General features: G+C 70.8%; 83 protein-coding genes, 1 tRNA gene, 2 pseudogenes and 1 riboswitch (1 of these 87 only partly in view). Of the genes and pseudogenes, 42 read left to right on the forward strand and 44 right to left on the reverse strand.

All coding sequences use genetic code 11. From position 1 onward, the window contains the following. Positions 1-29, reverse strand: the start of a protein-coding gene (locus tag ACFY36_RS45260; protein ID WP_499752254.1) for a hypothetical protein. Its footprint begins 676 nt before the window's first position; 29 of the gene's 705 nt are visible here — the first part of the coding sequence; its start codon is at positions 27-29; its stop codon lies off the left edge, out of view. 31 nt (positions 30-60) lie between these two features. On the opposite strand from ACFY36_RS45260, the gene ACFY36_RS45265 reads away from it, so the two are divergent. Beyond that, positions 61-951: a hypothetical protein gene (locus tag ACFY36_RS45265; RefSeq protein WP_499752255.1), complete on the forward strand. Its 891-nt coding sequence runs from the start codon at positions 61-63 to the stop codon at positions 949-951. An 11-nt stretch (positions 952-962) separates the two neighbouring features. Here ACFY36_RS45265 and ACFY36_RS45270 read toward each other — a convergent pair. Beyond that, positions 963-1310 (reverse strand): annotated as a pseudogene (locus tag ACFY36_RS45270) (DUF2750 domain-containing protein); the annotation flags it as partial. A gap of 630 nt (positions 1311-1940) precedes the next feature. Between ACFY36_RS45270 and ACFY36_RS45275 the strand changes: the two are divergent. Continuing rightward, positions 1941-2747, forward strand: a complete 807-nt coding sequence (locus ACFY36_RS45275; RefSeq protein WP_499752120.1) for a hypothetical protein — start codon at positions 1941-1943, stop codon at positions 2745-2747. Positions 2748-3069: 322 nt separating this feature from the next. Here the strand turns inward: ACFY36_RS45275 and ACFY36_RS45280 are convergent, their stop codons facing one another. The 4 genes from ACFY36_RS45280 to ACFY36_RS45295 form a co-directional block, all read right to left on the reverse strand. Further along, on the reverse strand, positions 3070-5652 hold the full coding sequence (locus ACFY36_RS45280; RefSeq protein ID WP_499752121.1) for a lipopolysaccharide biosynthesis protein: 2583 nt from the start codon (positions 5650-5652) through the stop codon (positions 3070-3072). Positions 5653-5775: 123 nt separating this feature from the next. Then, positions 5776-6864 carry a magnesium and cobalt transport protein CorA gene (locus ACFY36_RS45285; RefSeq protein WP_499752122.1) on the reverse strand — a complete coding sequence of 363 codons (1089 nt, stop codon included), beginning with the start codon at positions 6862-6864 and terminating at the stop codon, positions 5776-5778. Between the two features lie 9 nt (positions 6865-6873). Then, positions 6874-7617, reverse strand: coding sequence for an ABC transporter permease (locus ACFY36_RS45290; protein WP_499752123.1), 744 nt, complete (start codon positions 7615-7617; stop codon positions 6874-6876). A gap of 3 nt (positions 7618-7620) precedes the next feature. Then, a complete protein-coding gene (locus tag ACFY36_RS45295; RefSeq protein WP_499752124.1) occupies positions 7621-8574 on the reverse strand; it encodes an ABC transporter ATP-binding protein in 954 nt (317 codons plus the stop codon). Positions 8575-8636: 62 nt separating this feature from the next. Between ACFY36_RS45295 and ACFY36_RS45300 the strand changes: the two genes are divergently transcribed. The 4 genes from ACFY36_RS45300 to ACFY36_RS45315 all read left to right on the forward strand — a co-directional run bounded on the left by ACFY36_RS45300 (position 8637) and on the right by ACFY36_RS45315 (position 11838). Beyond that, positions 8637-9623 carry a helix-turn-helix transcriptional regulator gene (locus tag ACFY36_RS45300; protein ID WP_499752125.1) on the forward strand — a complete coding sequence of 329 codons (987 nt, stop codon included), beginning with the start codon at positions 8637-8639 and terminating at the stop codon, positions 9621-9623. 87 nt (positions 9624-9710) lie between these two features. Beyond that, complete coding sequence (locus ACFY36_RS45305) at positions 9711-10541, forward strand: LLM class flavin-dependent oxidoreductase (RefSeq protein ID WP_499752126.1); 831 nt, start codon at positions 9711-9713, stop codon at positions 10539-10541. Between the two features lie 19 nt (positions 10542-10560). Then, the gene (locus ACFY36_RS45310) at positions 10561-11055 is read left to right on the forward strand and encodes an NUDIX hydrolase (protein WP_499752127.1); all 495 of its coding nucleotides are present in this window, start codon (positions 10561-10563) and stop codon (positions 11053-11055) included. A 27-nt stretch (positions 11056-11082) separates the two neighbouring features. Continuing rightward, the gene (locus ACFY36_RS45315; protein WP_499752128.1) at positions 11083-11838 is read left to right on the forward strand and encodes an SGNH/GDSL hydrolase family protein; all 756 of its coding nucleotides are present in this window, start codon (positions 11083-11085) and stop codon (positions 11836-11838) included. Here ACFY36_RS45315 and ACFY36_RS45320 read toward each other — a convergent pair whose 3' ends face one another. After that, entirely contained in the window at positions 11839-12372 is a 534-nt protein-coding gene (locus tag ACFY36_RS45320) for a GNAT family N-acetyltransferase (protein ID WP_499752129.1), read from the reverse strand. A 25-nt stretch (positions 12373-12397) separates the two neighbouring features. Here ACFY36_RS45320 and ACFY36_RS45325 point away from each other — a divergent pair, with 25 nt between their 5' ends. Continuing rightward, entirely contained in the window at positions 12398-13867 is a 1470-nt protein-coding gene (locus ACFY36_RS45325; RefSeq protein ID WP_499752130.1) for a beta-N-acetylhexosaminidase, read from the forward strand. Positions 13868-13874: 7 nt separating this feature from the next. Here ACFY36_RS45325 and ACFY36_RS45330 read toward each other — a convergent pair whose 3' ends face one another. Then, positions 13875-15068 (reverse strand): cytochrome P450, encoded by a 1194-nt coding sequence (locus ACFY36_RS45330; protein WP_499752131.1) that lies wholly within the window; start codon positions 15066-15068, stop codon positions 13875-13877. A gap of 142 nt (positions 15069-15210) precedes the next feature. Here ACFY36_RS45330 and ACFY36_RS45335 point away from each other — a divergent pair, with 142 nt between their 5' ends. Then, positions 15211-17205 (forward strand): M48 family metallopeptidase, encoded by a 1995-nt coding sequence (locus ACFY36_RS45335; protein ID WP_499752132.1) that lies wholly within the window; start codon positions 15211-15213, stop codon positions 17203-17205. Positions 17206-17909: 704 nt separating this feature from the next. Here the strand turns inward: ACFY36_RS45335 and ACFY36_RS45340 are convergent. Genes ACFY36_RS45340 through ACFY36_RS45350 form a run of 3 tightly spaced genes read right to left on the reverse strand, consistent with a single transcriptional unit; the run spans position 17910 to position 20484 of the window. Then, positions 17910-18992 carry a helix-turn-helix transcriptional regulator gene (locus ACFY36_RS45340; RefSeq protein WP_499752133.1) on the reverse strand — a complete coding sequence of 361 codons (1083 nt, stop codon included), beginning with the start codon at positions 18990-18992 and terminating at the stop codon, positions 17910-17912. 46 nt (positions 18993-19038) lie between these two features. Continuing rightward, positions 19039-19836 (reverse strand): hypothetical protein, encoded by a 798-nt coding sequence (locus tag ACFY36_RS45345; RefSeq protein ID WP_499752134.1) that lies wholly within the window; start codon positions 19834-19836, stop codon positions 19039-19041. A 12-nt stretch (positions 19837-19848) separates the two neighbouring features. Beyond that, on the reverse strand, positions 19849-20484 hold the full coding sequence (locus ACFY36_RS45350) for a hypothetical protein (protein WP_499752135.1): 636 nt from the start codon (positions 20482-20484) through the stop codon (positions 19849-19851). Between the two features lie 223 nt (positions 20485-20707). On the opposite strand from ACFY36_RS45350, the gene ACFY36_RS45355 reads away from it, so the two are divergent. The 4 genes from ACFY36_RS45355 to ACFY36_RS45370 are packed head-to-tail and all read left to right on the forward strand — an operon-like array spanning position 20708 to position 25104. Then, positions 20708-23728, forward strand: a complete 3021-nt coding sequence (locus ACFY36_RS45355) for a sensor histidine kinase (RefSeq protein WP_499752136.1) — start codon at positions 20708-20710, stop codon at positions 23726-23728. Further along, positions 23729-24148: a roadblock/LC7 domain-containing protein gene (locus tag ACFY36_RS45360; RefSeq protein ID WP_097319743.1), complete on the forward strand. Its 420-nt coding sequence runs from the start codon at positions 23729-23731 to the stop codon at positions 24146-24148. Next, positions 24138-24527, forward strand: coding sequence for a DUF742 domain-containing protein (locus tag ACFY36_RS45365; protein WP_499752137.1), 390 nt, complete (start codon positions 24138-24140; stop codon positions 24525-24527). Before ACFY36_RS45360 ends, ACFY36_RS45365 begins: the two co-directional genes overlap by 11 nt. Next, positions 24508-25104 carry a GTP-binding protein gene (locus ACFY36_RS45370; protein ID WP_499752138.1) on the forward strand — a complete coding sequence of 199 codons (597 nt, stop codon included), beginning with the start codon at positions 24508-24510 and terminating at the stop codon, positions 25102-25104. The genes ACFY36_RS45365 and ACFY36_RS45370 overlap by 20 nt, the downstream gene beginning before the upstream one ends. On the opposite strand, the gene ACFY36_RS45375 is transcribed toward ACFY36_RS45370, so the two are convergent. Beyond that, complete coding sequence (locus ACFY36_RS45375) at positions 25105-26565, reverse strand: BTAD domain-containing putative transcriptional regulator (protein ID WP_499752139.1); 1461 nt, start codon at positions 26563-26565, stop codon at positions 25105-25107. 171 nt (positions 26566-26736) lie between these two features. On the opposite strand from ACFY36_RS45375, the gene ACFY36_RS45380 reads away from it, so the two are divergent. The 4 genes from ACFY36_RS45380 to ACFY36_RS45395 all read left to right on the forward strand — a co-directional run bounded on the left by ACFY36_RS45380 (position 26737) and on the right by ACFY36_RS45395 (position 31154). Continuing rightward, positions 26737-27501: a hypothetical protein gene (locus ACFY36_RS45380; protein ID WP_499752140.1), complete on the forward strand. Its 765-nt coding sequence runs from the start codon at positions 26737-26739 to the stop codon at positions 27499-27501. Positions 27502-27584: 83 nt separating this feature from the next. Beyond that, the gene (locus ACFY36_RS45385) at positions 27585-28184 is read left to right on the forward strand and encodes a hypothetical protein (protein ID WP_499752141.1); all 600 of its coding nucleotides are present in this window, start codon (positions 27585-27587) and stop codon (positions 28182-28184) included. Further along, positions 28181-29230: a lactonase family protein gene (locus ACFY36_RS45390; RefSeq protein ID WP_499752142.1), complete on the forward strand. Its 1050-nt coding sequence runs from the start codon at positions 28181-28183 to the stop codon at positions 29228-29230. The genes ACFY36_RS45385 and ACFY36_RS45390 overlap by 4 nt, the downstream gene beginning before the upstream one ends. Positions 29231-29441: 211 nt before the next feature. Next, the gene (locus tag ACFY36_RS45395) at positions 29442-31154 is read left to right on the forward strand and encodes a VWA domain-containing protein (protein ID WP_499752143.1); all 1713 of its coding nucleotides are present in this window, start codon (positions 29442-29444) and stop codon (positions 31152-31154) included. 32 nt (positions 31155-31186) lie between these two features. Here the strand turns inward: ACFY36_RS45395 and ACFY36_RS45400 are convergent, their stop codons facing one another. Continuing rightward, on the reverse strand, positions 31187-32302 hold the full coding sequence (locus ACFY36_RS45400) for a PP2C family protein-serine/threonine phosphatase (RefSeq protein WP_499752144.1): 1116 nt from the start codon (positions 32300-32302) through the stop codon (positions 31187-31189). Between the two features lie 50 nt (positions 32303-32352). On the opposite strand from ACFY36_RS45400, the gene ACFY36_RS45405 reads away from it, so the two are divergent. Then, entirely contained in the window at positions 32353-32832 is a 480-nt protein-coding gene (locus ACFY36_RS45405; protein WP_499752145.1) for a MarR family winged helix-turn-helix transcriptional regulator, read from the forward strand. Between the two features lie 47 nt (positions 32833-32879). Here the strand turns inward: ACFY36_RS45405 and ACFY36_RS45410 are convergent, their stop codons facing one another. Continuing rightward, on the reverse strand, positions 32880-33917 hold the full coding sequence (locus ACFY36_RS45410; protein ID WP_499752146.1) for an ROK family protein: 1038 nt from the start codon (positions 33915-33917) through the stop codon (positions 32880-32882). Positions 33918-34066: 149 nt separating this feature from the next. Between ACFY36_RS45410 and xylA the strand changes: the two genes are divergently transcribed. The 3 genes from xylA to ACFY36_RS45425 are packed head-to-tail and all read left to right on the forward strand — an operon-like array spanning position 34067 to position 38143. After that, positions 34067-35254 carry a xylose isomerase gene (xylA, locus tag ACFY36_RS45415; RefSeq protein WP_499752147.1) on the forward strand — a complete coding sequence of 396 codons (1188 nt, stop codon included), beginning with the start codon at positions 34067-34069 and terminating at the stop codon, positions 35252-35254. A 12-nt stretch (positions 35255-35266) separates the two neighbouring features. After that, complete coding sequence (gene xylB / locus ACFY36_RS45420; RefSeq protein WP_499752148.1) at positions 35267-36667, forward strand: xylulokinase; 1401 nt, start codon at positions 35267-35269, stop codon at positions 36665-36667. 9 nt (positions 36668-36676) lie between these two features. Further along, entirely contained in the window at positions 36677-38143 is a 1467-nt protein-coding gene (locus ACFY36_RS45425; RefSeq protein ID WP_499752149.1) for an MFS transporter, read from the forward strand. On the opposite strand, the gene ACFY36_RS45430 is transcribed toward ACFY36_RS45425, so the two are convergent. The 7 genes from ACFY36_RS45430 to ACFY36_RS45460 form a co-directional block, all read right to left on the reverse strand. Further along, entirely contained in the window at positions 38051-39676 is a 1626-nt protein-coding gene (locus ACFY36_RS45430; RefSeq protein WP_499752150.1) for a glycoside hydrolase family 13 protein, read from the reverse strand. The two genes, ACFY36_RS45425 and ACFY36_RS45430, sit on opposite strands and share 93 nt — an antisense overlap. A gap of 9 nt (positions 39677-39685) precedes the next feature. Beyond that, a complete protein-coding gene (locus tag ACFY36_RS45435; protein WP_499752151.1) occupies positions 39686-40402 on the reverse strand; it encodes an HD domain-containing protein in 717 nt (238 codons plus the stop codon). A gap of 21 nt (positions 40403-40423) precedes the next feature. Continuing rightward, a complete protein-coding gene (locus ACFY36_RS45440) occupies positions 40424-41308 on the reverse strand; it encodes an MHYT domain-containing protein (protein WP_499752152.1) in 885 nt (294 codons plus the stop codon). 176 nt (positions 41309-41484) lie between these two features. Beyond that, positions 41485-41628 carry a GPGG-motif small membrane protein gene (locus ACFY36_RS45445; protein WP_179855124.1) on the reverse strand — a complete coding sequence of 48 codons (144 nt, stop codon included), beginning with the start codon at positions 41626-41628 and terminating at the stop codon, positions 41485-41487. 39 nt (positions 41629-41667) lie between these two features. Further along, positions 41668-42414: a metallophosphoesterase family protein gene (locus tag ACFY36_RS45450; RefSeq protein WP_498695097.1), complete on the reverse strand. Its 747-nt coding sequence runs from the start codon at positions 42412-42414 to the stop codon at positions 41668-41670. Beyond that, the gene (locus ACFY36_RS45455) at positions 42411-42659 is read right to left on the reverse strand and encodes a hypothetical protein (protein WP_499752153.1); all 249 of its coding nucleotides are present in this window, start codon (positions 42657-42659) and stop codon (positions 42411-42413) included. Before ACFY36_RS45455 ends, ACFY36_RS45450 begins: the two co-directional genes overlap by 4 nt. Before the next feature lie 13 nt (positions 42660-42672). Beyond that, positions 42673-43248 (reverse strand): nucleotidyltransferase, encoded by a 576-nt coding sequence (locus tag ACFY36_RS45460; RefSeq protein ID WP_499752154.1) that lies wholly within the window; start codon positions 43246-43248, stop codon positions 42673-42675. A gap of 183 nt (positions 43249-43431) precedes the next feature. Here ACFY36_RS45460 and ACFY36_RS45465 point away from each other — a divergent pair, with 183 nt between their 5' ends. Further along, positions 43432-44121 (forward strand): dTMP kinase, encoded by a 690-nt coding sequence (locus ACFY36_RS45465; RefSeq protein ID WP_499752155.1) that lies wholly within the window; start codon positions 43432-43434, stop codon positions 44119-44121. Here the strand turns inward: ACFY36_RS45465 and ACFY36_RS45470 are convergent. After that, positions 44118-44819, reverse strand: a complete 702-nt coding sequence (locus ACFY36_RS45470; RefSeq protein WP_499752156.1) for an SDR family NAD(P)-dependent oxidoreductase — start codon at positions 44817-44819, stop codon at positions 44118-44120. The genes ACFY36_RS45465 and ACFY36_RS45470 overlap by 4 nt on opposite strands. A gap of 522 nt (positions 44820-45341) precedes the next feature. Between ACFY36_RS45470 and ACFY36_RS45475 the strand changes: the two genes are divergently transcribed. After that, a complete protein-coding gene (locus ACFY36_RS45475) occupies positions 45342-46346 on the forward strand; it encodes a sigma-70 family RNA polymerase sigma factor (protein WP_097319765.1) in 1005 nt (334 codons plus the stop codon). 72 nt (positions 46347-46418) lie between these two features. Here ACFY36_RS45475 and ACFY36_RS45480 read toward each other — a convergent pair whose 3' ends face one another. The 3 genes from ACFY36_RS45480 to ACFY36_RS45490 all read right to left on the reverse strand — a co-directional run bounded on the left by ACFY36_RS45480 (position 46419) and on the right by ACFY36_RS45490 (position 48490). Next, positions 46419-47327, reverse strand: a complete 909-nt coding sequence (locus ACFY36_RS45480) for a C40 family peptidase (RefSeq protein ID WP_499752157.1) — start codon at positions 47325-47327, stop codon at positions 46419-46421. Between the two features lie 70 nt (positions 47328-47397). Beyond that, a riboswitch (cyclic di-AMP (ydaO/yuaA leader) is annotated at positions 47398-47525 on the reverse strand. A 210-nt stretch (positions 47526-47735) separates the two neighbouring features. Continuing rightward, positions 47736-48062: a DUF3817 domain-containing protein gene (locus tag ACFY36_RS45485; protein ID WP_499752158.1), complete on the reverse strand. Its 327-nt coding sequence runs from the start codon at positions 48060-48062 to the stop codon at positions 47736-47738. A 23-nt stretch (positions 48063-48085) separates the two neighbouring features. Continuing rightward, on the reverse strand, positions 48086-48490 hold the full coding sequence (locus ACFY36_RS45490; RefSeq protein WP_499752159.1) for a hypothetical protein: 405 nt from the start codon (positions 48488-48490) through the stop codon (positions 48086-48088). 39 nt (positions 48491-48529) lie between these two features. Here ACFY36_RS45490 and ACFY36_RS45495 point away from each other — a divergent pair, with 39 nt between their 5' ends. Together ACFY36_RS45495 and ACFY36_RS45500 are read left to right on the forward strand one after the other, a co-directional pair. Then, complete coding sequence (locus ACFY36_RS45495; RefSeq protein ID WP_499752160.1) at positions 48530-48760, forward strand: DUF6158 family protein; 231 nt, start codon at positions 48530-48532, stop codon at positions 48758-48760. Between the two features lie 13 nt (positions 48761-48773). Then, complete coding sequence (locus ACFY36_RS45500) at positions 48774-49298, forward strand: DUF1360 domain-containing protein (protein WP_499752161.1); 525 nt, start codon at positions 48774-48776, stop codon at positions 49296-49298. 6 nt (positions 49299-49304) lie between these two features. Here ACFY36_RS45500 and ACFY36_RS45505 read toward each other — a convergent pair whose 3' ends face one another. Together ACFY36_RS45505 and ACFY36_RS45510 are read right to left on the reverse strand one after the other, a co-directional pair. Further along, entirely contained in the window at positions 49305-49457 is a 153-nt protein-coding gene (locus tag ACFY36_RS45505) for a hypothetical protein (protein ID WP_498695110.1), read from the reverse strand. A 32-nt stretch (positions 49458-49489) separates the two neighbouring features. Continuing rightward, a complete protein-coding gene (locus ACFY36_RS45510; RefSeq protein WP_499752162.1) occupies positions 49490-49690 on the reverse strand; it encodes a hypothetical protein in 201 nt (66 codons plus the stop codon). 278 nt (positions 49691-49968) lie between these two features. Here ACFY36_RS45510 and ACFY36_RS45515 point away from each other — a divergent pair, with 278 nt between their 5' ends. Together ACFY36_RS45515 and ACFY36_RS45520 are read left to right on the forward strand one after the other, a co-directional pair. Further along, on the forward strand, positions 49969-50175 hold the full coding sequence (locus ACFY36_RS45515; protein ID WP_499752163.1) for a hypothetical protein: 207 nt from the start codon (positions 49969-49971) through the stop codon (positions 50173-50175). Positions 50176-50214: 39 nt separating this feature from the next. Then, positions 50215-50994, forward strand: a complete 780-nt coding sequence (locus tag ACFY36_RS45520) for an ANTAR domain-containing protein (protein ID WP_499752164.1) — start codon at positions 50215-50217, stop codon at positions 50992-50994. A gap of 134 nt (positions 50995-51128) precedes the next feature. On the opposite strand, the gene ACFY36_RS45525 is transcribed toward ACFY36_RS45520, so the two are convergent. The 5 genes from ACFY36_RS45525 to ACFY36_RS45545 all read right to left on the reverse strand — a co-directional run bounded on the left by ACFY36_RS45525 (position 51129) and on the right by ACFY36_RS45545 (position 55011). Continuing rightward, positions 51129-51434 carry an antibiotic biosynthesis monooxygenase family protein gene (locus ACFY36_RS45525; RefSeq protein WP_499752165.1) on the reverse strand — a complete coding sequence of 102 codons (306 nt, stop codon included), beginning with the start codon at positions 51432-51434 and terminating at the stop codon, positions 51129-51131. Between the two features lie 221 nt (positions 51435-51655). Then, positions 51656-53389 (reverse strand): MDR family MFS transporter, encoded by a 1734-nt coding sequence (locus ACFY36_RS45530; protein ID WP_499752166.1) that lies wholly within the window; start codon positions 53387-53389, stop codon positions 51656-51658. Beyond that, positions 53386-53853: a MarR family winged helix-turn-helix transcriptional regulator gene (locus tag ACFY36_RS45535; protein ID WP_499752167.1), complete on the reverse strand. Its 468-nt coding sequence runs from the start codon at positions 53851-53853 to the stop codon at positions 53386-53388. The genes ACFY36_RS45530 and ACFY36_RS45535 overlap by 4 nt, the downstream gene beginning before the upstream one ends. A 94-nt stretch (positions 53854-53947) precedes the next feature. Further along, positions 53948-54547, reverse strand: coding sequence for a class I SAM-dependent methyltransferase (locus ACFY36_RS45540; protein ID WP_499752168.1), 600 nt, complete (start codon positions 54545-54547; stop codon positions 53948-53950). Continuing rightward, entirely contained in the window at positions 54544-55011 is a 468-nt protein-coding gene (locus ACFY36_RS45545) for a hypothetical protein (RefSeq protein WP_499752169.1), read from the reverse strand. Before ACFY36_RS45545 ends, ACFY36_RS45540 begins: the two co-directional genes overlap by 4 nt. Before the next feature lie 221 nt (positions 55012-55232). On the opposite strand from ACFY36_RS45545, the gene ACFY36_RS45550 reads away from it, so the two are divergent. Together ACFY36_RS45550 and ACFY36_RS45555 are read left to right on the forward strand one after the other, a co-directional pair. Then, on the forward strand, positions 55233-55889 hold the full coding sequence (locus tag ACFY36_RS45550; protein ID WP_097319777.1) for a response regulator: 657 nt from the start codon (positions 55233-55235) through the stop codon (positions 55887-55889). Between the two features lie 156 nt (positions 55890-56045). Further along, on the forward strand, positions 56046-57260 hold the full coding sequence (locus ACFY36_RS45555; protein ID WP_499752170.1) for a hypothetical protein: 1215 nt from the start codon (positions 56046-56048) through the stop codon (positions 57258-57260). Between the two features lie 36 nt (positions 57261-57296). On the opposite strand, the gene serA is transcribed toward ACFY36_RS45555, so the two are convergent. Continuing rightward, positions 57297-58511, reverse strand: coding sequence for a phosphoglycerate dehydrogenase (gene serA / locus ACFY36_RS45560; RefSeq protein WP_499752171.1), 1215 nt, complete (start codon positions 58509-58511; stop codon positions 57297-57299). A gap of 162 nt (positions 58512-58673) precedes the next feature. Continuing rightward, positions 58674-59588 (reverse strand): aminoglycoside phosphotransferase family protein, encoded by a 915-nt coding sequence (locus ACFY36_RS45565; RefSeq protein WP_499752172.1) that lies wholly within the window; start codon positions 59586-59588, stop codon positions 58674-58676. Positions 59589-59703: 115 nt separating this feature from the next. On the opposite strand from ACFY36_RS45565, the gene ACFY36_RS45570 reads away from it, so the two are divergent. Then, complete coding sequence (locus tag ACFY36_RS45570) at positions 59704-60573, forward strand: DMT family transporter (RefSeq protein ID WP_499752173.1); 870 nt, start codon at positions 59704-59706, stop codon at positions 60571-60573. A gap of 208 nt (positions 60574-60781) precedes the next feature. Further along, on the forward strand, positions 60782-61354 hold the full coding sequence (locus ACFY36_RS45575) for a DUF3455 domain-containing protein (protein ID WP_499752174.1): 573 nt from the start codon (positions 60782-60784) through the stop codon (positions 61352-61354). Here the strand turns inward: ACFY36_RS45575 and ACFY36_RS45580 are convergent. Then, the gene (locus tag ACFY36_RS45580) at positions 61333-61941 is read right to left on the reverse strand and encodes a hypothetical protein (RefSeq protein WP_499752175.1); all 609 of its coding nucleotides are present in this window, start codon (positions 61939-61941) and stop codon (positions 61333-61335) included. The genes ACFY36_RS45575 and ACFY36_RS45580 overlap by 22 nt on opposite strands. 253 nt (positions 61942-62194) lie before the next feature. Here ACFY36_RS45580 and dhaK point away from each other — a divergent pair, with 253 nt between their 5' ends. Genes dhaK through ptsP form a run of 3 tightly spaced genes read left to right on the forward strand, consistent with a single transcriptional unit; the run spans position 62195 to position 66155 of the window. Further along, complete coding sequence (gene dhaK / locus ACFY36_RS45585; protein WP_499752176.1) at positions 62195-63196, forward strand: dihydroxyacetone kinase subunit DhaK; 1002 nt, start codon at positions 62195-62197, stop codon at positions 63194-63196. A 5-nt stretch (positions 63197-63201) separates the two neighbouring features. After that, the gene (dhaL, locus tag ACFY36_RS45590) at positions 63202-63777 is read left to right on the forward strand and encodes a dihydroxyacetone kinase subunit DhaL (RefSeq protein WP_499752177.1); all 576 of its coding nucleotides are present in this window, start codon (positions 63202-63204) and stop codon (positions 63775-63777) included. After that, a complete protein-coding gene (ptsP, locus tag ACFY36_RS45595) occupies positions 63777-66155 on the forward strand; it encodes a phosphoenolpyruvate--protein phosphotransferase (protein WP_499752178.1) in 2379 nt (792 codons plus the stop codon). Before dhaL ends, ptsP begins: the two co-directional genes overlap by 1 nt. Here ptsP and ACFY36_RS45600 read toward each other — a convergent pair. Then, positions 66152-68167 carry a phosphocholine-specific phospholipase C gene (locus ACFY36_RS45600; protein ID WP_499752179.1) on the reverse strand — a complete coding sequence of 672 codons (2016 nt, stop codon included), beginning with the start codon at positions 68165-68167 and terminating at the stop codon, positions 66152-66154. The genes ptsP and ACFY36_RS45600 overlap by 4 nt on opposite strands. Before the next feature lie 52 nt (positions 68168-68219). Here ACFY36_RS45600 and ACFY36_RS45605 point away from each other — a divergent pair, with 52 nt between their 5' ends. Beyond that, on the forward strand, positions 68220-68993 hold the full coding sequence (locus ACFY36_RS45605) for an SDR family NAD(P)-dependent oxidoreductase (RefSeq protein WP_499752180.1): 774 nt from the start codon (positions 68220-68222) through the stop codon (positions 68991-68993). Here the strand turns inward: ACFY36_RS45605 and ACFY36_RS45610 are convergent. Continuing rightward, positions 68987-69160, reverse strand: coding sequence for a hypothetical protein (locus tag ACFY36_RS45610; RefSeq protein WP_499752181.1), 174 nt, complete (start codon positions 69158-69160; stop codon positions 68987-68989). The two genes, ACFY36_RS45605 and ACFY36_RS45610, sit on opposite strands and share 7 nt — an antisense overlap. Before the next feature lie 181 nt (positions 69161-69341). Between ACFY36_RS45610 and ACFY36_RS45615 the strand changes: the two genes are divergently transcribed. After that, on the forward strand, positions 69342-71690 hold the full coding sequence (locus ACFY36_RS45615) for an ATP-binding protein (protein ID WP_499752182.1): 2349 nt from the start codon (positions 69342-69344) through the stop codon (positions 71688-71690). On the opposite strand, the gene ACFY36_RS45620 is transcribed toward ACFY36_RS45615, so the two are convergent. Next, positions 71662-72765, reverse strand: a complete 1104-nt coding sequence (locus ACFY36_RS45620; protein ID WP_499752183.1) for a sensor histidine kinase — start codon at positions 72763-72765, stop codon at positions 71662-71664. The two genes, ACFY36_RS45615 and ACFY36_RS45620, sit on opposite strands and share 29 nt — an antisense overlap. After that, positions 72762-73418 (reverse strand): response regulator transcription factor, encoded by a 657-nt coding sequence (locus ACFY36_RS45625; protein ID WP_499752184.1) that lies wholly within the window; start codon positions 73416-73418, stop codon positions 72762-72764. Before ACFY36_RS45625 ends, ACFY36_RS45620 begins: the two co-directional genes overlap by 4 nt. Positions 73419-73533: 115 nt before the next feature. Between ACFY36_RS45625 and ACFY36_RS45630 the strand changes: the two genes are divergently transcribed. The 4 genes from ACFY36_RS45630 to ACFY36_RS45645 are packed head-to-tail and all read left to right on the forward strand — an operon-like array spanning position 73534 to position 76977. Next, the gene (locus tag ACFY36_RS45630; protein WP_499752185.1) at positions 73534-74097 is read left to right on the forward strand and encodes a hypothetical protein; all 564 of its coding nucleotides are present in this window, start codon (positions 73534-73536) and stop codon (positions 74095-74097) included. Then, positions 74094-75143, forward strand: a complete 1050-nt coding sequence (locus ACFY36_RS45635) for an efflux RND transporter periplasmic adaptor subunit (protein ID WP_499752186.1) — start codon at positions 74094-74096, stop codon at positions 75141-75143. Before ACFY36_RS45630 ends, ACFY36_RS45635 begins: the two co-directional genes overlap by 4 nt. Positions 75144-75148: 5 nt before the next feature. After that, the gene (locus tag ACFY36_RS45640) at positions 75149-75799 is read left to right on the forward strand and encodes an ABC transporter ATP-binding protein (protein WP_499752248.1); all 651 of its coding nucleotides are present in this window, start codon (positions 75149-75151) and stop codon (positions 75797-75799) included. Continuing rightward, positions 75799-76977: an ABC transporter permease gene (locus tag ACFY36_RS45645; protein WP_499752187.1), complete on the forward strand. Its 1179-nt coding sequence runs from the start codon at positions 75799-75801 to the stop codon at positions 76975-76977. Before ACFY36_RS45640 ends, ACFY36_RS45645 begins: the two co-directional genes overlap by 1 nt. A 176-nt stretch (positions 76978-77153) precedes the next feature. On the opposite strand, the gene ACFY36_RS45650 is transcribed toward ACFY36_RS45645, so the two are convergent. The 5 genes from ACFY36_RS45650 to ACFY36_RS45670 form a co-directional block, all read right to left on the reverse strand. Beyond that, positions 77154-78407: a carboxypeptidase regulatory-like domain-containing protein gene (locus ACFY36_RS45650; RefSeq protein WP_499752188.1), complete on the reverse strand. Its 1254-nt coding sequence runs from the start codon at positions 78405-78407 to the stop codon at positions 77154-77156. Positions 78408-78548: 141 nt separating this feature from the next. Then, positions 78549-78624, reverse strand: a tRNA-Arg gene (locus ACFY36_RS45655). 113 nt (positions 78625-78737) lie between these two features. After that, positions 78738-79241: a hypothetical protein gene (locus ACFY36_RS45660; protein ID WP_499752189.1), complete on the reverse strand. Its 504-nt coding sequence runs from the start codon at positions 79239-79241 to the stop codon at positions 78738-78740. A gap of 41 nt (positions 79242-79282) precedes the next feature. Continuing rightward, positions 79283-79753, reverse strand: a complete 471-nt coding sequence (locus ACFY36_RS45665) for a helix-turn-helix domain-containing protein (RefSeq protein WP_499752190.1) — start codon at positions 79751-79753, stop codon at positions 79283-79285. 51 nt (positions 79754-79804) lie between these two features. Next, the gene (locus tag ACFY36_RS45670; RefSeq protein WP_499752191.1) at positions 79805-80803 is read right to left on the reverse strand and encodes an alpha/beta hydrolase; all 999 of its coding nucleotides are present in this window, start codon (positions 80801-80803) and stop codon (positions 79805-79807) included. A gap of 171 nt (positions 80804-80974) precedes the next feature. Between ACFY36_RS45670 and ssb the strand changes: the two are divergent. From ssb to ACFY36_RS45685, 3 genes and pseudogenes are all read left to right on the forward strand, one after another. Beyond that, positions 80975-81335: pseudogene (gene ssb / locus ACFY36_RS45675) on the forward strand (single-stranded DNA-binding protein); the annotation flags it as partial. A gap of 731 nt (positions 81336-82066) precedes the next feature. Then, the gene (locus tag ACFY36_RS45680; RefSeq protein ID WP_499752249.1) at positions 82067-83281 is read left to right on the forward strand and encodes a hypothetical protein; all 1215 of its coding nucleotides are present in this window, start codon (positions 82067-82069) and stop codon (positions 83279-83281) included. A 125-nt stretch (positions 83282-83406) separates the two neighbouring features. Further along, positions 83407-83892 (forward strand): hypothetical protein, encoded by a 486-nt coding sequence (locus ACFY36_RS45685; protein ID WP_499752192.1) that lies wholly within the window; start codon positions 83407-83409, stop codon positions 83890-83892. The last annotated feature ends 153 nt before the right edge of the window (positions 83893-84045 follow it).

Below are 84045 nucleotides of genomic sequence, written 5' to 3' on the forward strand. Positions count from 1 at the left end.
GCACGCTCGGAGGTTCCTTCCAGCGGCATCGCGCCCTCCGCCGTTCCCGGGGTCGGCGTCTTGGAGTCTTTTGTCGCCGACGGCACCTTCTTCGACGGTGTTGCCATCTTCTTGGCCCCGCCCTTCACCGACGTCGCGGCCGAGGCGATCGCCGGCCGGTCAGCCGCCTTCTTGGGACCGCCGGTCAACGGCGTCCCCACCTTGCCGGGCTCAGCGACGGACGACGGCGACGCCCTCTTCTTGGAACCGGCCACCGATGGTTTCGCCACCTTGACAGCCTCACCAGAGGCCGACGGTTTCTCCTCGGAGCCGGCTGCCGTGTCCGCCGGCTCGGCAGCCGCCGGTGTCGCCGTCTTCCCGGAGCTGATCGCCGGCGGCAACGCCGATTCCCCGACCGCTGGCGGCGCCGTCGTCTTCCCAGAGTCGACCACCGGCGGTGTTGCCGGTTTCTTGGCGCTGATCGCTGGGCGTGGCGTGGTCTTCCCGGAGTCGATGGCGGCAGGTGTTGCCGGTTTCTCGGGGCTGATCGCTGAGGGCGCCGACGTCTTGCCGGAGTCGATTGCCGAGGGCGTTGCCGTCTTGCCGGAGTCGATCGCTGGGGCAGTTGCCGTCTTCTTAAAGTCGATCGCGGGAGGTGTTGCCGACTTTCGGGAGCTGATCGCTGGGGGTGCCGTCGTCTTGCCGGAGTTGATTGCCGAGGGCGTTGCCGTCTTCCCGGAGTCGATCGCGGGAGGTGTTGCCGACTTCCGAGAGCTGGTCGCTGGGGGCCTCGCCGATTTTCCGGAGCTGGTCGCCGACGGTGTGGGCGACTCCTCGGCGGTGATCGCTGAGGGCGTTGGGCGTTTCGTGGTGTCGGCTTTGGGCGATGTGGCGGCCTTTGTCGTGCGAGGTTCGATCGCTGCGGGAGGGGTGGGCGGACCGGGTTCGTCCGGGGCCTCCGCGAACCACTGACGGACCTGGCTGGGGGACACGTCGAAGCCCGTGGCGCGGGCGCCGGACCAGTTGACGCCGACCAGCATGCCGTCGCGTTCCATGCGGTCGAGCCAGCCGGACAGCCACTCCTCGACCTCGACTTCGACCACCTCGAAGCCCTGGTACGCCGGAACCTGCCCCACCACGCGGCTGGCCCGGGTCGCCTTGGACCAGAAGGGCACAGTACGCATCCCGTCGGCCCCCGCCGGCGCGGGAAGTCCTTCGGCATCGCGAATCGAGAAGACACGCCCCTCGCGACCCGCCTCCCGGCGAAACGCCGCCCGGTGGGCTCCGCTGAGCGACATCCGTGGCTCTCCCTCCTGCTTGTACGCCTCCATCGTGTCGCATCAGGCACTTTCGAGTGGGTTCGACCCACTATTTAGACCTTAGGGGGAGTTGCCCCAGGCATCAGACATCCACTGACGCCTCTTGTCTCCCGCTCGCGCCGGCCGCCGGGCACACGATTGCCGGGACGGCCGAACCCGCGCCGTTCCGGGACGCGTGCCTCGCACCGCCCCGCGTCCCCGTGCCGGGCTGGCGGCCGGACACATGGTTGCCCACGCGGAGCAGCGGCGGCACGAGGCGCGAGGCGATGCTGCGGGCCTATGAGGCTTCGTGTCGACACCCCTGCCGCGCGCTGTTTCCTACCGGTTCGCGCGGTCGCGGCGATTTATGGGTGCCTGGACATTCGTGATCTTTGCTGAGTGGGGGAGCGGTGGAATGTGAAGCCGCTGATGGGCGGGGGTTTCGCATTGCTATATCGCCATATTGCATTTGCGTGAAGGCAAGGATTCGGGTGGATGAGGGAGATCAGCTTTTCGGACGATCATGGCTAAACATTTTGTACAAGAAAGAGGAATTTGGGCCGAAACGCGGATGAAAGGCGGCGCGGGGGGCTCCGGTGGCCATATTGTCCGGTTTGTCGGTTAGTACCTGAGGCTGACACTTACCAGTCACTGGAGGAAGTAATGAACAAGAGTCGGCGCATCGGAGCGCTTGTGGCGATGGCCGGCGCGGCCGTCAGCGTGGCCACCGTGACTGTGGCGGCGCCCGCCGTCGCTGCTGAGCGGGGGCCGCAGCCGGTCACCAGTTGGCTGCGGGCGGTTCGGGCGGACACTGACACTGAGGTCAAGGTGTACTGGCGGACCGACCGGCGGATCTGTGACGCCGAAGTTCGGGTCAGCGCCCGCGATGTCGACGTGGACTACCCGGGGCGCAGCCGGTTCGCCACGTTCTCGCGTGGGGACAGCCTGCGGCCGGGGCGTTCGGACTATGTCGAGTTCGACGTCAACCCCGACTTCGACCGGGCCGGCGTCGCCCGCCTGCGCACCACCATCTCGTACGACGACTGTGGCCGGCGTGCCCGCACGCAGGTCCGCACCTTCATGCTGACCCTGCCGGTCCTGCGCAACGACCGGCCCAACCGCCCGGGCGACAACAACGGCCGCCCCGGCGACAACAACGGCCGCCCTGGCGACAACAACGGCCGCCCTGGCGACAACAACGGGCGACCCGACCGGCCTGGCGACAACAACGGACGGCCCGGCGACAACAATGGGCGACCCGACCGCCCCGGTGACAACAACGGGCGACCCGACCGCCCCGGTGACAACAACGGCTGGCCGAGCCGCCCGACCGCCACGCCGACCATGACCGCGAGCCCGACCGCGACCGCCAGCCCGACGGCGACCGCCACCGCCACCACGACGGCGACCGCCACGCCGAGCCCCACCGGCACGCGCACCCGCGGCCCCGGCGGTCACCACGACCGCTGACCAGCACGTGCTCCCGGCCTCCAGGCCGGGAGCACGACCCTGGTGAAGAGCGAGGACACACACCGGCCGCAGCACTCGCAGGGAGCGCGAGGAAAGACGGCCCGAGGCCGGCGAAGCGGAACTGGTCGGAAATTCCGTACCTCTGGGTGAAGCTCTTGAATCATCTAGCCTGATCAAGCGGCGCGAAAGTCATGCGCCGGGACATAGTGGCGCTTGCGCGCCCGACCGATACACGGGGCGACATCGAGCGCCCAAGTAACGCGGCGGAAAGCCGGACATAGCAGCGCCCGACCGGTTGACGACCGGCCGGGCGTGATTTTTTCTAGGCCGCGACCTGGCGGACCGACATGATCTGGCCGGCCGGGTCGGTGATGACCAGCTCCAGGGCTCGCGAGATCAGGTTCGGGTCGAAGGTCGAGCCGTGGAACGTGGCCTCCAGGTGGAGCACGCCGTTCATCTCGCTCGTCGTCAGCGTGACGCCCTCGGGGCTGTTCAGCGTGGGCACGCTCAGGTTGACCCGCCACTCCGGGCCGACCGACCACGGCAGGTCGCCGAGCAGGTCGTGGCGGCCCTGGTTGCTGAAGGTCAGTCTCGGGCGGGGCGGGATCGGGAGCTCCGAGGGGTACGGGTCGGGCATGCCGGGCGCGCCGTCGAGCGCGATCTTGCCTTCGCGCAGCACCATCATCGTCAGGATGCGGCCCGTGGCCAGCTCGTGCTTGATCGTCGTGTGCACCGACAGCGGGTCCATCATGTCGGCCGGTGAAAGGTAGGGCCCCATGCAGAAGTTGCTGTCGATCCGGACGTCCTTGTCCAGGTAGCGACGGCCGTCGGCGAGGAACGTGGCGCCGCTCGTGTCCGGTTTGAGGCCCAGGTTGTAGAGCGCCGCCGTGAACGCCGCGAACGTGATGGCCGACGTCGTGACGCCCGGCGCGTACTCGTCACGCCATTTGCGCATCTCTTTCAGCGCCGTCGCCGAGCGGGCCGTGCGGACCGTCAGGTTCGGCTGCCATTTGCGCATCCGGGTCTCCTCCGGCTCCGGCGGGCGGGCGAAGCTGATGCCCTCCTTCCACCGGGTCGGCTTGGTGCCGAACTGTTTCCACCAGGCCTTGGGCAGCGCCATCCGGTTGCGCTCGAGCGGCGGGATCACCGCCGCCCGGCCCTGGCTGGCCGCCAGGACCAGTTCGTGGACCAGCGAGTTCACCGGGCCGGCGTCGCCGTAGGCGTGCGAGACCTTGATCGCGACGTAGCCGGCGCCGACCAGGATGCGGATCGGGTGGACGCCGCGCGGCTCGGACTGGAGCTTGCGGGTCATGCCGTCCATGTCGAGCGACCAGTCGCCCGAGTCCTGCACGGCGCGGTGCACGAACTGGGCGAACTCGGCGCCGTTCATGTGTTCCCAGCGGGCCCCGACCCGGTCGAGCTTGGAGACGGCCCGGTGCTTGGGGTCGGCCGCGTGCAGGCCGATCAGCGCCTTGCGCATGCCGTCGACGGTCACGCCGTAGACCGGGCCGACCGTGCGGATGTACTCCAGCGGGAGCCAGGCGCGTTCGTGCAGCGTCATGGTCGTGGTGTTGGCGGTGTCGCCGCGGCGCCGGCCGTTCGTGAAGACGACCCGCAGGACCGTGGGCGCTACGCAGGCGGCCTCGATCCACAGGACGACGGCGAACCAGGCCACGAGGTCGGTGAGGCCGCCGTGCGAGCCGCCGTACCAGGCCGCGCCCAGCTCGGCGGCGCCCGCGACGAGCGCGAACAGGCCGGCCCCGCGCACCCTGTTGTGCACCCGGGAGATGGCCAGGAAGAAGTGCAGGAAGACGAAGGGGATGTACGTCAGGGCGAGCAGCCGCAGCGCGTCGCCGGCCGTGTCCGCGTACGACGCGCCGAAGACCGACATGATCGGGTTGGCCAGGACCACGACCAGCAGGGAGCCCGGCAGGCCGACGCCGAGACAGATCAGCAGGCCGACCCGGACCTTCGACTGAAGGGCCTTGCGGTCGCCGCTGGCCACCGCGAACAGCGTCAGCGCGACGTTGCCGGGGATCATCGAGAGCATCGACAGGACCATGAACGCGGTGTAGAACGCCGCGTTGGCCGAGGCCGAAAGTACCGCCGTGACCAGCAGCGGCATGGCCGCGCGGGGCAGGTAGCTGGCCAGGTTGAGCAGGTTGTGGTCGAACGTCGCCCGGCCCCGGCCCTTGAGCAGCGAGAGCCGCGGGCGCAGCGAGTCGATCATCTGCCGGCGGCGCAGCGCCCCGCCCAGGATGGCGGTGGAGAGCACGATGCCGGCGACCCAGGTGAGCAGCAGCTCGTTGCCGGTGAGGGTGATCGGCGCGAGGGCCAGGCCGGCCAGCAGCACCAGCTTGATCGCCGCGAACCACGCGTTGCGCATGAGCTGCAGGGGGCCCTTGAGCAGGCCGACCAGCGCCTCGTCGAGCACCAGCGTGATCGAGTTGACGGCGATGCCGACGATGAGCAGCACCGTGCCGATCTGTCCGCCCAGGGCTTCCTGGAGTCCGGGGATCCAGAGCTGGGCGACCGCGACGTAGGCGATGCCGCCGACCGTGGCCGCGGCGCCCGCGATCAGCAGGCAGGTGGAGATCAGCTCCCATTTGGGGCCGCGCAGCTGCGACAGGTCGGAGATCAGCATGGTGCCCATGCCGAACATGCCGATGGTGCCGATCAGCGTCATGGCGGACACCGCGGCCGAGGCCTGTCCGACCGCGTCGGGCGACGCGGCGCGGGCGGCGACCCACCAGAAGACGAACCCGAGCAGCGACGTGATGGCCGTCGTGGCGATCAGCGAGCCGGCGTTCAGAAAAAGATCGACGTGCCCCTTGAGGGCGGTCAGCACACCGTTGCGGCGCTTCGCCGGCATCGGCGAAGGCGCGATGACCTGTGTCGCGGTCACACAGCCTCCCCACCAGTACGACTTTTCGACGATAGTGATCCGCCGGCGAGTCCGACCAGGGGTGACTGGTCCGTTTTCTCCGTACTGTCCGGAGTGGAGGACTGACCCTTTCGGGTGATCTTGTTACAACCAGCCCGCCCGCTTGAAACGCCAGTAGAGACCGCCGCAGGCCAGCGCGATGACCGCGATGGTGGTCCAGAAGCCGTACCGGGAGTCGATTCCGGGCATGTCCGCGAAGTTCATCCCGTAAATCCCGGCGCCGACGGTCGGCACGGCCGCGATGGCGGCCCACGCCGCGATCATCCGCATGTCGTCGTTCTGCGCCATCGTCACCTGGGTCAGCCGCGCCTGGAGCACGGAGTCGATCAGGTTGTCGAAGCCGTTGATCCGGTCCGTGGCCCGGGCCAGCCGGCCGCGCACGTCGACGAAGTACGGCTGGAGGGCGGTCGGCGGGGTGATCTGCGTGAGCGGCTCGGTCAACGGCAGCACGGCCCGCTTGAGCTCGACCATCTCGCGCTTGAGCTGGTAGAAGTGCGCCACCTCGGCCGAGCGGCGCGCCTCGAAGGTCTCCTCCTCGAGCCGTTCCAGGTCGCGTTCGACGTCGGCCGACACCGAGAGGTAGTCGTCGACCATCCGCCCGGCGATGGCGTAGGCCACCGCCCACGGTCCATGCCTGAGCAGGGCGGGACGCTTTTCGACCTCTTTGCGTACGCCCCAGAGCGCACCCGCCGCGCCGTGCCGCACGGTGATCACGAAGGACGGGCCGATCAGCAGCGTGATGTCCCCCGTGTCGACCACCTCCGAGGTGGCGGTCAGCTGGTCGTGCTCGACGTAGCGCGCGGTGCGCAGCACCAGCCGGGTGACCTCGCCGATCACCTCGACGCCCGGCCGGTGGCCGCCCTCCACGGTCTGCTCGACGACCAGCTCGTGCAGGCCGAACGCCCGGGCGACCTCGCGCATCGTGGCCTGGTCGGGCTCGTGCAGTCCGAGCCAGAGGAACCCGCCGCGGGGGATCCGGGCGTCGCTGTAGCGCACCGTGCCCGGTTTGCGGGCCCCGGCGGCGTAGATGGCGCAGTCGACGACGGCGTCCGGATTGCCCCGGCGTTGCTGGGGGACCTGCGGGCGGGGGTTGAGGCCCTCGATGAGCCGCCCCAGCGCCCTCGGAAGAATCTCCGCGACCGGTTTGCCCCCGCGCCGCCGCCATCGGAACATCCGCCGACTTTAGTCGGAGCGCCGCATGGCTCGTACACCCACGAGGAGCCCGATCGCGGCGACGGCCGCGGCGGCGATCACACCGCCGAGCGTGCTCGTCGCCCAGATGTCGCCGTTGAACAGCGAGCGCTCGGCCTCCACCACATAACTGAGCGGGTTGCCGGCCGCCAGCACGCGCAGCCACCTCGGCCCGTCCTCGATCGGCAGCAGCACCCCGGCCAGCAGCAACAGCGGGAAGAGCAACGTCTGCTGCACGGTCCAGAACAGCCACTCCTGGTTCTTGGAGGCCAGGGCCAGGGTGTACGACAACGCGCCCAGCCCGACGCAGAAGGCGGCCAGGATCACCAGCCCGATCACCGCGCCGGGCAGGCTGAACCGGAACCCGAAGGGCAGGCAGACCACCACGATGAGCGCCGCCTGGGCGAACATCGGGACGATCTCCTTGAACGCCCGGCCGATCAGCAGCGCGGGCCGGCGCAGCGGGGTGACCAGCATCCGCTCGTGCGAGCCGGTCTGAATCTCGAAGAGCAGGTTGGAACCGGTCATCGAGCAGGCGAACAGGCAGGACATGACGATGATGCCGGGCACGAACCACTGGAGCGCGGTCCCGTCGTCGTCCGGCAGCAGCGGGGTGAACAGCGCCAGGAAGACCAGCGGCTGCACCATCGAGAAGATGATCGTGAACGGGTCGCGGAGCAGCGGGCGCAGCTCGCGGCTGAAGACGGTCGACGTGTCGGCGATCAGCGTGGTCATGGCTCAGACCTCCACAAGCTCTTTGTCGTCGGCGGCGGCGCCGCCTTCGCGCAGACTCCGGCCGGTCAGTTGAAGGAAGACGTCGTCGAGGGTGGGCCGGGTCACCTCGATCTCGGCGGCCGGATGACCGGCCGTGCGCAGGTCGTCGAGGATCACGGGCGCGCGGCGCGGCGCGTTCTGAAGACTGAGGCGCACCTGCCGTCCCGTCCGCTCGGCGCGCAGGACACCGGCCGCCCCGGCGGCGTCGGCTTCACTGTCGAAGCCGAGCACGATGCGGTCGCCGACGTGATCGTCCTTGAGCCGCTGCGGGGTGTCGTCCGCGATGATCCGGCCGTGGTCGATGACGATGACCCGCTCGGCCATCGAGTCGGCCTCGTCCAGATAGTGGGTGGTGAGCACGATCGTGGTCTCGTGCCGGGCCCGCAGCGCGAGGATGTGCTCCTGCAGGTTGGCCCGGTTCTGCGGGTCGAGGCCGGTCGACGGCTCGTCGAGGAAGAGCAGCTCGGGGGAGTGGATCAGGCCCATCGCGATGTCGAGCCGGCGCCGCTGGCCCCCGGAGAGGGTGGAGACCCGCCGGTCGGCCACCTCGGCCAGGCCGAGCGACTCGATCAGCTCGGCCGCCCGGGCCCGGGCGTCGCGCACGCTCATCCCGTACGCCCGGCCCTGGCTGATCAGCTCGTCGCGTCCGCGCTGGCTGTGCCCGGCGCCGTTGCCCTGACCTATATATCCGATCCGCAGCCGCACCTCGCGCTGGCGGCGGACGACGTCGAAGCCGGCCACCGTGGCCGTGCCGGCGGTCGGCGGGATGAGTGTGGTGAGCATCCGCAGGGTGGTGGACTTGCCGGCGCCGTTCGGGCCGAGCAGCGCGACGAGCTCGCCGGCCCGGACGGTGAGATCGATGCCGTCGACGGCGTGCACGTCCTTGAAGTGCTTGGTCAACCCTCGTGTCTCAATCATGCTGACAACGCTAGGTTCGTTTGCGGCCACTTCTTGACCTCAATTCGGGGGAGTCTGGATCCATGGCGAACACGAGCGGGCGAATGCTGCGGCTGCTGTCGCTGCTGCAGACGCATCGGTACTGGCCGGGCGCCGAACTGGCGGACCGGCTCGAGGTCAGCCCCCGGACCCTGCGCCGCGACGTCGACCGGCTGCGCGACCTGGGCTATCCGGTCGACGCCGCGCGGGGCGTGGCCGGCGGCTATCAGTTGCAGGCGGGCGCGGCGGTGCCGCCCCTGCTGCTCGACGACGACGAGGCCGTCGCCATCGCGGTCGGGCTCCGGACGGCGGCGGCCGGAGCCGTCGCCGGGTTCGAGGAGACGTCGGTGCGGGCGCTGGCCAAGGTGATCCAGCTCCTGCCGCCGCGGCTGCGCCGGCGCATCGACGCGTTGCGCGCCGTGACCACGCCCGGCCCGCTCGGGGGCGGCCCGGCACTGGACGCGACGGTGCTCACCACCCTGGCCATGGCGTGCCGGGGCGAGGAGCGGCTGCGCTTCGACTACAGCCCTCGCGACGGCGACCCGGCGCCACGCCACGTGGAGCCGCACCGGCTGGTGCCACGCGGCCGTCGCTGGTACCTGATCGCGTGGGACCTCGAGCGGGGGGACTGGCGCAGCTTCCGGGTCGACCGCCTGTCGTCGCCCGCGATGACCGGGGCGCGTTTCCGCCCGCGCGAGATCCCGGGCGGCGACCCGGCGGAGTGGTTGAACTCCCGGATGAAGGCCATCCCCAACCGCTACGAGGTGTCGGTGGTCGTCGAGGCACCGGCCGAGCAGGTACGCACGACGGTGTGGAATTACGGCACCGTGGAGGAGCTCTCGCGCGGCTGCCGTCTGCGCATGAACGTGGACGATCTGGCGTGGCCCGTGATGGTCCTCGGAGTGCTGGGCGCGGCGTTCACTGTCGAGTCACCTCCCGAGCTGCGAGACCACCTGCGCCGCGCGGGCGAGGCGTTGATCGCGGGCTCGATTGTGGACGGATCGGCGCCCCCGTGGCGCCGATCCGCGTGAAGAAACTAGCGGGAACCCCCGACATTTTCCGGCGCTGTATAAGGATCTGCTTATATAAACTTCGACGAAAATGTCATCATCCTTTTCATGACGACGCTTGGTGCGATCTACCTGCCGCAACACCCGCCGGAGGCGCTGCGCGACGTGGCCGTCGCCGCCGACCGGGCCGGCCTCGAAGAGCTGTGGCTCTGGGAGGACTGCTTCCTCAGCGGTGGCGTCTCGGCCTCCGCCGCCGCCCTGGCCTGGACCGACCGGCTGCGCGTGGGCATCGGCATCATGCCGGTCCCGTTCCGCAACGTCGCCGCCACCGCCATGGAGATCGCCACCCTGAGCCGCATGTTCGGTGACCGGGTCCTGCCCGGCATCGGCCACGGCGTCCAGGACTGGATGGGCCAGGTGGGTGCTCGCGCGGCGTCGCCCCTCACGCTTCTGCGGGAGTACGCGTCCGCGTTGCGCTCCCTGCTGCACGGCGAGGAGGTCACGGTCTCCGGTCGCTATGTCCAGCTTGACGCCGTACGTCTCGACTGGCCCCCGACTGTGCGCCCGGATCTCTATGTGGCGGCGACCGGTCCCAAGACCCTCGCGCTGGCCGGCGAGGTCGGCGACGCGACGGTCCTCGCGGGCGGCACGTCACCGGCCGAGGTGGCCAAGGCGCGCGAGCTCACCGGCGCCGAGGGCGGCCTCGTCGTCTTCGTGCCGGCGCTGCCCGGCGACTCGGCCGGCCGGCTGGCCGCCGCGCGCGAGAAATACGGTCACGCCTTCGCCGGTCTCTCGGGCAGCTCGGCCGAGATCGCCGAGGGCGTGGAGTCGTTCGCGGCGGCCGGCGCCACCCAGGTCATCCTCCAGCCGCTCGACGAGGACGACCCTGTCGCTTATGTCCGCTGGGTCGCCGAGGAGGTGCGCCCCCTGGTCGGCTGATTGGCCTATCTTGTCCGATATGCCGATTTCACCGTACGTCCAGAGCCTCCGCGACGACATCGGGCAGCGGCTTCTCCTGCTGCCCGGCGTCACCGCCGTGGTCTTCGACGACCGCGGCCGGGTGCTGCTGACCGAGCGCAGCGACAACGGGCGCTGGGCGCTGATCGGCGGCGTCCTCGACCCGGGCGAGCAGCCGGCCGAGACCGCGGTGCGCGAGGTCTACGAGGAGGCGGCCGTCCATGTCGTGGTCGAGCGCATGACCAGCGTGCTGACCCAGCCGCCGCACACTTACCCGAACGGCGACGTCTGCGAATACGTCGACATCGCCTTCCGCTGCCGGGCCGTCGGCGGCGAGGCGCGGGTCAACGACGACGAGTCGCTGTCGGTCGGGTGGTTCGCGCTGGACGAGCTGCCGCCGCTCGGCGAGCAGGCCCATCGCGTCCTCGAGCTGGCCCTGCAACCCGGCACGGCGACGTCGTACGTCGCTCCCGCCGGCGCCCGGGGGGTCGTCTAGCCTCAGAGTGATCAAGGGAGGCGCGGCGTGACGCGGTACGTGGCTATCGGTGACAGCTTTACCGAGGGGCTCGGGGACGGGCTGCCGGACGGGACCGAGCGGGGCTGGGCCGACCTGGTCGCCTCCGGGCTGGCCGCCGCCGAGGGCAAGCCGGTGCAGTACGCCAACTTCGCCATCCGCGGGCGCCTGCTCGAGCCGATCGTGACCGAGCAGCTCGACGCCGCGCTGGCCCTGTCGCCGCCGCCCACGTTGTTGTCGCTCAACGGCGGCGGCAACGACATGATGCGTCCCGGCGGCGACATGCTCCAGCTGGCCGCGATGACCGAGCGGGCCATTCAGCGTTGTCTGGAGGCCGGCGTCGCCGTCGTGCTGCTCAGCGGGGCCGACCCGTCCGACCGGCTGCCGTTCGGGTCGGCGATGCGGCGCCGCGGCGAGCAGCTCACCAACGCGGTGGCGACGTTCATCGACCGCTACGACATCACCTTCGTCGACGTCTTCCACGACCGGGAGATCCGCCGCGCCGGATATTGGTCGGCCGACCGCCTGCACCTCAACGCCAACGGCCACCGGCGCGTCGCCAGCCTGGTCCTGGCCGCGCTGGGTCACCCGGCCGAGGCCCACGTGATCGACCCCGGGCCGGCCGCGCGCGGCGGCGTCCTGGCCGAGGCGCGCTACTACCGCGAGCACGTCCTGCCCTGGATCAACCGCCGCCTGCGCGGCCAGTCGTCCGGCGACAACCGCACCGGCAAGTACGTCGAGTGGACCGACATCCAGCCCGCTTGATCAGGGCAGCGGGCGGCGCCGGATGTAGTCGTCGTGCCATTCGGCGCCGACCAGGAACCGCTTGACGCCGATCACGTCGAAGCCGTGCTTGGCGTAGAACTTCGCGGCCCGCTGGTTCTGCTGGTTGACGCCGAGCCAGCAGTACTCGGCGCCGGTGGCCGCGGCCTCGGCCAGCGTCGCGGCCATCAGTTCGCCTGCCGCGCCCGAGCCGTGGCGCTCGGAGAGCAGGTAGAACTTCGACAACTCGATGCTGACCTTCTCGTCGACCACGGCCGCGACGTCCTCGTTCTCGATCGGGCCGGCCACCAGCATCGAGTAGCCGACCGGCACGTCGTCCGAGGTCACCAGCAGGACGATCCGGTCCGGGTCGGCCAGATAGCGCCGGAAGCTGCCGGCCGACAGGTGGGTGGCGACGAAGGCCGCGATGTCCTCCGGCTCGGTGCCGGGCGGACAGGCGAGCTTGAATGTCCGGTCGGCCAGGTCGTGCAGCAGTTCGGCGTCCTGAGGCTCGGCCCTACGGGTCGTGATCGACATGGAAAGACAGTTTAGAGTTTCTCGCGTGCGCGCTCCCATGATGAGACAACTCGGCGACGTCATTCCCCTGCCCGCGTCGGTGCGGCCCGACCCGTCGGCCGGCTTCCGGATCGCGCCGGACGTGTCCGTCGGCGCCGACGGCGAGGCCACGGCCGTCGCCGACGAGCTGGCCGGGCTCCTGCGGCAGGCCACCGGATTCGCCGTGCCCCGGGTGAGCGGCGCCGCCCCGATCCACCTGGTCCTTCAGGAGGACGCCGCCAAGTCGCCCGAGCACTACCGCCTCGATGTCACGGCCGGCGGCGTCACGCTGCGGGCGCCCACCGCGCAGGGCCTGTTCGCCGGCCTCCAGACGTTCCGCCAGTTGCTGCCCGCCGAGACCGGGGCCGGTTCGGTGGAGATGCCGGGCGGCCGCATCGAGGACGAGCCCCGCTTCTCGTACCGGAGCACGATGCTCGACCTCGCCCGGCACTTCTACGCGCCGGCCGACCTGCGGTCCTACATCGACACCATCGCGCAGTTCAAGATCAATCACCTGCATCTGCACCTCACCGACGACCAGGGCTGGCGCCTCGAGATCGCCGGCTGGCCGCTGCTCACCGAGGTCAGCGGCGGCGAGGGCACCGGCGTCGACGGCGCCGGGCCCGGCTTCCTGACGGCACGGGAGTACGAGGAGCTGGTCGCCTACGCCGCGACGCGGTTCGTCACGATCGTGCCCGAGATCGACCTGCCCGGCCACGTCAACGCCGTACAGCTGGCCTATCCCGAGCTGACCGCCGACGGCGAGCCCGTCGGGCAGCGGGTCGACGCCGAGGTCGGCTACAGCTCCCTGCCCATCGGCAAGGAGATCACCTACACGTTCGTCGAGGACGTCATCCGTACGGTCGCCGACCTCACCCCCGGCCCGTACCTGCACATCGGCGGCGACGAGGCGTTCTCCACCACGGCCGAGGACTACCGCACCTTCATGTCCCGGGTGCTGCCGCTGGCCGGCAAGTACGGCAAGCGCGCCATCGGCTGGCACGAGATGGCCGCGGTCGATCTGCCCGCCACCGCGATCCCGCAGTACTGGCGGATCGAGCCGGCCGACGACGGCGTCGCCCGCGCGGCCGCGGCCGGCCACCAGGTGATCATGTCGCCGGCCGACCGCAGCTATCTCGACATGAAGTACGACGAGTCGAGCCCGCTCGGCCTCGACTGGGCCGGGCTGGTCAGCGTCGAGCGGTCGTACGACTGGGACCCGGCCGACCGGCTGCCCGGCGTGCCCGAGGAATCGCTGCTCGGCGTCGAGGCCCCGCTGTGGTCGGAGACCCTGCGCAGCCTGTCCGACGTGCAGTTCATGGCCTTCCCGCGACTGCCCGCGATCGCCGAGATCGGCTGGACGCCGAGGGCCGCCCGCGACTGGCAGTCGCTGCGCCGCCGCCTGGCCGCCTTCGCCCCGCGCTGGGAGGCGCAGGGCGTGAACTTCCACCGGTCGGCCGAGATCGACTGGATCTGAGCCCGATCTAGGGGATCACGATGCGCGGCCCGCTGGCGGGCCGCGCCGGGACGCGGCTCAGGTCGATCTTCGCGTTCTGCGGAGGCAGGTAGTAGTCCAGTTTGGCCAGTCGCTGCACCAGGGTGCCCAGCAGCGCGATCGTGATCTTCTCGCCGGGGCAGCGGTGGCCCGTCCGCGGGTCGCCGCCGCCCTGCGGGATCAGCTCGAACTCGCCGACCGGACGGCCGAGGAACCTTTCGGGCCGGAACTCGTACGGCTCGGGCCAGACCCGCGGATCGTGGTGCTGACCGTAGACGTCGAGCAGCACCAGCGCGCCCTTCGGGATCTCGGCCCGCTGGAACACCATGTCGCGCGTGGCCCGGGCGCCGAGGAACGGCGCGAACGGATAGAACCGGCGTACCTCGTGCACGAAGGCCTTGGTGTAGTCGTCGTCGCCGGCGCGCAGCCGGGCCCGGGTGCCCGGCCAGCGGTCGAGCGCGTGCGTGGCGAAGGCGACGAACCACGCCACCGCCGTGGTGGGCCGGATGATGTTGATCAGCTCGACCGCCGCGGTCCGCGCATCGAGCAGGTACCCGTCCTCCAGATGGTGCGCGACCACCGATATCGGCTCCGAGGTGGGGTCGTCACGACGTACGGAATCAATGATCTGAGAGAAACGGCGCTCTTGCCGCCGCCGGGCCGCCAAGGCCCGCGCGAAGCGCGGACCGGCCGAGGCGAAACCATCGACCATGGCGACGAGGTCCCGGGCGTCACGGTCTTCCCGGGGTACGCCGGTCCAGCGCGCGACCGCCTCCGCAAGCACCGAGGCCGACTCGTCGAAGATCGAGAATTCGCCCGTCCCGCGCCGGGCGGCCACCGCCTCGTCGAAGACCTCACCGGTCAGCTTGGCCAGCGTGTCGATGCCGTCGGCGTCCATGAGCAGGGCGACGAACAGGGCCTTGCGCGCCCGGTGGGCCTCGCCGTCGAGCGTGTGCACGCCCGGGCCGAACAGGGTGGCGACGACGGTGGGCGGAAGCGCGTCGTGGCGTTCCAGACTCGCCTCGCCGTAGAAGAAACGGGCCGCGTCGGGGCCGCTGATCGCCACCGCCCGCTGCCCGCCGATCCGCGTCTCGACCGGGCGGCCGTGCCGGCGCCGCCGCAGATCGGGGAGCCAGGCGTATCCCTTGGCCGCGAAGGCGAGGGTCTGATCGGGATGAGCCATGGCGGTCCGTGTCCCCTCTCGTGACGGCGCGAAACCGCCGGCGAAAATCTTCCTTATTTTTCCTCCTGCCGGACTCCGCGTCTGGGGTTTCCGTCATACCCCCGCCCTAGTCTGGGAGCCCGAACGAGCTCGGAGGTGAGAGGTGGGCCGGTCCGCCGCCATGCTGGTCGGCTTCCTGGCGGCCGCGTGGCTCCAGGTCGTCGCGGCGCTGGTGTTCGTGCTGGTGGTGCTCGACCTGCTGCCCGGAACGGTGGCCGTGCAGGTCGCGGTGCCGCTCGCCATCGCCACCGCCGGTCTGCTGTGTTATGCCACGATTCGTGCCCTGCGTCTGCGCCGCCCCACGCCGGCCGGAGTGCCGGTGACCAGGGCGCACGCCCCCGCGCTGTGGGCGATGCTCGACGAGGCGGCGGCCGTCTCGGCCGTGGCGCCGCCCGACGGCGTGACCGTGGTCGCGCCGGCCACCGCCACCCTGGCCGAGCATCCACGCTTCGGCGGCCTGGCCGGCGGGCCGCGCGAGCTCTACCTCGGACTCCCGCTGCTCCAGGCCTGGGACGAGGCCCGGCTGCGCGCGGTGGTCGCCCACGAGCTGGCGCACGGCTCGCCGAAACTGGGCGGCCGCTTCGCCCCGATGGCCCGCCGGGGCCGCACGGCCCTGTCCCGGGTGATCCCGCGCATTCCGGCCCGCAACCCGGCCGGCCCGGTGCTGCGGCTGTGGGCCCGCTGGTTCCGCGCCGTCGACGACCCCCGCGCCCGCGAGCATGAGCTGGCCGCCGACCGGGTGGCGGCCGAGTTCGCCGGCCCGCGCGCGGCGGCCGCCGTGCTGCGCGACGGCCCGGTCCTCGAGGGCATGCAGCAGCTGTTCCACGTCGAATACCTGAGCCCCGGCTGGCAGATGGGCCTGGTCCCCGACGACGTGTTCGGCGGCTTCCTGCGCGTCCTGGCCGCGCGGGCCGAGGAGGCGGCGGTCCTGCGCGCCCGGGGCCCCGAGCAGCCCGGCGAGTGGGACGCCCACCCGCCGACCGCCGAGCGCCTGGCCGCCCTGTCCGCCATCACCCCCGAGGGCCCCGAGCCCGAGTCCCCACCGGCCGGTGCCCTGATCCCCGACCTGCCCGGCCTGGCCCGGGCCCTGCAGGCCGTGTCCTTCCCACCCGCCGGCCGCACGGTCGTGACCTGGGACGAGTTCTTCGGCGCGGCCCGCACCGCCGAGATGGAACGCGAGGCCGACGCCTCGCTGCGAGCCCTGTCCCACGCCGCCGGCGCCCCCGTCCCCGACGCCGACGCCGTCCTGCGCCTGTCCGCCGAGGGCCGCTTGCCCCAGCTCGCCGAGGCCATCCTGGGCGAGCTCCCCTCCGCCGACCCCTCACCCGACACCCCACCCGCCGGTGAGGAGATCGCCGGGCGGGTCACCGAGCTGATCACCCTGTTGCTGGCGCTGGCCGCCCTGCATGGCGGCGCCGCCCGCTGGCGTCACAGCTGGACGGGCACGGCCGAGCTGGTGGCGGCCGACGGATCCCACCTCGACCTGCACGGCCCGGCCGCGCTGGCCGGCGACCCGGCCACGGTCGGCGAGGCCCGTCAGTGGCTGGCCGCCCTCGGCATCGACCTGTCCGCCGGCGACGGCGGCAACGCCCGTCCCGCCACCAGGGTCCCGGTCCTCGGCGGTGTGGTGAACGTCCTGGTCGACGGCGCCCGCACCGACCTCCTGGTCGTCGAGACCGGCCTGGTCCTGGTCCCCGGCCTCCCACGGTCCCGCCACGCCGAGGCCAAGCGCCGTCTGACCCGCCTGGCCTCCGACGGCGTGCTGACCGACGGCTCACCCGCGGCAGCCACATCCCCGGCCGTTCCTTCCCCGGCCGATCCTTCCCCGGCCGGCGCCGTCGCGGCGGATGCTTCTGCGGAAGGGAGTGCGGGTTCCGTCGGGACGCTGATCGCGGAGGATCTGAGCTCGGCGATCCGGTTCGTGCCGTTCGCCGATGTCGCCTCGGCGGCGGCCGTTCGGAACGGGCGGCGGGCGTGGGAGATCGGGCTGCGGCACGGGGGCCGTCTCAGTGTGCGGACGGCGCTCGACTCGGAGGAACTGCCCGGTGGGTGGGCCGCGCTCGACGAGGCGGTGTCGTTCCTCACGCGTACTCGCTGAAAAGGGTGACGGGCCGCACTTTCGTGGAGAACGGCATGACCCACAGTGAACTGTTCCACCCTTGCGGTGCGTGGTAACGGGCACGAGCGTCTCATTCGCGACGGATGAGTGATCCGCCCGTAACTTCGGGTCACAATGACCTTCGCGGGCTGTTCGCTTACCGGTTTCGTAAATGGGTAGATGAGATGCCGGGGTTAGGCGGACGATCCCTTTGACGGCGGGGGAGGCCAGATCATGGAGCGGGGACCGTTGGCGCTCTTCGGAGCGATCATCGCGGTCGGGCTCGGTCCGGCCCTCTGGATGGGTGTCCAGCTCGGCGGCATGCCGACCAGGCCCGGACAGCCGCCCGCCGTGGTCACCGAACAGCGGAAGGTGACGAACGACCAGCTCGTCGGCGGCACCGGGGCGGGCGAGGAGACCAGCGACAGCTCCCCTGTGGACACCGCGCCGCAGGGCAACGTCCTGCCGCTGAACACATCACCGGCGGCCGAGCCCACGCCGACCGCCACCACCACGTCGCCCGAGCCTTCGCCGACGATCACCACGCCGAGCGAGTCCGCCTCGCCCACCGCCACCACCGACGCCCCGGCCACGCCGCCGGTCGAGGCCACCACCCCGGCCGAGACCGAGCCCACCGACACCCCGCCCACCGACGAGACGACCCCGCCGATCGAGGACGACACCGACGACCCGTCGTGGCCGCCCTACCCCGGCGAGGACGACGCCGACGACGGCGGCAACGGCGGCAACGGCGACGGCGGTGGCACGGGTTGGGACGGCGCCGGCAAGGGTGACCGCGCCGACAGCGTGGCCTCGGGCAGGTAGGTGGCCAGCAGGCCGCGGGTGGTCTCGGTGAAGCGGGCTCTCAACTCCGGTGGGTCCAGGACCTCGGCGTCCGCGCCGAGTTTGAGCAGCTCGATGTGGCCGTGCTTGATCGACTCGATCGGGACCTGGGTGATCAGCCAGCCGTTCTCGTCGGGCGGGCCGGCCTCGGCCCGGGCACTTCGCGACATCTCCGGCGGGAACACGAACGCCATCCGGTCGAGGGCCTCGGTGGTCATCCGCACGGTCGCGACCGCGGTGTAGACGCTGCCCTCGTACCGCTCGGTCCACTCCGCCCAGTACTTCGCCAGGTCGAAACCCTCCGGGCGCGAGGCGGGCTCATCGAGCACCTCGGCCGCCAGGATGTTCGACACCCTGTACGCGGTGGTCCGGTCCGCGGAAGCCGCCACCAGATACCACCGGCCCGCCTTCAGGACCACGCCCAGCGGATGCAGGGTGCGGTCCACCTCGCGCGGGGCCTTCCAGCGGCGATAGCGGATCTGGAGGACGTGGCCACCCCAGACCGCCTCGGCCACCGTGGAAAGAAAGGGCGTGGGCTCGTCGGCCCGGAACCAGCCCGGCGCGTCCAGGTGGAAACGTTCCCGCACCCGGTCGGCCCGGTCGGCCAGCTCGCCCGGCAACGACGCCCGGAGCTTCAGCTCGGCCGCCGCCAGGACCGAACCCAGGCCCAGCTCGGCGGCGGGGCCGGGGACGCCGGCCAGGAACAGCGTTCCCGCCTCGTCCGAGGTGAGGCCGGTCAGCCGCGTGCGGTATCCGTCCAGCAGTTGATAGCCACCGGCCGGGCCCCGGTCCGCGTAGATCGGAACGCCGGACGCGCTCAGCGACTCCACGTCGCGGTAGACCGTGCGGACCGAGACCTCCAGCTCGTCCGCCAGGTCCTGGGCCGTCATCCGGCCGCGCGTCTGCAGCAGCAGAAGCAGGGAGACGAGGCGGCCGGCGCGCATGCCGCAAAAATAGCGTTACGGGGGCCCGCGAGGACCCCCGTAAGCCTCAGAGGGACAGCAGCCGGTTGAGGATGTCGCGATATCCGCGCAGCTCGACGCGCAGCTTCTCGGTGTCGTCGGCGTTGCCGCCCAGGGCGTCCCGCTGCGACTTCAGCGTGCTGGTCAGCTTGTCGACGACCTCCTCGACCAGGCGCGACGCCTCGGCCGTGGCGTCCTTGGGGTCGTCCACGAAGCGCAGCTGGATGTCGCGGAAGCGCTCGGTGAAGGCGTCACCGTCCGGCAGCAGGCGATCCGCGGAGGGCTGCGACGCGGCCGGAGCCGCCGCGGCCGCCGGCGCGGCGTCCAGGGGCTCGCCCGACTCGGGCTCGACGGCGGTCGGGCTGTCGAAGGTCCCGTCGTCCTTGACGGCGTCCGCCGGGCGGGAGTCGTCGCGGTCCGCAGCCCTGTCGTCCGAGGCCCTGCGGTCCGAGTCCGAGTCCGAGTCCAGGGGCAGGTCGACCTCTGAGGCCGGGTCGGCGTCCAGCGGCTTGCCGGTCTCCGGCTCCACGGCGGTCGGGCTGTCGAAGCCACCGTCGTCCCGGATCGCGGCGGCCTGGTTGGTGTCGATCCGCTCGGTGGTCGCCGCTTCATCGGAGCCGTACGTCGTGCCGCTGTCGCGGCGCTCGCGCTCGTCGTCGAGGTCGACCGGGGTCGCGGCCGGCGCGTCGCCCGGCCGGTCGCTCCACGGCGACCCGGCCCGCTGCGGCGGCACGGTCACCGGCTCGGACGCCACGTGCTGCGTGCGCTCGGGGTCGTCGTGCGCGTACTCCGCCTCGTTCTCTTTCTCGTTGGAGAAGAACTTCATGTCGGTGGGCTCCTAGCGGCTGGTGTCGCGGGCGGGGTGGTCGTCGGCCTCCCGAGGGGTGGGCGCCGGCGTGGTCTCTCCATTGCGGACGGTGTTGGTGTCAGTAGTACCAGCAACCGGGTCCGTGCCGAGCAGATCGGCGAACAGCGCCCGGTAGTGGACCAGTGCCTGCCGCAGGTCCTCGGTGCCGGCCTCGCCGTCGGTGTTCCGCTGGCTGATCTCGTGAGCGTCGCGGTAGTGGCCGAGCGTGCTGGCGTGCTCCACCGACAGGTCGGCGAGCCGCTCGTCGTACTGTCCGGTGGGATATCCGCGCTCGGCGATGAGCCGGGTGACCAGCTCGTCGGCGGTGGTCACGGCCTGCGTGGGGTTGTCGACGAACTGGATCTGGACCTCTTCCCAGGCCGCCGAATATTTCGCCTGCGCCTCGGGCGACAGCGGCTTCAGCTCGAACGACGCGTGCCGCTTCTCGCGCTCACGCAGCTCTTTCTCGGCTTCCGTGCGGCTGCCGGTGTCGGCCACCACCCGGTCGTACTCGGGTCCGAACGTGCTCTGCAGCTTCTTGCGCCGTCCGACCTGGACGCCGTAGATGACGGCGGCGATCACGACCAGGACGACGACGATCAGGATGATCGTGAGTGTGGGGGACATCGGGGCCTCCTCCTTCGTCCTCCCCGATATGCCCACCCATGGTGTGTCGTCAATCGCATCTGCTCCACGAAGGTGCGCTGTCGTAACAACGACTCGCCGAAACCCCAGGACAAACAGGACCTAAGACCCTCATTTCCGTACGCCGGGGAGGTGGCTCCCGTAGAAAGAGTTACGTATTCTGCCGAGGGCGTACGCCGTCGCCGAGCCCTCGGTCGGAGCCCTGATGAGAACCACCCGCTACTGGTCGATCCGTTCGAAGATCATCGCGTTGGCCGCCGTGCCGTTGACCGCGCTGCTGGCGTTGTGGCTGTTCGCGACCGCGCTCACCGCCGGCCCGGCGTTCAACCTGCTGTCGGCCCGCACGGTGCTCGACACGATCGGCAACCCCGGCATCGAGCTGGTCGGCCACCTCCAGCGCGAGAGGCTCTTCACGGTCGAATACCTCTCGGCCAAGGGCCCGATCCCGGGCACCCTCACCGAGCAGCGGGCCGCCACCGACCGGGCGATCGCCGACTTCCGCCGCCAGGCCGGCAGCGAGCGGGCGCTCGGCGCCGCCAGCGACGCGCTGCGCTCGCGCGTCGGCCAGTTCTTCACCCAGCTCGACAGCCTGGCCGGCAACCGCGACCACATCAACCGCCGCGCGATGGACGCGATCGGCGGGCAGAACTTCTACAACAGCGTCATCGCCTCCGGCTTCCAGACCTTCGCCGCCACCGCCACCTTCGACGACGAGCGGATCGACCGCGAGCTGCGCGCGCTCACCACCGTCGGGCAGGGCCAGGAATATCTGAGCCGGGTCGACGCCCTGGTCGGCGGGGCCACCGCACGCGGCCTGTTCGACCCCGAGACGCGCGGCCAGCTCATCCAGGACGTCGGCACCGCCCGCTTCCTGCTCAGCCGTGGCGTCGAGGACATGGCGGCGAGCGACCGCACCGCGTACAACGAGATGAGCGGCGGCGACACCTTCAGCCGCCTCGACGCGCTGCTCACGGCCCTGGTCCAGCAGAGCCGCGACGGCGTCGTCTCACCGGTCAGCAGCGGCGAGTTCCGGCCCACCTATGTGGCGGCCGCCCGCGAGCTGCGCGAGTTCGAGACGGCGGCCACCGACTCGCTGACCGACCGGGCCCGCCCGCTGGCCGAGAACATCCTGGTCCGGCTCGGCCTGGCCGCGATTCTCGGCCTGGCCGCCCTGGCCTTCTCGGTCTACCTCTCGGTGCGGGTCGGCCGCTCGATCGTCGGCCGCCTGCGCCGCCTGCACGGCGAGGCCCGCGAGATGGCCACCGAGCGGCTGCCGACCGTGGTCCGCCGCCTCCAGCGCGGCGAAGAGGTCGACGTGAACGTCGAGACGCCCCCGCTGGCGTACGGCCACGACGAGATCGGCCAGCTCGGGCAGGCCTTCAACGAGGTGCAGCGTACGGCCGTGCAGTCGGCGGTCGAGGAGGCGAGCGTCCGGCGCGGCCTCAACGAGGTGTTCCTCAACATCGCGCGGCGCAGCCAGACGCTGCTGCACCGCCAGCTCGCGCTGCTCGACCGGATGGAGCGGCGCGAGACCGAGCCGCAGGAGCTGGAGGACCTCTACCGGGTCGACCACCTGGCCACCCGCATGCGGCGCCACGCCGAAGACCTGGTCATCCTGGCCGGCGCCGCGCCCGGCCGGGGCTGGCGCAACCCGGTGCCGGTGATCGACGTGATCCGCGGCGCGATCAGCGAGGTCGAGGACTACAAGCGGGTCGACATCCGCTCGGTCGAGTCGGCGTCGGTGCTCGGCCGCGCGGTCGGCGACGTGATCCACCTACTGGCCGAGCTGCTGGAGAACGCGGCCTCGTTCTCGCCTCCGCACACGAGGGTCCAGGTCTCGGGTCAAGTTCTTCCCAACGGGTACGCCATGGAGATCGAGGACCGGGGTCTCGGCATGACCACGGAGGCGATCGACGAGGCGAACCGCCGCCTGGTCGAGCCGCCCGACTTCGACCCGGCCGACAGCGCGCGCCTGGGCCTGTTCGTGGTGGCCCAGCTCGCCAACCGGCACGGCATCCGGGTGTCGCTGCGCGCGTCCGCGTACGCCGGCGTGACCGCGATCGTGCTGGTGCCCGGCGATCTGGTGGCGCCCGGCGCGGGCCTGACCGCACTGCCCGCCGCGGGCAAGGACCGTCCACTGGTCGGCTCCGGCACCGACGACCCGTCCCGGCATTCGCTGGCCGAGCTCCAGTGGCAGGGCACCGAGGAGCTGCGCCAGCTCACGGTCCCCGGCCGCCCGGTGACCATCAACGGCACGGCCACCCCGTCCCCGACCACCCCGTCCTCGGCCGAGCCGGAGCCGGAGCCGGCCGGCGGCCAGCACCGCGCCCCGGCCACCGCCGGCGGCCCGTCGCCGAGCGTCATCGCCGAGGGCCTGACCGAGGAGGGCCTGGTCCAGCGCAAGCGGGTCCGCCGCCCGATCGACCTGGCCACCACCGACGCCGCGGACACAGTGGCCGGCGCCACCGCCCCCACGATGCGCCCCACACCAGACCCGACACCCAGCACGGCAGCGGCCGAGTCCGTCTCGTCGGTCATGCCGACCTCGGCCGCGCCGCTCTTCCCGACCGCGCTGCCGACGGGAGCGCCCTCGGCGGCGCCCACCTCCGCCGCGCCGATGTTCGTCGCTCCCACCTCGCCGGCTGCGCCGCCGGCACGCCCGGCGCCTGGGGCCCAACCGGCGCCGCCGGCGGGTCTGACACCGGACGCCCGCCCGGCGCCGGCGGCCCGCACCTCGCCCGCCATCACGCCGACCTCGCCCGGGGCGCCGCTGGCGGAGACCGAGGACGGGCTGCCCAAGCGCGTCCGCCAGGCCAGCATCGCCGCGCAGCTTCGCCGCCAGGCCGGTGCTCCGCCGCCGGCCGCCGAGGACGAGCCCTCGGCCACCCTCCGCTCGCCCGAGCAGGTCCGCAGCATCATGAGCGCCCTCCAATCCGGAACGACCCGTGGACGCATCGACGCCGCCCGCTATCTCGGTAACTCCCCGGAGCGGAATAGCCACTCAAAGACCTCTCGTGCAACGGATTCCGTTTCTGAAGAACGGTCTAATCCGGACGACACGGGCAACGAACGTCCCTCGAACGGCGGATCCTTTGCGGATGCGGCTACCGTCAGTTTCCCGGCGATCGTGAACGCGGCGATCGCCCGCGATCAGAAGTCCGGGGGCGGAGAGAGCGCGGCCGATCCCGAAAGCAACGACGTGACACGGCCGGAAAAGGACGCATAAGTGACACAGACGAAGCAGAGCGCGAACCTCACCTGGCTCCTCGACGATCTGGTCGAGCGGGTGCCCACGGCGCAGCAGGCGGTCGTCCTCTCCGCCGACGGCCTGCTGATGGGTGCCTCGGCCGGTCTGCGCCGTGAGGACGCCGAGCACCTGTCGGCCATGGCCGCCGGCTTCCAGAGCCTGGCCAAGGGCGCCAGCCGCCACTTCCGGGCCGGGCCGGTGCGCCAGACGGTGGTCGAGATGGAGTCGGCCTTCCTCTTCGTCACCGCCGCCGGGCACGGCGCCTGCCTGGCCGTGCTCGCCTCCAGCGACGCCGACCTGGGCCTGATCGCCTACGAGATGGCCATGCTGGTGACCCGCGTCGGCCAGAACATGAGCGCGCCGGAGCGCTCGGCGGTGGCACCGTCCGATGCCGGCTGACTTCAACCGCGTGGCGCACGACTGGCTCGACAACGAGGCCGGGCCGGTCGTGCGCCCGTACGCGATGACCCAGGGCCGCGTGGTGCCCGACGGCGGCGAGCTCGATCTCGTCGCCTTCGTCGTCGCGACCACCGGCGGGCCGGCCGGCGAGGGCACGTCCCTCCAGCCCGAGCACCACGCGATCGTCGCCGCGGCCTGGGAGCCCATCTCGATCGTGGAGCTCGCCGCCGGCCTCGACCTGTCGATCGGTGTGGTCCGGGTTTTGCTCGGTGATCTACGCTCGGCGGGGCTCATCTCGCTGTACGAACCCCCGGCGGCCTCCCAGCCGCACGACGTCGACGTACTCAAGGCGGTTGTCAATGGACTCCGTGCGCTCTGACGGTGGCGGCCGCGAGGGCCGCATCCCGGTCGCGCTCAAGATCCTGATCGCCGGCGGTTTCGGCGCCGGCAAGACCACAATGGTCGGCTCGGTCAGCGAGATCCGCCCGCTGCAGACCGAGGAGGTCCTGACCGGCGTCGAGGGCGCGGACAGCGTCGACGGCGTCGAGACCAAGACCACCACCACGGTGACCATGGACTTCGGCCGCATCACGATCACCGAGGACCTGCAGCTGTACCTGTTCGGCACTCCCGGTCAGGACCGTTTCTGGTTCCTGTGGGACGAGTTGTCGCAGGGCGCCCTGGGCGCGGTGGTCCTGGCCGACACCCGCCGCCTGGCCGACTGCTTCCCCTCGATCGACTACTTCGAACAGCGTGGCACCCCGTTCGTGGTGGCGGTCAACTGCTTCGAGTCCGAGCAGCGGTTCGGCGCCGACGCCGTGTCCCGCGCCCTCGATCTCGACGGTGACGTGCCGGTCGTCCTGTTCGACGCCCGCGAGCCTCAGGCCGCCCGCAACGTTCTCATCGAGCTGGTCGAATACGTGGCCCGCCGCCAGCTGACGTCGGCCTCGAGATAGTCAGAGGGCGATCAGGCGCGGTTCGAGCTTCCGGAACGCCTTGGCCGTGAGCAGCCGCCGGTGCACCAGTTCGTCGGGCCGGCGGAACGGCCGCCCGGCGACGATGCCCGCGGCCACGGCCGGCGGGAGCTTGGCGTGCCGTACGAGGTCGTCCACCGCCACGTGGTTGATGTCGATGAGGCCACCGTCGTCGTAGGGGCGGGAGACGCCGGCCCGTCCCACGCCGGCGTGCCGCGCCCGCGCCGGGTCGAGCGCCGCGAACAGCCGGAACTGCTCGCGCAGGTACCACTCTCGTGACCGCGTGGCCGAATGGGTGGCGATCACCGCGCCGTGCACCGACGACGCGAAGATCGTGACCAGGAAGGTGAGGATGCCGATGTTCTCGGCCACACTCTCCGGCTCCTCGATGGGCGTCGGGTCGACACCCATGGCGATCACCGCCACCACCACCGCGAGGAAGTAGACGGCGGCCGGGATCAGCAGCCGCCGGTCGCGGTGCCGGGCCGCCGCCACCGCGAAGTAGATCCACGACCCCAGCGACAACGTCACCAGCGGAAGCCCGGCCGCGAAGACCACTTCGAGGTACGGAATCGGCGGCCCGGTTCCGGACAGGCCCGGAAAGGGCAGGGGAGCGGCCGGACCGGGCTGAGCCGGAGCCGGAGCCGGAGAAAACGGAACGGGCGCCGGCGCGGCAGGCGGTCCCGGTGGCGGCTCGGGCGCCGGCACGGCAGGCGGCCCGGGCTCCCCGCGCAGGATGGTCCGGTGCGTCTCCTGGAGCAGCTCGCCCGGCTCGATGCCGAACTCGTCCAGCAGATAGCTGCGGGCCTCCCGGAACGTCGCCAGCGCCTCGGCCTGCCGCCCGCTCCGGTAGAGCGCGATCATCAACTGCGCCCGCAGCCCTTCGCGCAGCGGGAACTCCCCGATCAGCCGGGTCAGCTCCGGGATCAGCGCCGGATCGCGGTCCTGCGAGAGCTCGGCCCACCTCTCCCACGCCGTCGCCCGGGCCTCGGCGAGCCGTGCCCGGGCCGCTTCGAAGACCGGCCCGGTCAGCCCGGCCAGCGCCTCACCCCGCCACAGTTCCAGCGCCGTGCGCAGATCCGAGGGTGACGACGACGGCGCCGTCACCGTTGCCATGAACTCGTCGGCGTCGAGGGAGGCATCGAGGGAGGCGTCGCGGGAGGCATCGCGGGAACGGCCGGTGATCTGGAGGACGTAGCCACTGCCGGTCAGGGCCAGCAACTCGCCCGGCGTGCGCGGGGCGCGCGACGGATCGAGGACGCGGCGCAGGCCCGCCACGTATTTCTGCACCACGTTGGCGCCGTTCTCCGGCGGGTCGTCGCCCCACACCGCGTCGACGATCTGGTGGGTCGGCACCGGCCGGCCGGCGTGCAGCAGCAGGACGGCGAGCACGGCGCGCTGCTTCGCCGGCCCCAGATCGACCGGCGTGCCCTCGCGCAGCACCCGAACATCGCCGAGTATCTCGAATCGCAGCGCGGCACCCCCCGATTGAGCTGCGCGAACGTCATTCGGCAGTGGAACGGCAGCGGGCAGCAGCATAACCGCAGAGCGACGGCAGCACCCTCCCGGAGGCTTCAGGGCAAGCAACCCGAGCCGACCGAAAGAACACGACTGATGAAGACCTCCAAGCTCACCCTCGGCCTCGCCGCTGCCTTCGCATTGTCCGTCTCCGGCTGCGGCCTTCTCGCCGACGAACCCGCCAAGGTCCTCGCGGAGTCACCGCGGGAAACCCTCCTGAAGACCGTCCCGGACGAGAACACCGAGGCGTACGCGTTCGACGTCAAGGGCGCCGTCCAGCCGATCGCGGGCATGCTCGACGCTCCGAAGAAGACCACCCAGTTCAAGGTCACGCACGCCGAGGACGGCGTCACCTTGTCGATGTCCGCTCTGCTCATCGAGGACAAGAGCTGGATGCGCGTCTCGCTCACCGGCGCCCCGGGATTCCCGGCACTGCCGAAGAAGTGGATGCCGATCGACCCCAAGAAGATCAAGAACCCGGACGATGTGCCGACCGGTTACGAGGACGAGCTCGACCCCGGTTACGCCGATCTGATCATCCGGTCGTCCGACGACGTGCGGGTGACCAGCCCGGACCACTACGCCGGCACCACCGACCTGACCGCCTCGACCGAGGCCGAGATCGTCGAGGACGCCACTCTGACCGCCCTCGGCGAGCGGGCCAAGGCGGTGCCGTTCGAGGCTGTCGTCGGCCCCGAGGGCCACCTGAGCATCCTTCTCGTCAAGATCCCGGCGGCGGGCAAGGCCAAGCCGGTCAACTACAGGGTGACGTACGCCGGGTACGGCCGTACGACCACACCGACGGTCCCGGCCGACACGGCCAAGCCGACCGAGGCCGTCTACGACCTTCTGAACAGCTGACACACCCCGGATCGCCGAGGCGGTCGCGCGGATCAACGGGGGTCCGCGCGGCCGCCCCGGTCCATGAGGAACCGCGAAGAAACATGTGCGAACTCTGCGGACGTCTGGTGCTGGGCCTGACCGGCCACGACTGGACCCTGCTGCCCTGGATGGCCGCCGGCGGGGCCGGGGTGATCGCCGGGCCGTGCCACGTCAGCTGCCTGCACGAGTGGGGTGTGGCCGCCGAATGGGCGAAGGCCGTCGAGGCGTACCACTGCAGTCGCTGGCCTTTGTTCCTCGAAGGGAAGGGCTGGCGCCTGCACGCGAGCCCGCGCGTCCGCCGCCTCCATCTGTGGAGTTCCGACGGGCGGCTCGCTTCTTTCCCGTACGCCTCGATCGCCTCGGACCCGCCGAGCGTGACCGCCGACCTCGCGGAGGTGGGCAGCGCGCACGCCGAGCTCCTGCTGGCGGCGATGGGCACGGCCGAGACCGGCGTGGCGGTGCCGCTGTCCCGGCTGATCGACGGCCTGGCACTGGCCGACCGCTATCCCGGATGTGTGGGCTCGGTTGCCCGGGTGATCCGCAACGCCGGCACGGCCCGCCGCCCGGAACCGGTGGACGTCCTCGAGTCGAGCGTCGAACTGACTCTGGAAACGGGCTGCCGTCGAGCGGCGCGCGAACTTGTGATGGGATTCAGGACATGAGCGATGAGCTGATCTTCGTCGGGGGCTACACGGGCGACAAGGGTGGCGACGGCGAGGGCATCGCTCTGCTGCGCCGCGATCCGGCGACCGGCGTCCTGACCCACCTGGGCACGGCCGTACGCACCCCGTCGCCGTCGTTCCTGGCCCAGCATCCGAGCCGGCCGATCCTGTACGCGGTGAACGAGCTCGACCCGGACGGCAGCGTCAGCGCGTTCACCGTCTCGCCGGACGGCGGCCTGACCCCGCTGTCGGTCCAGCCGACCGGCGGCGGCGACCCGGCCCACCTGTCGGTCACCCCGGACGGCCGGTTCCTGCTGGTCGCCAACTACGCGAGCGGCTCGGTCGCCGTGCATCCGCTCGACGCCGAGGGCGCTCCCGGCGAGCGCTCCGACCTGCTCGGCCTGGCCGGCCAGGGCCCGGTCGCCGACCGGCAGGCCGGCCCGCACGCCCACATGGTCGTGCCCGTGCGCGACGACGTGCTCATCGCCGACCTGGGCTCCGACCGCGTGTGGCGTACCCGGCTCGACCCGGTGGCGGGCCGGCTGACGATGCTGCCCCCGGCCGTGACCGCCAAGCCCGGCACCGGCCCGCGCCACCTGCGCTGGACGCCGGACGGCGCGCTGATGCTGGTGGGCGAGCTCTCCGGCACGCTGAGCTGGTGGCGCCCGGCGGTGGACGGCACGCTCGAGCCGGCCGGTGAGGCCGCGACGACCACGGCCGAGGGTGACAACTTTCCCTCGGAGCTCATCGTGCGGGCCGACGGCCGCTTCGTCTACGTGGCCAACCGTGGCGCCAACACGATCGCCACGTTCGCCTGGGACGGCGACGACGCGACGCTGGTGGCCGAGACGCCCACGGGCGGTGACTGGCCGCGCCACATGATCCTTCTCGGGGATCACCTCTACGTAACCAACCAGCGATCACAGAGCGTCACCACGTTCCGGATCGACGCCGAGACCGGAGTGCCCGTCCAGCAGGGCGAGCCGACCGCCGTCGCCAGCCCCACGGCCCTGCTGCGCTGGACGATCACGACAAAAGAGGCATAGAGGTTAACCGGAAGAAAACGGTCAGTGCGCGGTAGCTGATCGAGAGGACGTCATCACCGTCGGTCACGCAGGGTGCCAACAATCCCAATCCGAGTAACTTTCGCCCGAACGTATATGGCATTCGCCTTCGGTGATGCGCACAATCGAGCGCGTGTCAGGCCGCCATCGTAGAAACTTCAATGCAAGAGGAGCTGGCGTCGTCGGAGCCGCGATGGCGATAGTCGTCGTCTTGGCCGGGTCGTACCTCGGCTACCAGCAGCTTTCCGACAAGGGGTGCACCGGTTCGATCCGGTTGACCGTCGCCGCCGCCAACGAGATCCAGCCCGCAGTTGATCAAGCTGCGCAACGCTGGGTACAGGACGGCGCTAATGTCGACGGCACCTGTGTCGCAGTCAGCGTCGTCAATACGAATTCGTCGACCATGGCCGCCGCAGTCGCCGGCGAGCACAAGGTCCAGCTGACCGGGCTCGGCACCGCGCCCGAGTCGGTCAAGGTCCCGGACGTGTGGATCCCCGACTCGTCGACCTGGCTGCTGCGGCTCAAGGCCGAGGCGCCGGGCTTCGCTCCCACCGACCAGAAACCGATCGCGCAGAGTCCCGTCGTGGTCGCCATGCCCAAGCCGATCGCCGAGAGGATCGGCTGGCCCGACAAAGAGCTGAGCTGGGGCACGCTGCTCAACCAGATGTTGACCAGCACCACCCTCAACACGGGCATCGTCAACCCGTCGCTCGACGCCGCCGGCCTGGCCGGCCTGCTCGCGCTCGGCCAGGCGGCCGGCTCGGGTGAGAAGGCGCAGTCGACGAAGGTCTCGGCGATCAAGGGACTGGCCAACAGCGCCTCGGCCCTGCGCGACGATCTGCTCCAGAAATTCCCGAAATCGGCCGATCCGAACGACATCGCGCAAAGCCTCGGCGCCGCGCCGCTGTCCGAGGAGGACGTGGTCGCGTACAACGCCGAGAAGCCGGCCGTTCCGCTGGTCGCGCTCTACCTCAACCCGAGCCCGCTGCCGCTCGACTACCCGTACGCGGTGATGCCCGAGGTCGACCTCCAGAAGACCAAGGTCGCCGAGGGTCTGCGGACCCAGCTCGCGAGCGCGTCCTTCAAGAACGCGCTGGGCGCGGCCGGCCTGCGGGCTCCCGACGGCTCGTTCGGCGCCGGCTTCTCCCGGCCGCTCGGCGCGCCCGACGCCTCGCCGGCGGTCACCAAGCCGGCGGCCGGCGGCGGCGAGAACGCCGGTGGCACGGCTGCGGCCGGTCTCGACGCCAGCACGCTGGCCCAGGTGCTCGGCAGCTGGAACGCCATCACGCAGCCGGGCCGGGTGCTCGCGGTCTTCGACGTCTCGGGCTCGATGAAGGACCCCGTGCCCTCGGCCAACAACCAGTCCCGGGCCCTCGTGACCCAGAAAGCCGCGGCCGCGGGCCTGAGCATGTTCGACGACAAGTGGGCCGTCGGCGTGTGGCTGTTCTCCACCGAGATGAACGGCAAGAAGCCCTGGAAGCAGGTCCAGTCGATCAAGCCGCTGGCCTCGTCCCGCACGCAGATCGCGGGCGCGATCCCGCAGATCGTGCCGAAGTCGGGCGGCGACACCGGCCTCTACGACACCATCCTGGCCGCCTACGGCGAGGTCAAGAAGACGTACCAGCCCGGCAAGGTCAACTCGGTCATCCTCTTCACGGACGGCAAGGAGGAGAACCCCGACGGCATCAGCAAGGAGAAGCTCCTGGCCGAGCTGAAGAAGCTGAACGACCCGAAGGAGCCGGTCCGCCTGGTGATCATCGGTATCGGCGACGGCATCGACGAGCCGGTCCTCCAGCAGATCGTCAAGGTCACCCCGGCCGGCGGCGTCTTCATCGCGAAGGACCCGGCGCGTATGGCGTCGATCTTCGCCGAGGCGATCGGCCGCCGCACCGGCGCCACCGGCTGACCGCCGAACAGCGTGACCCGGGGCCGTTCCTCTCAGAGGAGCGGCCCCGGCCAGTCGAGGCACACGGCCACCGCGTCGTCCTCGAGATCCGCGTCCTCCAGGTGGGTCCGCATGTCACCAAGAAGTGACCGGACGGCCTGCAACGGGGCGAGGGACCCGGTATGCCGTACGAAACGGGCCAGCGCCGCCCCGGTGACCGCCTCATGGACGCCGTCGCTGACGATCATCAGCCGGTCGCCGGGGCGCAGCGTGAAGGCCTGCACCCGATAGTCGGTGTCCTCGAACATGCCGAGCGGGAACTGCGCGGCCAGCTTGTGCTCGGTCACAACGCCGTCGCGCAGGAACAACAGTTGGGGTGACCCGGCGTCGACCGCCAGCACCTCGCCGGTGGCCAGGTCGACCTCCAGCATCAAGGCCGAGACGTACTGGCCGCCGCGGTGCTGGGCATAGACCGCCTGGTCGGCCAGGGCGGCCTGGTCGGCCAGCCCGATCCCGGCCCGCCGGGCGTTGCGCAGCGCGTACGTGGCCAGCGCCGTGAGCAGGGCCGCCTGCACGCCGTCGCCCATCCCGTTGAGAACGCTCAGGAAGAGCCGGCCGTCGTGCTCGGCCCAGTCGAAGCTGTCGCCGCGCACGGCGTACGACGGCTCGAGCTGCCCGGCCAGGCTGAACGAGGGCCGGACCCGGCTGCGACCGGGCAGCAGCTCCCACTGCATCTCGGCGGCGAGGGTGAGCCGCTTGGTGCGGGCCGCCGTCCGGTAGCGGTCGGTGCCGGCCGCCGCGGACTGCAACTCGTGCCCCAGCAGGGTGGCGATCTCGGCCAGCTCGCCCCGCCGGTCGGGGTCGTCCGGGACCGGCGCGGCCCGCAGCACCCCGATCCGCTCACCCCGGGCGGTGACCGGCAGGTGGACGGCGGCGTCGTCGATCACCTCGGACTGATGGTCGAAGCTGCGCCAGGCCGGGTCGCCGGGGTGGGTGACCGGTTCGCCACCGAGCAGCGGCAACAGGGCCGCGAGCCGATAGTCGACCAGGTAGACCTCGGTGTCGTCGAGGGCATAGGCGTTCGCCAGGGCGCCGGCCAGACGCTCGGGTACGACGTCGGCGGCCGCCTCGGACAACGCCCGCCGGACCGCTTGTAGCCTGTCGATCAATGGCGACCTCCTCGAACAGATCGGCCCGTACCGGTAGTCTCTGCTGCACCATGGCCGTTTACCAGGGGCCGGACGGGCCGGACCCGATGCACGCCGCGGCGATCGACGACGCGGCGCAAGCCCTGCTGCTCGCCTGGGACGTGTCCCGCGAGCAGGTGACCCCACGTCTGTCGTCCGTGCAGCTGAGCGCGCTGCTCGCCGTCGAGCGGTCCGAGGGCCTCAATCTCGGCGGTCTGGCCGCCGAGTTGTCCATGCTGCTGTCGTCGGCCAGCCGGCTCTGCGACCGGCTGGTCGCCTCGGGCCTGGTCGAGCGGGTGCCGGGCCGGGCCGACCGGCGCGAGATCGCGCTCTATCTGACCCCGGCCTCGCGGGCGCTGCTGACCGAGCTGCGGCGCATCCGCCGCCAGTCGATGACCACGGTGCTCGAGAAGATGTCGCCCGCCGGACGGGCCGCGCTGCTGCGGGGGCTCACCGAGTTCGCCGCCGCCTCGGGCGAGAGCGGCGAGTCCGCCGCCGCACAGACGGCCTGAAGCGCGAGCCACGCCGCTCAGGCGGGCTGCAGCACGGGCCACGTCGCTCAGGCGGCCTGAAGCGCGAGCCACGCCGCCGGATCGTCCTGCACGGCCCGGATCACCGCGTCGGCCGCCCCGCGCACGGCCGCGTCGGCGCCGAGGCTGGCCGGCCGCAACGTGACCGGGGCGAGCCCGGCGGTCAGCACCCGCCGGCGCAGCTCGGCCTCGATGCCGGGGCTCAGCTCGGTGAACAGCGGCGCGTATCCGCCTCCGAGCACGATCACGTCGAGGTCGAGCAGGTTGACCACGGCCGACAGGGCGATGCCGAGCGCGGAGGCGGCCAGCGCCGGATCCTCCGCGACCATGGTGGCGCCCGCGTACTGCTCCAGGCAGCCGTTGGCGCCGCAGCGGCAGGGGCGCCCGTCCGGATAGACGGTGACGTGGCCGATCTCACCGCTCCAGCCGCGCCCGCCGCGGTAGAGGTCGCCGTCGATCACGATGCCGGCGCCGATGCCGACCTCGCCGGAGACGTAGACGAAGGTCGGCTCGCCGTCGCCGGCCCGCAGCTCGCCGAGGGCGGCCAGGTTGGCCTCGTTGTCGACGGTGATCGGCAGGTCGGCCAGGGCCGGCGTCCCGCGCAGATAGGCGATCGGGTCGACGTCCTGCCAGCCGAGGTTGGGCGCGACCCGGACCAGGCCGCCGGGAGCGACCAGACCGGGCACGGCCAGCGCGGCCCCGGCCAGCGTCAGGCCGTCCTCGGCGGCGGCCGCGCGGGCCCGCGCGGCCAGCTCGCCCAGCCCGGCCAGGGTGGGTGAGCGGTCCATGAAGCGATGCCGCACGGCCCCGGTGAGATCGACCACGCAGGCCGCCAGATAGTCGACGTTGATTTCCAGGCCGAGGCCGGCCGGGCCGTCGGGGGAGAGGGCGAGCGCGGTGGCGGGCCGTCCGGCGCCGCTGCGGGGCGCGGGGCCGTGCTCGGTGAGCAGGCCGCCGGCGATCAGGTCGTCGACCAGGGCGCTGACCGTGGCGCGGGTGAGACCGGTGGCGCCGGCGATCGCGGCCCGGGACGGGCGATCTGCGTTGTTTACCACTGTCTGCAACACCAGTGCGAGATTGTGGGCCCGCACGCTCGATTGACGGACGGGCGCCCGGGAAGGACTTCTCAGACGACCGTTCACGGCCTTGACAATGCCACACGGCCGCCAAATAATTCAACCACTAAACAAATCCGAGCTGTTACGTGGAGGTAACCGTGCCGGTCCAGCCCACACGCGAAGACAAGTTCTCATTCGGCCTCTGGACGGTCGGGTGGCAGGCCCAGGACGCGTTCGGTTCGGCCACGCGTCCCCACCTCGACCCGGTCGAGGCCGTGCACAAGCTCGCCGAGCTCGGTGCGTACGGCATCACGTTCCACGACGACGACCTGGTGCCGTTCGGCGCCGACGCGCAGACTCGCGACGGCATCATCGCCGGGTTCAAGAAGGCCCTCGAAGAGACCGGCCTGATCGTCCCGATGGTCACCACGAACACGTTCAGCCACCCGGTCTTCAAGGACGGCGCGTTCACCAGCAACGACCGTTCGGTCCGGCGCTACGCGCTGCGCAAGGTGCTGCGCCAGGTCGACCTCGCGGCCGAGATGGGCGCCAAGACCTTCGTGCTCTGGGGCGGCCGCGAGGGCGCCGAGTACGACGTGGCCAAGGACATCAACGCCGCCCTCGACCGCTACCGCGAGGGCCTCAACCTCGTCGCGCAGTACTCCGAGGACAAGGGCTACGGCCTGCGCTTCGCCATCGAGCCCAAGCCGAACGAGCCCCGCGGCGACATCCTGCTGCCGACCCTCGGTCACGCGATTGCTTTCACGTACGAGCTGGAGCGCCCCGAGCTGTTCGGCATCAACCCGGAGACGGGTCACGAGCAGATGTCCAACCTCAACTTCACCCAGGGCATCGCCCAGGCGCTGTGGCAGGGCAAGCTCTTCCACATCGACCTGAACGGCCAGCACAGCGTCAAGTTCGACCAGGACCTGGTCTTCGGCCACGGTGACCTGCTCAACGCGTTCTCCCTGGTCGACCTGCTCGAGCACGGCCCGATCGGCGGTGGCCCCAAGTACGACGGCCCCCGCCACTTCGACTACAAGCCGTCGCGCACCGAGGACTTCGACGGCGTGTGGGAGTCGGCCAAGGCCAACATGCGGATGTACCTGCTGCTCAAGGAGCGCGCGCAGGAGTTCCGGGCCGACCCGGCCGTGCAGGAGGCGCTGCGCGCCAGCAAGGTGCTCGAGCTCGAGACGCCGACCCTCAACCCGGGCGAGACCTACCAGGACCTGCTCAACGACAAGGGCGCCTTCGAGGAGTACGACGTCGACGCGGCCGGCGCCCAGGGCTACGGTTTCGTGAAGCTGCACCAGCTGGCCATCGACCACCTTCTCCGCGCGAACTGAGTTAGGGAAGACATGACCCTCGTAGCCGGGATCGACAGCTCCACCCAGTCCTGCAAGGTGGTCATCCGCGAGGCGGAGACCGGCAAGCTGGTCCGTCAGGGCCGGGCGAGCCATCCGGAGGGCACCGAGGTGCACCCGGACGCCTGGTGGGCGGCCCTGCAGGAGGCGATCGAGCAGGCCGGTGGCCTGGACGACGTGGCCGCGGCCTCGGTCGCCGGCCAGCAGCACGGCATGGTGGTGCTCGACGAGAACGGCGAGGTGGTCCGCCCGGCGCTGCTGTGGAACGACACGCGCAGCGCCGGCGCGGCCGCCGACCTCATCCAGGAGCTGGGTGGGGGCGAGAAATGGGCCGAGGCGGTCGGCATCGTGCCGGTCGCCAGCTTCACCCTGACCAAGCTGCGGTGGCTGGCCCGCAACGAGCCGGAGAACGCGGCCCGGGTGGCCGCGGTCTGCCTGCCGCACGACTGGCTGACCTGGAAGCTCACCGGGTCGACGAACATCGACGACATCAGGACCGACCGCAGCGACGCCAGCGGCACGCTCTACTGGTCGGCGCGGACCAACGAATACCGGCTCGACCTGCTCGAGCTGGGCTTCGGTCGGCGCATCAAGGTTCCCGAGGTCCTCGGGCCCCAGGGCATCGCCGGGCATCTGCCCAACGGCGCCCCGCTCGGACCGGGCGCCGGCGACAACGCGGCGGCCGCCCTCGGCACCGGCGCCGGCACCGGCGACGTCATCGTCTCGATCGGCACGTCGGGCACGGTCTTCGTGTCGTCCGACGTCTCGCCGAGCGACCCGACCGGCACGGTGGCCGGGTTCGCCGACACCACCGGCCGGTTCCTGCCGATCGTGGTCACGCTGAACGCGGCGCGGGTGCTCGACGCCGCGGCCAAGCTGCTCGGCGTCGACCACGCCGAGCTGTCCCGGCTCGCTCTCAGCGCGCCCGCCGGTGCGGACGGGCTCGTGCTCATCCCGTACCTCGAAGGAGAGCGCACGCCGAACCGCCCCGATGCCACCGGCGCGATTCACGGCCTGACCCTGAAGACGTCCGACCCGGCCCACCTGGCCCGGGCCGCCGTCGAGGGCATGCTCTGCGCGCTCGCCGACGGCCTGGACGCCCTGGTCGCCAACGGTGCCACGGCCAACCGGATCGTGCTGGTCGGCGGCGGAGCGCGCAGCGAGGCGGTCCGCCGTGTCGCGCCCGAGCTGTTCGGACTGCCGGTGCTGGTCCCGCCGCCGGGTGAGTACGTGGCCGATGGCGCGGCCCGTCAGGCGGCCTGGGTGGCGCTCGGCGGCGATGAGCCGCCGGTGTGGTCGGCCGAGCCGCCCGAGACGTACGAGGCCACGCCCGTTCCTCTCATTCGGCAGCAATACGCGGCCGCTCAGAACGCGGTTGTCGATAAGCCCCGCTAACCTTTGCGGGTGAGCAGAGGCGGGAGCGCCCATCGCGCGTACAGCGTGGTGGTCTTCGTGGTCCTCGCCTCGCTCGACAATGTCGCCATCGGCCTGGTGCCGCCGCTCTACGGCAGCATCGGGGACGCCTTCGGGGTCGGCGAGGCCCGCATCGCCCTCGCCACCACGATCATGTTCCTGATCAGCGCGGTGGCGGCGATCGGGTTCGCGTACGCCGGGGATCGCACCGACCGCAAGCCGGTGCTGATCCTCGGCACGGCCATCTGGGTGGCCGGCACCGCCTGGTCCGGCCTGTCCGGCAGCTACGGCAGCTTCCTGACCGCTCAGATCGTCGCCTCGTTCGGCCTGGGCGCGGTCGCCTCGGTGAGCTTCGCCGTGGTCAGCGACCTGATCTCGCCGCGCCGCCGCGGCCTCGTGATGAGCTTCTGGGGCCTTTCCCAGGGCGTCGGCACGCTCGCCGGCACCCTCGTCGGCGGTTTCCTCGGCCACACCGACTGGCGCGAGCCGTTCCTGGTCACCGCGGCTGTCGGCGTGGTCGCGGGAGTGGCCTACCTGTTCACGTACAACGTGCCCCGTGGCGACAGCCAGCCCGAGCTGGCCGGCGTCGACTACGACGAGCGGATCCACCACGACCACCTGCCGGTGATCCTGCGCCGCCGCACCAACATCTGGCTGATCCTGCAGGGCAGCACGGCCCAGATCGCGCTCGGCTCGCTGGTCTGGCTGCCCGTCCTGTTCCGCTCCCGGGCCGAGGACCAGGGATATACGGCCGGCACGGCGGTGCTGGTGGGCAGCGCCTTCGCCACCCTCTTCCAGCTCGGCGGCGCGCTCTCGATCCTGGGCGGCCTGGCCGGCGACCGGCTCCAGCGGCGTACGCCCCGGGGCCGCGCCCTGGTCGCCGCGGTCGGCGTCCTGGCCGCGGTGCCCTTCTACATCGTGCTGTTCTTCGTGCCGATGGAGATCGACGTCCCGGACGGCGGGAGCACGGGTGCGGTGGTCGGCGCCGTGCTGGGCAGCGTCTTCACCTCGCCCACGGTCGGCCTGTGCCTGGCCACCGCCGTCTTCGCGCTGATGCTCACCTCGGCCAACTCGCCGAACTGGTTCGCGCTGATCGCCGACGTCAACCCGCCGGAGCATCGCGGCACCGTCTATAGCCTCGGCAACCTGGTCAACGGCTTCGGCCGGGCCGGCGGCAACGCGATGGTGGCGGTGGCCTTCCGCGGGCTGGCCGGCGCCTTCCCGCCGCCGCTCAACTACGCGGTCGGCCTGGCCGCCTTCCAGCTGTTCTGGGTGCCCACCGGGGTCATGTTCTGGCTGGCCAGCAGGACGGTGGCGAAGGACATGTCCGATACACACGCCGCCCTGCTGGCCCGCGCGGCCCAGCTAGAGCATCGCCCAGACGGTGACGTCGGCGGGGACCCGCCCGTCGCCGTCGAGGGGCTCGCTGCTCAGCAGGACGGTGGCCCCGGCCGGTAGCTCGGCGCTCTCCTCGCCGAAATTGGTCACCACCAGCAGGTCTGCATTCCGGAATTCCAGTACTTTGTCAGACTTGCGAGACCAGCTCAGCGTGCCGCTGCCGAGGCCGTGCTCTCGGCGGGTGGCCAGCGCGGTCCGGTAGAGCTCCCAGGTCGAGCCGGGAACACCCTGCTGACGGTCGGCCGCGTACTCGGCCCAGACGGCGGGCTGCGGCAGCCAGCTCTGGTCCGAGGGCCCGAAGCCGTACGACGGGGCGTCGGCCTCCCACGGCAGCGGCACCCGGCAGCCGTCCCGGCCCCGCTCGGTGTGCCCCGACCGCTCCCACGCCGGGTCCTCACGGAACTCGTCCGCCATCGTCGTGTGCTCGGGCAGCCCCAGCTCCTCACCCTGGTAGAGGTAGGCCGAGCCGGGCAGCCCGAGCATCAGCAGCGTGGCCGCCCGGGCCCGGCGCAGGCCGAGCGCCGTGTCCGGCTGCGGGTCCCCGGCGCCGATGCCGTGCATCCGCGCCTGCCCGACCGGATAGCCGAGCCGGGTCGCGTGCCGCACCACGTCGTGGTTGGACAGCACCCAGGTCGTGGTCGCCCCGACCTCGTCGTTGGCCGCCAGCGACTCGTCGATGATCTCGGCCAGCCGCACCGGGGCCCACGGGGCGTCCAGATAGGGGAAGTTGAAGGCCTGGTGCATCTCGTCGGCCCGCACGTAGCGGGCCAGGCGCGACGCCGGCTGCACCCACGCCTCGGCGACCAGGATGCGACCGCCCTCGTACTCGTCGAGGACGGAGCGCCACTGCTGGTAGATCGCGTGGACGCCCTCCTGGTCCCACATCGGCGGCGGCGGGCCGGCCGGCTCCAGGCCGCCCAGGATCTGGCTGGTCGACGTCCAGTCGGTCAGGTCCTTGTCCTTGATCAGGCCGTGCGCGACGTCGACCCGGAAGCCGTCGACGCCCCGGTCGAGCCAGAACCGCAGGATGTCCACGAACTCCGACCGGACCTCCGGGCTGTCCCAGTTGAGGTCGGGCTGGGTGACGTCGAACAGGTGCAGATACCACTGACCGTCCGGCAGCCGCTCCCAGGCCGGGCCGCCGAAGACGCTCTGCCACGAGTTCGGCGGCTCCGAGCCGTCCGGGCCCTTGCCGTCGCGGAAGATGTAGCGCGCCCGCTCCGGGCTGCCCTTCGGCGCCGCCAGCGCCGCGCGGAACCACTCGTGCTCGCTGGAGGTGTGGTTGGGCACCAGGTCGACGATGAGCTTGAGCCCCAGGTGGTGCGCCTCGGCGATCAGCTTGTCGGCGTCGCCGAGGTCGCCGAAGCGCGGGTCGACCCCGCGGTAGTCGGCCACGTCGTAGCCGGCGTCGTGCTGCGGGGACGGATAGAACGGTGAGAGCCACACGGCGTCGATGCCGAGGTCTCGCAGATAGGGCAGGCGCCCGGTGATGCCGGGCAGGTCGCCCATCCCGTCGCCGTCGCTGTCGGCGAACGAGCGGGGATAGACCTGGTAGATGACGGCGTCGCGCCACCAGTGTTCAGTGCGGGGCATAACCCCAGGCTAATCGTCGAGGATTGCCGCGAATCGTTCCTCGGCCAGGTCGAGCTGATCAAGGATGTGGTCCTTGGCCGCGATCGACAGCGGGGTGTCCGGGCGGCCGACCAGCTCACGGAGCTTGGGGACGAGCGGGCGGTACTTCACGGCCGCCTTGAACGCCTTCTCCGGGGTGGTGTGCACGACGCCGACCCCGTTGTCGGTGAAGTCCGAGACCTTGATCACCCGGGCCCACGGGTCGCGCTCCAGGTTGTCCGCCACGTGCTGCCGATATTGCTCGTGGCGGTCCCGGCGAGGGTCGTACTCCGGGTTGGTGACCGAACGGACCAGCTCGGCCGTGCGCGGGCCGAAGCGGCGGGCCAGCTCGGCGATCGCCGCGTCGGTCAGCTCCTGATAGGTGCCGGTGGCACGGCCGGCCAGCTCGGCCGGATGGTCCTCGACGGCGTCGTGCAGCAGGGCCGCGGTGAGCACGTCGACGTCGCGGACCCCGTAGTACTTGATGATGCGGATGGCCACCCGGAGCAGGTGGTTCAGATAGGGCTCGCGCACCCGTCGATCGTTCGCGTGCAGTCGCGCCGCCAGGTCGAGCGCCTCGACCAGCCGCTCCCGCTCGTCGTCCGGGAACGACTCGAGCTCGAGCAGCAACCGCTCGCGGAGGCCGGCTTCGCCGTACACCTCGGTGATCGCGTGCAGCGGCATCGACAGCAACATCCGTGGCGCCATGCCGAGAACGTACCGGACACGTCAGCCGTTGGTGGGTGTGCGCATCGGAACCGGGCGCGGCGAGGGCCGCCGCACGGTCGGCGTGGCGATCGTGGCCTGCTTGAGCGACCACGGGACGGCGCCCGCGTTCTCGGCGTGCACGCCCCGGCGCGGCGTGCCGGCGCCGTCGGTGAACTCCTCCTCGGTCATCGCCTGCAGCGCGCTTAGCGCCACCCCGACGATGGTGGCGGCGGTGATCAGGGTGATCGGCACGATCATGGTGAGCGGCCGGAAGCCGTCGACCACGACCGTGCCGAGCGGGTCGAGGTGCACCGACATCGCGGCCATGCCCGTGTAGTGCATGCCGCAGACCGCGACGCCCATGATCGCGGCGGCGCCGCTGATCGGGGCCCAGCCGCGGACCGAGATGGCGAACCAGAGCGCCACCGTCGACGCGACCACCGCGATGATCGCCGAGGCGACGACGAGGGCCAGGTTGTAGCGCATGTCGCCGGCCACGTGCATGCCGTACATGCCGGTGTAGTGCATGGCGAGCACCCCGCCGCCGGTCAGCACGCCGGCCGCGATCACCTTGGGCAGGCTGCGCCGGCCGTGCCCGACGATCAGCAGGCCGGTGCCGACCGCGGCCACCGCGAAGACCAGGCTCAGCACGGTCATCGGGATGTCGAAGCGCACCGGGCTGTCCGGCACCTCGAAACCGAGCATGGCGGCGAAGTGCATGAGCCAGATGGCGCCGCCGCCGATCGCGAAGGCTGAGATGACCAGCCAGCGGTTGCGCCGGCCCCGCGTGCGGGCGTCCCGCGCTCGCGCCGTGCCCAGCAGGCCGAAGAACGAGCCCAGAAAGGCCAGCAGATAGGCGGCCAGCGGATTGAAGACGCCGTACGTGAAGTGATGGACCTCGGCCACGACAGAGCCACCTCGCGAGAAAAGATCGAAAGATTTCCGCGAGTGATTCAGTCAGCAATCGGGGGAAGGTCATCGCACGGCGAGTGCGGCACCCCCACGAGATGAGCCGGGGCCACCCGTTCAGGTGGCCCCGGCTCTGTGGTTTACCGGGGGATTGAGGTTGTCGTAGCGGGGGATCAGGTGAAGATGCTGACGCCGCCGGGGCCGACCAGCAGGCCCACGATGATCAGCACGATTCCCCAGAGGAGCTGCCGCCGGAAGAGGGCGAGGATACCGGCGACCACCAGGATGACTGCGAGGATCCAAAGGAGTACGTCCATACGCCTCAGATACCCGGGTGCCCGATTTCGGAAACGTGTTTATCCGACGGTCGTAAGTGACGATTCGATCTCGCCGCTGAGCAGCTGATAGACGTTGTACGCCTGCTTGATCACCGGGTGCGCGACGTTGCGTACGGGCACCCCTCCGGGCGTACGGCCGCGCTCCGATCCATGGTGTGCGTGCCCGTGCAGGGCGAGCGTGGTGGGGGCCGAGTCGATGGCCTGGCCGAGCTGGTAGCAGCCGAGGAACGCGTAGATCTCCAGCGGCTCACCGGTGAGCGTCTCCGGCACCGGCGCGTAGTGGGTGAGGGCCACCAGCGCGTCCGCCTCGACCGAGTGCAGGGCCTCGCGGAGGGCGGCCGCGTACCGCTCGGAGGTGCCGACGAAGTCCTTCATCTCGCGCTCGCCGAAGTTGCTGGCGCACGCCCCGGCGAACCCGCCGCCGAAGCCCTTGGTGCCGGCGATGCCGAGCCGGTGCCCGTTGATCTCCAGCACCGTCGCGGCGCCCTCCAGCACGGTGATGCCGGAGTCCTGGAGCACGTCGGTGACCTGGTCCTGAAGATCGCTCTGATGGTCGTGGTTGCCGAGCACCACGACGACCGGAACGGCCAGGCCGCCGAACTCCTTGGCGAAGCACCGGGCCTCCTCGACGGTGCCGTGCCGGGTCAGGTCCCCGGCCACGAGCAGCGCGTCGGCGCGGTCCGGCAGCTCCTCGAGGGCGGGCCGGTAACGGCCCACCACGTCCTTGTCCACGTGGACGTCGCCCACGGCGGCGATCCGGATCATGAAATCTCCTCCACCTCACTGGGCGCCTGTGCCCGCGTGATGCCGATGTCGCAGGTGATCTCCACCTCGGGGAAACGCGTGGTGATCTGCCGGCAGATCTCGTCCCGGCGCTGCGTGCTCTCCACCTCGCCGCCGAGCACGATCGAGTGCTCCCGGCGCTGGACCGTGATGCCCTGCTCGGCGATCCGGTCGTGCTCGGTCAGCAGCCGCTGGATCTCGGCCTCGAGATCGATGTCATTCGTCATAGGTCCCGGCCCTTCATTTGGTTGCCAGCGCCTCCGGCAGCGGGACGACGTCCAGCCGGTCCAGCAGGATCAGAAACGCCTCGGCATACGGTGACTTGCTCGTCTCCCGCCGGACCCGGTCCCAGTCGATCTGCTCGCGCAGCGACCGGGCCACCGGAAGTCCGGTGGCGAAATCGCAGTAGTGCTGGCTGTAGCTGAGCAGCTTGTGGATCATCAGCTGGCTGGCCGAGAGCACCGGCATGTAGATGGCCTCGACCGAGATCTGCTCGGTGTCGCGCAGCGTCTCGTCGGTCACCGGCGTCTCGACCGGCCGGTAGATCAGATCGACCATCCGGTCCTCGTCGTAGACCTTGACCAGCCAGTCCTCCGGCGGCTGCTCGGTGCGGAAGCCGGCCTTGGCCAGCTCGGCCAGCGCCTGCTCCTTGTCCTGCTCACGGAGCAGGAAATCGACGTCGTGGTCGCTGGAGTGGCCGCCGTGCGCCCATACCGCGAAGCTCCCGCCCAGAGCGAACGGGATGGCCGCGGCCTTGAGCGTCGAGGCGACCTTCTTCAACGTGGTGGCCAGGCCCTCGTCCACCTGGTGCGGCATGACGTTCTCCCCCTGTCGGCGTATGCGGTCCCGTGCCGATTACGACTACCCGGGCGCCCCCGCGTTTGAACCGCCGACCTCGGGGATCTTCGGGCAAAACCCACTGCAACCCCCATTTTGGTACGGAGTTGAGCGCCGTCGCCGGAAAACCCGATGTGCACCTGCCGGTTACCGTTGGTTGGCATGACCCTTCGCACGATCGCCCTGATCGGCATCGACGGCTCCGGCAAGACGACGCAGGCGCACCGGCTGGCCGATGAGCTCGCCGCAGCCGGCCTGCCCGCCGTCTACCGGCGCAACGCGGGCGGTCGCCACTGGGTCGGAAAAGTGGCCGTCCGCCTCGGCCGGAGCGACGCCGACGACCTGATCGGCCGCCGCGGCATGCTCTTCGTCGAGTCGGTGCTGCGCTGGCTGGCCATGCTGCGCACGCTGCTGTGGCGTGTGCTCACCGGCGGCGTCGTGGTCATGGACCGCTATGCCTACTGCCAATACGCGAGCCTGCGGGCCCGGGGCGCCCGTCCCGCCGCCGAGCGCCGGGCCCGCCTCGCCTACCGCCTCTTCCCGCGCCCGGACGTGACCTTCCTGCTGGCCGTCGACCCGGCGGTGGCCCAGCGGCGGATCGACGCCCGGGGCTACGACCACGAGTCGATGGCCTATCTCACCGCAGCCGACGCCGCCTATCGCTCACTGCCCGAGTTCGCGTCGTTCGTGGTGATCGACGCCAACGGCACCCCGGACGAGGTCTCCGCGGCCCTGCACGCCGCGCTCGCCTCCAGCCCGGTGGCCCGGCGTCGCGGCCTGCTCCTGGCCGGCGCGGCCGCGCTGGCCGGCATGCTCACCGTCGTCGGCTACCAGTTCGCGGAGCTTCTCTAAACGGGTAGTTCCGCGCCGGTGGTCGGCTTCGAGGCGTCCGAGGCGAGGAAGAGCAGCACCGAGGCGATCTCCTCGGCGCTCGGCCACTTGCTGAAGTCCGCGTCCGGCATGTCCCGCCGGTTGGCCGGCGTGTCCACGACCACGGGCAGGATCGTGTTGCACCGCACGCCGCTCTTCTTGTATTCGGTCGCCACGGCGTTCGCGAAGGCCACCACGGCCGCCTTGGAGATCGCGTAGCCGGACCCGCCCGGGAACGGCGCCCGGGCCGCCCGCGCCGCCACGCAGACCACCGAGCCGCCGCCGGCCGCCACCAGGTGGGGGAGGGCGGCCGCGGTGACCAGATAGGTCGGCCGCAGGTTGGCCGTGAGCATCGCGTCGAGCCCGGCGATCGGCGTCTCGGCGATCAGCCCGCCGACCGTGAATCCACCGGCCAGATTGACCACCGCGCGCAGCGGAGCGCCGTTCTCGGCCGCCGCGGCCTCCACGGCCGTGGTGACATCCGTCTCGTTCCGGAGGTCGGCCTCCACCGCCAGGGCACCCTTCGGCAGCCGTCCGGACGACCCCGGACGGATCGGGGCGACCACCCGCCAGCCCTCCGCCACGAATCTCTCGACCGCCGCCGAGCCGATGCCACCGGCCCCGCCGGTGATCAGAACCGTGCCCTCGCCCATGTGCCCTCCCGCTGTGTTCTTCGTCACCCCGGCCATCCGGATGGTTCGGGATGTCCGAACCGTTGTCGAACGGTGGGTCACTCGCCGGAGCATCACCCGTGCGGGCGAGTGAACTGCGCCGCCGCGTGCCGCATTGTGGCAGGTGGTCCCGTTCGGTCAACGCCTCGGGATCTTTTCGATGGTGCTTTTGTTTCAAGCCCGTCGCGAACCTGACGATCCACCACCTGAACCCGGGAAGCCACTCGGCCGTACAGGGTGGTGACGAGGGTCCCAAGGTCATTGGTGATGCCCGTCGCTGTGATCAATGAGGGGCCGGTGGTGTCATGGGACGAGCGACGGGTAAGCGTCAGTCAGCGCTGCCGACGACCAGGGCGCGTGGGAATGCCGCCAGTATGGGCCTGCTCAGCAAGTATGCACGGGGCTCTCAGCTATCACCCAGGCATTCGTGACACTTTCGACCCACCAGCCGGAATCAGTACAGGCAGCAATTTGTTGTGTAGATGCCAGTAACCGCAATGTGCGAACTGCGGACGTTACGGGGAGGAACTGATGGACACAGGTATCGCCCGTAGCGGGGTTAGTAGTCATGGCAATGAGGGGACCGTGGGCAACGTGGAGAAGAGCACCGTCTTGAGGACCGATCAGGTTGCCGAGGAGCGCGACCTCGTTGGCGTCTACCTGCACGAGATCTCACGGACACCGCTGCTGGACGCCGCACGCGAGGTCGAGCTCTCCAAGGCGATCGAGGCGGGCCTCTACGCCGAGCACCTGCTCGAGACCGGCGAGGCCAAGCGCGGCGTGAGCCGGGAAGAGCTGGAGCGGCTGGTCACCGAGGGCCAGAAGGCCAAGGATCTGTTCATCCGGGCCAACCTGCGGCTGGTCGTGTCGATCGCCCGGCGCTACGTGCGCTCCGGCATGCCGATGCTCGACCTCATCCAGGAGGGCAACACCGGCCTGGTCCGCGCGGTCGAGAAGTTCGACTACGAGCGCGGCTACAAGTTCTCGACGTACGCCACCTGGTGGGTCCGTCAGGCGATCAGCCGGGCCATCGCCCAGCAGGAGCGCACCGTGCGCCTGCCCGTGCACCTGGTCGAGGACGTCAACCGGATGCGCAACGTGACCCGTCAGCTCGTCCGTGAGCTGGGCGGCGACCCCGAGCCCGAGCAGGTCGCGGCGGCCCTGGGCGTCACCGTCGAGCGGGTCAACGAGCTCACCCGCTGGGCGCAGGACACGGTGTCCCTCGACACGCCGGTCGGCGACGACGGCGACACCAACCTCGGCGACCTGGTCGCCGACAGCGACGCCCCGTCGCCTGAGGACATCGTTCTCACCGCGCTCGAGCGTCAGCGCATCGAGGGTCTGCTCAACCACCTCGACGACCGTTCGGCCGGCATCATGCGGGCCCGTTACGGCCTCGAGGACGGCCGCGAGCACTCGCTGACCGAGGTGGCCTCGCGCTTCTCGCTCAGCCGTGAGCGCATCCGCCAGCTCGAGATCCAGGCGCTCGGCCGGCTCCGCGAGCTGGCCCGGGCCGAGGGCCTCCAGGCCGCCTGACAAATTCCCCCCGCTCACTAGACACGAAAGGCCGGTACCCGATCGGGGTACCGGCCTTTGCTGTGCCTGACGCTACTTGACGCGCCCGTAGCCGTACGGCGACATGATGTCGATCGAGACTTTCTTGACCACCGATCCGGTGTGCGGAGCATGGATGATCATGCCGCCGCCCACGTAGATCGCCACGTGCCCGAGACTTCGGTAGAACACCAGATCGCCGGCCTGCAGCTGGGATCGGCTGATGTGGGCGACCACGCCCCACTGGGCCTCGGTGTTGTGCGGCAGCGACTTGCCCGCCGCGGCCCACGCGCCGGAGGTCAGGCCCGAGCAGTCCCAGGTGCCGGGGCCGTCCGCGCCGAACTCGTACGCCTCACCGAGCTGGTTATAGGCGAAGGCGACCGCCTTGCCGGCCGAGCCCGGCAGGTTGGGAACCGTGCCCGTGTACTTCGAGGTGGACTCCTGCGCCTGGCCGTAGGCCTCGGTGCGCATGGCCATCAGCTTCTTGATGTCTTTCTGGATGGTCGTCTTGCGGGCGGCCAGCGCGTTGACCTGAGCGGTCTGCTTGGCCTGGGTGGCCTTGAGGGCGGCCTGACGGGCGCTGAAGTTCTGGGTCGCCTCGGTGTACGAGTCGATGTCCCGCTGGTTGGCCCGCGAGATCTGGTCGAGGTAGTTGATCTTGTCGACCAGGTCGTCCTGCCCTTCACCGGACAGCAGCGCGGTCATCGGCCCGACCCGGCCCTGCATGTACGACGTCGCGGCGAGAGTGCCGACCCGGGCACTCGCGGTCTTGAGCGCCGCCTGGGCGGGAGCCAGAGACGCCGCGAGCTTCTTCTCGTCCGCGATCGTCTTCTTCAGGCTGATGTTCATCTTGTTGTAGTTCTCGGTGATGTCCTCGAGCTGGTTGGACGCCGCCTCGATCTTCTTGGTGAGCTCGCTCGTGGACGGAGCCGCGTGGGCGGCTGTCGCCAGAGACCCGGTCATCGCGACTGCCATGGCCGCGACGGCGAGCACCCGAAGCCTCGTACGGAGGTGTGGCACCGGTTTAGTGGCCTTTCTTCCGCTTGGCCGCCTACCGGGTTAGCTGTCGGGTTCGCGCTGGAAGAAGGCGCTACCGCAGTTTCGCGGATTCACCCCAAATACGCGGTTCCCCGGCTCCGTCACGGGCCGCGATCCGCTCGGGGGAGAGCGGGGCGTCGCCGCGAAGGATTGGGCGGCGCTGGCCGGCGCCACCGAGGGGAGTGGCTGCGGACCGGACCAACCGCATTAACTTATCGGGGGAAACATCAAATGCAAGCGGTCACAGAGTGATTTAAGACTGCGTACCGCTTTGCGTCATTGATCCCGATAACACATAGTCATTCGGCAAGGACAATGTGTTGATGCTGCCTCTCAAGCCGGACTATTCGCAAGCTCCGCCTCACGCTGCGGAATCCACTGCTTGCTCACCTTGCGCTCGACCCAGAAGGACAGGAACGGGATGGTGCCGGCCAGCATCACGGCGACCATGCGCGGGAACTCCCAGCCGGCCCGGCGCGAGAGGTCGAAGGTGAGGACGAGGTAGACCATGAAGAGGAAGCCGTGCGCCGGGCCGACCACCGCGACCACGGTGTCGTTGTCGGCCAGGTATTTCAGCGGCATGCCGACCACCACGAGCGCGAGCAGCCCCACGCCGACGATGTAGGCGATGATCCGGTAGCGGGTCAGGGCACCCTGCACAGTGGCACGTCCTTCTTCTGTCTCTATTTCCGGCCGGGGTAGTCGCCCGGGCGGGCGCCCGGATGTTCGTTCAACCAGGCCAGATAGTCGTTGTAGGCGGTCGTCTCGGCGTCGTCGGCGTCCGCGGCGGGACGCACGGCCACCCGGACCGGCCGGCCGACGGTAACAGCCGTACCTGGGAGCCTCTCGGGCTCCGGCTCGCCGGCCCGCGCCGGGTCGAGCTTGCGCCGGGCCAGCTGCACCTCGCGCCACCAGAGGAAGACGACGAAGCCCGCGAAGACCGGCCACTCGAACATGTAGCCCCAGCTGATCGCGTTTCCACCGGTCGCGCGGCTGAACTGCCACCAGCCCAGCACCAGGCACCCGAAGAACAGGACCAGCGCCAGGACGTGCCGGGCGATCCACGCCGGAGTCCACAGGCCCTTCATGCCCTTGAGCGTACCGGCGCGGGTTTGACCTCCGCCCGCATGGGCAACCGTCCCCTCATGGAGAACGGGATCGATCCAGCGGGTCTCGCGGACGAGGACCTCTTCCGCGAGCTGTCCAGCCTCTATCGCACGCGGTTCGCCACCCTTCGCCACGGCCCCGACGCGGCCCTGGCCAACCACTTCAAGCGGACCGCGGAGCTGGAGACCGAATACATGGCCCGCTATCCCGGCCGCGAGGTCGACCCGGACCGGCTGACCCAGGACTTCTAGCTAGGAGAACCCCTTGACCGAGACGCTGCGCGCCCGGCTGGCGCGCGTCGGCCAGTCGTACGCCCCCCACGAACACCGGCCGCTCGCCGGATATCTGGCCGCCATGGGCGCTTTCGGCGCCCTGGCCGCGAGTCTCGCCGCGGCCGCGAAGGTCACCGGGAAGCCCGCGCCGGAACGTCCCTCCCTGGGCGACGTGGCGCTGTTGTCGATCGCCACCCACAAGCTGAGCCGGTTGATCGCCAAGGACTCGGTCACCAGCCCGCTGAGGGCGCCGTTCACCCGGTACACCGAGCCGGCCGGGGCGGCGGAGCTCAACGAGGAGGTCCGCGACCACCACAGCTCCCTGAAGCACGGCATCGGCGAGCTCATCACGTGCCCGTTCTGCCTGGCGGTCTGGGTGGCCACCGGCCTGACCGGCGGCCTGGTCCTGGCTCCGCGCCTGACCCGCCTGGCCGCGACGACGCTGACCGCCACCGCGGTCTCGGACTTCCTTCAGATGGCCTACGACATCGCCAAGCACGCCGCGGAAGAGGACTGAGTCCCCTCAGGGTGGTCCGTCCCGGTCGAGACCGGACCACCCCTGAGGGCTCTCGGTCTCGCTGTCGTCCCGATCCGCGGTGATCTCCTCGTCCACGGCCGTGTCGTCGTGCTCGGCCGCGAAATCCTCCTGCTCGTCCGGATCCCCGATCGGCTCCATGTCCGCGCCCTCCTTGGCTCGTACGGGACTTGTCAGACTTCGAGAATCCGCAGCGCCTCGGCCGCCTCGTCCTGGGCGTACTCGCCCTCCGGCAGCGCGTCGATCCGCGTCAAGGCGGTGGCCGGCAGATCGGCCGCGATCGCCCGGCGCTGGAGGTCGGCGCTGCTCAGCCGCTCCTGCGCGTCGAAGGCGTCGTCCAGGAAGGCGTCCAGCTCACGGAAGTCATCGCTCACGGCCCGAGGACTACCCGCCGCATGCCGCCACAAACGCTGTGACCGGCGTCACATCCCCTAACGGAATCATGCCGGCGATCCGACCGTTGAGAGCAGATGTCGGTGTGCCCAGTGTCCCCGGGCCTCACCCATTGCCTTCACGGAATACCGTTCGGCTGGAGCCGTGATGAGCCACTCGCCGCGAGGCGACCTGCACACCGACATCGCGCCGTCCCCGGTCCGCCGGGGGCGGCGCACCTTTGTTTGAGGGCGCGGGTTCCATGGGTACTTGATCTCTTATGACTGATGACCGGATCGGGCAGCGCGCCGCCGATCTGCTCCCCGAGGAGCGGGCGGGCGGCGGAAGCGCGGACCCGCAGGTGCAGGCGGAAGCCATCCTCGCCGACTCCGACGAGCGCGAGGACGACCCCGGGGCGGCGCCGGACTCGTTCCTGGAGCGGCGCAGTTCGGGACAGGCCGCCCAGACCGGCGAAACCACCCGGTAGAGGCACAAGACTTACGTGTTCTTCGATGCTCATGGCAGGATGCCCCGCGTGCCTGCCCCAAATCGCCGGGTTTCGTCCCCGCAGCGTGGCCCCGCCCGAGTGCTGACCCGGCCCGGGCGTACGCGCACACCCGCGCCCCCGGCCGGCCCGCACCCCTTGGAACTGGCGGGCTTGCTGCACGAGCTGTCGGCGCTGCTGCTCTCGGCCGAGGGCTTCACCGCCGCCCTGGAGAGGCTGACCGGCTTCACCGTGGGCGCGGTGCCGGGCACGATCCGCTGCTCGGTCGCCCTGATCGGCGAGGGCGCCCCCGTGACCCAGGCCGGCCACGGCCTCGCGGGCGAAGCTGTGGACGCCCTCCAGTACGCGCAGGGCAGCCCCGGGCCGGGCCTCGAGGCCGCACGCACGCGGACCCTCGTCACCGTCCCCGACCTGGCCGACGACCAGCGCTGGCCCGAACTGACCGAGGCGGCCCGGGCCGAGGGCGTACGGGCGGTCGCCGCCGTACCCCTCGATCTGCCCCGGGCCGAGGTGGGCGCGCTCAGCCTGTACTTCGACGAGCCCGGCGCCCCCGGCCCCGACCGTCTGCTGACCGCCATGGCCCTGGCCAATCAGGCCGAGGTCCTGCTGGACGAGCTGCGCCGCCGCGAGTCCCTGAGCGCCGGCGCCACCATCGACCACGCCGTCGGCGTCATCATCGCCCAGCGGGGCTGCGGAGTCCGCGAGGCACACGACGTCCTCCGCGACACCGCCCAGCGCCTGGGCCTGGACCGCCAGGCCGTAGCCGACCGCCTCGTGACAGCGGCCGCCCGCAACGCCTGACCGTCAGGCCTGTGGGCTTCGCCTGATTGTCAGGCTTCTGGGCTTCGCCTGACCGTCAGGCCTGTGGGCTTCGCCTGACTGTCAGGCTTCTCGACGGTGCTTGCCCGGTCAGGCCCTCTCGCCGCTGCTTGGCCTCAGGCCTTTTCGACGTGCTGGACGACGTCGAACTCCAGGAGGGAGGCGCCGCTGGCTACCGGCTTCGCGCGCTCTCCCGAGTGGGCCGCGCGGCCGCTGCCGGCCGACCAGGCCTGGAAGGCCTCTTCGGTTTCCCAGCGGGTGTAGACGAAGTAGCGGGTCTCGCCGGCCACCGGGCGCAGCAGCTCGAACGACAGGAAGCCGGGCGCGTTTTCCACGGCGCCCTGTCGCGCGGCGAAGCGCTTCTCCAGCTCGGGGCCGGCGCCCTCGGGAACGTCAATCGCGTTGATCTTCACAACAGCCATGCCGCAACGCTACTGCCCCGGCCTGGGACGGATCGCGGTTGTCCACAGGCTGCCGAGCGCGCCGGTTTTGTGGTTTTTGAGGGTGACCACTCACGCAGGTCGCCCGGGTGGGGTGAGCGTTCTGGGCGCGCAGCGCCCTGCTCGCCCCGCCCGGGCCCTCGACGGGAGTTGCGGTCTGTACCCACCACCCCGCTACGACATCCGGATCTTGACCTTGGGGGTCAGCCTTTGTCCTTGCCGGCGGGTACGGCTGTTGAATCTGAAGTGTCTGCTTTGTCGCGAAGAGGGCCGGCGCCCACCTCGCCGGGGACGCCGTCGCTGTTCTCGGCGGCGAGGATGTCGTCGGCGCGCTGCTGCTGGGCCGAGCGGAGGCTCAGCGGGATCTCGGGCAGGAAGAAGACGACGATCAGGCCGATCACCATGACGGCCAGGGCCAGCAGGAAGACCACCTGGATGCCGTCGGAGAAGCCCTCCTTGAACGGGTGGGCGATCACGTCCGACAGCTTGGTCAGGAACGACGTGTCGCTGAGGTCGCCGCCGCCGGCCGTGGCCTGCTGGAGGGTCTGTGCCTGGGCCGGGTTGTCGGCCAGGGCCTGCTGGAACTCGGGCGTGGCGCGGGCCGCCGTGAAGGCGTCGCTGATCTTGCCGGGCAGGACGTTGAACAGGACCGACAGGAAGATGGCGGTGCCCAGCGTGCCGCCCATCGAGCGGAAGAACGTCACCGAACTGGTGGCGACGCCGATCTCGCGCGGGGAGACCGCGTTCTGCACCGCGGTGATCATGGGCTGCATGTTGCCGCCCAGGCCCAGGCCCATCAGCACCATGATCAGCATGGTGCGCCAGAGCGGGGTGTCGGCGCCGATCGTCGCGAACAGGGCCAGCGCGGCCACCATCAGCGTGCTGCCGATGATCGGGAAGATGCGGTAGCGGCCGGTCCGGGCGATGAGCTGGCCGGAGATGATCGAGCCGGACATGATGCCGAAGACGAACGGGATCATCTGCAGGCCGGCCATGGTGGCCGAGGAGCCCTTCACGATCTGCAGGTACAGCGGGACGGTCATCAGGCCGCCGAACATGGCCATGCCGAGGATCGTGCTGGACGTGGCGCCGACCGCGATGGTGCGGTTGCGGAACAGGCGGATCGGCAGCAGCGCCTCGTCGCCGTAGGCGCGCTCGGCCAGGACGAAGCCGATCAGGCCGAGGGCGCCGATGATGTAGCACGCGAAGGCGCGGCCGGAGTCCCAGCCCCAGTCGCGGCCCTGCTCGGCGACGGTCAGCAGCGGGACGAGGCCGATGATCAGGGTGAGCGCCCCGGGCCAGTCGATGCGGTGGTCGACGCGGGTGTGCGGCAGGTGCAGCACCCGGGCCACGACGGCCATGGCCGCGATGCCGATCGGGACGTTCAGGTAGAAGACCCAGCGCCAGCCGTCGACCCACAGGATGGTGTCGGCGCCGGCGAAGAAGCCGCCCAGGATCGGGCCGAGCACGCTCGCGGTGCCGAAGACGGCCAGGAAGTAGCCCTGGTATTTGGCGCGCTCGCGGGGCGGCACGATGTCGCCGATGATGGCCAGCGCCAGCGACATGAGGCCGCCGGCGCCGATGCCCTGGATCGCGCGGAACGCGGCCAGCTCGTACATGTTCTGGGAGAGACCGCAGAGCATGGAGCCGACGACGAAGATGCCGATGGCGAACAGGAAGAACGGCCGTCGGCCGTACAGGTCGGAGAGCTTGCCGTACAGCGGCGTGGAGATCGTCGACGTGATCAGGAAGGCCGTGGTGGCCCAGGCCTGGATGTTGAAGCCGTGCAGGTCGTCGGCGATGGTGCGGGTGGCCGTGGCCATGATGGTCTGATCCAGCGCGGCGAGGAACATGCCCATCATCAGGCCGCCGAGGATCGTCAGAATCTGCCGATGGGTGAATTCCACGGCCGATGGTTTCGTCGTGGGGTTGCTCACGCGTTCTCCCGTGGTGTTGCGGCCGGCTCGTTGCGCAGCAGCGCCTCGACCGAGCTGTTGAATTGTTCGAAGAGGCCGGCGAAGGTGGCGACCCGGTCCTCCGGCCACCCCTCGAGCGCCTCCCGGAGCCATGCCTGGCGGGCCCGCTCGAGTTGCTCGCAGGCGGACAGGCCGGCGTCGGTGATGGCGAGGCGCGACGCCCGGCCGTCCACCGGGTCGGCCTCGCGGCGGGCCAGCCCCGCCTTCACCAGCTGCGCCACCTGGCGGCTGATGGTGGAGGGGTCGGCCTGCTTGATCTCGGCGAGATCGGTGGCCCGCATCGGCCCCTGACGGCGCAGCGGGAACAGCAGCATCAGCGCCGAGAACTCCGCACCGAGGTCTCCGACACTGAGGATGCCCCTGCTGCGGGTCGCGAGTCGGTGGAACCGCACAAGTTCCTCGGCGAGTTGCGGGAGCGCGTCCACGGCAGGCCGTCCTGAGGTAGGTCAATTGGATGCTTGCACACTACAACTGGTTGGTTGATGAATGCATCTCGGTTTCGTTAACCGAGGGTGACCATCAGCGCATTCGCCAGACGCCTGTGACGAGCGTCTCGGTCTCCTCCAGGGCGGCCGGCACGGGCACGACGTACTCCGCCACTTTCTCGAAGAGCCTCTCCGGGAAATACCCCCGTCCCGGGTCCCCAACCAGGACCTCGGTGTTTTGTCGGCGGGCGGCGCGCAGGGTGGCGGTCATCGTGGGCGCGACGGCCGGGCTGTAGAAGACGTCGCCCGCGATCAGCACGTCGGCCTTCGCCGGGGCCTGGGTACTCAGGGTGACGCCGTTGGCGGCCGCGTTGCGCTCGGCGGCGGCGACGGACGCCGGGTCGAGATCGGTGGCGGCGGTCGTGGCGGCCCCGGCCAGCGCGGCCGCGATGGCGGCGACACCGCTGCCGGTGGCCAGGTCGTGCACCGACCGGCCGGCGACCTCGGCCGGGTGGTCGAGCAGATAGCGGGCCAGGGCCTGGCCGCCGGCCCAGACGAAGGCCCAGAACGGCGGCGGCTCGTCGCTGCGGAATTCGCCGCCGGTCAGGTCGAACAGGCCGACCCCACGGTCGGCGAGATGCAGGCGGATCTCCGGCGCCAGCGGGACGGGCAGCAGCGTTGTCTCGACCTTCACACAGTGATTGTGCTGCTCCCGGCGCTGGCCATGACGAGCTTCGCGCGGTATTCGGCGCGGGCCTCGGCCGCCCACGGCGCGTCCTCGTCCTCGAGCAGCGGCCGGGTGGCCAGGAAGGCGGCCGCGGTCAGCGGCTTGGCGGCGCGGTCGGCCGAGCGGCCCTCGGCGGCGGCGATCAGCTCGTCGAAGCGGTGGACGTCGACCCGGACCTGGTCGGGGTCGAGCGACCACCGTCCACGTTGGTGGCGAACCACGGGGATCGCGGCGCGGAGGACGGACATGTCCGACTCAACATCTTTCTTCTTTTCTTCCAGCGTCTCCGCCAGCTCGGCCGTCGACTGCGGACCCCGCAACGCGAGCAGGGCGAGCAGGTGGCGAGGGCGGTCTCCGCCGAAATCGGGACCGACCAGGAGGATCCCTCTGGTCCGGACCTCGACGCGGCCGAAAAGCTGGATGTCGAACATGTTTCGGAACTTTGCAAGTGAGGAAGCCAGGGCGGCAAGCCCCAATGCGGGGGGTCGAATCACCCGAAAGACTGGTGATCACGGCCGCTTGGCCTCAACCGATCATCGGGCGTACCGGTGGAACGGATCCGGCCCGGTGCCGCCGCCGTCTATTGGTAGGGCAAAGATGAGACCTGGTACTCCTTAGACTTCCACGGGTCCGGTTGAGAGAAAGGTGGCGCATGACTAACGGCGATGCGATCAGCGTTCTCGTCGTCGACGGCCACCAGACGTTCGCCGAGCTGCTCGGACATGCCCTGGCCGGGCAGCCCGACCTCCAGTACGTGGGGCACGCGCTGACGGGCGCCGAGGCGTTGCGGCTGGCGGCGGAGCTCAAGCCGAACGTGATCCTGCTCGACCCCGATTTGTCCGATGCGGACGGTATTGCCATCGCGGAACTGCTCCGCGTGCGCCAGCCGGACACACGTGTGGTGATCCTCACTGCCTCCGAGGAGCAGGCTCTCGTCGGGCGGGCCACGGCGGCCGGCGCCGCCGGCTTCCTGTCCAAGAACGGCGCGCTCGGTGATGTGCTGAACGCTTTGCGTACGGCGCACGGCGGCGGCATGACTGTCTCCACCGACATCCTGGCCCGGCTGCTGCGCAGCACCAGCCCGGTCGTCGGCCCGCGCGGCGGCGGCCTCACAGCGCGTGAGGACGAGGTGCTCCAGCTCATGGCGGCCGGTCTCGACGCGCGGGCCATCGCCCGGCGGCTCGGCATCAGCCTGCACACGTGCCGGGGCTACGTGAAGGCCGTACTGGCCAAACTGGGCGCGCACAGCCAGCTCGAGGCGGTCGCGATCGCCACCCGGCGTGGCCTGGTCCGTCCCGGCCGACCGTAACGCTAAGTAGTTCTCGCCGGTACTCATCCGGGAAGACGTGAAATCCGTACCTGTTGCTGGGGTGCCGCTGTTGATGGCGGCGTCAGGGGAAGGATTCGCGTGGACCGAACAGCAGCTGACCGAGCAGCGGCTGGCGGGGCACCGTCCGATGTGGCGGTGGCCGAGCCGTCGGCGCCCGGCCTGGGGAGTCGAGACACCATCTACCGGCGGCCGCCGGCGCGGCCGGAGGCGAACGAGCCGTCGTGGTTCAACGGCAGCATGCAGACCGAGGAGTCCCGGAGCCTGCCGCCGGCCGAGGAGAGCCCGAGCCGGGCCTCGTTCGGATTCGGCGACGGCCCGATCTCGCCGGTGCGCCATCCGGCCTCGCCGACGTCGCCGGCCCCGGTGGGCCGTGAGCCCGAGCCGGATCCGATCGCGGTCGAGCTGCCCATTCGCCGGATGGGCGACACCGCCGAGCGCCGACTGAACATTTCGGACATTGATCTTCCGAAGACCGGTTTCCCGGACACCAGCTCGTGGGATGCCGGGCTCGCGGACACCGGTGAGCGGCCGGCCCTTCGCTCCCAGCCGACCGGCGCGCCGCGTCCCGCGCCGTCGGTCACCCCGCCCGCCGCCCCGCCGCGTCAGTCCCGGGGCGTCACGGTCGGCATCGTTCTCATGAGCCTCATCGTGCTGGTCGCGGGCAGCATCGTCGGCGTCGTCTACTTCACCGGCTCCGACGACGACCTCGACTCCGTGCTCCAGCTCGGCGCCGGCGAGAACGGCAAGCGCACGGCGGTCGCCCCGCTCGACAACCGGACGAGGGCCAGCTTCGAGCTGCTCGCCGCGACCAACAAGGTCAACGTGTCGATCGGCGAGCTCGGCGACGACCTCTACCGCATCTCCACTCCGGAGGACGCCGGCATCCTGCCCAGCCCGATCGTGCGCGACGACGACGTGAAGCTTCAGGTGACGCGCGACGGCGACGGCACCGGCGGCGAGATCGACGTGGTGCTGGCGGCGAAGGTGAACTGGCAGCTGCGCTTCTCCGGCTACGCCGAGGAGCAGGTCATCAACCTCAGCGGCGGCCAGATCAGCGGCCTCGAGATGGTCGGCGGCATGCGGACCGCCCAGGTCACCCTGTCCCGTCCGTCCGGAACGGTGCCGATCAAGATCAATGGCGCGGTGGAGAAGCTGGCGCTGAAGTCGCCGGCCGACAGCCCGGTGCGGGTCAAGGTCGGCGGCGGGGCGCAGACCGTCGTGGCCGGGACGCGGACCCTCAAGGACGTCGCCGCCGGCTCCACGCTCACCCCGAAGGACTGGGCGGTGCCGAACCGCTACGACGTGGGCGCGGGCGCCCCGATCACGACGCTGACCGTGGCCAACGCCTGAGGTTTTGGGAGGGCTCACGGCCCTCCCAAAATCAACTCAGGAGAGAACGCGCAGCCGGACCGTCTGCTCCATGGCCCGCAGACGGTCGAGCACCTCGTCGCTGAAGTCACCGCTGATGTCGGTGATCAGATATCCGTACTCGCCTCGCGTGCTCAGCAGCTGGCCCTCGACGTTCACCTTGTGCTCGGCCAGGATGCTGTTGACCTGGGCCAGAACGCCGGGCGTGTTGACGTGGACGTGCCCGATGCGGCTCTGCCCGGCCTGCTCGGGCAGGGCGACGCCGGGGAGGTTCACACTGAGGGTGGTGTTGCCCTCCTCGACGAAGGTGGCCAGCTTGTTGGCCACGAAGGCGCCGATGTCGGACTGCGCCTCCTCGGTCGACCCGCCGATGTGCGGGGTGAGGATGACGTTGGGCAGGCCGCGCAGCTCGGAGACGAACTCGTCGCCGCGGCCCTTGGGCTCGGTCGGGAAGACGTCGACCGCGGCGCCGGCCAGGTGGCCGCTCTCCAGGGCCTCGCGCAGGGCGACGTGGTCGACCACGATGCCGCGCGACAGGTTGAGGAACAGGGCGCCCTCACGCATCCGCTTGAACTGCTCGGCGCCGAAGAAGCCGGCGTTGCCGGGGCGGCCGTCGACGTGGATCGTGACGATGTCGCTGGTCTCCAGCAGCTCCTCGATCGAGGCGCAGCGGTGCGCGTTGCTCAGCGCGAGCTTGTCGGCGGTGTCGTAGAACGACACGTGCATGCCGAGGTTTTCGGCGAGCACCGAGAGCTGGGTGCCGATGTTGCCGTAGCCGACGATGCCGAGGCGGCGGCCGCGGATCTCGTGGGCGCCGTCGGCCGACTTGTCCCAGACGCCCTGGTGCATGAGCGCGTTCTTCTCGGTGAGCCGCCGCGTCATCGAGATGATCTCGGCGATGGCCAGCTCGACGACCGAGCGCGTGTTCGAGAACGGCGCGTTGAAGACCGCGACACCGTTGGCCGACGCGACGGGCAGGTCGATCTGGTCGGTGCCGATGCAGAAGGCACCGATCGCGACGAGCTTGTCCGCGGCCTCGAGAGCCTTGGCCGTGACCTTGGTCTTGGACCGGATGCCCAGCAGGTGCACGCCGCGGATGCGCTCGATCAGCTCGGACTCGTCGAGGGCGTTGCGGACGGACTCGACGACGTATCCCTCGGACTCGAGCCGGGTCACCGCGTCGGGATGGATGCTCTCCAGGAGTAGGACTCGCACCTTGGCCTCGTCGATCATCGTGTTCCGTTCGTGAGGAAGTTTGGGCCGTCCGGGCCGCCACGCCGAAGCCCGACTTCCCAGCCTATAGCCCTGGAATGACCCGCCCGGGCGGGTGTGCTCGACCTCCCATCTGTTGGTTGTGCGTCGCGCGCACAGATACGGAGGTGACCTTTCTTCGGTTCACATCTCGGCCGTCAACCAGCGCCGGAGCTCGTCGGCCTGCCATCGCTGGAAGGCCCGGACGGTCGGGATGCCGGGCGGCGGAGGCTGCCGGCAGATGTCGCGGAACATGCCCGCGAGCGCGGCGAACGCGTCCGTCACGATCCGCCGGTCGATACCCTCGATCACCCGTTCGGGGTCGCCGCCGTGCACCCAGACGTTCGCCGCGAGGTCGACGCTGTTCCACCACCGGGGGCCGGCCGCGGCCCACGGCCAGTCCACGATGACCACCCGGCCGTCCGGGCGAACGATCATGTTGTCGGCCCGGATGTCGCAATGCGCGACGGTGTCGCCGGTCCGCAACCGCTCCACCGTCCGCACGGCGGCGGCCCGCAACTCCGGCAGATGATCGCGTTCCCACGGATCGAGGCCGGCCGGTGGATCGGCGGCCACCCGGTCCCACCCGGCGAAGTCCTCGGCGAACAGGTCGCCCGCGTTCCGCAGACCAGGAGGCGCCGGCGTGAGCGCCCGGTCCAGCTCGGCGAGGGCCGTCACGGCCGCGTCGATCTCGCTTTCGACCCAGGGTGTACGAGGGTGAGCGCCCTCGACATCCTCAAGAACCAGCACCACCCACTCGCCGTCGTCGAACCCGTCGATCAGCCGGGGCGCGGGCACCCCCTCGGGCAGCATCGCTGTGATGCGCATCTCGTCGCGCGCGAGCTCGGCCGAGCGCGCGTTGACGGCCGGGGTGACGGCCTTGACGAAGGCGCGGCGCCCGGACGCGGTGACCACCCGGTCGGCGCTGCCCGGCGAGAAGCCGCCGGGCTGGGAAACGGCCGTGACCACGGCCCCGCCGCCGATGATCCGCTCGATCCGGGCCCGGACCGCCCCGGGCAGCTCGGGCCACGTGATCCTTTTCCCCGTCGCAGGCACCATGGGCCGATCGTGGCAGTTCGCTGAACGTGGAGGCGACCCCATTTCCCGGGGTGAGGTGTCCGTTTCGCCGGTCTTCGGGGACGTTGTCCGGCAAAACGTCTGGCAGACTCGAAGGGTGGCTTCGCTGGGGTGGGCGGTCGTGCTGTCGGTGCTGTCCGCCGCCAGCTACGCGGCCGCGGCGGTGGCGCAGGAGCGCCTGGCCGAGCACGGACAGCGCGGCCTGTCCCGCTGGGCCGCGGCCCTGCTGCTGACCGGCGGCGGAGTGGTGCTGCACGTGATCGCGCTCGACTTCGGCACGGTCGCGGTGGTGCAGGCCCTGGGCACGCTGACCCTGCTGTTCGCGCTCCCCATCGCCCGGGTCCGCTACGGCGCGAAGATCAGCGCCGCCGCCTGGGCCGACGCCCTGCTGACGGTGGCCGGCCTGGCCGTGATCATGTCCCTGTCGGTGGAGTCCGGCAAGCCGGCCCTGCTGACGACGGCCGAGGGTCGCGACATCTCCCTGATCACCGTGGGCGCGGTGGTCGTGCTCGTGCTGGTGTCCTGGCGCTGCGGCCCGCGCATGCGGGGAGTCCTGCTGGCGGCGGCGGCCGGCACGGCCTTCGGCATCTCGTCGGTGCTGTCCAAGGCGGTGATCGGGGCCGTGACCGACGACGGCTTCGGCTCGGTGTCCCCGTTCATCCTGGGCATGGTGCTGCTCTTCGCGGTCGGCGGATATCTGCTGGGCCAGTTCTCGTACCGGGGCGCGGGCTTGGCGGCGCCCCTGGCCACGGTCAGCGTCTCGAACCCGATCGTCGCCGCGACAGCCGGCGTCATCGTCTTCGAGGAGAGCTTCCGCTTCGGCGCCACGGGCAATGTCGTGGTCGCGGTGGCCGCCCTGGTCATGACCGCCGGCGTCATCGGCCTGGCCCGCCGCACGGCCGCGCCGCCCAGCTCCCCGTCCGCCACCTCAACCTCGGGCGAGCTTTCCCGGCCGGCCACCCACTGAGCCGTCCGGTGGGTCCGGGCACCACGAGCGCAGGGTCGCTTCGTCGCCGCCGATCAGAGGACAGCATGCGTCGCAGAGTAAGTGGTCCGTTTGTCCATCGTGGGTGGACGAAAGGGCGGCATTGACGATGATCTAGATCCGATCGGGCGTCCCGGTACGTGCTCCTGCTCGACGGGGCGACGCTCACGCCCTCAATCGAGGAGTTTTCATGTTCAAGTCGAAGCGTTCCCGGGTTCGTGCCGCCGCCGGGGTGGGGATGGCGGCCGTGATCGTGGGGGTCGGTGCGGTGACATTCAACGCGTCCGCGGCTGAGCAGTCGGCGGTGGCCGTGACCGCGCCCGACGGGCGGGCCGTGTCGATTCCGGGGATTCCGGCGGCCATCAAGCCGCCCAAGGGCAGCAAGCCGATCGGGGCGTACGTCGTCGCCTCCGGCACGCAGACCTACACCTGCGCCAACGGGTCGTTCGCGGGGGCGTCCGTGCCCGAGGCGCAGCTGATCGGCACGGGTGGGCGCGTGCACCACTTCGCCGGGCCGAGCTGGCAGTCGACGCGGGACGGCTCGCTGGTCAGGGCGGCCAAGGAGGCCGAGAGCCCGCGGGCCGGCACGATCCCGGAGCTGCTGCTCAAGGTCACCGAGAAGTCGGGCTCGGGTGTGCTGAGCCGGTCCACCTACATCAGCCGGTTGCTCACCTCGGGCGGCACCGCGCCGGCCGGCACCTGCGTCGACGGGGCGAAGAAGGCGGTGCCGTACGGCGCTGTCTATGTCTTCTGGACGAACTGAGAGACCAGGGCCAGGACGATCCCGATGGCGGTGAAGACGAGCGCGACCGCCCAGGTCGCGCTCGTCGGCCGCTCCACTTTGGGCACGATCTTGAAGTCGGTCGCCCGCAGGCTCACCCGCGGTGATGCCGTGCTGCCGACGGTGATGAAGCTGAACTGGATGGCGTTGCCGTGGTTGAGAAGTGTCTTCGGGGCCTGGATCTCGCGGCCCGAGGCGGACACCACGACTCCCTCGAAGAAGTCCGGGCCCGACTGCGGGTGATCGAGGAAGCCGATCTCGGCCTGGATGATCCGCCCGTCCGGGACGCGGACGGTCAGCGGCCGCTCGATGTCCGATTTCCGGAGGCTGGCCCGGCCCGTGTTGGTGGCCCGGACGATGTGGAACCTCGGCGATCGGAGAGGGCTGCCGTCGTACGTCAAGCCGATCTTGCCGTCTTTGAAACCGGCGATCTCGGGCTGAAGCTTGACCTCCTCCACCTCGACGGCGATCTCGCGGTGCCGATCCTTGCGCCGGTCGAGGACGGTGGACAGGAGGCTCGCGGCGGCGACCGCGAAGGAGCCGAGCGCGATGTATGCGGTGACTTCCATGTGACCACCTCGAATCTCTGAAGAGACCAGAAGGCCGCCACCTCGCTGGTGCCCCTCAGCAGTCAGCAAGATCGCGGCTTCATGGTGGTGCTGTCCTTTTTGCCCTGGCCTCCAGTAGAACATGCCACCAAGCTGTCCGCTAGCTGTCACTCTGCCATGTTGCAGATCGCGAAACTGACGGCTCGTAATCGGCCGATGATCGGGCGTAACTTGAGGACGGCAGGTCGTTCCCCCTCAGCGGTGAGGAGCCACCATGAAGAAGCTCATCAACGACCCCTCGAACGTCATCGCCGACGCCCTCCACGGCATCGCCGGCGCCCATCCGGAGCTGCGCGTCGACCACGAGAACCGGATCATCGTGCGCGGCGACGCGCCCGTGCGCGGCAAGGTCGGCCTGGTCTCGGGCGGCGGATCCGGGCACGAGCCGCTGCACGGCGGCTTCGTCGGTCCGGGCATGCTCGACGCCGCCTGCGCCGGCGAGGTCTTCACGTCGCCGGTGCCCGACCAGATGGTGGCGGCCACCCAGGCCGTCGACGGCGGCGCCGGGGTGCTGCACATCGTGAAGAACTACACCGGCGACATCATGAACTTCGAGCTCGCGGCCGAGATGGTCGCGGCCGACAGCGGCACCGAGGTCGTCGCGGTGGTCGTCGACGACGACGTGGCCGTGCAGGACAGCCTCTACACGGCCGGGCGCCGCGGCGTCGGGGCCACCGTGCTGCTCGAAAAGGTCGCCGGGGCGGCGGCCGAGGAAGGCCGTCCCCTCGGTGAGGTGGCCGAGGTGGCGCGCCGGGTCAACGCGTACAGCCGAAGCATGGGTCTGGCCCTGACCTCGTGCACCGTGCCGGCGGCCGGCAAGCCGACCTTCGACCTGCCCGAGGACCAGATGGAGGTCGGCATCGGCATCCACGGCGAGCCCGGCCGCCGCCGCGTGCCCGTCGCGCCGGCCCACGAGATCGCCGAGATGCTGGTCGGCCCGATCCTGTCCGACCTCGACTACACCGGCGGCGACGGCGCCATCGTGTTCGTCAACGGCATGGGCGCCACCCCGCTGATCGAGCTGTACGTGATGTTCAACGAGGTGTCGCAACTGCTCGCCAAGGCCGGCGTCCCGGTGGCGCGGTCGCTGGTCGGGCCGTACATCACCAGCCTCGACATGGCGGGGTGCTCGGTCACGCTGCTGAAGGCGGACGACGAGATCCTGCGATTGTGGGACGCGCCGGTGAACACACCGGCCCTGCGGCGCGGGGTCTGAGGCCGGTGGACACGGCGGCGCTCACCGCGTGGATCCGGGAGTTCGCGCGGCTGATCGCGCAGAACAAGGAACTGCTGACCGAGCTCGACTCGGCGATCGGCGACGGCGACCACGGCGTGAACATGGACCGGGGGATGACGGCGGTCGTGTCCGCATTGGACGCCGAACCGCCGGATACCCCGTCGGCCCTGCTCAAGAAGGTCGGCATGACCCTGATCAGCAAGGTCGGCGGTGCGAGCGGGCCGCTCTACGGGACGGCGTTCCTGCGGATGGCCGCGGCGGCCGGCGACTCGGTGGAACTCGACAAGATCCTGCGGGCCGGGCTCGACGGGGTGATCGCCCGGGGCAAGGCCGAGCCCGGCGACAAGACCATGGTCGACGCGCTCCGGCCGGCGGTCGAGACGCTGGAAGGCGGCGGCAGCCTGCCGGACGCGGTGCGGGCCGCCGAACAGGGACGGGACGCGACGATCCCGATGGTCGCGCGCAAGGGCCGGGCGAGCTATCTGGGTGAGCGCAGCGCCGGGCACGCGGATCCCGGGGCGACCTCGGTGACACTGCTGCTGAAGGCGCTGGATTCCTGATGGTGGGCCTGGTGGCGGTGTGCCACAGCCGCCCCCTGGCCCGGGCCGCGGCCGAGCTGGCCACGGAGATGACGAAGGGGCGGCCGCTGCGCGTGGAGATCGCGGCCGGACTCGACGAGGAGACGTACGGGACGGACGCGGTCGCCATCATGGAGGCGGTGGCCGCGGCCGACGACGGCGACGGGGTCGTCGTGCTGATGGATCTGGGCAGTGCGGTGCTCTCGGCGGAGACGGCGCTCGAGCTGCTCGACGACGCGCTGCGGGAGCGGGTGGTGCTGTGCCCGGGGCCGTTGGTGGAGGGGCTGGTGGCGGCGGCGGTCGCGGCGGCTTCGGGAGCCGGGCGCGAGGAGGTGGCGGCCGAGGCGGCCGAAGGGCTGGCGGGTAAAGAAGCCCACCTCGGCGTCGTTTCTCAAGATCAAATTATGGGGGGTACGTCGGTAGGGCCGTCGGCCAAGGTGCAAGTGAACGAACCGCACGGGTTGCACGCGCGGCCGGCGGCCCGGTTGGTGGGCCTGGTGAGGTCCTTCGACGCGCGGGTCGAGGTGCGTAACGCGACCACGGGGTCGGCCTGGGTGCCCGCGGAGAGTTTGTCCAAAGTGGCGACGTTGGGGGTGCTTCAAGGGCAGGAGCTGGAGGTACGGGCGTCGGGAGCCCAGGCGCGGGAGGCGGTCGAGCGGGTTGTAGCACTGGTGGGCTCCGGTTCGGGTTTGTCCACAGGGTTGGAGTTGTCCACAGGCGGGCCGCGGGATCTTGGGTTCGGGGGTCAGACTGGAGCAGGCGGGGGCCCCCTGGGGAGGGCGGGGTCGTCACCGTCCTGGGGTGAGCCGCAGCGAGCTGGGGCGGCGTCTCCAGGAGTGGCCATCGGGCCGTCGGCGCAACTGCGCGTGGCGCCGCTCGACGTGCCCAGCGCGCCCTCCCTCGGGCCGGACCCAGAGCGCCGCCGGCTCGACCAGGCGCTCGACGAGGCCCGCCGTGTGATCGCCGGCCTCCCCGGCCCGATCTTCGACGCCCACCTGATGCTGCTCGACGACCTCGTACCCGAGGCCCGGGCCCGGATCGATCAGGGCCTGCCCGCACCCCAGGCCTGGAACCAGGCCGTCTCCACCATCGCCGCCGACTTCGACGCCCTCACCGACCCCTACCTGCGCGGCCGCGCCGCCGACGTCCGCGCCGTCGGCCAGCAGGTTCTGCGCGTGCTCCTCGACGCGCCCGCCACCACCGCGACCATCGACGGCGTCCTGATCGCGGCCGACCTCACCCCCGCCGAGGCCGCCACCCTCGATCCCGCCCGCACGGTCGGCGTTCTCCTGGCCGCCGGCAGCCCCACCTCGCACGCCGCGATCCTCACCCGCACCCGCGGCATCCCGGCCGTCGTCGGCGCCGGCCCACAGATACTGGAGATCCCCGACGGCACCTTGATCGCGTTCGACGGCGGCTCCGGCGAGGTCGTCGTGGCCCCTTCGGATTCCGTCCTCGATTCCTTCCGCGCCCACGCCGCGGACCTGCGGACACGACGGGAGGCCGCCCGTTCCCGGGCCGCCGAGCCCGCCGTGACGGCTGACGGTGTGCCGGTCGCAGTGGGCGCGAACATCGGCTCGGTCGAGGAGGCCCGGGCCGCCGCGGCCCACGGCGCCGACCTGGCCGGCCTCGTACGCACGGAGTTCCTTTTCCTCGACCGCACTCAAGCGCCCGACGTGGACGAACAGGTCGCCGTCTATCGCGCCGTCGCCGAGGCCCTCGACGGCCGCCGTGTCACCCTGCGCACGCTCGACGCCGGCAGCGACAAGCCCCTGCCCTATCTGCCGGCGCCGGCGGAGGCCAATCCCTTCTTGGGCGTACGGGGTCTGCGCCTTTCCCTGGCGCATCCGGCGGTCTTCGCCGAGCAGCTCCTGGCGATCGCCCGGGTGGCGCGGGAAGCCCCGGTCAGCGTGATGTTCCCGATGGTCACCACCGTGGACGAGCTGCGCCGGGCCCGCGTGATGCTCGACGAGGCCGTCGCCCGCACCGGCCCCGGGCGGCCGGACGTGCTGGGCGTGGGCATGATGGTCGAGGTTCCGGCGGCCGCTCTGCGGGCGGCCGAGTTCATCCCGTATGTCGACTTCTTCAGCGTCGGCACCAACGACCTGACGCAGTACACGCTGGCCGCCGAGCGCGGCAACACCGCCCTCATGTCCCTGACCGCCGGCCTCGACCCGGCCGTGGCCCTGCTCATCGACGGGCTGTGCCGCGCCGCCGCCGACCGCGTTCCGGTCGCCGTCTGCGGCGAGCTGGCCGCCGACGAGCGGGCCGTGCCGCGCCTGCTCGCCTCCGGCGTCCGCCAGCTGAGCGTGGCGCCCGCCCTGATCCCGCTCGTCAAGCAGGCCGTCCGCGCGACCTAGACCAGGCCGCCCATGCCGGGGTCGCTGATGCTTTCCTCGCCGTTCTCCAGGTGGCCGGCGTAGCGGCGTTCAAAACCGGCGCCCGTCACGGTCAGGTCGTACCAGCCGCGCGTGCGGGCGGCCGGACGCTCGTACGTTCGGCTCGCTCCGGGACGTACGGCCAAGCGCTCTGATTTGTGGGTGTAGCGGTCGGAGACGGTGACCTCGGCGCGCCCGGCGCCGTGATTGCGGATCTCCAGCGTGACCGTCTGCCGATGGTCGTCGCAGCTCGCCCGCACCTCGACCGGGGATGTGCCCTGGAAACGGCGGAAGAAGCCGTTCGGGCCGCGTACCTCCAGATCGGGAACCCCGGCCCAGGTTCCGCTGAGGCGTTTGCCGGGCTCCACGGTGTACGTCCGCGGCGCCACCGTCGCGTCGGCCGAGTGGACGTGGAAGACCGCGGTCGCGTGCCCCGTGTTGCGGAACTCGATCGTGAAGCCGTCCCGGCCGGCCCGGCCGTCCGCGTGCAGCCGGTAGGGGAGCGGGCGGGCCGGCCGGACGCCGTGCTCCTGCTGGGGCAGCTCCGGGTCGGCCGGCGGCACCGGCACCTCGTCCGGGCGCCGGTTCAGCGTGGTCGGCTTGAACTCGTCCGTGCCGGGCAGCGACGGCAGGCGCCGGTTCGGGTTCTTGAAGTCGAACGCGCTGGTCAGGTCGCCCGCCACGGCCCGCCGCCACGGGGTGATGTTCGTTTCGACCAGGCCGAACCGCTTCTCCAGGAAGCGGATCAGCGACGTGTGGTCGAACAGCTGCGAATTGACCCAGCCGCCGCGGGTCCACGGCGAGACCACGATCGTGGGGACGCGGATGCCCAGGCCGTACGGCCCGGCCGGATGGTTCGCGCTGCCCGGGAAGATCTCGTTTGTGGTCGGCACCGTCGACTCACCCGGCGTCGGCGGCACCAGATGGTCGAAGAAGCCGCCCTCCTCGTCGTAGGTGACGATCAGGGCCATCCTGCTCCACACCTTCGGGTTGTCGGCGAGGATGTCGATGACGCGGGAGACGTACCACTCGCCGTAGTGCGGTCCCCAGTTCGGGTGCTCGGTGTAGGCCTCGGGCGCGACGATCCAGCTCACCTGGGGCAGTCGGCCGTTCTCGACGTCGTCGCGGAAGTCGGTGAGCAGCTTCTCCGGGTCGCGGCCGAGCTGGGCGACCTCGGTGCCGGTCTTCGCCTTGGCCGCGAGCGGGCTGCCGGGCGCGGCGTTCTGGTACTGGTGGAAGTACAGCAGCGAGTTGTCGCCGTAGTTGCCGATGAACGGGTCGTTCGTCCAGCCCCACGACCCGGCCGCGGTCAGCCCGATACCGGTGTCCTGGTAGATCTTCCACGAGACGCCGGCGCGTTCCAGCCGCTCCGGATAGGTGGACCAGTCGTAGCCGGCCTCGGCGTTGTCGACGACCGGGCCGCCGCCCTTTCCGTCGTTGCCGACCCAGCCGGTCCACATGTGGTAGCGGTTGGGGTCGGTGGAGCCCAGCAGCGAGCAGAAGTAGTTGTCGCACACCGTGAAGGCGTCGGCCAGCGCGAAGTGGTACGGCAGGTCGGCCCGGACGTGATGGGTCATCGTCTGCACGCCCTTGTTGGGCACGAACCGGTCGTGGCGACCGCCGTTCCAGGCCGCGTGCGTGTCGTTCCAGCCGTGCGGCGGGTCGGGCAGGAACATCGCGCCCACGTCCGGCACCTCGGGCCGGAACGGCAGCAGGTCGCCGTCGCCGTGACGCTGATGCCAGATCGACTTGCCGTCGGCCCGCCGCACCGGATGGGGATCGGCGAAACCCCGTACCCCTCGCATCGTGCCGAAGTAGTGGTCGAACGACCTGTTCTCCTGCATCAGGAAGATGACATGCTCGATGTCCTGGAGGGTTCCGGTGCGGTTGTCGGCGGGGATGGCCAGAGCCTTCTCGAGGCCCGACGGCATCGCCGAGGCGACCGCGGGAATGCCCAGCATCTGCAGGAAAGTGCGCCGATCCACATTGGCCATGTGCCGCAAGCTAACTTCCGAAGTTGACGCCGACATATACGGGAGTCGATCAGTGAGTGCCTCTGGTCTGTCGGCCTTCTCGCTCGAAGGCCGGAAAGCACTGGTCACCGGGGGCAACCGGGGCCTGGGCTACGCGTTCACCGAGGCCCTGGCCTCGTGCGGCGCGGCGGTCGCTTTCGCCGGCCGCGACGCCGGTGCGAACGAGAGCGCGGTGCGCCGGCTGGCGGCTTCGGGCATTGAGGCGTACGGCATCAGCGCCGACCTGACCCAGGACAGCGGCGCGCAGCGGGCGGTCGACGAGGCGGCCCGCGCCCTGGGCGGCCTCGACATCGTGGTCAACAACGCCGGCGTCTGCTTCCACAACCCGGCCTGGGACGCCCCCGACGACCAGTGGGAGCAGGTTTTCGACCTGAACGTCCGAGCGGTCTGGAAGGTGAGCCTGGCCGCGGGCCGCCACATGCGCGACACGGGCGGCGGGGCGATAGTCAACATCGGCTCGATCTCGGGCCTGATCGTCAACCGCCCACAGATGCAGGCCCCGTACAACGCCTCGAAGGCCGCCGTCCACCAGCTGACGAAGTCGCTGGCCGCCGAGTGGGCCCCGCACGGCATCCGCGTGAACGCGGTGGCCCCCGGTTACGTCAAGACGGAGATGGCCCCGGTCGACCGCCCCGAGTTCCGGCGCATGTGGATCGAGGACACCCCGCAGCAGAGATACGCCACCCCGGAGGAGATCGCCCCCACGGTGGTCTACCTCTGCTCACCGGCGGCGTCGTTCGTCACCGGGGCGGTCCTGGTCATCGACGGCGGTTACACCGTCTACTGATCCTCGTAGTGGTACAGCCGGTCGGGCGTACGACGATGAGCGTCGAGTCCGGCGGTGTCGAACTCGTCAAGCCCACCAGAGGCCCGCACACCCAGAACGCGGAGCGCGCCGTTGATGTCCCGCACCCCGTCGACCCGGCGCAAAGATCCCGGGAAAGTCTCTTTCACGATCAGCGCGCAGATGTTGTGCCCCACAGCCGCGCGCTATCCGAGGTTCTTCGTTTGGGGCTCTTTGGTCGCTTTCTGTGGGTGGCGGGCGCCGGTAGGGTCAGATGTGGCCTTTGCTGGGGAACCGCCGCCTGAGCCTGGGACCGATGGTGGGCTTGATGAGCTAGTCGGGCGGCTTCGGGTGCTCAAGCGGTGGGCCGGTGAGCCCTCCTTCGAAGTGCTCACCGAGCGGGTCGGTGTGACGGCCCGGCGGTCGACCGTCGTCGACTGTTTTCGGGTGGGGCGGCGGCGGCTCGACACCGAGCTTGTGCTGGCCATCGTTCGGGCTCTCTGCCCGGATGACGACTATGTGGACCGGTGGCGGTCGGCGCTCCGGGCCGTCGGTGGTGAGGCCGAGGCGGCGGCTCTGGTCAGCGTTCAGGATCGGCTGCCGCCCGATCTTGTGGAGTTCACCGGGCGGGTGGGTGAGCTCGACCGGATCCTCGGCGCCGAGCGGGGGCATCTGGCCATCACCGGTATGGCCGGTGTCGGGAAGACACAGCTCGCTGTGCGGGCTGCTCACCTGATGAAAGGGCGCTTCGAACGGGTGCTCTTCGTCAACCTGCGCGGGTTCCATCCCGATCCGGGGCAGCCGCCGGCCGATCCGGGTGCGGTGCTGGGTGCGCTCCTACGGCTGCTCGGGATGCCGGGGCGGCAGATCCCGCACTCGGTTGCCGCCCGGACCGCGGCGTTGCGGGAGAAGGCCGCCGGCACCCTCGTTCTGCTGGACAACGCGGCCGACGCCGAGCAGGTCCGGCCGCTGCTGGCCGATGCTCCCGGCAGCCTCACGCTCATCACCAGCCGGCACCAGCTGGCCGGTCTGAACACCTTGACCGTTGACGTGTTCGGCGCCGACGAGGCCGCCGCTTTTCTGACGCGTGCTCAGCGGCCGGACGATCCCCGGGCCGTGGCCCGGATCGCCCGGCGCTGTGGCTATCTTCCGCTCGCGCTCGGGCTTGTCGCCGGGCACATCCGGGCCACGCCGGGGTGGTCGCTGACCGATCACGCCGACCGGCTGGACGAGCGCCGCCAGCTCGAGGGTGGCGTCGAGCTCGCCCTCGACCTCTCCTACCGCGATCTGCCCGCCGAACAGCGGCGTCTGCTGCGGCTGGCTGCCTCGCATCCGGGTCAGGACCTTGACGCGTACGCCGTGGCGGCTCTCGCCGGTGACGATCCGCAGCGGGTGGAAGGCCGGCTCGACGGCCTCTGCGACGACCATCTGCTCTCCCGGTCCGCGCCCGGCCGGTACACGTTCCACGACCTCGTCCGTGCCTACGCCGTCGAGAAAGGGCGGGACGAGGACAGCCCCCGGGAGCGCCGGGCCGCGCTGACCAGGTTGTTCGACTACTACCTGGCCGCGTCGGCCGAGGCCATGGACGTGCTGCACCCGGTCGAGGCGCACCGGCGGCCGCGGGTGGCCACCAGCGGCATCCTGACCGCGGCGCCGGCCGACGCCGGGGCGGCCCGGCACTGGCTGGACACCGAGCGGGCCACCCTGGTCGCGGTGATCGCGCACATGGCCGGGGAGGGCTGGCCGGGGCACGCCACCGGGCTGGCCCGCATCCTGTTCCGCTATCTCAACGGCGGCCACAACCACGACGCCGTCACCGTGCACGGCCTGGCCCGGGCGGCGGCCGAGCGCGGCGGCGACCTGGCCGGTGAGGGGCACGCCCTGACCGATCTCGGCACCGCGCTGTGGCGGCTCGGCCAGGGCGGCGCGGCCGCGGACAGTCATCGACGGGCGGTGGAGTTGTTCCGGCGTACGGGCGATCTCGTCGGCCAGGCCCGGGCGCTGCTCAACCTCGGCGTCGTGGTGACGCAGCTGGGCCGCTATCAGGAGGCGGCCGACTGCTTCGGGCGGGCGCTGGTCCTCTATCGGCAGTCCGGTGATCCGCTCGGCGAGGGCCGCGCGCTGGCCCGTGTCGGCTACATCGAGCACACGCTGGGCCGCTACGACGAGGCCGCCGACCACATCGCGCAGGCGCTCGCCCTCTGCCGGGCCAACGGCGACCGGATGGGTGAGGGCAGCTCTCTGAAGAGCCTCGGCGAGGCCGAGACGGAGCTCGGGCGGTACGAGGCGGCGGCCGAGCATCTCTTCGAGGCGCTCGCGCTCTTCCAGAAGGAGCTCGGCGATCGTACGGGCGAGGCCAGCGTCCTTTACGCCTTGGGGATGCTGGGCACGAGACGGGGTGAGGCCGAGGCCGCCGGCCATCACCGTCAGGCGCTCGGCATCTTCCGCGAGACCGGATATCGCGACGGCGAGGCGGCCGTCCTCAACGGGCTGGGCGAGGCCGCGGACGACCCGGCCGAGGCGCTCGCCCATCACGCCGGGGCCCGCGTCATCGCCGAGGAGATCGGCGCCCGTGAGCTGCTGGCCCGCGCCCACGCCGGTCTCGGCCGCTGCCATCGCCTTCTGGGCAACGCCGCGGACGCGGACACGCACGAAAGGCGGGCGGCCGAGCTCAGAACGCCCGCGGCAGATTCACCGTGACGATCAGGCCGCCCTCGGGGCGGGCCTCCGCGCGGACTTCGCCGCCGTGGGCGCGGGCCACCGCCCGTACGATCGAAAGCCCCAGGCCCGCCCCCGGCGAGTGCAGGCGCTCCGAGCCGTACCGATGGAAGGGTTCGAAGAGCCCCGGCACCTCGTAACGCGGGATGACCGGGCCGGAGTTGCTCACCTCGACCTGGACCCGGCCGGCGAGCGTCCCGGTCACCACGCGGACCCAGCCGTTGCCGGGCACGTTGTGCCGCACCCCGTTCTCGACCAGGTTCTGCACCAGGCGTTCCAGCAGCACCGGGTTGCCGGCCACCGGCGCCTCGCTCAGCGAGGTCACCACCTTGACCGTGTCGGAGACGGCCACGTGGTCGACGATGTCGGACAGGTCGACGAAGGAGCGTTCGGCCACCGGGCGCTCCGACTGGGCCAGCAGCAGCAGGCCGTCGATCAGCCGCCCGTGCCGGTCGTTGATGGCGATCAGGGTGCGGCCGAGGTGACGTACCTCCTCGGAAGCCTCCTCGCGCGACAGCGCGACCTCCAGCAGGGTCCGGTTGAGCGTCAGTGGGGTCCGCAACTCGTGCGAGGCGCTGGCGATGAAGCGGCGCTGCCCGTCGAAGGAATGGTCGAGCCGGGCCAGCATGATGTCGAAGGTGTCGGCCAGCTCCTTGATCTCGTCGCGGGGACCGTTCATCGCGATCCGCTCGTGCAGGCCCTGGTCGGCGTCGGGGGCGTCGGCGATGCGCCGGGCCGTCGCGGTGATCTGCTGCAACGGCTGGAGCATGCGGCCGGCGACCAGCCAGCCGAGCGCGATCGCGGCCGCGCTGACCACGGCCAGCGCGATGGCGCCCTGGGTGAGCATGGTGTGCAGGGTGCCCTCGCGGGTCCCCTCGATGAACTGCTGGACCTCGAGACGTTCACCGGGTGCGGGGAGGGCGGTGTCGAATTTCGCCGCGGCGGTGGGCAGCCGCTGCGACACCAGCACGTAGGTGGCGCCGAGCAGCACCAGCCCGGCCAGGACGAACAACCCTCCATAGACGAGGGTCAGCCGGCCGCGGACGGTGAGTCTCATGCGATCCGATACCCCACTCCCGGTTCGGTGAGCACCACGGGCGGATCGCCCAGCTTCCGCCGCAACTTCAAGATCGTCATCCGTACGGCGTGGGTGAACGGATCCGCGTTCTCGTCCCAGGCCTTCTCGAGCAGCGTCTCGGCCGACACCGCCGTCCCGTCGGCCCGCAGCAGCTCGGTCAGCACGGCGAACTCCTTGCGCGACAACGGAACGTAACGCCCGTCGCGGTGGACCTCGCGCCGGTGCGGGTCGAGGCTGATGCCGCCGCGGCGCAGGATCGGCGGCACGGCCGGGCGCGACCGCCGGCCGAGCGCGATGACCCGGGCCGAGAGCTCGCGCAGGGCGAACGGTTTCGGCAGATAGTCGTCGGCGCCCAGCGACAGCCCGGTGACCCGGTCGTCGATGCCGGCCGCGGCGGTCAGCATCAGCACCCGGGTGTCGCTGCGGCGCTCGACCAGCGCCCGGCACACGTCGTCGCCGTGCACGGCCGGCAGGTCGCGGTCGAGCACCACCACGTCGTAGTCGTTGACGCCGACCCGTTCCAGGGCGGCCGCGCCGTCGTAGACCACGTCGACCGCGTGGGTGTCCTGCCGCAGGCCCTGCGCCACCGCGTCGGCGAGCAGCGGTTCGTCCTCGACCACCAGGATCCGCATGCGCCCATCCTCTCGCGCCGGAGCGTCACCTGGGCGTCACGTTTTTCCGTGACGGCCGGGAAACCCGGCTCCCGCTCTACTTCGGGGCGTGACAGCGACCTGGAGGAGGCTGGAAATGCGAAGAGCGAAGCTGCTGACGGTGGGCCTGATACTGGTCCTGGCGCCGGCCGCGTGCGGGCGGGCCGCCGCCGGCGACGGGACGGGGGTGGCGACCGCGCAGTCCGGCCCCGCGACACCCACGGCCAGTCCGAGCGCGCCGGCGGAACCCGATGAGGACACCGCCCTCAAGCATGCGCAGTGCATGCGCGAACAGGGCCTCACCTGGTGGCCCGACCCCAAGCCGGGTGGCCGGACGACCATCAAGACGCCGAAGGGTTTCGATCCGGAGAAGATGGAGAAGGCGGAGGAGGCCTGCAAGGAGTTCGCTCCCAACGGCGGCGAGCGGCCGCAGCCCGACGCCGAGATGCTGGAGCTGGCGCGGCAGATGGCCAAGTGCATGCGGGAGAACGGCGTGCCGAACTTCCCCGATCCCCAGCCCGACGGCTCCCTGCAGCTCGACGGCAAGAAGCTCGGCACCGGCCCCGGCGATCCGACGTTCGACAAGGCCGAGAAGGCCTGCTCCCAGTACCAGCCCGACGGCGCCACGCACGAACGTCGTCAGGAGGGGACGGCGGCATGAGCAGGCGCGGCAACAGCGTGGTGGCGGGCGTTCTCGCGGTCGGCGCCGTCGCGGCGGCGGTCACCGTCTTCAATCTGCCGCCGGCGGAGAGCACCGACGGTTCCACCGGCGGCAAGCAGGTGGAGACCGCGGAGGTCAGCAAGCAGACCCTGGTCGACACCGAGTCGCACGACGGCACCCTCGGTCACGGCGACACGTCCTCGGTCCCGGCCGGCGAACAGGGCACGGTGACGGCTCTGGCCGCCGCCGGCAGCACGGTCACCCGCGGAAAACCCCTCTACAAGATCAACAACCAGCCGATCACCCTTCTGTACGGCTCATTGCCCGCCTATCGCACTTTGAAGGCCGGCGTGGAGGGCAGTGACGTCCGGCAGTTCGAGAAGAACCTGTGGGCGCTGGGCTACCGCGGTTTCACCGTCGACGACGAATACACCTCGGCCACCGCCGGCGCGGTCGAGCAGTGGCAGGACGATCTCGGCCGCGAACAGACGGGGGCGGTCGAGACCGGTCAGATCCGCTACGCGCCGGGCCAGGTGCGCGTCGACTCGCACAGCGTCGAGCGGGGCGCGGTGGTCCAGCCGGGCACCGAGGTGCTCCAGACGACCGGCACGACGATGGTGGCCACGGTCTCGCTCGACGTCGACTCGCAGCGCCTGGCCCGCAAGGGCGCGAAGGTCGATGTCACCCTGCCCGACGGCAGCGACGTCCAGGGCACCATCACCGCGGTCGAGACGGTGGTCGAGCCGGGACAGGGCAACGAGGAGGACACCACCAAGATCGAGATGACGGTCGCGTTCGCGAAGTCGCCGCAGGGCCTCGACGAGGCCGCGGTCACCGTCGGCTTCACGTCGTCGCGGCGGGAGAACGTGCTGACCGTCCCGGTCACCGCGCTGCTCGCGCTCTCCGAGGGCGGCTACGGCGTCGAGGTCTCCGAGAACGGCGCCACCCGCGTCGTCGCGGTGAAGACCGGCCTGTTCGCCGGTGGCGAGGTCGAGGTGTCCGGCGCTGGGCTGGAGGACGGCACGCTGGTGGTGGTCCCGTCATGAGCGCGGTGATCGAGCTGGCCGGCGTCAGCAAGTCGTATCCGGGCGGGGTCACGGCGGTGCGCTCGGTCGACCTGGCCGTCGAATACGGCGAGCTGGTCGCGATCGTCGGGCCGTCCGGATCGGGCAAGTCGACGATGCTGCACCTCATCGGCACGCTGGACCGGCCCACCCACGGCACCGTGCGCATCGACGGGCACGACGTGGCCACGCTGTCCGACCGGCAGTTGTCGGCGCTGCGGGCGCGGCGGATCGGCTTCGTGTTCCAGCAGTTCCATCTCGCGCCGGGCCGGGACGCGGTGAACAACGTCGCGGACGGGTTGCTGTACGCAGGCGTACCCCGGAAAGAGCGTGAGTGGCGCGCCGAGGCCGCCCTCGTCCGGGTCGGCCTGGGTGACCGGCTCACGCACCGGCCGCACGAGCTCTCCGGCGGCGAACGGCAGAGGGTGGCCATCGCGCGGGCGGTGGCCGGGGACCCGGCGGTGTTGCTGGCCGACGAGCCGACCGGAAACCTCGACTCGGTCTCCGGGGCCGGAGTGGTCGAGCTGCTGCGGGAGCTGAACGCGGCCGGCACGACGATCATGGTGATCACCCACGATCACGAGATCGCCGACGGCCTGCCGCGGCAGGTGCCCATGCGCGACGGGCAGGTGATCTGATGTCGCTCAACCCCGCCCGGTTGCGGCCGGCGGATCTCTTCCGCCTCGGTGGGTACGGCCTGAGGGCGCGCCCGTTGCGGGCGGTGCTCTCGGCCCTGGGCATAGCGATCGGGATCGCCGCGATGATCGCGGTCGTCGGCATCTCGTCGTCGAGCCGGGCCGACCTCGACCGCGAGCTCGCGGCCCTGGGCACGAACATGCTGACTGTGTCACCCGGGCAGACCATGTTCGGCGACCAGGCGACACTGCCCGACGAGTCGGTGTCCATGATCCGCCGGATCGGCCCGGTGCTGGCGGCCACGGCGACCGGTGCGGTGTCCGACGCCGCCGTCTACCGCACGGACAAGATCCCGTCCGGTGAGACGAACGGGATCGCGGTGCTGGCGGCGGAGCAGGCGCTGCTGGAGACGGTCGGCGGATCGGTCGCGGACGGCACATGGCTGAACGCGGCGACCGGGAAGTATCCGGCGGTGGTGCTCGGCGCGGCGGCGGCCCGGCGGCTGGGCTATCCGCCGACGGTCTATCTGGACGGGCGCTGGTGGACGGTGGCCGGTGTGCTGAGGCCGGTGCCGCTGGCACCGGAGATCGACCAGTCGGTGCTGGTCGGATGGGAGGCCGCGGGCACGTACCTCGGCTTCGACGGGCACCCGACGACTGTCTACACGAGATCGGCCGACGCGCAGGTGGAGGCGGTCCGAGGGGTGCTGGCGGCGACGGCCAACCCGTCCGACCCGACGGAGGTGAAGGTGTCGAAGCCGTCGGACGCGCTGGCGGCCCGGCGGGCGACGAACGACACGTTCACGGCGTTGCTGCTCGGCCTGGGCGCGGTGGCGCTGCTGGTCGGCGGCATCGGCGTGGCCAACACGATGGTCATCTCGGTGCTGGAACGCCGGGGCGAGATCGGGTTGCGCCGGTCGCTGGGGGCGACGCGGGGCCAGATCAGGACCCAGTTCGTCGCCGAGTCCCTGCTGTTGTCGCTGTTGGGCGGGGCGGCGGGCGTTTTCCTGGGGTACGTCGTCACGGGGTTCTACGCGATCACCCAGACGTGGCCGACCGTCGTGCCGGTGTGGGCGCTGATCGGAGGGGTGGCCGCGACCGTGGCGATCGGTGCGGTGGCCGGCCTTTACCCAGCGATCAGGGCGGCCCGGTTGGCCCCTACGGAGGCGCTGGCCACCTAGCAATTCCCTGGCTACCGGGCCTCCCTGGCTACCGGGCCTTCCCTGGCCACCGGGCCTTCCCTGGCCACCGGGCCTTCCCTGGCCACCGGGCCCTCCCCGGCCACTTAGGCCATTCCCCTTCCCCAGCCCACCCTTGCCCGGCCGACCGGTTACGCCGGCCGGCCGGGCTCCGGTGTCTAGCCGACGAGGCTGCGGCGCTCGTCGATCTCCTGCGGCGTCAGCGTGCCGGCTGGATCGTTCCAGTCGACCAGGGTGATGTCGCGGGGCTCGGTGTGACGCTCGTGCACGCCGATCGTCACGATCTCGGGCTCGTGGTGGGCGGCCGTGACCACCAGGTGGTGCAGGCCGGGGCGGACGTTGGCCGCCGCGTACTCGCCGCTGTCGTTCGTGGTCGTCCGGACCAGCTCGCGGCCGGCGTCGTCGAGGGTGAGCACGGTCGCGCCGGCCACCGGGACGCCGGCCGTGGTCCGGACGGTGCCGTGCAGCTCGGTGGAGAACCGGGGAGCGCTCGGCGCCACCCGTTTCGGCGGCCGGGCGGCGAGGGCGAGCAGTGCGGCGGCGCCGGCCACCCAGGCGATCAGGATGGTGAGCGGCCGGGCCAGACCGTGGCCGCCGAAGTAGGCGCTCGACCGGGCGATCTCGATGAACTGCCCGAACGGCAGGACGTCGTGCAGCCACCGGAGCCCGGTGGGCAGCATGTCGGCGTTGACCGTGCCGCCGGAGGTGGGCAGCCCGAGCAGCAGCACGAAGGTCATGGCGACCGGCATCGTGAACTGCTTGACGAACCGCGGCAGCGCGGTGGTGATCCAGCCGATCGCCTGGGTGAGCAGGAAGCCGTAGAGAAGCAGCCACCAGTCGGCCGGGATGACATCGCGCCAGGCCGCCACGGCAAAGGTGAAGACGCTGGCGAACGCTCCCGTGGCCGCGATCGTGACGATCTTCCGGCGCATCGGCCACATCCCGAACTGCAGCATCATGAACGAGGTGATCATGCCGACGAGCAGAAGCGGCAGCCCGTAGAAGAACAGCCCGACCCCGGTGGCGTCCCCACTGGCGGTCGCCACGACGTCGACCGTGTGCGCCGGGTGGAGGACGGCCGTCAGGTAGTTGGCCCGGGTGCTGCTGCCGGCGGTCGAGACGTACAGCGTCTGGGTCGCGGAGTCGTACACCCCAGCAAGCGCGTCCGTCCGCACCCCGCCGATGTCGCTCACCGGCCGAACGTCGACGCCGTCCGGAAGGTGGGCGGGCGCCGCCCCGATGACGCCGAGGTGGACCGCGGTCGGAGCCGGATGCCCGATGCCGACCACGTAGACCGAGGACATGACGGCGGCGAAGAAGAAGGGAAACCAGAGAAGAGAGAGCACGCGTCCCCAGGTGGGCTGGGGAGCGCCGACATGAGCGTTCACGGCGACCTCCGACTTAATGACCATGCGGTTAGTAAGTTAGCTCGTACTGACCGCGCGGACAGTAAGAGGTGCGTCACAGTGCCCGGGGAAGGGAGATGAGATTGATGGCGATGCTTCGTCAGGCAGCGACCTATGAGGCGCATTTGCGCAGGTCAAAGGGAGTTGTGGCGCGCCCGGCAGGATTCGAACCTGCGACCGATGGATTAGAAGTCCATTGCTCTATCCGCTGAGCTACGAGCGCGTGGGCCAACAGCCTATCTTGCCGACCGCGACCCGGGGGTAACCAGGCGTCCCGTCAAAACCGGCCGGAACGTCTATGCCCGAGAGCCCACTCGGTCCCCTCATTCCGGCCCGTCACCAGACCCGAAACCGCTCGTCCGTCCGGAGCAGGAAGGCAAAGCGACCGGCCCCAGCTTTGTCCAAGCTGTCGATGGCGGCATCCGCGGCGGTTTCCTCGGTCAGCCCATCGCGCCGGCGCCAATACGTGACCTGCGACGAGTAGCGCCGGCGAACCAGCTCAGTGTGGCGTTCGGCGATCATGCAGAGAAAATCGTCGACGTGCTGAACATCGATGCCGGCGTCGACCCGATCGAGGCACTGCTGAAAATCGTCGATGTCACTGTCGTTGGTGACCAGAATGTCGACGCCTCCGGCGAAAGCGGCGGCCAGCACATGATGGTCGTTCGGATCGGCGGCGCGGCGAAGGTGATAGAAAGCCTCGGCCAGTACGGCTTCGCTCCACCGCGGTTCGTAGGTGGTGTAGTGGCTGTCGAGCGCCATCAGCACCAACCAGTCCCGCAAGCATCGTGAGTAGAGGACATTGGCGTCTGCAAAGACGCGCAGTGGTACCGGCAGCACGCGCCCACGCTACGACCCGGTGTCCTCAAGCGACAGTCGATTCACTCGTAGATACCAAGGTCATCCTGGTCGGCCATCAGGGCCTCGTATGCCTCTCGTTGCTGCGTAACTCGCCGACGGCGGTAGGTGAGGAGGTCGGCCAAGGCTACGCGGCGGTGTGTGCCTACCTTGTGCGATCTGATCTCGCCCTTGTCGAGGAGGGCGATCAGCGTCGGGCGGGACACGCCGAGCGCTCGGGCGGCCTCGCTGGTGGTGAGCTCCCGGGCCACTTCACTCACGGCTACGCCGTCGCCGCGGTCGAGGACGGCACTCACCTGCTTGAGCAGGTCGACCACGAGAGGCGGCAGGGCGACCTCGCTGTTGTCGCCGGTCCTCAGGCGTACGTCGTAGCGGTCGGCCTGGGAGAGGAGGGCGAAGAGCGACTTGAGGGAGGCGTGTTCCGCGCTTTCATGATGTGCCGCCGCTTCGGAGAGCCGCAGCGCCGTCGCGGCCAAGGTCGTAGCTGTGCCCATGGCCGCAAGCGTGCGCCACAAATGCAATATACGCAAGCTGCTTCGGTTATTTCACCTGTTGGCGTCCTCCGGGGCCGGGGGAACCTCGATCTCCGGGGTGCCGACCGGGGGAAGATAGGCGTCGACCCAGCGGCCCAGCTCGCGAAAGACGTCGACCCGTACCTCTTTGCCGGAAAGGGTCAGGTCGTGCATGCCGCCGTCGAAACGGGCGATCGACACGCGCGGGCCCAGGCGCGGAGCCCAGCGGACGATGTGGTCGACATCGAGCACCGAATCGGTGGTCCGCAGGTCGTCGTGCCAGGCCCGGCCGCGGAACGTCCGGGTCGAGCAGGCCACCATGACGGGGGCGTCGATGGCCAGGCCGGCGCGCAGACGCCGTTGACCGCGGCGAATGGCTTCAAGCCAGCCCGTGGTGACCGGGAAACCCAGAACGGGCTTCCACGCCAGGTCGTATGTCCATTCACCTTGGTGGTCGCTGTGCAGGCTCTGGCCGTACAACCCGAGATTGGCCATCGGGATGCGGCGGTACGGCGAGCGGCGGGAAACACCGATCGCGGCCGCCATGATGGGGCGTTTCACCAGCCACGGCACGTTGAAGTCGAAGAACGGGCTGTTCAGGAAGAGGCCGTCGACGATGCCGCGGCCCTGCCGTGAATGCGACCACAACGACGTGATGAGCCCGCCGGTGGAATGGCCGGCAACCAGCAGCTGGTCGTGCCCGTCGTCCTCGCGGATGATGCGGGCCGCCTCGTCGAGCTCCGGGTAGTAATCGGTGAGGCTGCGCGCGAAGTTCGGCGTCTGGTGGGGCAGCAGGCTACGCCCGTACTTACGCAGGTCGAGAGCGTAGAAATCCCAGCCGTGCTCGACGAAGAAATCGGCCAGATGGGTCTGGAAGAAATAGTCGACGAACCCGTGCACGTAGAGAACGGCGCGTTTCTGCGGCCTTTCCGCGCGCCGCCGCACCAGCGTGGCGATGACCGCGCCCTCGTCGTCGGACCCCAGGTCGATCGTGTGCCGCTCGTACGGCGCTCCAAGAACGTCGGTCTCCACGGCCCCAGGCTACCGATCGGTACCGCCCACCGCCCGCCTTATCAGATCGCCTGCCCCACCCGCCCGTTTTCCACAGCCCGCTCCGCCGTCCACAGACCCCAGGTCAAGATCCTCTTCCGGTACGCCGTGACGACCACACTGCGGCGGTCAATGTCACACACAGGAGGTCACATCGTGTTCGACACTCACCTGGTCGTCGTGGGCAACGTCCTCGCCGCCCCGGAATGGCGTCGCGTCACCACCAGCGGCAACCTGGTCGCCAACTTCCGGATCGCCTCGAACGCGCGCCGCTTCGACCGCGAGCGCAACACCTGGGTCGACGGCAACAGCCTGCGGATCCGGGTGTCGGCGTGGCGCCGGCTGGCCGAGGGCGTCGCCTCGTCGATCACCGTCGGCGACCCCGTCATCGTGTACGGGCGCCTGTTCACCCGGGACTGGAAGGACGACGAGGGCAACCCCCGCGTCTCGTACGAGATGGAGGCCTATTCGATCGGCCACGACCTGGCCCGCGGCCGGAGCCGGTTCTTCCGCCAGAAGTCGTTGCCCGGCACCACCGCGATCGAGGACGCCGAGGCCGACATGCTCGTCGCCGGCCTGCCGTCGATCCCGTTGACACCCCAGGAGTCCCCGATCGGCTACGGCGAGGGCATGCCGGGTGCCGACGTCCCGTCCTTCACCGAGCCTTCGGCGTTCCCCGAGGTCCCGTCCGAGCTCTCCCCGGTCGCCGCGGCCACGGCCCCGGAGACCCCGCCGGCCGTCAAGGTCCCCGCGTTGCTCGCGGAGGCGTCCGCACCGGGCGCGGAGACCGCCGCACCGGTCGCGAAGGCTCCCGCACCGGTCGCGAAGGCTCCCGCGCTGCTCGCGGAGGCCCCGGCGGCGCCCTCATCGCCGCTGCCCGAGGAGTCGTCGCCGGGCTCGGGAGAGCCTTCCACGCTGACGGCGGTTCCTGACACCGAGCCGGAGACGCCTTCCGGCGAGGAGGAGGCACCCCCGGCCGACGACTTCACCCTCGAGGTCGAGCGGCTCACAGCGGCGCAGCCCACCACCCCGGCCCGGCGCGGCCGGCGCTCCTCCAAGCGGGAGCCCATCGCGGCCTGACCGGCAACGCCCGGCCGGCCCAACCGCCGGCCGGGCGTCATTCCCCGCCGCCCAGTTATGGCGGCCTTTGAAGCTGGCACCAGGGAGGGGGTGGTTCGGAGGGGCGGTCGCATCTACAGTCGGCCGGTGCTCAAGCGGGAACTGGTGTTTCTTTCGGCTGCCCTGATGGGTGCGGCGTTGCTGAGCGGCTGTGGCGACCACGCGGAGAAGTCCGCGGCGGCCGCTCCGGCTCCGATCTCGGCTGCGCCGAATACCACGGGCCCGGCGGCGTCCTCGGCCGGCGCGACAGCGGCGCCGAACCCGTCCGCTTCGGCGGGAGGGGTTCCGTCGGCTGGAAAGGCGCCGTCGGCCGGCGCGTCGTCGGCTGGGGGAGTGTCACCGCCCGCGAAGCCGGTGAAAACTCTGCCCAAGCCGGGCAATCCGGGCGGTGGTGCCGCCGTTCCCGCGGACGCCCGTGCGGTCGACACCAGCAAGCCGGACCGGACTGTCGGTGATGGCACGCCGGCCAGCTGCACCTCGGCCGCCGTGGTCAAGGCGGTCGCCCGGGGTGGCGTCATCACGTTCGACTGTGGGCCCAACCCGGTCACCATCACGATGACGGCCACGGCCAAGGTGCACAACACCAGCTCCACTGTGGTGCTCGACGGGGGAGGGCGGGTCACGTTGAGCGGCGCCGGCAAGCGCCGGATTCTCTACATGAACACCTGCGATGAGGAGCTGACCTGGACGACCTCGCACTGCAACGACCAGGAGACGCCGCGGCTGACCGTGCAGAACATGGTCTTCGCCAAGGGCAACAGCACCGGTCAGACCGTCGAGGGTGGAGGTGGCGGCGCCATCTTCGCCCGGGGCGGGCGGCTCAAGGTGGTCAACTCGCGCTTCACCGGGAACCGCTGTGACGGGACCGGGCCCGACCTGGGCGGGGCCGCGATCCGCGCGCTCGATCAGAGCCGCGATCTTCCGGTGTACGTCGTGAACAGCACCTTCAGCGGGGGTGTGTGCTCGAACGGCGCCGCCCTGAGCAGCATCCAGGTTTCCTGGACGGTGCTCAACAGCGTGTTCACCGGCAATGCGGCCGTCGGGCGCGGGGCCAACCCGGCCCGCTCCGGCACGCCCGGCGGTGGCAGTGGCGGGGCGATCTATCTGGACGGCAACGGCTTCACGCTCGCGCTGGACGGGTCGGTCATCAAGGACAACTCGGCCAAGGAAGGGGGTGGCGCCGTCTTCTTCGTCAGCAATGACCGCAGCGGCACGTTGAAGATCCGGAACTCGACGTTGGCACAAAATCCGAGCGCCGGGTTCGAGACCGCCGGGCTGCCGGGCATCTTCTATCTCGGCCGGGGTGAGCCGTCGATCAGTGGCTCCACCTTGAAGAAGTGAGATCACCGGGCCGTACGGGGGAGGCGCACCCCCGAACGGGGTGGGCCGATCGTGCCGCGTTAACGGCCCGCCCGGCCGACCTGCCCGGTTGGTCCTGGCGTGCCCGCGACCGGCAGACTGGGGCCGTGCTGTTGAAGGAGATCCGCGCGATAGCGGGCGAGACGTTGGTGATCGCCCCGCACGACCAGGACGCCGAGACTGCCAACACCAGCTGGTTCGGCGCACCGATGCACGAACGCATAAGCATGACGGCGGACGAGGTGGTCTCCGCTTTCGAGGAGACGGCCGAGCTGCTGCGCGACCAGGTCGCGGCCCTGCGGCACTACGGGCCGGCGACGTTCTACGTGTGGCACGACCCGCAGGCGGGGCAGCTGCGCTGCTCGACACGCTCCTGCGGGCACGACCAGTTGCCGTTCGAGACCACCTACCGGACGACGGGTGACCTTCAGGCCATCGTCGTCGAGTTCCTCGAGGATCGCGCGCCGGGCGCGATCGCCTGGGGCCAGATGGAGCCGGTGCCGTTCCCGGACGGCCCGGTCCTCGAGGAGGACGAGATCGCCGTCTGGGTCTGCGACCTGAGCCAGCCGGCCCCCAGCCCCGCGCAGGCCTGAGCCCGCAGCCGCCCGGCTCTGGCCCCACACGGGCCTGAGCCGGCGGCGCCGGCCTGAACGGGCCTGAGCCGGCGGCGCCGGCCTGAACGGGCCTGAGCCGGCGGCGCCGGCCTGAACGGGCCTGAGCCGGCGGCGCCGGCCTGAACGGGCCTG

Source organism: Actinoplanes sp. NPDC000266 (assembly GCF_042899005.1).
Classification (GTDB): domain Bacteria; phylum Actinomycetota; class Actinomycetes; order Mycobacteriales; family Micromonosporaceae; genus Actinoplanes.

Coding starts and splice junctions, on each gene's coding strand:
- ACFY36_RS45515 (WP_499752163.1), top strand. CDS start 49,969: ATGACTGATGACCGGATCGGGCAGCGCGCCGCCGATCTGCTCCCCGAG.
- ACFY36_RS45310 (WP_499752127.1), top strand. CDS start 10,561: ATGCCGATTTCACCGTACGTCCAGAGCCTCCGCGACGACATCGGGCAG.
- ACFY36_RS45490 (WP_499752159.1), bottom strand. CDS start 48,490: ATGAAGGGCCTGTGGACTCCGGCGTGGATCGCCCGGCACGTCCTGGCG.
- ACFY36_RS45565 (WP_499752172.1), bottom strand. CDS start 59,588: ATGGTGCCTGCGACGGGGAAAAGGATCACGTGGCCCGAGCTGCCCGGG.
- ACFY36_RS45305 (WP_499752126.1), top strand. CDS start 9,711: ATGACGACGCTTGGTGCGATCTACCTGCCGCAACACCCGCCGGAGGCG.
- ACFY36_RS45365 (WP_499752137.1), top strand. CDS start 24,138: ATGCCGGCTGACTTCAACCGCGTGGCGCACGACTGGCTCGACAACGAG.
- ACFY36_RS45450 (WP_498695097.1), bottom strand. CDS start 42,414: ATGATCCGGATCGCCGCCGTGGGCGACGTCCACGTGGACAAGGACGTG.
- ACFY36_RS45520 (WP_499752164.1), top strand. CDS start 50,215: ATGCCCCGCGTGCCTGCCCCAAATCGCCGGGTTTCGTCCCCGCAGCGT.
- ACFY36_RS45390 (WP_499752142.1), top strand. CDS start 28,181: ATGAGCGATGAGCTGATCTTCGTCGGGGGCTACACGGGCGACAAGGGT.
- ACFY36_RS45625 (WP_499752184.1), bottom strand. CDS start 73,418: ATGCGGATCCTGGTGGTCGAGGACGAACCGCTGCTCGCCGACGCGGTG.
- ptsP (WP_499752178.1), top strand. CDS start 63,777: ATGGTGGGCCTGGTGGCGGTGTGCCACAGCCGCCCCCTGGCCCGGGCC.
- ACFY36_RS45580 (WP_499752175.1), bottom strand. CDS start 61,941: ATGGAAGTCACCGCATACATCGCGCTCGGCTCCTTCGCGGTCGCCGCC.
- ACFY36_RS45630 (WP_499752185.1), top strand. CDS start 73,534: ATGCGAAGAGCGAAGCTGCTGACGGTGGGCCTGATACTGGTCCTGGCG.
- ACFY36_RS45395 (WP_499752143.1), top strand. CDS start 29,442: ATGGCGATAGTCGTCGTCTTGGCCGGGTCGTACCTCGGCTACCAGCAG.
- ACFY36_RS45385 (WP_499752141.1), top strand. CDS start 27,585: ATGTGCGAACTCTGCGGACGTCTGGTGCTGGGCCTGACCGGCCACGAC.
- ACFY36_RS45350 (WP_499752135.1), bottom strand. CDS start 20,484: ATGTCCCCCACACTCACGATCATCCTGATCGTCGTCGTCCTGGTCGTG.
- serA (WP_499752171.1), bottom strand. CDS start 58,511: ATGATCGACGAGGCCAAGGTGCGAGTCCTACTCCTGGAGAGCATCCAT.
- ACFY36_RS45505 (WP_498695110.1), bottom strand. CDS start 49,457: ATGGAGCCGATCGGGGATCCGGACGAGCAGGAGGATTTCGCGGCCGAG.
- ACFY36_RS45445 (WP_179855124.1), bottom strand. CDS start 41,628: ATGGACGTACTCCTTTGGATCCTCGCAGTCATCCTGGTGGTCGCCGGT.
- ACFY36_RS45290 (WP_499752123.1), bottom strand. CDS start 7,617: ATGACCACGCTGATCGCCGACACGTCGACCGTCTTCAGCCGCGAGCTG.
- ACFY36_RS45475 (WP_097319765.1), top strand. CDS start 45,342: ATGGACACAGGTATCGCCCGTAGCGGGGTTAGTAGTCATGGCAATGAG.
- ACFY36_RS45665 (WP_499752190.1), bottom strand. CDS start 79,753: ATGGGCACAGCTACGACCTTGGCCGCGACGGCGCTGCGGCTCTCCGAA.
- ACFY36_RS45680 (WP_499752249.1), top strand. CDS start 82,067: ATGGGTGCGGCGTTGCTGAGCGGCTGTGGCGACCACGCGGAGAAGTCC.
- ACFY36_RS45635 (WP_499752186.1), top strand. CDS start 74,094: ATGAGCAGGCGCGGCAACAGCGTGGTGGCGGGCGTTCTCGCGGTCGGC.
- ACFY36_RS45600 (WP_499752179.1), bottom strand. CDS start 68,167: ATGGCCAATGTGGATCGGCGCACTTTCCTGCAGATGCTGGGCATTCCC.
- ACFY36_RS45455 (WP_499752153.1), bottom strand. CDS start 42,659: ATGACGAATGACATCGATCTCGAGGCCGAGATCCAGCGGCTGCTGACC.
- ACFY36_RS45285 (WP_499752122.1), bottom strand. CDS start 6,864: ATGTTCCGATGGCGGCGGCGCGGGGGCAAACCGGTCGCGGAGATTCTT.
- ACFY36_RS45275 (WP_499752120.1), top strand. CDS start 1,941: ATGAACAAGAGTCGGCGCATCGGAGCGCTTGTGGCGATGGCCGGCGCG.
- ACFY36_RS45620 (WP_499752183.1), bottom strand. CDS start 72,765: ATGAGACTCACCGTCCGCGGCCGGCTGACCCTCGTCTATGGAGGGTTG.
- ACFY36_RS45430 (WP_499752150.1), bottom strand. CDS start 39,676: ATGCCCCGCACTGAACACTGGTGGCGCGACGCCGTCATCTACCAGGTC.
- ACFY36_RS45465 (WP_499752155.1), top strand. CDS start 43,432: ATGACCCTTCGCACGATCGCCCTGATCGGCATCGACGGCTCCGGCAAG.
- ACFY36_RS45545 (WP_499752169.1), bottom strand. CDS start 55,011: ATGTTCGACATCCAGCTTTTCGGCCGCGTCGAGGTCCGGACCAGAGGG.
- ACFY36_RS45575 (WP_499752174.1), top strand. CDS start 60,782: ATGTTCAAGTCGAAGCGTTCCCGGGTTCGTGCCGCCGCCGGGGTGGGG.
- ACFY36_RS45320 (WP_499752129.1), bottom strand. CDS start 12,372: ATGTCGATCACGACCCGTAGGGCCGAGCCTCAGGACGCCGAACTGCTG.
- ACFY36_RS45300 (WP_499752125.1), top strand. CDS start 8,637: ATGGCGAACACGAGCGGGCGAATGCTGCGGCTGCTGTCGCTGCTGCAG.
- ACFY36_RS45330 (WP_499752131.1), bottom strand. CDS start 15,068: ATGGCTCATCCCGATCAGACCCTCGCCTTCGCGGCCAAGGGATACGCC.
- ACFY36_RS45405 (WP_499752145.1), top strand. CDS start 32,353: ATGGCCGTTTACCAGGGGCCGGACGGGCCGGACCCGATGCACGCCGCG.
- ACFY36_RS45295 (WP_499752124.1), bottom strand. CDS start 8,574: ATGATTGAGACACGAGGGTTGACCAAGCACTTCAAGGACGTGCACGCC.
- ACFY36_RS45495 (WP_499752160.1), top strand. CDS start 48,530: ATGGGCAACCGTCCCCTCATGGAGAACGGGATCGATCCAGCGGGTCTC.
- ACFY36_RS45340 (WP_499752133.1), bottom strand. CDS start 18,992: ATGCGCGCCGGCCGCCTCGTCTCCCTGCTTCTGCTGCTGCAGACGCGC.
- ACFY36_RS45480 (WP_499752157.1), bottom strand. CDS start 47,327: ATGACCGGGTCTCTGGCGACAGCCGCCCACGCGGCTCCGTCCACGAGC.
- ACFY36_RS45345 (WP_499752134.1), bottom strand. CDS start 19,836: ATGAAGTTCTTCTCCAACGAGAAAGAGAACGAGGCGGAGTACGCGCAC.
- ACFY36_RS45355 (WP_499752136.1), top strand. CDS start 20,708: ATGAGAACCACCCGCTACTGGTCGATCCGTTCGAAGATCATCGCGTTG.
- ACFY36_RS45645 (WP_499752187.1), top strand. CDS start 75,799: ATGTCGCTCAACCCCGCCCGGTTGCGGCCGGCGGATCTCTTCCGCCTC.
- ACFY36_RS45435 (WP_499752151.1), bottom strand. CDS start 40,402: ATGGCGCCACGGATGTTGCTGTCGATGCCGCTGCACGCGATCACCGAG.
- ACFY36_RS45650 (WP_499752188.1), bottom strand. CDS start 78,407: ATGGTCATTAAGTCGGAGGTCGCCGTGAACGCTCATGTCGGCGCTCCC.
- ACFY36_RS45380 (WP_499752140.1), top strand. CDS start 26,737: ATGAAGACCTCCAAGCTCACCCTCGGCCTCGCCGCTGCCTTCGCATTG.
- ACFY36_RS45550 (WP_097319777.1), top strand. CDS start 55,233: ATGACTAACGGCGATGCGATCAGCGTTCTCGTCGTCGACGGCCACCAG.
- ACFY36_RS45525 (WP_499752165.1), bottom strand. CDS start 51,434: ATGGCTGTTGTGAAGATCAACGCGATTGACGTTCCCGAGGGCGCCGGC.
- ACFY36_RS45370 (WP_499752138.1), top strand. CDS start 24,508: ATGGACTCCGTGCGCTCTGACGGTGGCGGCCGCGAGGGCCGCATCCCG.
- xylB (WP_499752148.1), top strand. CDS start 35,267: ATGACCCTCGTAGCCGGGATCGACAGCTCCACCCAGTCCTGCAAGGTG.
- dhaK (WP_499752176.1), top strand. CDS start 62,195: ATGAAGAAGCTCATCAACGACCCCTCGAACGTCATCGCCGACGCCCTC.
- ACFY36_RS45460 (WP_499752154.1), bottom strand. CDS start 43,248: ATGCCGCACCAGGTGGACGAGGGCCTGGCCACCACGTTGAAGAAGGTC.